The 112,909-nt window shown below is 70.1% G+C and carries 102 protein-coding genes (1 of these 102 cut by a window edge); 44 read left to right on the top strand and 58 right to left on the bottom strand.

Annotated elements, in window-relative coordinates; translation table 11 throughout:
- Positions 1-287, top strand: the 3' portion of a protein-coding gene (locus WYO_RS04625) for an MFS transporter (protein ID WP_007559663.1). It extends 946 nt beyond the left edge of the window; only the last 287 of its 1,233 coding nucleotides appear in the window; the start codon falls outside the window, past its left edge; the stop codon is at positions 285-287.
- A gap of 109 nt (positions 288-396) precedes the next feature.
- Here the strand turns inward: WYO_RS04625 and WYO_RS04620 are convergent, their stop codons facing one another.
- From WYO_RS04620 to WYO_RS04590, 7 genes are all read right to left on the bottom strand, one after another.
- A complete protein-coding gene (locus tag WYO_RS04620) occupies positions 397-1,272 on the bottom strand; it encodes an RNA polymerase factor sigma-32 (protein ID WP_007559662.1) in 876 nt (291 codons plus the stop codon).
- Positions 1,273-1,610: 338 nt separating this feature from the next.
- Positions 1,611-2,210, bottom strand: coding sequence for a CarD family transcriptional regulator (locus WYO_RS04615; RefSeq protein WP_007559661.1), 600 nt, complete (start codon positions 2,208-2,210; stop codon positions 1,611-1,613).
- A 559-nt stretch (positions 2,211-2,769) separates the two neighbouring features.
- Complete coding sequence (fdxA, locus tag WYO_RS04610; RefSeq protein ID WP_007559660.1) at positions 2,770-3,108, bottom strand: ferredoxin FdxA; 339 nt, start codon at positions 3,106-3,108, stop codon at positions 2,770-2,772.
- Positions 3,109-3,325: 217 nt separating this feature from the next.
- The gene (locus tag WYO_RS04605; protein ID WP_007559659.1) at positions 3,326-3,619 is read right to left on the bottom strand and encodes an RNA-binding S4 domain-containing protein; all 294 of its coding nucleotides are present in this window, start codon (positions 3,617-3,619) and stop codon (positions 3,326-3,328) included.
- A 9-nt stretch (positions 3,620-3,628) separates the two neighbouring features.
- Positions 3,629-6,883: a helicase-related protein gene (locus WYO_RS04600; protein ID WP_039902283.1), complete on the bottom strand. Its 3,255-nt coding sequence runs from the start codon at positions 6,881-6,883 to the stop codon at positions 3,629-3,631.
- Between the two features lie 198 nt (positions 6,884-7,081).
- Positions 7,082-7,405: a hypothetical protein gene (locus WYO_RS32105; RefSeq protein ID WP_039902237.1), complete on the bottom strand. Its 324-nt coding sequence runs from the start codon at positions 7,403-7,405 to the stop codon at positions 7,082-7,084.
- Positions 7,406-7,533: 128 nt separating this feature from the next.
- On the bottom strand, positions 7,534-8,625 hold the full coding sequence (locus WYO_RS04590) for an acyltransferase (RefSeq protein ID WP_007559657.1): 1,092 nt from the start codon (positions 8,623-8,625) through the stop codon (positions 7,534-7,536).
- A gap of 120 nt (positions 8,626-8,745) precedes the next feature.
- On the opposite strand from WYO_RS04590, the gene WYO_RS28910 reads away from it, so the two are divergent.
- Complete coding sequence (locus WYO_RS28910; RefSeq protein WP_007559656.1) at positions 8,746-9,759, top strand: glycosyltransferase; 1,014 nt, start codon at positions 8,746-8,748, stop codon at positions 9,757-9,759.
- Positions 9,760-9,769: 10 nt separating this feature from the next.
- On the opposite strand, the gene WYO_RS04580 is transcribed toward WYO_RS28910, so the two are convergent.
- Positions 9,770-10,396 (bottom strand): TetR/AcrR family transcriptional regulator, encoded by a 627-nt coding sequence (locus tag WYO_RS04580; RefSeq protein WP_039902235.1) that lies wholly within the window; start codon positions 10,394-10,396, stop codon positions 9,770-9,772.
- 75 nt (positions 10,397-10,471) lie between these two features.
- On the opposite strand from WYO_RS04580, the gene WYO_RS04575 reads away from it, so the two are divergent.
- On the top strand, positions 10,472-10,828 hold the full coding sequence (locus WYO_RS04575; protein ID WP_007559653.1) for a darcynin family protein: 357 nt from the start codon (positions 10,472-10,474) through the stop codon (positions 10,826-10,828).
- Between the two features lie 10 nt (positions 10,829-10,838).
- On the opposite strand, the gene WYO_RS04570 is transcribed toward WYO_RS04575, so the two are convergent.
- Entirely contained in the window at positions 10,839-11,129 is a 291-nt protein-coding gene (locus WYO_RS04570; protein WP_007559650.1) for a DUF1330 domain-containing protein, read from the bottom strand.
- An 88-nt stretch (positions 11,130-11,217) separates the two neighbouring features.
- Positions 11,218-12,120: a DUF3108 domain-containing protein gene (locus WYO_RS04565; RefSeq protein WP_007559649.1), complete on the bottom strand. Its 903-nt coding sequence runs from the start codon at positions 12,118-12,120 to the stop codon at positions 11,218-11,220.
- A 348-nt stretch (positions 12,121-12,468) separates the two neighbouring features.
- Here WYO_RS04565 and rpmB point away from each other — a divergent pair, with 348 nt between their 5' ends.
- Positions 12,469-12,771 (top strand): 50S ribosomal protein L28, encoded by a 303-nt coding sequence (rpmB, locus tag WYO_RS04560; RefSeq protein WP_007559647.1) that lies wholly within the window; start codon positions 12,469-12,471, stop codon positions 12,769-12,771.
- A 187-nt stretch (positions 12,772-12,958) separates the two neighbouring features.
- Here rpmB and WYO_RS04555 read toward each other — a convergent pair whose 3' ends face one another.
- The 5 genes from WYO_RS04555 to WYO_RS04535 form a co-directional block, all read right to left on the bottom strand.
- Positions 12,959-15,145 carry a TonB-dependent siderophore receptor gene (locus WYO_RS04555; protein ID WP_128754946.1) on the bottom strand — a complete coding sequence of 729 codons (2,187 nt, stop codon included), beginning with the start codon at positions 15,143-15,145 and terminating at the stop codon, positions 12,959-12,961.
- A 417-nt stretch (positions 15,146-15,562) separates the two neighbouring features.
- The gene (gene cobT, locus WYO_RS04550) at positions 15,563-17,470 is read right to left on the bottom strand and encodes a cobaltochelatase subunit CobT (RefSeq protein ID WP_007559643.1); all 1,908 of its coding nucleotides are present in this window, start codon (positions 17,468-17,470) and stop codon (positions 15,563-15,565) included.
- A 7-nt stretch (positions 17,471-17,477) separates the two neighbouring features.
- Complete coding sequence (locus WYO_RS04545; RefSeq protein WP_007559641.1) at positions 17,478-17,972, bottom strand: DUF29 domain-containing protein; 495 nt, start codon at positions 17,970-17,972, stop codon at positions 17,478-17,480.
- 16 nt (positions 17,973-17,988) lie between these two features.
- Positions 17,989-18,972 (bottom strand): cobaltochelatase subunit CobS, encoded by a 984-nt coding sequence (gene cobS, locus WYO_RS04540; RefSeq protein WP_007559639.1) that lies wholly within the window; start codon positions 18,970-18,972, stop codon positions 17,989-17,991.
- A gap of 255 nt (positions 18,973-19,227) precedes the next feature.
- Entirely contained in the window at positions 19,228-19,851 is a 624-nt protein-coding gene (locus WYO_RS04535) for a DnaJ domain-containing protein (protein ID WP_007559637.1), read from the bottom strand.
- Between the two features lie 108 nt (positions 19,852-19,959).
- Here WYO_RS04535 and WYO_RS04530 point away from each other — a divergent pair, with 108 nt between their 5' ends.
- Entirely contained in the window at positions 19,960-20,256 is a 297-nt protein-coding gene (locus WYO_RS04530) for a BolA family protein (protein WP_007559634.1), read from the top strand.
- A gap of 169 nt (positions 20,257-20,425) precedes the next feature.
- A complete protein-coding gene (arfB, locus tag WYO_RS04525; RefSeq protein WP_007559632.1) occupies positions 20,426-20,857 on the top strand; it encodes an alternative ribosome rescue aminoacyl-tRNA hydrolase ArfB in 432 nt (143 codons plus the stop codon).
- A gap of 40 nt (positions 20,858-20,897) precedes the next feature.
- On the opposite strand, the gene WYO_RS04520 is transcribed toward arfB, so the two are convergent.
- Positions 20,898-21,692, bottom strand: a complete 795-nt coding sequence (locus WYO_RS04520; protein WP_007559630.1) for a YoaK family protein — start codon at positions 21,690-21,692, stop codon at positions 20,898-20,900.
- Between the two features lie 81 nt (positions 21,693-21,773).
- Positions 21,774-22,721: a methyltransferase domain-containing protein gene (locus WYO_RS04515; RefSeq protein ID WP_007559628.1), complete on the bottom strand. Its 948-nt coding sequence runs from the start codon at positions 22,719-22,721 to the stop codon at positions 21,774-21,776.
- Between the two features lie 69 nt (positions 22,722-22,790).
- On the opposite strand from WYO_RS04515, the gene WYO_RS04510 reads away from it, so the two are divergent.
- The 4 genes from WYO_RS04510 (at position 22,791) to WYO_RS04495 (ending at position 26,954) form a co-directional block, all read left to right on the top strand.
- Positions 22,791-23,846, top strand: coding sequence for a ligase-associated DNA damage response exonuclease (locus WYO_RS04510; RefSeq protein WP_007559627.1), 1,056 nt, complete (start codon positions 22,791-22,793; stop codon positions 23,844-23,846).
- Positions 23,843-25,558, top strand: a complete 1,716-nt coding sequence (locus WYO_RS04505) for a cisplatin damage response ATP-dependent DNA ligase (RefSeq protein ID WP_007559626.1) — start codon at positions 23,843-23,845, stop codon at positions 25,556-25,558. Before WYO_RS04510 ends, WYO_RS04505 begins: the two co-directional genes overlap by 4 nt.
- Complete coding sequence (locus WYO_RS04500; RefSeq protein ID WP_007559625.1) at positions 25,555-26,022, top strand: secondary thiamine-phosphate synthase enzyme YjbQ; 468 nt, start codon at positions 25,555-25,557, stop codon at positions 26,020-26,022. The genes WYO_RS04505 and WYO_RS04500 overlap by 4 nt, the downstream gene beginning before the upstream one ends.
- Positions 26,023-26,162: 140 nt before the next feature.
- The gene (locus tag WYO_RS04495) at positions 26,163-26,954 is read left to right on the top strand and encodes a flagellar hook basal-body protein (RefSeq protein WP_007559623.1); all 792 of its coding nucleotides are present in this window, start codon (positions 26,163-26,165) and stop codon (positions 26,952-26,954) included.
- 17 nt (positions 26,955-26,971) lie between these two features.
- On the opposite strand, the gene WYO_RS04490 is transcribed toward WYO_RS04495, so the two are convergent.
- The 3 genes from WYO_RS04490 to WYO_RS04480 form a co-directional block, all read right to left on the bottom strand.
- Positions 26,972-28,510, bottom strand: a complete 1,539-nt coding sequence (locus WYO_RS04490) for an efflux transporter outer membrane subunit (RefSeq protein ID WP_007559621.1) — start codon at positions 28,508-28,510, stop codon at positions 26,972-26,974.
- Between the two features lie 140 nt (positions 28,511-28,650).
- Positions 28,651-31,800, bottom strand: a complete 3,150-nt coding sequence (locus tag WYO_RS04485; RefSeq protein WP_007559619.1) for a CusA/CzcA family heavy metal efflux RND transporter — start codon at positions 31,798-31,800, stop codon at positions 28,651-28,653.
- 16 nt (positions 31,801-31,816) lie between these two features.
- Entirely contained in the window at positions 31,817-33,130 is a 1,314-nt protein-coding gene (locus tag WYO_RS04480) for an efflux RND transporter periplasmic adaptor subunit (protein WP_007559618.1), read from the bottom strand.
- A 296-nt stretch (positions 33,131-33,426) separates the two neighbouring features.
- Between WYO_RS04480 and WYO_RS04475 the strand changes: the two genes are divergently transcribed.
- The 3 genes from WYO_RS04475 (at position 33,427) to WYO_RS04465 (ending at position 39,230) form a co-directional block, all read left to right on the top strand.
- Positions 33,427-34,428, top strand: coding sequence for a GTP-binding protein (locus tag WYO_RS04475; protein WP_007559616.1), 1,002 nt, complete (start codon positions 33,427-33,429; stop codon positions 34,426-34,428).
- 102 nt (positions 34,429-34,530) lie between these two features.
- Positions 34,531-35,805 carry an O-antigen ligase family protein gene (locus WYO_RS04470; protein WP_007559613.1) on the top strand — a complete coding sequence of 425 codons (1,275 nt, stop codon included), beginning with the start codon at positions 34,531-34,533 and terminating at the stop codon, positions 35,803-35,805.
- A 98-nt stretch (positions 35,806-35,903) separates the two neighbouring features.
- Complete coding sequence (locus WYO_RS04465) at positions 35,904-39,230, top strand: GAF domain-containing hybrid sensor histidine kinase/response regulator (protein ID WP_007559610.1); 3,327 nt, start codon at positions 35,904-35,906, stop codon at positions 39,228-39,230.
- A gap of 7 nt (positions 39,231-39,237) precedes the next feature.
- Here WYO_RS04465 and WYO_RS04460 read toward each other — a convergent pair whose 3' ends face one another.
- The 5 genes from WYO_RS04460 to WYO_RS04440 form a co-directional block, all read right to left on the bottom strand.
- Positions 39,238-39,543, bottom strand: a complete 306-nt coding sequence (locus tag WYO_RS04460) for a hypothetical protein (protein ID WP_007559608.1) — start codon at positions 39,541-39,543, stop codon at positions 39,238-39,240.
- Positions 39,540-39,851, bottom strand: coding sequence for an EthD family reductase (locus WYO_RS04455; protein WP_007559606.1), 312 nt, complete (start codon positions 39,849-39,851; stop codon positions 39,540-39,542). Before WYO_RS04455 ends, WYO_RS04460 begins: the two co-directional genes overlap by 4 nt.
- A gap of 154 nt (positions 39,852-40,005) precedes the next feature.
- Positions 40,006-41,337, bottom strand: coding sequence for an NAD(P)/FAD-dependent oxidoreductase (locus tag WYO_RS04450; protein WP_007559605.1), 1,332 nt, complete (start codon positions 41,335-41,337; stop codon positions 40,006-40,008).
- Positions 41,338-41,501: 164 nt separating this feature from the next.
- Positions 41,502-42,149: a maleylacetoacetate isomerase gene (maiA, locus tag WYO_RS04445; RefSeq protein ID WP_007559603.1), complete on the bottom strand. Its 648-nt coding sequence runs from the start codon at positions 42,147-42,149 to the stop codon at positions 41,502-41,504.
- A gap of 159 nt (positions 42,150-42,308) precedes the next feature.
- Positions 42,309-43,220: an aspartate/glutamate racemase family protein gene (locus tag WYO_RS04440; protein WP_007559601.1), complete on the bottom strand. Its 912-nt coding sequence runs from the start codon at positions 43,218-43,220 to the stop codon at positions 42,309-42,311.
- 866 nt (positions 43,221-44,086) lie between these two features.
- Between WYO_RS04440 and moaB the strand changes: the two genes are divergently transcribed.
- Positions 44,087-44,644: a molybdenum cofactor biosynthesis protein B gene (moaB, locus tag WYO_RS04435; RefSeq protein WP_007559599.1), complete on the top strand. Its 558-nt coding sequence runs from the start codon at positions 44,087-44,089 to the stop codon at positions 44,642-44,644.
- On the opposite strand, the gene WYO_RS04430 is transcribed toward moaB, so the two are convergent.
- Positions 44,634-46,088, bottom strand: coding sequence for an amino acid permease (locus WYO_RS04430; RefSeq protein ID WP_007559597.1), 1,455 nt, complete (start codon positions 46,086-46,088; stop codon positions 44,634-44,636). The genes moaB and WYO_RS04430 overlap by 11 nt on opposite strands.
- A gap of 138 nt (positions 46,089-46,226) precedes the next feature.
- Positions 46,227-46,745: a hypothetical protein gene (locus tag WYO_RS04425; RefSeq protein WP_039902273.1), complete on the bottom strand. Its 519-nt coding sequence runs from the start codon at positions 46,743-46,745 to the stop codon at positions 46,227-46,229.
- A gap of 164 nt (positions 46,746-46,909) precedes the next feature.
- On the opposite strand from WYO_RS04425, the gene WYO_RS04420 reads away from it, so the two are divergent.
- The 3 genes from WYO_RS04420 to WYO_RS04410 all read left to right on the top strand — a co-directional run bounded on the left by WYO_RS04420 (position 46,910) and on the right by WYO_RS04410 (position 53,150).
- A complete protein-coding gene (locus WYO_RS04420; RefSeq protein WP_007559593.1) occupies positions 46,910-48,025 on the top strand; it encodes a PA0069 family radical SAM protein in 1,116 nt (371 codons plus the stop codon).
- A 351-nt stretch (positions 48,026-48,376) separates the two neighbouring features.
- Entirely contained in the window at positions 48,377-50,509 is a 2,133-nt protein-coding gene (locus WYO_RS04415) for a methyl-accepting chemotaxis protein (protein ID WP_007559590.1), read from the top strand.
- A 283-nt stretch (positions 50,510-50,792) separates the two neighbouring features.
- Positions 50,793-53,150 (top strand): membrane-bound PQQ-dependent dehydrogenase, glucose/quinate/shikimate family, encoded by a 2,358-nt coding sequence (locus WYO_RS04410; RefSeq protein WP_007559588.1) that lies wholly within the window; start codon positions 50,793-50,795, stop codon positions 53,148-53,150.
- Positions 53,151-53,293: 143 nt separating this feature from the next.
- Here the strand turns inward: WYO_RS04410 and WYO_RS04405 are convergent, their stop codons facing one another.
- Genes WYO_RS04405 through WYO_RS04395 form a run of 3 tightly spaced genes read right to left on the bottom strand, consistent with a single transcriptional unit; the run spans position 53,294 to position 55,829 of the window.
- A complete protein-coding gene (locus tag WYO_RS04405; RefSeq protein WP_007559586.1) occupies positions 53,294-53,917 on the bottom strand; it encodes a ribonuclease HII in 624 nt (207 codons plus the stop codon).
- A 38-nt stretch (positions 53,918-53,955) separates the two neighbouring features.
- Complete coding sequence (locus tag WYO_RS04400; RefSeq protein WP_007559584.1) at positions 53,956-55,002, bottom strand: glycosyltransferase family 1 protein; 1,047 nt, start codon at positions 55,000-55,002, stop codon at positions 53,956-53,958.
- An 11-nt stretch (positions 55,003-55,013) separates the two neighbouring features.
- Positions 55,014-55,829, bottom strand: coding sequence for a UDP-2,3-diacylglucosamine diphosphatase (locus tag WYO_RS04395; protein ID WP_007559582.1), 816 nt, complete (start codon positions 55,827-55,829; stop codon positions 55,014-55,016).
- A 534-nt stretch (positions 55,830-56,363) separates the two neighbouring features.
- Here WYO_RS04395 and WYO_RS04390 point away from each other — a divergent pair.
- The 8 genes from WYO_RS04390 to WYO_RS04355 all read left to right on the top strand — a co-directional run bounded on the left by WYO_RS04390 (position 56,364) and on the right by WYO_RS04355 (position 66,838).
- On the top strand, positions 56,364-57,572 hold the full coding sequence (locus tag WYO_RS04390; RefSeq protein ID WP_007559580.1) for an aminotransferase class V-fold PLP-dependent enzyme: 1,209 nt from the start codon (positions 56,364-56,366) through the stop codon (positions 57,570-57,572).
- Positions 57,573-57,675: 103 nt separating this feature from the next.
- Positions 57,676-58,617 (top strand): D-2-hydroxyacid dehydrogenase, encoded by a 942-nt coding sequence (locus WYO_RS04385; protein WP_007559578.1) that lies wholly within the window; start codon positions 57,676-57,678, stop codon positions 58,615-58,617.
- A gap of 299 nt (positions 58,618-58,916) precedes the next feature.
- Entirely contained in the window at positions 58,917-59,780 is an 864-nt protein-coding gene (locus WYO_RS04380; RefSeq protein ID WP_007559576.1) for an NADP-dependent methylenetetrahydromethanopterin/methylenetetrahydrofolate dehydrogenase, read from the top strand.
- A gap of 10 nt (positions 59,781-59,790) precedes the next feature.
- Positions 59,791-60,432 (top strand): methenyltetrahydrofolate cyclohydrolase, encoded by a 642-nt coding sequence (fchA, locus tag WYO_RS04375; RefSeq protein WP_007559573.1) that lies wholly within the window; start codon positions 59,791-59,793, stop codon positions 60,430-60,432.
- Between the two features lie 238 nt (positions 60,433-60,670).
- The gene (locus WYO_RS04370; RefSeq protein ID WP_007559571.1) at positions 60,671-61,849 is read left to right on the top strand and encodes a malate--CoA ligase subunit beta; all 1,179 of its coding nucleotides are present in this window, start codon (positions 60,671-60,673) and stop codon (positions 61,847-61,849) included.
- Positions 61,850-61,863: 14 nt separating this feature from the next.
- Positions 61,864-62,754 carry a succinate--CoA ligase subunit alpha gene (gene sucD / locus WYO_RS04365; RefSeq protein ID WP_007559569.1) on the top strand — a complete coding sequence of 297 codons (891 nt, stop codon included), beginning with the start codon at positions 61,864-61,866 and terminating at the stop codon, positions 62,752-62,754.
- Between the two features lie 242 nt (positions 62,755-62,996).
- Positions 62,997-65,759, top strand: a complete 2,763-nt coding sequence (locus tag WYO_RS04360) for a phosphoenolpyruvate carboxylase (RefSeq protein ID WP_007559567.1) — start codon at positions 62,997-62,999, stop codon at positions 65,757-65,759.
- 107 nt (positions 65,760-65,866) lie between these two features.
- Positions 65,867-66,838 (top strand): CoA ester lyase, encoded by a 972-nt coding sequence (locus WYO_RS04355; RefSeq protein ID WP_007559565.1) that lies wholly within the window; start codon positions 65,867-65,869, stop codon positions 66,836-66,838.
- 81 nt (positions 66,839-66,919) lie between these two features.
- Here WYO_RS04355 and WYO_RS04350 read toward each other — a convergent pair whose 3' ends face one another.
- The 4 genes from WYO_RS04350 to WYO_RS04335 form a co-directional block, all read right to left on the bottom strand.
- Positions 66,920-67,771, bottom strand: coding sequence for a galactosyltransferase-related protein (locus tag WYO_RS04350; RefSeq protein WP_007559563.1), 852 nt, complete (start codon positions 67,769-67,771; stop codon positions 66,920-66,922).
- A complete protein-coding gene (locus WYO_RS04345; RefSeq protein WP_007559561.1) occupies positions 67,768-68,361 on the bottom strand; it encodes an SAM-dependent methyltransferase in 594 nt (197 codons plus the stop codon). Before WYO_RS04345 ends, WYO_RS04350 begins: the two co-directional genes overlap by 4 nt.
- Positions 68,358-69,095 carry a PIG-L family deacetylase gene (locus WYO_RS04340; RefSeq protein ID WP_007559560.1) on the bottom strand — a complete coding sequence of 246 codons (738 nt, stop codon included), beginning with the start codon at positions 69,093-69,095 and terminating at the stop codon, positions 68,358-68,360. Before WYO_RS04340 ends, WYO_RS04345 begins: the two co-directional genes overlap by 4 nt.
- 154 nt (positions 69,096-69,249) lie before the next feature.
- Positions 69,250-69,525, bottom strand: coding sequence for a helix-turn-helix transcriptional regulator (locus WYO_RS04335; RefSeq protein ID WP_047170744.1), 276 nt, complete (start codon positions 69,523-69,525; stop codon positions 69,250-69,252).
- A 287-nt stretch (positions 69,526-69,812) separates the two neighbouring features.
- Here WYO_RS04335 and WYO_RS04330 point away from each other — a divergent pair, with 287 nt between their 5' ends.
- Positions 69,813-70,331 (top strand): META domain-containing protein, encoded by a 519-nt coding sequence (locus WYO_RS04330; RefSeq protein WP_007559556.1) that lies wholly within the window; start codon positions 69,813-69,815, stop codon positions 70,329-70,331.
- A gap of 127 nt (positions 70,332-70,458) precedes the next feature.
- Positions 70,459-70,623: a hypothetical protein gene (locus WYO_RS31455; RefSeq protein ID WP_007559554.1), complete on the top strand. Its 165-nt coding sequence runs from the start codon at positions 70,459-70,461 to the stop codon at positions 70,621-70,623.
- 40 nt (positions 70,624-70,663) lie between these two features.
- On the opposite strand, the gene WYO_RS04325 is transcribed toward WYO_RS31455, so the two are convergent.
- Positions 70,664-70,843 carry a hypothetical protein gene (locus tag WYO_RS04325; RefSeq protein ID WP_007559552.1) on the bottom strand — a complete coding sequence of 60 codons (180 nt, stop codon included), beginning with the start codon at positions 70,841-70,843 and terminating at the stop codon, positions 70,664-70,666.
- A 178-nt stretch (positions 70,844-71,021) separates the two neighbouring features.
- Positions 71,022-71,300: a hypothetical protein gene (locus tag WYO_RS04320; RefSeq protein WP_007559550.1), complete on the bottom strand. Its 279-nt coding sequence runs from the start codon at positions 71,298-71,300 to the stop codon at positions 71,022-71,024.
- A 132-nt stretch (positions 71,301-71,432) separates the two neighbouring features.
- Between WYO_RS04320 and WYO_RS04315 the strand changes: the two genes are divergently transcribed.
- Positions 71,433-71,966, top strand: a complete 534-nt coding sequence (locus tag WYO_RS04315) for a gamma carbonic anhydrase family protein (RefSeq protein ID WP_007559548.1) — start codon at positions 71,433-71,435, stop codon at positions 71,964-71,966.
- A 43-nt stretch (positions 71,967-72,009) separates the two neighbouring features.
- On the opposite strand, the gene ppa is transcribed toward WYO_RS04315, so the two are convergent.
- Positions 72,010-72,543, bottom strand: coding sequence for an inorganic diphosphatase (gene ppa, locus WYO_RS04310; RefSeq protein ID WP_007559546.1), 534 nt, complete (start codon positions 72,541-72,543; stop codon positions 72,010-72,012).
- Between the two features lie 111 nt (positions 72,544-72,654).
- Positions 72,655-73,161 carry a GNAT family N-acetyltransferase gene (locus WYO_RS04305; protein WP_007559544.1) on the bottom strand — a complete coding sequence of 169 codons (507 nt, stop codon included), beginning with the start codon at positions 73,159-73,161 and terminating at the stop codon, positions 72,655-72,657.
- 216 nt (positions 73,162-73,377) lie between these two features.
- On the opposite strand from WYO_RS04305, the gene WYO_RS04300 reads away from it, so the two are divergent.
- The 3 genes from WYO_RS04300 to WYO_RS29700 all read left to right on the top strand — a co-directional run bounded on the left by WYO_RS04300 (position 73,378) and on the right by WYO_RS29700 (position 74,836).
- Entirely contained in the window at positions 73,378-74,103 is a 726-nt protein-coding gene (locus tag WYO_RS04300; RefSeq protein ID WP_039902267.1) for a tyrosine-protein phosphatase, read from the top strand.
- Between the two features lie 104 nt (positions 74,104-74,207).
- Positions 74,208-74,396 carry a type II toxin-antitoxin system HicA family toxin gene (locus tag WYO_RS04295; protein ID WP_244424056.1) on the top strand — a complete coding sequence of 63 codons (189 nt, stop codon included), beginning with the start codon at positions 74,208-74,210 and terminating at the stop codon, positions 74,394-74,396.
- Between the two features lie 32 nt (positions 74,397-74,428).
- Positions 74,429-74,836: a type II toxin-antitoxin system HicB family antitoxin gene (locus WYO_RS29700; protein WP_007559539.1), complete on the top strand. Its 408-nt coding sequence runs from the start codon at positions 74,429-74,431 to the stop codon at positions 74,834-74,836.
- Positions 74,837-74,846: 10 nt separating this feature from the next.
- Here the strand turns inward: WYO_RS29700 and WYO_RS04285 are convergent, their stop codons facing one another.
- On the bottom strand, positions 74,847-75,704 hold the full coding sequence (locus tag WYO_RS04285) for a prephenate dehydratase (protein WP_007559537.1): 858 nt from the start codon (positions 75,702-75,704) through the stop codon (positions 74,847-74,849).
- 12 nt (positions 75,705-75,716) lie between these two features.
- A complete protein-coding gene (locus WYO_RS04280; protein ID WP_007559535.1) occupies positions 75,717-76,460 on the bottom strand; it encodes a 3-deoxy-manno-octulosonate cytidylyltransferase in 744 nt (247 codons plus the stop codon).
- Between the two features lie 293 nt (positions 76,461-76,753).
- On the opposite strand from WYO_RS04280, the gene WYO_RS29695 reads away from it, so the two are divergent.
- Complete coding sequence (locus WYO_RS29695; protein WP_007559533.1) at positions 76,754-77,722, top strand: cytochrome c family protein; 969 nt, start codon at positions 76,754-76,756, stop codon at positions 77,720-77,722.
- Between the two features lie 94 nt (positions 77,723-77,816).
- Entirely contained in the window at positions 77,817-78,998 is a 1,182-nt protein-coding gene (locus tag WYO_RS04270) for a multidrug effflux MFS transporter (RefSeq protein ID WP_128754944.1), read from the top strand.
- 87 nt (positions 78,999-79,085) lie between these two features.
- On the opposite strand, the gene WYO_RS04265 is transcribed toward WYO_RS04270, so the two are convergent.
- Positions 79,086-79,295: a hypothetical protein gene (locus tag WYO_RS04265; protein ID WP_039902217.1), complete on the bottom strand. Its 210-nt coding sequence runs from the start codon at positions 79,293-79,295 to the stop codon at positions 79,086-79,088.
- Positions 79,296-79,467: 172 nt separating this feature from the next.
- Here WYO_RS04265 and WYO_RS28905 point away from each other — a divergent pair, with 172 nt between their 5' ends.
- Together WYO_RS28905 and WYO_RS04255 are read left to right on the top strand one after the other, a co-directional pair.
- On the top strand, positions 79,468-79,722 hold the full coding sequence (locus WYO_RS28905) for a hypothetical protein (RefSeq protein ID WP_007559528.1): 255 nt from the start codon (positions 79,468-79,470) through the stop codon (positions 79,720-79,722).
- A gap of 198 nt (positions 79,723-79,920) precedes the next feature.
- Positions 79,921-80,649, top strand: coding sequence for a Crp/Fnr family transcriptional regulator (locus WYO_RS04255; protein WP_007559527.1), 729 nt, complete (start codon positions 79,921-79,923; stop codon positions 80,647-80,649).
- 16 nt (positions 80,650-80,665) lie between these two features.
- Here WYO_RS04255 and WYO_RS04250 read toward each other — a convergent pair whose 3' ends face one another.
- Together WYO_RS04250 and WYO_RS04245 are read right to left on the bottom strand one after the other, a co-directional pair.
- The gene (locus tag WYO_RS04250; protein WP_007559525.1) at positions 80,666-81,169 is read right to left on the bottom strand and encodes an N-acetyltransferase; all 504 of its coding nucleotides are present in this window, start codon (positions 81,167-81,169) and stop codon (positions 80,666-80,668) included.
- 65 nt (positions 81,170-81,234) lie between these two features.
- Positions 81,235-82,431: an MFS transporter gene (locus tag WYO_RS04245; protein WP_007559523.1), complete on the bottom strand. Its 1,197-nt coding sequence runs from the start codon at positions 82,429-82,431 to the stop codon at positions 81,235-81,237.
- Between the two features lie 62 nt (positions 82,432-82,493).
- Between WYO_RS04245 and WYO_RS04240 the strand changes: the two genes are divergently transcribed.
- Positions 82,494-83,282: a helix-turn-helix domain-containing protein gene (locus WYO_RS04240; RefSeq protein WP_007559521.1), complete on the top strand. Its 789-nt coding sequence runs from the start codon at positions 82,494-82,496 to the stop codon at positions 83,280-83,282.
- A 39-nt stretch (positions 83,283-83,321) separates the two neighbouring features.
- On the opposite strand, the gene WYO_RS04235 is transcribed toward WYO_RS04240, so the two are convergent.
- The 8 genes from WYO_RS04235 to WYO_RS04200 form a co-directional block, all read right to left on the bottom strand.
- Entirely contained in the window at positions 83,322-83,858 is a 537-nt protein-coding gene (locus WYO_RS04235; RefSeq protein WP_007559519.1) for a DUF2059 domain-containing protein, read from the bottom strand.
- 429 nt (positions 83,859-84,287) lie between these two features.
- Positions 84,288-85,391, bottom strand: a complete 1,104-nt coding sequence (locus WYO_RS04230; RefSeq protein WP_007559516.1) for a microcin C ABC transporter permease YejB — start codon at positions 85,389-85,391, stop codon at positions 84,288-84,290.
- 4 nt (positions 85,392-85,395) lie between these two features.
- Positions 85,396-87,210, bottom strand: coding sequence for an extracellular solute-binding protein (locus WYO_RS04225; protein ID WP_165486544.1), 1,815 nt, complete (start codon positions 87,208-87,210; stop codon positions 85,396-85,398).
- Between the two features lie 35 nt (positions 87,211-87,245).
- Positions 87,246-89,114, bottom strand: a complete 1,869-nt coding sequence (locus WYO_RS04220) for an extracellular solute-binding protein (protein WP_244424062.1) — start codon at positions 89,112-89,114, stop codon at positions 87,246-87,248.
- Positions 89,115-89,368: 254 nt separating this feature from the next.
- Positions 89,369-91,453, bottom strand: coding sequence for a hypothetical protein (locus WYO_RS04215; RefSeq protein WP_007559510.1), 2,085 nt, complete (start codon positions 91,451-91,453; stop codon positions 89,369-89,371).
- 310 nt (positions 91,454-91,763) lie between these two features.
- On the bottom strand, positions 91,764-94,583 hold the full coding sequence (locus WYO_RS04210; protein WP_007559508.1) for a DUF4159 domain-containing protein: 2,820 nt from the start codon (positions 94,581-94,583) through the stop codon (positions 91,764-91,766).
- 7 nt (positions 94,584-94,590) lie between these two features.
- Positions 94,591-95,502 carry a DUF58 domain-containing protein gene (locus tag WYO_RS04205; protein ID WP_007559506.1) on the bottom strand — a complete coding sequence of 304 codons (912 nt, stop codon included), beginning with the start codon at positions 95,500-95,502 and terminating at the stop codon, positions 94,591-94,593.
- 2 nt (positions 95,503-95,504) lie between these two features.
- Entirely contained in the window at positions 95,505-96,509 is a 1,005-nt protein-coding gene (locus tag WYO_RS04200; RefSeq protein ID WP_039902257.1) for a MoxR family ATPase, read from the bottom strand.
- A 291-nt stretch (positions 96,510-96,800) separates the two neighbouring features.
- Here WYO_RS04200 and WYO_RS04195 point away from each other — a divergent pair, with 291 nt between their 5' ends.
- Positions 96,801-99,908 (top strand): rhamnan synthesis F family protein, encoded by a 3,108-nt coding sequence (locus tag WYO_RS04195; protein WP_007559503.1) that lies wholly within the window; start codon positions 96,801-96,803, stop codon positions 99,906-99,908.
- A gap of 19 nt (positions 99,909-99,927) precedes the next feature.
- Positions 99,928-101,454 carry a glycosyltransferase gene (locus WYO_RS04190; protein ID WP_007559501.1) on the top strand — a complete coding sequence of 509 codons (1,527 nt, stop codon included), beginning with the start codon at positions 99,928-99,930 and terminating at the stop codon, positions 101,452-101,454.
- A gap of 1 nt (position 101,455) precedes the next feature.
- Here WYO_RS04190 and WYO_RS04185 read toward each other — a convergent pair whose 3' ends face one another.
- Positions 101,456-102,727: an FAD-dependent monooxygenase gene (locus WYO_RS04185; protein ID WP_007559499.1), complete on the bottom strand. Its 1,272-nt coding sequence runs from the start codon at positions 102,725-102,727 to the stop codon at positions 101,456-101,458.
- A gap of 95 nt (positions 102,728-102,822) precedes the next feature.
- On the opposite strand from WYO_RS04185, the gene tesB reads away from it, so the two are divergent.
- The 3 genes from tesB to WYO_RS04170 all read left to right on the top strand — a co-directional run bounded on the left by tesB (position 102,823) and on the right by WYO_RS04170 (position 106,174).
- Positions 102,823-103,722 (top strand): acyl-CoA thioesterase II, encoded by a 900-nt coding sequence (tesB, locus tag WYO_RS04180; RefSeq protein WP_007559497.1) that lies wholly within the window; start codon positions 102,823-102,825, stop codon positions 103,720-103,722.
- 535 nt (positions 103,723-104,257) lie between these two features.
- Positions 104,258-104,596, top strand: a complete 339-nt coding sequence (locus WYO_RS04175; RefSeq protein WP_007559495.1) for a P-II family nitrogen regulator — start codon at positions 104,258-104,260, stop codon at positions 104,594-104,596.
- A gap of 66 nt (positions 104,597-104,662) precedes the next feature.
- Positions 104,663-106,174 (top strand): ammonium transporter, encoded by a 1,512-nt coding sequence (locus WYO_RS04170; RefSeq protein WP_007559493.1) that lies wholly within the window; start codon positions 104,663-104,665, stop codon positions 106,172-106,174.
- A 324-nt stretch (positions 106,175-106,498) separates the two neighbouring features.
- Here WYO_RS04170 and WYO_RS04165 read toward each other — a convergent pair whose 3' ends face one another.
- Positions 106,499-107,665, bottom strand: coding sequence for a phosphoserine transaminase (locus tag WYO_RS04165; RefSeq protein WP_007559491.1), 1,167 nt, complete (start codon positions 107,663-107,665; stop codon positions 106,499-106,501).
- A gap of 212 nt (positions 107,666-107,877) precedes the next feature.
- Here WYO_RS04165 and WYO_RS04160 point away from each other — a divergent pair, with 212 nt between their 5' ends.
- A complete protein-coding gene (locus WYO_RS04160; protein WP_007559489.1) occupies positions 107,878-108,057 on the top strand; it encodes a hypothetical protein in 180 nt (59 codons plus the stop codon).
- Here the strand turns inward: WYO_RS04160 and trmD are convergent.
- Positions 108,015-108,743 (bottom strand): tRNA (guanosine(37)-N1)-methyltransferase TrmD, encoded by a 729-nt coding sequence (trmD, locus tag WYO_RS04155; protein ID WP_007559487.1) that lies wholly within the window; start codon positions 108,741-108,743, stop codon positions 108,015-108,017. The genes WYO_RS04160 and trmD overlap by 43 nt on opposite strands.
- A 74-nt stretch (positions 108,744-108,817) precedes the next feature.
- Between trmD and WYO_RS04150 the strand changes: the two genes are divergently transcribed.
- A complete protein-coding gene (locus tag WYO_RS04150; protein ID WP_007559486.1) occupies positions 108,818-109,537 on the top strand; it encodes a methyltransferase domain-containing protein in 720 nt (239 codons plus the stop codon).
- 16 nt (positions 109,538-109,553) lie between these two features.
- Here the strand turns inward: WYO_RS04150 and WYO_RS04145 are convergent, their stop codons facing one another.
- Positions 109,554-110,360, bottom strand: coding sequence for an NAD(P)H-dependent oxidoreductase (locus tag WYO_RS04145; protein WP_007559483.1), 807 nt, complete (start codon positions 110,358-110,360; stop codon positions 109,554-109,556).
- Positions 110,361-110,451: 91 nt separating this feature from the next.
- Here WYO_RS04145 and WYO_RS04140 point away from each other — a divergent pair, with 91 nt between their 5' ends.
- The gene (locus WYO_RS04140; protein WP_007559480.1) at positions 110,452-111,372 is read left to right on the top strand and encodes a LysR family transcriptional regulator; all 921 of its coding nucleotides are present in this window, start codon (positions 110,452-110,454) and stop codon (positions 111,370-111,372) included.
- Positions 111,373-111,406: 34 nt separating this feature from the next.
- On the opposite strand, the gene rimM is transcribed toward WYO_RS04140, so the two are convergent.
- Genes rimM through WYO_RS04125 form a run of 3 tightly spaced genes read right to left on the bottom strand, consistent with a single transcriptional unit; the run spans position 111,407 to position 112,817 of the window.
- Positions 111,407-112,102 (bottom strand): ribosome maturation factor RimM, encoded by a 696-nt coding sequence (gene rimM / locus WYO_RS04135; RefSeq protein WP_007559478.1) that lies wholly within the window; start codon positions 112,100-112,102, stop codon positions 111,407-111,409.
- Between the two features lie 12 nt (positions 112,103-112,114).
- Complete coding sequence (gene rpsP, locus WYO_RS04130) at positions 112,115-112,477, bottom strand: 30S ribosomal protein S16 (protein WP_007559476.1); 363 nt, start codon at positions 112,475-112,477, stop codon at positions 112,115-112,117.
- 4 nt (positions 112,478-112,481) lie between these two features.
- Positions 112,482-112,817, bottom strand: a complete 336-nt coding sequence (locus WYO_RS04125; RefSeq protein WP_007559474.1) for a chorismate mutase — start codon at positions 112,815-112,817, stop codon at positions 112,482-112,484.
- Between the last annotated feature and the right edge of the window lie 92 nt (positions 112,818-112,909).

Here is a 112,909-nt window from a genome sequence, read left to right as displayed (position 1 = left end):
TCGTCGGGGTGGCGGTGCCGGTGGTCGTCGCCGACCTGACCTGGGGCTCCGGACGCACCCAGACGGCGCTCGGCAGCGTGAACGCGGTGCAGGGTGTCGGCGGCGCCCTGTCGGGCTGGTACGGCGGCCTCTCCTACGGGCTGTTCGGCTGGACCGGCGCGTTCCTGGCCCTCGGCGTGCCGGCGCTCATTGCCCTGGCGCTGGTGATCTGGCTCGACGCCACCCCCGAGCCCGGCCGCCGCAGGCGCCGGCGGGAGCGGCAGGGGGCTGCGATCCAGGGGGCGTAGGGCGACCTCGAGGACCCAGCTGCCGAGCGGGTTGCTCCTGCCAGGAACGCGAAAAGCCCGGCCTGCGAGGCCGGGCTTGTTGGAACGATCGAACCGTCTCGCGGAACGTTCAGCCGATATGCGGGCTGCCGGTGGCGGCGGGGAAGCGGTCGGCCAGGGCGCGGCGGAGCTTTTCCAGGGCGCGGTTCTCGATCTGGCGGACGCGCTCCTTCGAGATGCCGAGGCGCTGGCCCAGGGCCTCCAGGGTCGCCTGATCCTCGGCGAGGCGGCGCTCGCGCAGGATCCGCAGCTCGCGCTCGGACAGCACCGTGAGCGCCTGCTGCAGCCAGCTGAGGCGTCGCTCGCCGTCGACCGTGGCGCTCACGGTCTCGTCCGGCAGCGCGGCGCCGTCGACCAAAAAGTCCATCCGCTCGGAGGAGGCATCATTGTCCTCACCGACCGGGGCGTTGAGCGACATGTCGGGGCCGGAGAGGCGGGCATCCATCAGCGCCACGTCGTCGCGCGAGACGCCGATGGCGGTCGCGATGCGGCGGTGGATCTCGTCGCCGACATGCTCCTCGGTGGATTGCATCAGCCGGGCGCGCAGCCGGCGCAGATTGAAGAACAGGGCCTTCTGGGCCGAGGACGTGCCCCCGCGCACGATCGACCAGTTGCGCAGGATGTAATCCTGGATCGAGGCGCGGATCCACCACGTCGCGTAGGTCGAGAACCGGACATCCCGCTCCGGCTCGAAGCGCGCGGCAGCTTCCATCAAGCCGACATGCCCCTCTTGCACGAGGTCGGCCATCGGCAGCCCGTAGTGACGAAAACGCCCCGCCAGGGCGATGACGAGGCGCATATGGGCTGAAATCAGGCGGTGCAGCGCCCGCTCGTCGCGGTTGTCCTTCCAGCGGACGGCGAGGCCGCGCTCTTCTTCCCGTGCCAGGAAGGGCGCCTCCATGGCAGTCCGAATGAACTGCCGACGAATTCCAGCGATATCAGCCATCCCGCCTGCCTCTTGTTGCCGAGTGCTGTTGCGGCGCCGAACGGAGCGTCCAACCCGCAGGGCGTCACCGAACGGCGGCGCCAGGCAACCGACAACGGAAGGCAAAACGCGAAAGTTCCGCCGCATCCCTTCGCAGTGCGACAGCCGGACGGCCACGTTTTCGTGTTCCGTCCGGATGACATGGGTTTCGGCGCCCCGCCGTCCAGTCCCCAGCCCTCCGAAGCGGTGTGGAAAAGGCGCCGGCTGGTTCGGCCACGATCGCTCGCGCCCGGCGCGAGGGCATAAAAAAACCCGGCCACCGGGGCCGGGCTTTGCAAAATCTTGAAGGGATGGACGCCTCAGGCGGCCACTTCCTGGATGTCGTCGCCTTCACCCTCGGCTTCCGCCTCCGGCTCGGCCTCGCTCTTGGCGCGGCGCGGCGACTTCGCCAGGCTCTGCTCGATGAGCTTCAGCGCCTCGGTCTCGGTGATGCGGTTGACCGAGGAGATCTCGCGCACGATCCGGTCGAGGGCAGCCTCGTAGAGCTGACGCTCCGAGTAGGACTGCTCGGGCTGAGCCTCCGAGCGGAACAGGTCGCGCACCACCTCGGTGACCGCGAGCAGGTCGCCCGAATTGATCTTCGCCTCGTATTCCTGGGCCCGGCGCGACCACATGGTCCGCTTGATCCGGGCGCGGCCGGTCAGCACGTCCAGGGCCTTCTTCACCAGATCCGGCTCGGCGAGCTTGCGCATGCCGACGGAGTTGGCCTTCGCGGTCGGGACGCGCAGGACCATCTTGTCCTTCTCGAACGAGACGACGAACAGCTCAAGCTTGTAACCCGCGATCTCTTGCTCCTCGATCGCGGTGATGCGACCGACGCCGTGGGCCGGATATACGACGGCCTCACCGGTCTTGAAGCCTTGCCGGCCTGCGGTCGTCGTCTTCTTGGCTGTGGTCATGCGAGAAGGGCCTCCACTGGCGCGCGACGCTCCGCGCCGCGCAAAACCGTGTTCTTCCGGGCGGGATACCCGGTTTGCCTCGCCGTTCCCGGGATGACACGCCCCGGAGGACGAGCACCCGGGCGTTCCCCGGCGCGACCGTGCAAACACCGGAACATCCGCCGAAGTCACCCTCGGCGGTCGTTCGCGTGCCACCACTCCTAATTCACGAAAGCGAAAGGCGTTTCGGCCGGAGGGAGCACGTCTGGCGCGAGCGACGGCAGGCGGATTGTGTATCACAATCCGGCGCGCAGATCAAAGCATCCCTGAAGAAGCGCGCGCGGTCCGGGCGTCGCCTCGAAAGAGTTTTACACCGGCTCGGCCGGAGAGGAATGACATGCTTGCGGCCCAGGGCTTCGCAGGACGCACGTCGTAAACGGTTTGGATCGCGATCGACAGCGACCCGGTAACCCGACGACAGATCGCAACATCGTGAGGCGATCCGTTATCCAGTTTGTGCAGCGTCACGGCGGCTTTTAAAGCCCCGGCGCCGCATCGACGACCAAACCTGCAGCCGGTTCTAGTCGCCGGAGCCGGGGTTGGCCGAGAAATGCGCCTCGAGCTTGCCGGCGACGCCGTCCCACTCCTTGGCGTCGGCCGGCGCGTCCTTCTTCTGGGTGATGTTGGGCCAGCTCTTCGCGTAGTCGGCGTTGAGCTTGAGCCACGTCTCCAGATTCGATTCCGTGTCGGGCTTGATCGCCTCGGCGGGGCATTCCGGCTCGCAGACGCCGCAATCGATGCACTCATCCGGATGGATGACGAGCATGTTCTCGCCCTCGTAGAAGCAGTCCACCGGACACACCTCGACGCAGTCCATGTACTTGCACTTGATGCAGTTGTCGGTGACGACGTAGGTCATCGGCTGTCTTCGTCCTAAAAATTCTGGTCTGCCCGGGCGGAGCCTCGAAGGCCCGCACGCCCCGGTGGCGCTGCGATCGTGCGCCGCAAAACCCGGCGTCGAACCGGGTCTTTCGGAAGCCGATGGCTCTAGACCCTGCCTTCCGGGCTGACAAGCGCGCCGGTGTCCCAGGGCACCCGCGATCGGGGCCTCGACCGGCCGCTGTGGCGCCGGCTCATCACTCGGGCGGGTCGACCGCGATCGGGATGCCGGCGAGGTCCTCGTAGAGAAGCCGCGCCTCCGGAGCCGGCCCCCGTCGCTCGCCGAGGCCGCGCACACGCACCGCCAGGGTCGCGTGCGGGGCGGCCACCGTCACGACATCCCCGATCACGATGCCCTTGGCCGGGTTCTCGGCCCGGGTTCCGTTCACCCGCACGAAACCGTCCTCGGACAGACGCGCAGCCAGGGATCGGGTCCGCGCGAAGCGCGCGAACCACAGCCATTTGTCGAGCCGCTGCCGACCCTCCCGCATGCGGGCGCGTCAGCGCTTCCCGCCGTCGCCGGCCTCGAGCTGCGCCTTCAGCGCGGCCAGCTTGGCAAACGGCGAATCGGGGTCGGGAGCCCGCTCGCGCCGGGGCGGACGCTGGTCGGGCCGCGGCGCTGCATGACGCTGCTCGGCGTTGCGCTGGTCGTCCCGGCGCTCCGGACGGCCGCCCTCGAAACGGTCCCGACGGGGACCCCGATCGCGTCCGGTGCGCGGACCGCCCTCGTTGCCGGGGCGTTCGCCGCCCTCGGCGCGCCGCTGCTCGGGTCGCGCGCCTTCCGGGCGACCCGGACCCTGGTGCTGACCCGGCTGGCCACCGTCGCGCCCACGACCCGCCCCGCGCGGACGGTTCTGCGGCCGGGGATTGGCCGGTCGCTGGTGACGCTGCAGGCGCCAGACCTCGATCAGGACCTGCTCCGCCGGGGCCTCGCCCTCGGCACCGGCGGGCGCAGCCTCGGCCGCTTCCGACGCGTTCGCGGCAGCTGCTTCGGCGGACGGAGGCGTACCCGCCTCGGATGCGTCCTCGGATGCTTCGGCAGCCTGCGCAGCCTCGGCCGGAACCTCTTCCGGCACGGGCTCGGCTTCGGCAGCCGCCGCGACGGGCTCGGCCTCCGCCGGGGTCTCGGGGGTGGAGGCACCTTCAGCCTCCGGGCTGGATTCAGCCGAGACGGCCGGCTCGGTGCTCTCAGCGGTGTCCGGGCTATCGGGAGCCGCATCGCCCGAGGCGTCCGCGGCCTGAGCGACGGCATCCGCCTCTTCGGCGCCGGCCTCGCCCGCTGATTCGTGGCCTGTCGTCTCCGCCTCGCCCTCCGGGGCGGCGCCCGACGGCGGGGTGACCACGGCTGGGGCGGTCGCGGCGGCGGGCACCAGCGGCACCGTGATGGCCGGGCCGGGGCGAGCCTCCAGCGTGTAGCCCAGGGACTTCAGGATCGAGGCGAAATCCTCGCCCGAGCAGCCGACCAGCGAGGTCATGCCGACCGTGGCGACGAACGCGTCGCCGTCGGCCGTGCCGTCCGGCGGGGCGCCCGGCGTCGTGCCGGGACGATAGGCGATCGCCGGGCGAATCAGGTCGGCCAACCGCTCCAGGATATCGACTCGCACCGCCCGCTCGCCGCTGACGCGGAAGCCGGCCGCCCGGTAGAGCCCCTTGGCGATCTCGCGATCGACCTTGATCGAGGTCCGGCCGGAACCGGCCAGATGGGCGATCTCGTCGAGGCCGCGCTGGTCGAGCCCGCCGTTGCGCAGGGCCCAGAGCTGGGCCGCCAGCGTCCGGGGCGCCGGCTTCAGCAGGGCCGGCAGGAAGATGTGGTAGGCGCCGAAGCGCACCCCGTGCCGGCGGAGCGCCCCGCGCCCCTCCTGGTCGAGGCTGCGCATCTCCTGAGCGACCTTGGAGCGCTCCAGCACGCCCAGGGCCTCGACCACCTGATAGCCGATGCCCTTGGCGAGGCCGGTGAGGTCGCCCGCGGTCTCGAGCTCCATCAGTGGGCCGAGCAGGCGCACGATCATCGCCTTCAGCCAGGCATCGAGGCGCGCTTCGACCTTCTCGCGATGCGCGCCGGTCAGGCTGTCATCGGCGAGGAGGCGAATCTGCGGCGCGAACAGCTTCTCGCCGGGGGTCAGCTTCGCCACCGGGGCGCCGGTCCAGCGAATCATCCCGTCATGCGCGAGCACGAGCGTGGAATCGGCCGTCGCCGCGAAGCGGTCGGCCCGGGCCTCGATCTCCCCGGAGAGCGCCTTCTCGGCGGCGCTCCTCAGAGTCTTGGCCTCGTGCCCCTCCGCGCTCGCATCCGGGACGAATAAGAATCCATGCAGGTGACCGACATGCTGACCCTCGACGGTGACGTCACCGTCGGCGGAAATTTGGGCTTCGAGCATCGTGTTCTCTCTCAGGCGCCGCATCAGGACGCTTGTGCGCCGGTCGACGAAGCGGCTCGCGAGGCGTTCGTGCAGGGCGTCTGACAGCCTGTCCTCTACCCGACGTGTCTCGCCCTGCCAATGTTCAGGGTCGCGCAGCCAATCGGGGCGGTTGGCCACGAAGGTCCAGGTGCGTCCCTGGGCGATCCGCCGGGACAGCGTATCGATGTCGCCGTCGGTGCGGTCGATCATCGCCATCTGCTCGGCGAACCACGTGTCGGGGATGCGTCCGGCCATGCCCTTCATGAGGAAGCGGTAGAGCTGCGCCACGAGGTCGGCATGCACCTGCGGGTGGACCTTGCGGTAGTCGGGCACCCCGCAGACGTCCCAGAGCCGCCGCACCGTGGACTGGCTCCGCGCCATGTCGCGGATGTCGTCCTCGCGCATCAGGATCTCGAGGGCCTGCTGGTCCTGCCCCATCGGCGCGCGGGTGAGGCCGGATTCGCGCGGGTGCTCGTCGAGGCTCGCCTGGAGCGCTTCCAGGGTCCCGAAGCTGAGATCCGGGTTGCGCCATTGCAGGATGCGCAGCGGATCGAAATCGTGATTCTCCAGCCGCTCGACCATCTCGGGCTCGAAGGGCGGGCAGCGGCCCGTGGAGCCGAAGGTCCCGTCGGCGAGGTGGCGCCCGGCGCGTCCGGCGATCTGGCCCATCTCGGCGGGGGTCAGCTTGCGGAACCGGGTGCCGTCGTATTTCCAGTTCGCCGCGAAGGCGACGTGGTCGACGTCGAGATTGAGCCCCATGCCGACCGCGTCGGTGGCCACGAGGTAATCCACGTCGCCCGCCTGGTACATCTCGACCTGGGCGTTGCGGGTGCGGGGCGAGAGGGCCCCCAGCACGACCGCCGCGCCCCCGCGCTGGCGCCGGATCAGCTCGGCGATCGCGTAGACCTCCTCGGCCGAGAAGGCCACGATCGCGGTGCGCCGGGGCAGGCGCGACAGCCGCTTCTCGCCCGCGAAGCTCAACTTGGACAGGCGCGGCCGCGTCGTGGTGTGGACGTTCGGGATCAGCCCTTGGACCAGCGGCAGCATGGTCGAGGAGCCGATCAGCAGCGTCTCCTCCCGGCCCCGCACGTAGAGGAGGCGATCGGTGAAGACGTGGCCGCGGTCCATGTCGGCGGCGAGCTGGATCTCGTCGATGGCGACGTAGGCCACGTCGAGGTCGCGCGGCATCGCCTCGATCGTGCAGATCCAGTAGCGCGGCCGATCCGGCTTGATTTTTTCTTCCCCGGTCACGAGGGCGACCTTTTCGGGTCCGACCTTGGCGACCACGCGCAGGTAGACCTCCCGGGCGAGCAGTCGCAGGGGCAGACCGATCATGCCGGTCGGGTGCGCGAGCATCCGCTCGATCGCGAGATGCGTCTTGCCGGTGTTGGTCGGTCCGAGGACCGCCGTCACGCCGCGGGCGCGGACGTCGCGCGGCAGGGACCGGCGGGGGAGGGGGCGGAGTGGCGCGTCGATGGTCGGCGGTTCCTTCGGACGGGAAGGCCGGCGCGGCGCCGTCTGGCGCGGGCAGGGGGGTTCGGGCGGCCGGTCGCGTCAGGGACGATAGGGCCGCGTTGATCCTCCCCCATATGGGATATCACCCGGGCCGCTGCCAACCTGCGGCATAATCAGCGGATAGACCTCGATCTGCGTCGCCGGGGATCCGGGCTGGGGGGCGAGATCCGCGCAGAGGGTGTCGGGGACCGAGACCAGCGGACCGTGCCGCGGCGGCCGGTGCTCGATCACCTGCGCCGACGAGAAGGCGTCGCCGCCGCAACCGGGATCGGCCGATCCCGCGGTGAGGGGCTGGGCCGCAGCCGGCCCGGCGAATGTGAGCGCCGCGAGGGCAAGGGCGATTCGGGGGCGGTGCGGGCGCATGTGTGGATCATCGCAGGGAAGATGAAAGATTTGATCGCCGCCGCGCCTCACCCCGAGCGTGGGGACCCCGGGTGGACGGCGCTAGACGGATGCGACGCCTGCAATCGGGCCGAAAGCGCCTCAGATCCTCAGCGACCGTATTCGGCTCGGCCGGAGCGCGAGGCTTTGATCGATGCGAAGACGTCCGACAGGTAGCGCCGCGCCGGTTCGTCGTAATAGCGCAGGACCAGATAGCTCACCGCGATCGTCGCGACGAGGAACGTCGCGCATTCGAGGACGATGCCCCTGCTGCCGGTCACCTTCTGATAGATCCCGTTGATCCAGCAGAAGATCGGGTAATGCAGGGCGTAGACCGGATAGGAGAGGTCGCCCAGCACGCGCGAAGCCCGCTTCGGCAGACCCTGGAGGGTGACGACCGATCCGCTCAGCACCAGCAGGGGAGCCAGGACGAGTTTCCAGGCGAGCCGTTCCTGAAGGGTGAGTTCGAACGACGAGAACAGGATCGCGATCATCGCACCGGACAGCGCCACGAACAGAAACGCATTCGCCCGACTTGGCCGCATGGCGCGGCCGACCTGATAGACCAGCACGCCGACAAAGAACGATGACCCGACGTGAGCGAAGCCGAGCAGGAAATTATCCGCCGTGTCGCCGCCGATGCCGAATCGGATGACCGCCGCGCTCGACAGGACATACAGCCCCAGGGCCAGATAGGTCTGGTCGACGAATCGCAGCAGCCACCAGACATAGTTCGCCGCGAGCTCGAAGAAGAGCGAGAATTGCGGCCCGTTGAGCGGAAATATCTGTGGGCCGCCGATCTGGGGCGGGGCGTTGAAATAAGGGATGTTCAGGATTCCCAGCATGATCGCCAGGACGATCGTGGCCGATTGGGTCTCGGTGCTCAGCAGATAGTTTCTGGCGAGGACGTAGGGGGCGCTGATCACGATCGACAGCAGGATGATCGGCAGCAGCCTGATGACGCGGAGGGCCATGAATTCGGTCACGGATATATTCCGTGTCCGGCGGGCATAGGCGCGGGCGAGGACATAACCGCTGAGCGTGAAGAAGGTATCGACCGAAAGCCCCCCGTTCACTGCCAGGAACGGGATGTCTAGCCATCGACCCAAATGGAACAAGAGTACTGATAGCGCGGCGATCCCTCGAATGCCATCGAGGGCTACGCAATGCGTGGTCGGCTTCGACGGGGCCGGTGTTCCCAACTTTATCCAGCCATGTTATAGTAATCGCAGACTTTAATTCTGCCGATAGAGTTGGCATACTGCGCTTGATGTCGATTCGAGTTTTTGATTTTAGAATGTGGGATGTCAAGGCCAGTGCGCATGGATGCTGCAGACAAAACGGTTTCGGTGGTTATCGCTACGTATAATGGCTCAGTATTCATCCGCGAGCAGCTCGAAAGCGTCATTAACCAGAATTTCAAGCCGGTGGAGATTATCGTCTCTGATGACGGATCAACGGATGCAACTCTGGATATAGCAAGGTCGATTGCCGAAAGATCGAAGATACCGTTCAAGATAAATATCAACCAAACCAATCTCGGATTTCGTGACAACTTCCTGAATGCGGCTTTGTCCGCCAAGGGAGACTTCGTCGCGTTCTGCGATCAGGACGATATCTGGGATCGCGAAAAGCTCGAACGTGTGGCCACCTATTTCGGCAATCCGAATATTTCCATGATCGTGCATGCGGCCGCGAGCTTGGACCAATCAACCGGTAAGCTGGTAAAATTCACTCAGGGCATTCAACGCACCGGCATCAAGCCGCCGCTCAGTTACGATCCCTGGCTGACCTTCTTCGGATTTTCGATCGTTTTCCGCCGGGAACTTCTGCATCTGGCCGATATCGACGGGCGGTTCCGGGACTTCATCGTGCCCAAGGAGAAGATCGCCCACGACCGGTGGATCGTGTTTCTCGGCCAGGTGGTGGGCGAGACGGCGGAACTGAACCTGCCGCTGGTCACCTACCGGCAGCACGCGACAAACCTGTTCGGGGACGGCCGCCGCAGCCACAAGGCGCAGGCCCACGATCCAATCAAGGAACTCGACGACTACATCGCCGCCACCGCCGACATGATCGCGGTGATCCGCGATCTCCCCGACGCGACGGTGGCGGCTTTTCCGCTCTTCGATCGCGGAAAAGCGATCCACTTTTTCCAGCGGGCCCTGCATCAGCTGCAGCAGAGGAAGCGGGTCTACGTCTCGCGCAGCCGGCCCCGGGGCGTATGGGCGGTGATCCGGAACATCCGTGGCGGAGTCTATCGGTCCGTCCACCACGACGCCATTCGGTGGCGCTCGATCGCGCGCGATCTGAAATACTGCGCGATCCGCTCGTAGCTCCTGCCGATTACGGCCCCGCCGGGGGCAGCCCGAGATAACCGAACACCGCGCGCAGGACACGCTGCTCCAGCGCGTCGCCCGCCCGCTCGCCGCGCTCGCCCGCAGCATCCACCATGCCCCGCAGCAGCGCGAACAGGTCGCCCGCCGCAACCTGCGCCTCGACCGGCGGCGCGGGTTCGAGGCGCCCCAGCAGGGCCAGCAAGGCGCCCGAGATCGCCCGGGTGACCGCATCCAGGCTGTCGGCGAGCTGGAGCCGGCTCTCCTCCCGGTCGAGCAGCAGGGCGAGGCGCGGCCGGGACATCTGGTGGGCGACGGCCGCCCGCACGATCCGCCGCAGGCCGAGCTCCGGCGTCGCCGCCTCGGCCGCGTCCCGCACCGCCGCGATCAGCAGGCCGGTCTCCCGCGCCACCAGGGCCGCGGTCAGCGCCTCCTTGCCCGGAAAGTACTGGTAGACCGAGCCGACCGAGACGCCGGCCCGCTCGGCCACGGCATTGGTCGTGTAGCCGGCCAGGCCGCGCTCCTCCAGAACGCGAGCCGCACCTTCGAGAATCGTCCGCACCGTCTCGGCGGAGCGGGATTGTTCCGGGTTTTTCCGGGGCTTGAGCGCCGGTCCCCGCGCCGTCCGGCCGGTCATGAACGCGAGTTCGCCCGAGGGCTGCCCGGGGGCATCATCGCCGGGTCCCAACAGACCCACGGAGCGGTCACATCCATGTCCGACCAGACTTTCAATCCCAAGCTCACCGTCTTCATGCTGGTGAAGACGTCACCCGAATGGCTCGCCCTCTCGATCGACGAGCGCTTCGCCCGGTTGCGCGCGGTGTTCGAGCCGATCCTGCGTCGCCACGCGGATTCCGTGAAGCTGCGCTTCTACGACGCCGAATTCTACACGGCCCGCGTCACCGATCTCTGGGTGTGGGAGGCCAGCGACCACCACGCCTACGAATGCGTCGTCGAGGCCTTGCGCGAGACGGCGTTCTGGGACCGGTGGTTCGCGATCGTCGAGATCATCCCGGCCGTGGAGAACGCGTACGCGACCCATTACGGTCGGGCGCCGCTCGCCGCCTGAACCGGCCGGTTCAATCGGCGCCTTCGACCAGCACGACCTCGCCGATCCCGGCCGGCAGGCGCTTCGCCTTGGCGGCCTGGTATTCCGGCGAGACGTAATAGGCCCGCGCGGCGTCGTAGGATTCGAATTCCAGCACGACGTTGCGCGGCCGGGCTTCGCCCTCGAGCGCCTCGTAGCGCCCGCCCCGCACCAGGGGTTTGGCGCCGTAGAGCCGCATCGCCGCGGAGGCCATCTCGGCATAGACCGCGTAGGTCTCCGGATCGGTGACCGTCATCCGGACGATGATGTAGCCCTTCGGCATGGTCCTGCACCTCCCTGGCTGCCGCGCTTGCCCCGCACGGGTGCCCGGAAAGAGGCCGGCGGTCAAAGCCGGATCGCGCGCCGGGTGCTCACTGCCCGGGGAGGCTCGCCTGGGCGACGCTGGCGCCGGCGGTCTCGGCGGCGCCCTGGGTCCAGCGCGTCGCCTCGATGATGTTGGTGCCGATGGTGGTGAGCACCGAGATGCGCAGCGGAATCAGGGCCCGCGTCCCCTCGACGGGGGCGAGCCAGACCGACATCTCGCGGTTATCCTCCATGAACTTCACCCCGGGGCGGTCCGGCCGGTGCCCGGCCACCGCCTGGTAGCGGGCGGTGCAGACCAGGACCGGTCCGACATAGCCGGGCTTCTGCACCGGGCGGGTCTCGGCGTAGCTCAGCACGACGTTGAACCGGGTCGCGCCGTCGAACACCGGCAGGGTCCGGTTGCAATTGGCCGGATCGAGCAGCTCGCCCCGCCCCTGGGCCGGCATCAGCAGCGCGCTCACCGGATCCATGATGCCCCGCTTGTGGGCGGCCGTGACCGGCACCCGGTCCTGCATGTCCACCAGCGGCGGCGTGATCTCGGCCTGCACGACGTTGCCGTGCGCGAGCGCCATGCGCACCGCGATCCCCGAACTCGCCGTATGGGTGGCGATCGAGAAGGCGGCGGGCTGCGGCGCCACCGAGAAATTGCCGGAGGCCCGGGCCGAGCCCTTGCCACCGGTGATCGCCCCCACGAGGCCGGTCAGCGTCGCCGAGACGTCCATCAGGTAGCGATCGCGCTCGAAGCTGCCCGCGAGCCGCGCGGTCCCGATCGGCAGGCCGGCGAGGTTGATGCTGTAATCCACCGTTACGGTGGCGGGCGCCGCGGCGGCGGCCCGCCGGGCGCGGGCGGCCGCATCGGCCGGGGCACCGAGCGCCGCGACGGCGAGCACGGTCCCGAGAAGGCGCGTCGTCAGCGGCTTGATCGTCCGACGGACAGGCGTGGCGCTCATGATCCGGATCGCATCCCAGGAAACGCGGGCGAAAAATATCTTGTGCGAGACGATCTCGCGAGACGAGGTCTCGACGTGCGGTGCCGGCGCGGCGCCGGCCTTCGTCGAGCCGATGACGGTTATATCCCGGCATCGTGGTTAACAGACCGTTGGGTGCCCGACCCCCGCTCGGGGCACCTTCGACCCGGCGGAGCTTGACGCATCGGGGGCAGGTCGCCTATAGGCTCGCGCCTTCAACAGGACTCCGCTGGACCTGGAATACGTATCGGGCGCCGCCCGCTGCGACGATGATCGCGCCGCTTGCGATCGGGTCTTCTCGGGCGGAACGAGACGGGAATTTTAGTCATCATGGCGCGCCGCTGCGAACTCACCGGCAAGGCCGTTCAGGTCGGCCACCTCGTGAGCCACTCGAACCACAAGACCAAGTGCCGGTTTCTGCCGAACCTGTGCAACGTCACGCTCCAGTCGGACGCGCTGGGCAAGCGGGTGCGCCTGCGCATCACCGCGCACGCCCTGCGCTCGGTCGAGCACCGCGGCGGCCTCGACGCCTTCCTGGTGAAGGCCGGCGAGGGCGACCTGTCGCAGACCGCCCGGCTGCTGAAGCGTGAGATCCACAAGAAGCTCGCCGAGACCCCGGCCGTCGCGGCCTGATCTCAGGCGCTCAGCGCCTTCTACGCAGCAGACGACGCAAACCGCCGCGGCGGGGCATGCCGCGGCGGTTTGCGCTTGCCTGCGCGGACCGCATTGTTCCGGTCGGTTTTGAGCGTGCGATTCGCGTCGACCCTTGGCCGATGGGGAGAGGCCAGGCTTCGGGCATGCCGTCAGCCTGACTTGATGATCAGAAATCCACGCTGGCCGAGATCAGAACGGTCCGCGGTGCCCCAGGCGCGAGGAGCCCGCGGCCCGTCGTGGCCCAGTAATTGTTGCCGGTCACGTTCAGGATGTTCGCCTGCCAGGTCACCGGCCGGTCCTGGAGGATCGTCTTGTAGCGCAGGCCGAGATCGAGGGTGGCCCAGTCCGGAATCGTCTGGCTGTTGGCCTGGTCGTAATACTGCGCCGCCGTGTAGATCACCCGGCCGGTGACGGTGAGCCCAGGGGCGAGCCAGGGCAGATCGTACTCGCCGTAGAGGTTCAGCTGGACCGCCGGGACACCGATCGCGACGTTGCCGTTGAACTGGCCGCCCTGCGTCTTCAGGAGCCGGCCGTCGATCAGGCTCACCCCGCCGACCACCCGAATGCCGGCCACCGGCTCGCCGAAGGCCGTGAATTCGAGGCCGCGATTGCGCTGTGTCCCGTCGATCCTGAACCGACTGCTCGAATCCAGGAACCCGAATGGCTGCTGCAGGTCGTAGGCCGCGAAGCCGAGACCAAGGTTGCCGAAATCGTATTTGACGCCGGCCTCGATCTGGTCCGACCGGACCGCTCCGAAGGGCTGATTGGCGTTGACCGCCGCCACCGGCACGGAAGGGGCCGTCAGGCCCTCGCTGTAATTGGCGTAGAGCGACAGCGCCTCCCAGGGCTTCACCACCAGACCGGCACCGGGCGAGAAGGCGCCGCTATCCGCGAGACCGGTGGTGGATCCGGTGCGTGGATCGAGGCTCTTGACGGTGATGCTCTGCCAGCGCCCGCCCAAAGTGAGCTGCACATGGCCATCCAGGATGGACAGCGTGTCGGCTACGGCGACGCTCTGATTGCTGCGGGCCATCGTCGGCGGCATGGCCCGCGTCTGGCCGATGGCGCTGCGCGGCGGGACCGTGATCGGCGCGTAGATGTTGGAGACGATGGTCGATCCGACCGGGTAGCTGATCTGGCTCTGGTCGTACCACAGGCCGGTCGCCGCGATGCCGAATTCATGGCGCACCGGTCCCGTATCGAGCCGCCCGCGCAGGCCCGCCTCCGCGGTGTCGGCGTTGGAAATGTAGGGCAGGTAGTTGATCGGCTCGCGGAAATCGCCGCGCGCGTTGAAGATGGTCAGGACCGCGCCGAAATACTCCTGGTAGAATTGGCTGTGCCCATAAGCGGCGTAGAGCGTGAGTGCGTCGTTCAGATCGTACTCGGCGCGTAGCGCCACCGACTTGTTGTCGCTGTCGCGGTATTCCCAGCTCTGCTGCGGGTTGATCCGCAGGTCCGGCGCCCGCGGGATGGGAAAGCCCGAACTGACCGACCGGGTGCGGAAGGCCGCATTGAGATCGGTCTTCTGGTAGCCGAGATCCGCCGAGACACGCAGGTTCTCGCCGCGATAATCGAGGGCGAGAGCCGCGACGCCGAATTCCAACTGCTGCAGGTCGATCGGCGTTCTGCCGAACTGGTAAGCGCCGTTGAACCGGAGCCCCCATTCGCTCGACGGGCCGTAGCGCCGGCTGAGATCGAGGGCGGTGTAGCTCTGGGCGTTGGAGATGTAGCCCTGGGTCACCCGGGTCAGTGGCGCATCCAGGGCGCGCTTCGGGATCAGGTTGATGACGCCGCCGATATTGCCGAACAGCGGGGTGCCGGTGAGCAAGTTTCCCGGGCCATGGAGCACCTCGACCCGTTCGATCGGCTCGATCGCCGGGTTGAAGGCGTCGGACACGCCGTAGAGGCCGTTGAACGCGATATCCTGAGCGAAATACGGGAAGCCCCGGATCAGGAAGCCCTGGATGCCGCTGGACGGCGGCACGTTGGTGCGGACGGCCGGATCATTGTTGATCACGTCCTGAAGCGTATGGGCCTGCTGGTCGCGGATCAGCTGATCGGTGAAGCTCGTCTGGCTGTAGGGCTGGTCGAAGCTGCTCCGGTTGCCCAGCAATCCCAGCCGCGAACCGGACCCGACCTGGCCGCCCGCGTAGGCTGGCGGCGGGGGGCTAACCACGCCGACGGAGGCGCCGTAGCTTTTCGGGACGCCCCGACCCTGGGTCTCGACGCTGAGCTCGTCGAGCTGGACTGCGTCTTCTGCCCGAGCCGCACCGGCGGCACAGAGAAGGGCTCCGTTCACCACCGCCCACACGATCGCTTCGAGCGCCGGGGCTTTCCGCATCCAGAACCGCATGACTCACCATCGGATGCCGGCCGAGGCAGCCGGTTCGCTTGTGCGCGAGAAGTGAGTTGCTGATGGAGGGGAGGCAATCGCGGGTCAGAAATTACCGCCGCTATCGTTCTGTGACGTGTCGCGAGTTGTGTCCGCGCAACGGATTAGATTTCTTCTTGATCTGATATGGCTATATGAAGATGTTGCGCTTGCCGAAGTTCAACTTCTGACGGCTGTCTTCCCGAGAAAGTCGGCGCGTTGCTGCACCTCCGGGGCGCCGTATCGTACGAGAACGAATCAGGGCGTGCCGCTTTCGATCCCACGAAGCGAACCTTGCCGGCGCACCCATTTGGTGCCGGCGAGATCGAATCCTCGCCGCGTGACGGTGGATCGATGTTTCGGCCGCGTCGAGGGGTTTTGCCCCCGACGCCGCGCGCGTCAGCGCCGCCCGCCGGCGGCGCGCAGGGCTCGGCCCACGGGGGCCGGGGAGCCGTTCTCCTCGAACAGCTCGGCCAGCTTTTCCGTCATGGCACCGCCCAGTTCCTCGGCGTCGATGATCGTCACGGCCCGGCGGTAATAGCGGGTCACATCGTGGCCGATGCCGATGGCCAGGAGCTCCACCGGCGAGCGGGTCTCGATCTCCTCGATCATCCAGCGCAGGTGCCGCTCGAGATAGTTGCCGGCATTGACCGAGAGGGTCGAGTCGTCGACCGGCGCGCCGTCCGAGATCACCATCAGGATCTTGCGCTGCTCCGGGCGCCCGAGCAGGCGCTTGTGCGCCCAGTCGAGGGCCTCGCCGTCGATATTCTCCTTGAGGAGACCCTCGCGCATCATCAGCCCGAGATTCTTCCGGGCCCGGCGCCAGGGCGCGTCGGCGGATTTGTAGACGATGTGGCGCAGGTCGTTCAGGCGGCCCGGGTTCGGCGGCTTGCCGGCGGCGAGCCAGGCCTCGCGGCTCTGCCCGCCCTTCCAGGCCCGGGTGGTGAAGCCGAGGATCTCGACCTTGACGCCGCAGCGCTCCAGGGTCCGCGCCAGGATGTCGGCACAGGTCGCCGCCACGGTGATCGGCCGGCCGCGCATCGACCCGGAATTGTCGAGGAGCAGCGTGACCACGGTGTCGCGGAAATTGGTGTCCTTCTCCTGCTTGAAGGAGAGCGGCTGGTAGGGGTCGATGACCACGCGGACGAGCCGGGCCGGATCGAGCTGGCCCTCCTCGAGGTCGAAGTCCCAGGCGCGGTTCTGCTGGGCCAGCAGGCGGCGCTGCAGCCGGTTGGCGAGGCGACCGACGACCCCCTGGAGGTGCGAGAGCTGCTTGTCGAGGTAGCTGCGCAGGCGCGACAGCTCGTCGGCGTCGCACAGCTCCTCGGCGTGGATGATCTCGTCGAACCGCGGGTTGAACACCCGGTATTCGGGCCCGCGCGCCTCGTTGCCCTGGCGCGTCGGCGGCCGCGACGCTTCAGAGGCCTCCTCGGATTCCGCATCCTCGGATTCGTCGGGCAATTCGCCCGACGGCGCGTCGGCGGATTCCTGCGCACCCTCCTCGATCTCGTCGGAGGCTTCCTCCGAGGTCTCGATCTCGGCGCGCTCGCCCTGGCTCTTCTCCTCGGAATCGCCCTCGCTCGGGTTCTGCTCGTCGTCCTGGGCGTCGTTCTCGTCGTCGTTCTCGTCATCCTCGGCGTCGAACGGCGTCTCGTCCGACATGTCGAGGGAGGTCAGCAGGTCGCGCACGGAGCGGGCGAACTTGCGCTGGTCCTCGATCGAGCCGATCAGCCCGTCGAGGTTGGGGCCGGCCTTGGCCTCGATATGCTCGCGCCACAACGCGACGATCTTGGCGGCCGCCTCGGGGGGCTGCTGCCCGGTCAGGCGCTCGCGCACCATCAGGGCGACGGCGTCCTCCATCGGGGCGTCGGCCCGGTCGGTGATGGTCTCGTACTTGCCGCCGCGATGGTAGCGGTCCTCCAGCATCGCGGTGATGTTGCTGGCCACCCCCGTCATCCGCCGCGAGCCGATCGCCTCGACCCGGGCCTGCTCCACCGCGTCGTAGACCGCGCGGGCGGCGGCATTCTCGGGGGCGAGCCGGCGATGCACCGCGATGTCGTGGCAGCCGAGCCGCAGCGCCATGGCGTCGGCATTGCCGCGCAGCACCGCCACGTCCTGCGCCGAGAGCTTGCGGGGCGGCTCGGGCAGCCGGGCCTTGTCGCCGGTCAGCGCCGGCCGGTCGGTGGCGTAGGTCACCTCGACCTCGGACCGGCGGGCGATGGCGCGCAGGCACCCGGCCACCGAGCGCTTCAGGGGCTCGGCCACGGATTCGCGACGCTCGCCGGGCTTGCGGTTGGAGATGGACATGCGGGGGCTACCGGTCGGCCTCGAATTCGAAGGGGCGATTCAGGATGTCGTCCCAGGTGTAGGGACACTCCTCGGGGAATGTGTTGGGCGAGCGCTTCATCTCGCGGGCGGCTCGAAGCCTGCCGAGCCGATAGCCGTCAGTGATAGCCTCGACGATGCGTGACTTGAGGCCCGGGTTCCGGCGCAGCTGCTTCTCGATCCGCACCCGCTGCTCGGCGATCGTGAGCGACCAGCTTCGGCTGCGCCGTTCGGGCTGATGGTCCCATTTGAGCATATGGGCCAAGAGCACCTCGATCGCGCTCTCAAGCTTGTCGTATTGTTCCGAGCCCACGTCGCTCAATTCCTCGGCGATGTTGTCGAGGTCGAGCGCGTCCACCTGGCCGGCACGGAGCAGGGCGACCTGCTCCTGAACCCAAGTGTAGACATCGTCCGCGTAGCGCGTCCGCCCCTCGGCATGCGGAGGCGCCGGAGCGTCCTCGCGTGTCGGGGCCGGATGCGCCATCGCGTCCTCCATGCGGTCAGCTCAGGGCGACGTTCAGCGCGCTCTCGGGCAGTTCCTTGCCGAAGGCGCGCTGGTAGAACTCGGCCACCAGGGTCCGCTCGAGCTCGTCGCACTTGTTCAGGAAGGTCACCCGGAACGCGAAGCCGACATCCTTGAAGATGTCCGCGTTCTCGGCCCAGGTGATGACCGTGCGCGGGCTCATGACCGTGGAGAGGTCGCCGTTCATGAACGCGTTGCGGGTCAGGTCCGCCACGCGCACCATCCGGTTGACGATGTCGCGGCCCTGGTCGTTGCGGTAATGCACCGCCTTCGAGAGCACGATGTCGACCTCGCGGTCATGCGGCAGGTAGTTCAGCGTGGTCACGATCGACCAGCGGTCCATCTGACCCTGGTTGATCTGCTGGGTGCCGTGATAGAGGCCCGACGTGTCGCCGAGGCCCACGGTGTTGGCGGTGGCGAACAGCCGGAAGGCCGGGTGCGGGCGGATCACGCGCTTCTGGTCGAGCAGCGTCAGCCGGCCCGACAGCTCCAGCACGCGCTGGATCACGAACATCACGTCCGGCCGCCCGGCATCGTACTCGTCGAACACCAGGGCGACGTTGTTCTGCAGCGCCCAGGGGAGGATGCCGTCCTGGAAGGCGGTGACCTGCTTGCCGTCCTTCAGCACGATCGCGTCCTTGCCGACGAGATCGATGCGCGAGACGTGGCTGTCGAGGTTGATCCGCACGCAGGGCCAGTTCAGCCGCGCGGCGACCTGCTCGATATGGGTCGACTTGCCGGTGCCGTGATAGCCGGTGACCATCACGCGGCGGTTGCGCGCGAAGCCGGCCAGGATCGCCAGCGTGGTCTCCCGGTCGAAGATGTAATCCGGATCGAGATCGGGGACGTGTTCCTCTCGTTCGGCATAGGCCGGAACCTTGAGGTCGAGGTCGATGCCGAAGACCTCGCGGACGGAAACGGTGCGGTCGGGCAGCGCGGCGGGCGTGTCGTCAGAGAGCATTCGGGACCTCGTGAGGCGCGGGAACTCCGGCCCGAGGGCATGGAGCTTCCGCACGGAAGTAACGTCGAGCCGGGCATCCGCCGCGGGGCGGACTCAATCTTTAAACGGCAGCGCTGTGCAGCGCCACCGACCGGCACGAGCCTCATATAGGGCTGCGCCGGGCAATTTGCCTTATCCTAGAGCGCTCGACGACGAAGGGGGTTCCGCTGCGGCCTCACGGCGCTCCGGCGATCCGGCCTGCATCGTTCGTGCCGCTCAGCAGAGACCGGCGGCACGCAGAACGTCGTGGGCGCGGATGATGTCCCGCAGCCGCTCCTCGAACGAGCGGTCGCCGCCATTGGCGTCGGGGTGGAAGCGCTTCACCAGCGCCTTGTACTGCGCCTTGATGGCGGGTCCGTCCGCGCCTTCTTCGAGCCCCATCACGTCGAGGGCACGGCGCACCGTGGCGGTGCGGCGGGGCTTCTCCGGCTCCGGCTGGCGGGCGCGGCGGCGTCCCTCGACGCCGGCACCGCGCAGGATGCCGAGCGGATCGACATAGGCCCAGTCGCGGGTCGGCTCCTCGGCGGGCTTGCCCTGGCCGGCCGGGTTCACCCCCATGGCCCAGGTCGGGCGGTGCCCGATGATCGCGTCCTTCTGATAGGCCTGGACGGCGGCATCGTTCATGCCGTCGAAATAGTTGTAGCTCGCATTGTAGGCGCGGACGTGGTCGATGCAGAACCGCCAGTACTGGCCTTCCGCCTTGCGGCCCTTCGGCGCCCGGTGCAGGCCCGGCTGCGTGCAGCCCGGGCTCTCGCACGTGCCATCGGCCGCAGGCTTCGGCTCGTCGCAGGACGGTTTTCTGATCCGGATGCTGTCGAACAGGCGCGAGTTGAGATCCATGACGGGCCGATTATGAGGGGGCAAACCGGAGACACAAGGGCACTGGGCCTGATGACGCATGCGCGGGATCGGGCTTGACGGATGCCGACGATATCAGGTGAGGGCGCGATGGCTGACGGGACTGGTGACGACGGCACCCTTCGGGGCTGGATGGAGGCGAAGCTGCGCGCGGAACTCGCGCCGGCCCGGCTCGACGTGATCGACGAATCACACCTGCATGCGGGCCATTCCGGCGCGCGGCCCGGGGGTGAGACCCATTACCGGCTCGACATCGTCGCCTCGGCTTTCGAGGGCAAGAGCCGCGTGGAGCGGCACCGCCTGGTCAATGCCCTGCTGGACGATGCGTTCAAGCGCGGGCTGCATGCCCTGGCTTTGCGCGCCCGGACCCCGGCCGAGGCCGCCTGAGCCCGGCATCGCCGGCCCGGCGCGGCCGACCGCCGGTACGAGAGGATATGGCGATCGTGGCTCCGGTTCGCACCCACAGGATCGCCGCCTCTGCGCCGGAACCGGTGTTCCAGCGCACCTGCGGTCGGCCTCGGTCGAGCGCGTTCCGCGACGCGGGGCGGAGGTCGCCATGCCCCTGAGGGTGAACGCGCGGATCACCATCGAGGATGACGAGATCGAGTTGTCGTTCATGCGCGCCTCGGGGGCGGGCGGGCAGAACGTCAACAAGGTCGAGACGGCGGTCCAGCTGCGCTGGTCGATCCTGGCCTCGCCCTCGGTCGATGACCGGGTCAAGGCGAACCTGTACAAGCTCGCCGGCCGGCGTCTGACCAAGGACGGCGTCCTGGTCCTGTCCGGGCAGCGCCACCGGACCCAGGAGCGCAACCGGGCCGATGTGCTGCAACGGCTGGTCGAGCTCGTGACCGAGGCTGCCAAGCCGCCGCCGCCCATTCGCCGGGCGACCAAGCCGACGAAGGGTTCGAAGGAGCGGCGCATCGGCGCCAAGAAGAGCCGCGCCGTGATCAAGCAGGGGCGGGGCAGCTACCGGGATTCCGACAGCTGAACCGCCCTGTCGCCGTGCCGGGCGAGCCGCCGGGGCGGCCTCAGTGGATGGCGTCGATCACCTCGGCCTTGGGGCTGGCATCGGGGGCCGGCGCCGAGCCGGCGACCAGGGTGCTGCCGGGCTTGGCGATGGTCAGGGCGATCGCCACCAGGGCCAGGATCGCGGCGAGGCCGGCCGGGAACAGGAAGGCGGATTCGCCGTAGCGCATATCCAGCAGGCCGCCGACGACCGCGCCGGTGCTGAGGCCGGCCCAGAGCGGCGCCTGGATCCAGAACGAGGGCGCCACCGTGCCGAGCAGCAGGTTGGCGCAGCCGGTGCCGAAGCGAACCACCGCGCCGGTGACGTAGGTCAGCGCGAGCGAGCGACCGCCCTCATCCTGCAGGGTTGCATTCTGGAGGCCCAGGGCCAGCACGATCGGGTAGGCGTGCAGCGGATAGGCGAAGGTGCCCCAGGGCATCAGCAGGCCGCCGGCGAGGAGCAGCGCCTGCAGCGTCAGCAGGACGGCCAGCCGCCAGCGTCCGACCCAGGCCGCGATCAGCGTGCCCAGGAAGGCGCCGAAGCAGAACAGGCTGATGGTGCTGGCGACCCGGGTGACGTTCTCCCAGTCGCCGTTGGACACCGCCACGCCGAAGCGCGTGGTGTTGCCCGACATGAACGACATGAACAGCTGCGAGAATTCCAGGAAGCCAATCGAATCGGCGCAGCCTGCCAGCGTCGCCAGCGCGATGGCGAAGGCGATGCGCGTTCGGGGATCGGCCGGGAAGGAGCGATCCACGGGCGGGTCGGGCTTGCGCTCAGGTGCGCGCCCATCGTTCCCGCCGCCGAAATCCGCCATGCCTGTCCCCGATTCCATCGCCGCGCCGCGCGCAGCCGACAGACAATGGACGAATGCCCAAGCAGTTTCATGCGCGGCGAATCATTGGCGTGTGCGGTGCAGCACGACGATCCGGCCCGGGACCGGCCGACCGCCTTCGCGCCGCACATCGGCGGGGCGCAGCATCAGGATCTCCAGGCCGGCACCGGACGCCGCCTCCGTGATGTGGGAATCCGCGTGGGCGTAGCGCCCGTCGGCGCCCAGGCGCGCACCGTCGCCGTCATGGGACTGGACGGTGAAGGCCGCGAGGCCACCCGGTCGCAGGGCCCGGGCGACCCGCTCCAGGACCGGGCCGAGATCCGCCATGTAGATCAGTACGTCCGCGGCGAGGCACAGATCAGCGGAGTCCGGCGGCTCGCCCGCCAGGAACGCCATGAGATCGCCCTCGGCCAGGCGGTCGTAAAGCGGCTGGCCGTGATGCCTCTTGGCTCGGGCGAGGGTGAGCATGCCGGGCGAGAGGTCGACCCCGGTGAGATGTCCGACCCGGTCGCGGATCGCCGCGCCCATCAGGCCCGTGCCGCAGCCGAGATCGAGCGCCGCCTCGAACCGCTCCGGTACGGGCGGCAGGGCATCCCGGACGAGCTGCGGGCCGACATAGCCCAGCCCGTCCACGAGGTGGCGCTCGAAACGCGGCGCGTAGCCGTCGAACAGGGCCCGGACATAGGCCGGTGACAGCGCCGGCAGGCCGGCACCTTCGCCGAGGCGGACCAGGTGCGCGCGCACGCCGAGGGTGTCGTCGGGGTCGATGTCGAGGGCGCAGGCATAGGCCCGCGTCGCCGCCGCCCGCAAAGCCGGGTCGTTGTCCTGCACGGCCAGCCCCTCCCGGGCGCGGCCCAGCAGCAGCCAGGCCGGCGCGTAGCGGGGCGCGATCTCCAGCGCCTGCTCGGCGAGATCGGCCGCCCCGGCATGGTCGCCATCCGCCAGGCAGGCTTCCGCGTAGCGATAGCGGCGGTCGGCGAGGAGGTCGCCGGAACTGTGTTGCGTGGCCATGCGTCTGCCGGGTCGGGGCCGCCTATATACCGGGGCCACCGGCGGACTCCACCGGCAGCAACGGACCCGATGCCGACACGCGCGAGCGATCTCCTCACCCTGACCCGCGAGGGCCTCTACTGCCCGCTCGGGGGCTTCCACGTCGATCCGACCTGGCCGGTGGAGCGCGCGCTCATCACCCACGGCCATGCCGACCATGCGCGCGCCGGCCACGGCCACGTGCTGGCGACGCCCGAGACCCTGCGGATTATGGCGGTGCGCTACGGCGAGGATTTCTGCCGCCAGCGGCAGGAGGCCCGGCTCGGCGAGGCTCTGCGCGTCGGCGACGTCACGGTGCGCTACGCCCCCGCCGGCCACGTGCTCGGCTCCGCCCAGATCGCCATCGAGCGCGACGGCGTCCGGGTCGTGGTGTCGGGCGACTACAAGCGGGCGCCGGACCCGACCTGCCTGCCCTTCGAGGTGGTGCCCTGCGACGTGTTCATCACCGAGGCGACCTTCGGCCTGCCGGTCTTCACCCATCCGGACACCCGCGACGAGGTCCGCAAGCTCATGGCCTCCGTGGCCCTGTTCCCCGAGCGGGCCCACATCGTCGGGGCCTACGCGCTGGGCAAGGCGCAGCGTGTGATGGCGCTGCTGCGTGAGGAGGGCTGGGACCGGCCGATCCACCTGCACGGGGCGATGGAGAAGCTGACCGAGCTATACAAGCGCGAGGGCATCCCCCTGGGCGAGACCCCGAAGGTCGTGGCCGCCGACCGCAAGGATCTGCACGGCGCGATCGTGCTCTGCCCGCCCAGCGCGATGCAGGATCTGTGGTCGCGCAAGTTTCCCGATCCCGTGACCTGCTTCGCCTCCGGCTGGATGCGGGTCCGCGCCCGCGCCCGCCAGAAGGGCGTCGAGCTGCCGCTGGTGATCTCCGACCATTCCGACTGGCCGGACCTGTGCCGCACGATCCGGGACACCGGCGCCGGCGAGGTCTGGGTGACGCACGGCCAGGAGGATGCCCTGGTCCATTGGTGCGGGACCCAAGGCATCAAGGCCAAGCCGCTGCACCTGCTGGGCTATGGCGACGACGGCGAGGCGGAGCCGACCCCGGCCGACGCTCCGGAGCCGGAGGTGGCGGCGTGAACGACTTCGCCCATCTCCTCGACCGCCTCGCCTACGAGCCGCGCCGCAACGCCAAGCTGCGGATGCTCCAGGATTTCTTCGCGCGCACTCCGGATCCGGAGCGCGGCTACGCGCTGGGCGCCATGACCGGCACGCTGAGTTTCCGCGAGGCCAAGCCGGCCCTGATCCGCGGCCTGGTCGAGGAGCGCATCGACCCGGTGCTGTTCCGCCTGTCGCACAACTACGTCGGCGATCTCGCCGAGACTACGGCGCTGATCTGGCCGGGGCCGGTGGCGCCGCGCGAGCCCGGACCCGGCCACAACAACCCGCCCCCGCATGTCCCGACCCTCGCCGAGGTCGTGGAGACCCTGGCGACCATCCCGAAGCGGGAGCTGCCCCAGCATCTGGCCGAATGGCTCGACGCCCTCGACGAGACCGGGCGCTGGGCGCTCCTGAAGCTCGTCACCGGCAACCTGCGCGTCGGTGTCTCGGCGCGGCTTGCCAAGACCGCGGTCGGCGCGCTGGGCGGCCACGAGGCGGATGCGGTCGAGGAGGTCTGGCACGGGCTCACGCCGCCGTTCGAGACGCTGTTCGCCTGGGTCGAGGGGAGGGCCGAGCGGCCCGAGACGCGCAATCCGGCGCCGTTCCGGCCGCCGATGCTGTCGCATCCGATCGAGGAGGAGGCCGATCTCGAGAAGCTCGAGCCGGAGGCGTTCTCGGCGGAGTGGAAATGGGACGGCATCCGCGTCCAGCTCGTCGGCGGACTCGACCGTGCCGGCGCCCAGGTCGCCAAGGTCTATTCCCGCACCGGCGAGGACATCACCGGGGCGTTCCCCGATCTCGCCGAGGCGATCGGCTTCACGGGCACGCTGGACGGCGAGCTGCTGATCCTGCGCGAGCGCCGGGTCCAGAGCTTCAACGTCCTGCAGCAGCGCCTGAACCGGAAGGCCGTGACCGCCAAGCTCCTCGAAGAATTCCCCGCCCATGTCCGGGCCTACGACCTCCTGACGCTCGACGGCGACGACCTGCGGGCCGAGCCGTTCGCGACCCGCCGGGAGAAGCTGGAGGCCCTGGTCACCCGCCTCGACCATGCCCGGATCGATATCTCGCCGCTGGTCCCCTTCGCGGATTGGGAGGCGCTCGCCGCCGCCCGGGCCGACCCGGCCTCGGTGGGCGCCGGGGAGGATGCGGACGCGATCGAGGGCGTAATGCTCAAGCGTCTCAACAGCCCCTACCTGCCGGGTCGCCCGAAAGGCCCCTGGTGGAAGTGGAAGCGCGAGCCCCATATCGTCGATGCGGTGATGATGTACGCGCAGCGCGGCCACGGGAAGCGCTCGTCGTTCTACTCGGACTACACGTTCGGGGTCTGGCGGGAGGCCCCCGAGGGCGGGGACGAGCTGGTGCCGGTGGGCAAGGCCTATCACGGCTTCACCGATGCCGAGCTCGCCAAGCTCGACCGCTATGTCCGCAACAACACCACCAAGCGGTTCGGGCCGGTGCGCGAGGTCGCCCACGGGCTGGAAGCCGGGCTCGTGCTGGAGATCGCCTTCGAGGGCGTCCAGCGCTCGACCCGGCACAAGTCCGGCGTGGCGATGCGCTTCCCCCGGGTCAGCCGGATCCGCTGGGACAAGCCGCCTGCGGAGGCCGACCGGATCGACGTGCTGGAGCGGATCCTCGCCCGCGGCGAGCGCGAGATCGCACCGGGTGCAACGCTGACGGAGACGGATGCATGAGGCAGGGCAAGATCGGTTCAGTCGAGCCCCTGGTATCGGGCGCGGTGGCACGCCAGGCGAGCGGCCGCCTGACCATCGCGACGCCGGGGCAGGGCTTCACGGATTTCACCGGGGCGGTGGCGGAGTTCGTGCGGGACAGCGGCATCCGGGACGGGCTCGTCACTCTGTTCTGCCGGCACACCTCGGCCTCGCTGACCATCCAGGAGAATGCCGACCCGGACGTGCAGACCGACCTGATGGCGGCCCTCGACGGCTTCGCGCCGCGCGGCGCCCCTTACGTCCACGGCGCCGAGGGGCCGGACGACATGCCGGCCCATATCCGAACCCTGGTCACGGATTCGGCCCTGAACATCCCCCTGGTCGAGGGCAGGCTGGCTCTCGGCACCTGGCAGGGGATCTACCTGATCGAGCACCGCGACCGGCCGCACCGGCGCGAGATCGTTGTGAGTGTCATCGGCGCCTGAGCCCGGAGATCCGTGTGCGATCCGAACCTGGCGGCGGTCGGGCAGCAACATTCGCTGACACACCGCCGATTAACCGTGCTGCGCGTCTATAGGCCTGTCTAGGATCGGTTTTCAGGCCGGTCTGGGGACGGGAGACCCCGATGGGCTTGTACGACGCGCTCTCGAATTCGGTGGCCGGTGCTTCGGCGCAGGCCTTCGCGCTCAACAACATCTCCGGGAACATCGCCAACACCCAGACGGCGGGGTTCAAGACCACGGAGACGAGCTTCGCCGACATGCTGGCCCAGACCACGGCCAGGGCGCAGACGAGCGGCGGCGTCTCGACCAGCACCCGCGACACCCTCGGGATCCAGGGGACGATCCAGTCCACCGGAATCGCGACCAACCTCGCGATCTCGGGCAACGGCTATTTCGTGGTCCGGTCGAACACCGGCACGCCGGAGAGCCCGACCTTCACGGGCGAGACCGCCTATACGCGGCGCGGCGATTTCGCCCCGGATTCGAGCGGCTACCTAGTCAACGGCGCGGGCTATTACCTGTTCGCCGGCCCCTCTTCGACGGCGCCGGTCCAGGTCCCCACCGGGGCGGACACCCTGGCGAGCCTGACGGTCTCGCCCGCGGGCACGCTCACCGGCACGGGCGCGGATGGCAGCACGCAGCCGCTCGGCGCGCTGACGCTGGCCCAGTTCGGCGGGCAGGACAACCTGACCTCCCTCGACGGCGGCACCTACGTGGCCAACGGCCGGTCCGGCGCGCCGAGCTTCGGGCTCGCCGGCGCGACCATCGCCGCCGGGTCGGTCGAGCAATCGAATGCCGGCATCTCGGACCAGTTCTCCAAGATGATCGAGACCCAGCAGGCCTACACGGCCAACACCAAGGTCATGAGCGCCGCCGACCAGATGCTGCAGGACGCCATCGCGATGGATGTGTGAGGCCGGGGCCCGCCGGCTTACAGGAACTTCAGCGGGTCCGTCTCGGGCGGGGGCGGGGCCACGTCGTTGCGGTTCCACCAGCCGCCGCCCAGCGCCACGAACAGGGCCGCGCTGTCGGCGTATTGCGTGGCGCGGGCACCCGCCGAGGTGACGAGCGCCGAGAGGTAGCCCTGCTGGGCGATCAGCACCTGTGTCGAGGTGACGGCGCCCGCCGTGTACTGCTTGCGGATCAGCCCGAGGCTCTGGTTGGTGGCGCTCACCGCGGCGTCGGCGGCGGCCACCGCCTTGGCGTCGGCCTGGAGCGCCCGCAGCGCGTCGGCGACGTTCTGGAAGGCGGTGATCACCGTCGCCTTGTACTGGGCCTGCGCCTGGGTCAGCGTCTCCTCGGCCGCCCGCTGGCGGCGGAACAGGGTGCCGGCGTCGAAGATCGGCGCCGTCGCCTGGCCGATGATCGTGAAGAACGCCGCCCCGGGATTGGTCACCTGCGCGAGCCGCACGGCGCTGGAGCCGCCGGTGGCGGTGAGGCTGAATTGCGGCAGGCGGTTGGCCACGGCGACGCCGACGCTGGCGCTCGCCTGCTGCACGAGGGCCTCGGCCGCCTTCACGTCGGGGCGCTGCTGCACGAGGCGCGAGGGCAGGCTCACCGGCAGCTTGGTCGGCAGGCGCAGGGCTGAGAGCTGGAAGGTCTCCGCGATCTCGTCGGAAGGCAGCCGCCCGGCCAGCGCGGTGAGGAGGTTGCGCTGCTGCGCCAGCTGCTTCTCCAGCGGCGGCAGCAATTGCTGCGACAGGGCCAAGGCCGCCTGCTGCTGGACCACGTCGGCCCCGGCGATCTGGCCGAGCGAGAGCTGCTTGTTGAACAGCTGCAGCACCTCGGTCTGCGCCTGGATGACCTTGCGGGTGGCGTCGATCTGCGCCCGCAGGGCCGCCTCCTGGATGGCGGCGGCGACGACGTTGCCGGTGAGGCTGAGATAGGCGGCCTCGAGCTGGAAGCGCTGGTTCTCGGTGGTGGCCTCCAGCGACTCGATCTGGCGCCGATTCCCGCCGAACACGTCGGGATTGTAGGCGACCACGGCCTGCGGCGTGGACAGGCTGTAGAGGAACCGGCTCTCGTTGTTGAGCGGCGATTGCAGGTCGAGACCGGGTGCCAGGATGCCCTGCACCTGCGGGGTCGCGGTCAGGCTCGGATAGAGCGTGCCCTTCTGGGCCAGCACGTTCTGCTGCGCGATCCGCAGCGAGGCCTGCGCCGCCTCCAGGGTCGGGTTGTTGGCGAGCGCCTGCTCGACGAGCTGGTTCAAAGCCTTGGAGTGGAACAGCGTCCACCATTGGCCGGGGATGTCGGCGCCGGAGACGAAGCTCTGATCCGCCGATCCGCCCTGACGGGTGCGGATGTTGTCGGCGGCCGAGGGGTCCTTCAGCGGCTCCTTGGTGTAGCGGCTGACCGGCGGCGCCTCGGGCGGCACGTAGTTCGGGCCGACCGCGCAGGCCGACAGGGACAGGGCCGCCGCCAGCATGGCGGCCGTGCGACCGCACCGGATCGGCGCCAACTCCACCATCATGCCCCCGAAACCCCTCCCTCGGTAGAGCGTCCGGGCTGACGGCCAAGTCAATCCGACGGCGCTCCGATGCTGTGTGCCGGCGCCGCGCTGTGGCGCCCCGGCCACGTGACGATTCCCGGCCCGCACCGCTCTCATCCGGCTCATGCCGCGACCCGATGCTCGGTCCGGGCCCGGGCATTCGGGTTCGGGTGCCGCCGCGAGAACAGCGAGATCAGCACCGGCACGACCACCAGGATCAGGTTGGGCGCCAGGATGATGCCGCCGACCACCACCAGGGCGAGGGGCTTCTGCACCTGCGAGCCGATGCCGGTGGAGATCGCCGCCGGCAGCAGGCCGACGCAGGCGGCGACGCAGGTCATCATCACCGGGCGCATGCGCACGACCGCGGCGTTCCACACCGCCTCCTTGCGCTGCCAGCCCTCGTCGAGGAGCTGGTTGTAATAGGCCAGGAGGATCACGCCCTCCATGGTCGAGATGCCGAACAGCGCGATGAAGCCGATCGCCGCCGAGATCGAGAACGGCGTGCCGGTGAACGACAGGGCGAAGATGCCGCCGATCATCGCCATCGGGATCACCGACAGGGTGAGCAGCATGTCCGCCAGGGAGGAGAAGTTGATGAACAGCAGGAGCGCGATCAGCAGCAGGGTGACCGGCACGACCAGGCTGAGCCGGGTCGCGGCATCCTTGAGGTTGGTGAACTGGCCGACCCACTCCATCCGGTAGCCCGGCGGCAGGTCCACGGCCTCAGCGACCTTGCGCTGGGCCTCGATCACGGCGCTGCCGAGGTCGCGCCCGCGCACCGAGAACTTCACCGGGATGTAGCGTTCCTGGTCCTCGCGGTAGATGAACGAGGCGCCCGAGACGAGATCCACGTCGGCGATCTCGGAGAGCGGCACCTGGATCACGCCGCCATTGGGATTCTGGGCGCCCACCGCGATGTTGCGGATGCCGGCCAGCGACGAGCGGTATTCCTTGGCCAGCCGCACCCGCATGGAGAAGTGGCGGTCCGAGCCGTACTCGTAGAGGTCGCCGGCGGTCTGGCCGCCGATCGCCGCCTGGATCGTGGTGTTCACGTCGCCGATCGACAGGCCGTAGCGGGCTGCCTTGTGGCGGTCGACGTCGATCCGCACGGTCGGCTGGCCGAGCGATTCGAACACCGCCAGGTCGGTGATGCCGGGCACCGTGGCCAGCGCCGCCTTGGCCGCGTTGGCGGTCTTGGTGAGCTGGGCGAGGTCGCTGCCGTAGATCTTGACCGAGTTCTCGCCCTTCACGCCCGAGGCCGCCTCCTGGACGTTGTCCTCGATATATTGCGAGAAGTTGAACTCGATCCCGGGAAACTCCGCTTCCAGCTTCTTGCTGAGGTCGTGGATCAGCGTGTCCTTGTCGAGGCCCTTGCGCCACTCGTCGATCGGCTTGAGCGGGGCCAGGATCTCGACGTTGAAGAAGCCGGTGGCGTCGGTGCCGTCATTGGGCCGGCCCTGGTGCGAGATCACCGTGACGACCTCCGGGACCTCCTGGAAGATCTTGCGCAGGCGCTGGACATAGGCGTTGCCGGCCTCCAGCGAGATCGAGGACGGCATGGTGCCGCGCACGTAGAGGTTGCCCTCTTCGAGGCGGGGCAGAAATTCGAGGCCGAGGTTCCGGGCCGCCAGCCCCGAGGCGAGCAGCACCACGAGCATCACCGACAGCGCGAGCACCCGGTTCTTCAGGCCGAAGGCCAGGACGCGCTCGTGCCCGGCGCGCAGGACCCGCACGATCAGCGTGTCCCGCTCCTCGAGCTTCTTCGGCAGGATCAGCGCCGACAGGGCCGGCGAGACCGTGAAGGTCGCGAGCAGGCCGCCGACCAGCGCGTAGGCGTAGGTCTTGGCCATCGGCCCGAAGATGTGGCCCTCGACGCCGCTCATCGTGAAAAGCGGCAGGAAGCCGACGATGATGATGATCGCCGAGAAGAAGATCGCCCGGTTCACCTCGACGCCCGCGATGGCGATGGTGCCGAGCCGGCCCTCGAGCCCCTCGGGGGCTTGCTGACCCTCGGTATGCTCGGGCTCGGCGAGGTGGCGGAACACGTTCTCGACCATGATCACCGTGGCGTCGACGATCAGGCCGAAATCGATCGCGCCGAGCGACAGCAGGTTGGCCGAGTCGCCGCGCACCACCAGGATCAGGATCGCGAAGCCGAGGGCGAACGGAATCGTGGCTGCCACGATGATCGCGCTGGTGAGCGAGCCGAGGAACAGCCACTGCACGATGAACACCAGCACCACCCCGAAGACGAGGTTGTGCATCACCGTGTGGGTCGTGGTGTGGATCAGGCCCGACCGGTCGTAGATCCGCTCGATCTTCACGTCGGGCGGCAGGATCGTCGAGTTGTTGATCTTGTCGATCTCGGCCTCGACGCGCTGCAGCGTCGGCAGGCTCTGGCCGCCGCGGCTCATCAGCACGATGCCCTCGACCACGTCCGACTGGTCGTCGTGCCCGACGATGCCGAGCCGCGGGGCGTTCGACACGCGGACCTCGGCCACGTCGCGCACCAGCACCGGGGTGCCGTTGACGAGGCTGATCATAGTGTCCTTGATGTCGTCCATGTCGCGGATCAGGCCGATGCCGCGCACCACCGCGGATTGCTGGCCGACATTCAGGGTCTGGCCGCCGACGTTGATCGAGGCGTTGTTGAGCGCCGTGGTCAGCTGGACCAGGGTCAGGCCCTGGGCCTGGAGGCGATTCAGGTCGACCGCGACCTCGTATTCCTTGGCCTTGCCGCCGAAGGCGGTCACGTCGGTGACGCCCGGGATCGCCTTGAACCGGCGCTGCAGCACCCAGTCCTGCAGGGTCTTCATGTCCATCGGCGAGTAGCCCGCCGGGCCGACCAGCTTGTAGCGCATGATCTCGCCCACCGGGCTCGTCGGCGAGATCTGCGGGGTGGCGCCGTTGGGCAGGCTCGGCGCCTGCGACAGGCGGTTGAGCACCCGCTGCAGCGCCTGGTCGTACGTGTACTCGTAGTTGAACTGGACCTTCACGTCGGACAGGCCGAACAGCGAGATCGTGCGCACCACCTGGGCGTTGGGGATGCCGGCCAGCGCCACCTCCAGGGGGATGGTGATGTAGCGCTCGATCTCGTCGGCGGATTGCCCCGGGTTCTGGGTGATCACGTCGACCAGCGGTGGCACCGGGTCGGGATAGGCCTCGATGTTGAGCTGCGTGTAGGCGCCGTAGCCGATGCCGAGCATCACCACGAACAGCAGCACGACCAGCACGCGCTGGCGCAGCGAGAAGACGATCAGGCTGTTCATCGCCCGGGATTCCCGCTCAGGACGCCTTGTCGCCGGTGGCCGCCCGGTCGATGAACAGGGCCCCCCGGGTCACGATCTGCTCACCCGCGTGCAGGCCGTCGACGACCTGCGCGTTGTCGCCGTTGATCACGCCGAGCTTGATGTCGCGCGCTTCCACGGCGCCGTCCTGGCGGGCCACCCAGACATGGGTGCGGTCGCCCTCGTACACGATCGCGGCCAGCGGCACGCTCGGGCTGGGCTCGCCCTTGCCGGTGATGATCGTGTAGGTGGCGAACATCTCCGGGCGCAGGACGCGGTCGGGATTGTCGACCTCGCTGCGCACGGCGAGGCGCCGCGTGGCCGGGTCGAGGCTCGCGGCCATGTAGTTCACCCGGGCCTTGAACACCCGCGCGCCGAAGCCCGCCACCTTCGCCTCGACCTCCTGGCCGATGCGGATCTTCGGGATCTCGCTCTCGCGCACGTTGGCCACGAGCCACACCGTGGACAGGTCGCCGATCACGAAGACCGGGTCGCTCGAGGCCGAGAGGAACTGCCCGGTTCCGACCTTGCGCTGGACGATCGTGCCGGCGATCGGCGCCCGGATCTGCGTCTCCGGGCTCAGGCGGCCGTTCTTCTCGTAGGCGGCGATCTCGGCGTCGGACTTGCCCAGGAGCCGCAGGCGGTTCCGCACGGCGTCGAGGGCGGCCTCGGCGGTCTTGAGATCGCTCTGGGCGGCGATGACGTCGTTCTGCGCCGACTGATAATCCTTCAGCGCCACCGCATGGGCCTGGAACAGCTCCTGCTGGCGCGCCGCGATGGTCTGGTCGAGCTTCAGCAGCGCCTGCTGCTTCTGGAGGTTGTTCAGGGCGGCCTGGTAGTCGTTCTGCGCCTGGACCATGTCGGTGGCCTCGAGCGTCAGCAGCACGTCGCCCGCCTTCACGTCGTCGCCCGCCCGGGCCAGCACCTTGGTCACCCGGCCCGCATAGGGCGAGACCACCGGCACGTTGTCGTCGTCGTTGAGCGCGATGCGGCCTTCCGCGGAGCCCTCCGGGCGGAACACCTGCGTCGCCACCGGCAGGATCTCGAAGGCGGCGCGCTGCTCCTTGGTCGGGCGGAACACCCGCTCGACCGCGCCGGCCTTCTCGGCCTCGATCCCCGCATCGGGCTTGCTCGATCCGAACAGCGCCGCGGCTATTCCCGAGGCGGACTCGCGGGCGCGGTCCGAGACCGCGAGCGCTAGGCCGCCCGCAGCCACGAGCAGCACCAGGACGATCAGGAGCAGCGGCGGGCGGCGCCTGTGCGTGGACGCGGCGAAAGCCTCGTCCTGTTCCAGCGGGTTGCGGGCGTCCATGTGGTTGGTCTTCTGGGTCCGGGCGAAGGACCGTGATGGCTGACGAGGGCATGCTTCGGCCCGGACCCCGGCCGTTTCATGGTGATCGGAGTCGCTTGTCGAGGCGTGCCGTCCGGGCGGAGGACCCAGACTGCACCACGTGCCTAGAGCAAAGCTTGGCTGATCCGCAATCGATCGGGGGGCCAGGTCGCGAAACCGTGTGGCTCCATCTTCCTTCGCCGGGATTTGTTACAATATGACAACGCTCGCGGGCCGCTCGCCCGACCCATCCCGCAGATCCGATCGAAGAATCCGCCATGACCGACATGAGTTCTGCTTCCGCCCCATCGGGTTCGACCGCCGGCAAGATTCCGGTGACCGTGCTCACCGGCTATCTCGGTGCCGGCAAGACCACGCTGCTCAACAGGATCCTCACGGAAAATCATGGCAAGCGCTACGCCGTGATCGTCAATGAGTTCGGCGAAATCGGTATCGACAACGATCTCGTCGTCGGCGCGGACGAAGAAGTGTTCGAGATGAACAACGGCTGCGTCTGCTGCACCGTGCGCGGCGACCTGATCCGGATCATGGACGGGCTGGTGAAGCGCCGGGGCAAGTTCGACGCGATCATCGTCGAGACCACGGGCCTGGCCGACCCGGCCCCCGTCGCCCAGACCTTCTTCGTCGACCAGGATGTCGGCGACGCCGCCCGCCTCGACGCCGTGGTGACGGTGGCCGACGCCAAGTGGCTGTCCGACCGCCTGAAGGATGCCCCCGAGGCCAAGAACCAGATCGCCTTCGCGGACGTGATCCTGCTCAACAAGAGCGACCTCGTCTCGCCCGAAGACCTCGACCGGGTCGAGGCCGAGATCCGCGGCATCAACCCGCTGGCCAAGCTCCACCGCACCCAGAACTGCGCGGTGCCCCTGGAGGCCGTCCTCGAGCGCAACGCCTTCGACCTCGACCGCATCTTGGAGGTGGAGCCCGATTTCCTGGAGGAGGGCCACCATCACCATCACGATTCCGAGATTCAGTCGGTCTCGGCCCGGATCGACGGCGAGGTCGATCCGGAGAAGTTCATGCCCTGGATCTCGAACCTGACCCAGGTCCAGGGGCCCGATATCCTGCGCTGCAAGGGCATCGTCGCCTTCCCGAACGAGCCGAAGCGCTTCGTCTTCCAGGGCGTGCACATGATCCTCGACGGCGACGTCCAGGGGGACTGGCGCCCGGACGAACCCCGGGTGTCCCGGGTGGTCTTCATCGGGCGCAACCTCGATCCGGTGGCGATCCGCGAGGGGTTCGAGAGTTGCCGCGTCTGAGCCCCTGAGGACGGGGCGCCGCGAAGCCCATTCTCAACCATTGGCTGTCATGGATACCGGACGTGCGGGCCAGCGTAACCGGCCCGCGGAGTCCGCGTATCCATGGCTCACACCGCAGCGCCCGGAATCCCGATCCCGTCGGGATTCGCCGCCGGGATTCTGCTCATCGGCGTCGTCCGGGGGCTGGCCAAGGCGCTGTTTGCAGCCTTCATCTTCTTCGCCTGCTTCGCATTCTCGGAAACCTCGCCCTACGACGCGGTGGCGATCCCGACGATCCTGCTGTGGCTCTGCCTCGGCGTGCGCCTGCACCGGGGGGCGGTGCCGCTGCTGGCGCTCCTGCTGCTCTACCTCGTGGCGATCGTCACCGCCCTGTTTCCGTACATGAACGAGGAATTCCCGGTCACCTGGACGATCCAGCTGATCTACCTCGTGGTCACGTGCGTGTTCTTTGCGATGTTCTTTTCGGACGACACGCATGCCCGGATGGAGCTGGCGCTCAAGGCCTACACGGTGAGCTGCGTGTTCTCGGCCGCGCTCGGCATCGTCGGCTACCTGCAATGGCTCGGGATCGAGGACCTGTTCTACAAGTACGACCGGGCCTCGGGCACCTTCCAGGACCCGAACGTGTTCGGCTCGTTCCTGACGCTCGGCGCCCTCTACCTGATGCACGGGCTGCTCACCGGCAGCGCGCGGCGCCCGCTGGTGGCGCTGGCCGGCCTGCTGATCATCATGGCCGGGATCTTCCTGTCGTTCTCGCGCGGATCCTGGGGCGGCAGCGTCGTGGCCGTGCTGCTGATGGTCGGCTCCGTCTATGCCGGCAGCGGCTCGATCCGCCTGCGCCGCCGGATCGTGCTCCTGACGCTGGCCACCCTGGTGCTCGGTGCGATCGCGGTGATCGGGCTCCTCTCGGTCGAGCACGTGCACAAGATGTTCGAGACCCGGGCCTCCCTGGCCCAGGATTACGACCAGGGCGAGACCGGCCGCTTCGGCAACCAGATCCGCGGCCTGGCGATGCTGCTGGAGCGCCCGTTCGGCATGGGGCCGATGCATTGGCGGCTCGTCTTCGGGCTGGAGCCGCACAATTCCTATCTCGGCTCCTTCGCCAATGGCGGCTGGCTCGGCGGCGCGGTGTTCATCGGTCTCGTGCTGGCCACGAGCTTCGTCGGCTTCCGCCTGCTGGTGCGGCCCTCGCCGTTCCGGGCGCATGCCCAGATCGTCTGGCCGGCGCTGCTGATGTTCTTCCTGCAGGCGTTCCAGATCGACATCGAGAAGTGGCGCCACGTCTACATGATGCTCGGCATGGTCTGGGCCCTGGAGGCCGCCCGGCTGCGCATGCCCGGATCGGTGCCTTCGGGGGCGCGCGTCAGGGCAACGTGATCGCGCGCGACCCAGGGCCCGCTTGAAACGTGGCCGCACTCGCGGCATCGCTCCTGCGAGGACGCTGGCGAACGGCGGATCCGTTCCCGGAGACGGCAGTGAGAGTACATCCGGACGATGAGGCGGCGCGGCTTGCAACCCTGGATGCCCTCGGCATCGTCGGCACGTCCCCCGAGCCGCATTTCGACGCCGTGTGCCGCACCGCCCGCCGCCTGTTCGGCGTGCGCAGCGCCTTCGTGGGCTTCATCGACGACACCCAGCTCTGGCTGAAGACTCCCTGCATCGACGTCCCGACATCGAGCCCCCGGGAACTCGGCCTGTGCGACCACACGATCCGCAGCGATGCCATGCTGGTCGTGCCCGACACCCGGCTCGATGCCCGCTTCCGCGACCTGCCCGGGGTCGCCGCGCCCGATGGGTTCCGGTTCTACGCCGGCATTCCCCTGAGCCTGACGCCGGGGATCCGGATCGGCACCTTCTGCCTGATCGACCCGGAGCCCCGGGACGGGCTCTCGGAATCCGACGCGGAAGCGTTCCGCGATCTCGCCGAGATCGTGATCGCCCATCTGCGGCTGACCGAGGCCAACGCGAAGCGCAGCCACGAGATCGCGCAGGCGGCGGTCCGCGAGGCCCTGATCCGGGAGCAGCATCGCGAGATCAACGCCCGGGCGGAGGCCCAGGCGGCGGCCAACCACCAGCTCACCATGGCCGAGCAGCTCGCCAGCGTCGGCAACTGGCGCGTGGACTTCGCCGACGGGCAACCGGTCTGGTCGGAGAGCCTCTACGCGATCGCCGGCCGCGATCCCGGCGGACCGGCGCCCCCGCAGGCCGCCTTCACGCAGATCTATCACCCGGACGACCGGGAGCGGCTCGAGGGGATCGTCGCGGACGCGGTGGCCCGCGGCGCCAGCTTCGATTTCGAGACGCGGCTGCTGCGGCCCGACGGCGAGGTTCGCGACGTGGTCGTGCGCGGCCTGTGCCGCGGCGAGGGCGCGGTGACCGGCCTCATCGGGGTGCTCATCGACGTGACCGAGCGGCGCCGCGCCGAGGACGAGGTCCGCCGCAGCGAGCTGCGCTATCGCGGCCTCGCCGAGACCCTGCCGCTCCTGATCTGGACCATGCGGGTCGGCGACGGGCAGGCGACCTACGCCAACGCCCAGTTCCACGCCTATTACGGGCCGATCGGGCTGGACCGGGCTGAGCGCCTCGCCCGCAACCACCCGGAGGATGCCGCCGCCATGGAGGCGGCCTGGCAGGAGGCGATCGAGACCGGGATCGGCTATAGCGGCCAGTGGCGGATCCGGCGGCATGACGGTGCCTATCGGTGGCACAAGATCTCGCTGATCCCGATCTATCTCGACCCCGAAGACGGCGCCGTGGTGGAGTGGCTCGGCACCGCCCTCGACGTCGACGACATCGTCACGGCCCGGCTCGCCGTCGAGGAGGCGCGCGGGCTCCTGGGCATCGCCCTGGACGCGGCCGATGCCGGCACCTGGGACTGGGACATGCGCACGGGGTTCGCCACCCTGAGCCTCGAGAGCGCGCGGATGCACGGGCTGCCCGATACCGGTCGGTCGCACACCATGTCGGCGGCGGCCTGGACGGCGCTCCTGCATCCCGAGGATGCCGGCGACGTCTGGAACGAGATCCGGCGGGCGGTGGAAACCTCGTGCCCCTTCGTCGCCGAGTTCCGGGTGGGCGAGCGCTGGATCTACGCGCGCGGGCGCACGCAGTTCGGCCCCGAGGGCCAGCCGCAGCGCATGGTCGGCCTCCATCTCGACATCACCGAGCGCAAGGCCGCGGAGGCCGCCCTGCGGGAGGCCACCCGCGACGCCGAAGCCGCCCGAGCCGAGGCGGAGCGGGCGAGCGCGGCCAAGAGCGAGTTCCTGGCCGCGATGAGCCACGAGATCCGCACGCCGCTCAACGGCATCCTGGGCTACGCCGACCTGCTGCTCGACGAGAGCGCGATCCAGGACGAGGACCGGCGACGCCTGGAGCTGATCCACAGCTCGGGGGCGGCGCTCCTCACCGTGGTCAACGACATCCTCGACTTCTCCAAGATCGAGGCCGGCGAGCTGACCCTCGACCCGGTCAGCTTTCCGCTGGTCCAGATCGTCGACGACACGGTGTCGATCGTGCGCGGCAGCGCGCTCCGGAGCGGGTTGCGGATCGAGGCGCAGATCGACCCGGCGCTCCCGGGCGTCGTCGTCGGCGATCCGGGCCGCCTGCGGCAGGTCCTGCTCAACCTGCTCAACAACGCCGTGAAGTTCACCCCCGAAGGCTCGGTCACCCTCACGGTGCAGCGGGAGGGCGAGGGCCTCGCGCCCGATGGCGGCCCGGGCGACGTCGTCCGCTTCACCGTGACCGATACCGGCATCGGCATCGCGCCGGCCCAGCAGGAGCGCCTGTTCAAGCGCTTCAGCCAGGTCGACGGCTCGATCAGCCGGCGCTTCGGCGGCACCGGTCTCGGCCTCGCGATCTCCCGGCACCTCGTGACGCTCATGGGCGGCGAGATCGGCATGGAGAGCCGGGAAGGCGAAGGCTCGACCTTCTGGTTCCGCCTGATCCTGCCGCGAAGCGCCGAGGCGGCGGTTACGCTCCGGCTCGCCGGGACGGCGGCCGCATCCGCGCCGCCGGCCAAGACGTCCCGGGCGCTTCCGACCCGGGCACCGCTGCGTCTGCTCCTCGTCGAGGACGTGCCGCTCAACCAGGAACTCGCCTGCGCCGTGCTCGAATCCCAGGGCTACAGCGTGGAGGTGGCCGGCGACGGCGGCGCCGCGATCACGGCCGTGGCCCTGTCGGTGGCCGAGGGGCGGCCCTACGACCTCGTGCTGATGGACGTGCAGATGCCCGGTGTCGACGGGCTCACCGCCACGCGCCGGATCCGCGCCCTGGCGCCGCCGGCCTGCGACGTCCCGATCGTGGCAATGACCGCCAACGTCCTGCCGGCACAGGTCGCGGAGCTGCGCGAGGCCGGGATGGATGACCATGTCGGCAAGCCGTTCCGCCGGGCCGACCTGTTCGCCACGATCAGCCGCTGGACCGCTCCCGGGGCCCGCCGACCGGCACGCCAGGAGGCGACACGGCGCCGGGTGCCGGTCGATCCCGCGGTGCTCGACGCCGGTGTGCTCAGCGACATGGAGATGAGCTTCGGTACGGATCAGGTCGGCGCGCTGCTGGATCTTCTGGCCAACGAGCTGTCCGAGCGGTTCCGGCCGAGCGAGACCGATCGCCTTCAGATCGCCCACGACGCCCACGCCATGGTGGCGGCGGCCGGGCTGCTGGGCTTCGTCGGCCTGTCGAGCCTGTGCCGCGAGGTCGAGGCCGCCGCCCATGCGGGCGCCGACCTCATGCCGCTGATCCGGCGCCTGGAGGTGCAGCGGGCCACGGCCCTCCGGGCCATCCGCCAGCTGCGGGCGGCCTGAGCCGGCCCTACGGCTCTTCCGCTTCCGGCAGCGGATCACCGGTCCAGGTCGTCGCGAAGGCGGCGAGCTGGCGGGCATCCGCGAAGGCCGCGACGGTCACGTCCCGCTCGGCCGGCATCGCTCCCGGATAGGGGGCGAGCAGGACGCGCACCCGGGCGAGGCGGCCGCCGGGGGCGTTCGCGTCGATCCAGGCCTGCGCTTCGGGGGTCAGCCGCTCCGGACCGTCGAGGGCCCGGGCGTCGGCGCGCAGCACGACCACGTAGGTGCCGAGGCTCGGATCGGCCTGCTGCACCGCCTTGACGATGTCGATCACGGGCTCTCCGCGAAGTCGTTGAGCTGCACCTGGGCCTGGGCCGTGGTGAAGTTCGGGATGTCGGCGAAGATCTCCTCGCCATGGGCGGCAACGGCCTTCTTGAAGGCGTCGGCCGATTCGAAGGTCAGCAGCGCCATCACCTGGAACGGGGCTGCGCCGCCGTCCGGGGTTCCGGCACCCTTGACCACCTTTGCGTCGTGGAGGCCCAGGGCCGACCAGCGCTCGCGCACCAGCGGCATGTGGTGGCCGAGATAGTAGCCCATGTCGAAATTCGGGCCGGCCGGATACATCACGCTGACCAGGATCATGCGGTCATCCTCCCTGTTGCGGCCCCCGTATCGCCGGGGTGCCGGTAAAACCATAGGGCGCCATCCCGAAAGGCAATCGCCGGCTCTCGGAAAGCGATGATGCCCGCTCCAACGCTCAGACCATCGTCCCGGATATCGAATCCGGGACGGTGCTTCAGTGCAGCTTCACCCGCGATTCGGTGCGGCGGGTGAGCGCCCGGGCCATGGCGTCGAGCGCCGTCTTGACGGTGCCATGGAGCGCGCGCTCGTGCATCTTGTAGAGCGAGCGGTACATCATCCGGGCGAACAGCCCGGCGATGAGCATGTTCTTGCCCCGGACGAAGCCCATCAGGCTGCCCACCGTCGAGTACTCGCCGAGCGACACGAGCGAGCCGAAATCCTTGTACTTGAACGGCTTCAAGGGCTTGCCGTCGATCTTGGCCTGGATCTGGCCGATCAGGTGGCTGGCCTGCTGGTGGGCGGCCTGGGCCCGGGGCGGCACGGGCCGGTCCGAGCCGGCCTCGACCAGATAGGCGCAGTCGCCCATCGCGAAGATATCGGGATCGCGGGTGGTCTGCAGGGTCGGGGCGACCACCAGCTGGTTGGTCCGCGTGGTCTCCAGGCCGCCGATGCCCTGCAGGAAGGGCGGCGCCTTCACGCCGGCCGCCCAGACCACCAGCTCCGACGGGATGAAGGTGCCGTCGGCGAGCTGCACGCCGTCGGCGCGCACCTCGGTCACCCGCGCCTTCACGCGAACGTCGACCCCGATCTTGTTCAGGAGCTGCATCACCTCCACCGAGAGGCGCTGCGGCACCGCCGGCAGGATCCGGTCGGCCGCCTCGACGAGGGTGATGTGGATGTCCTTGCTCGGGTCGATCCGGTCCAGCCCGGTGGCGACCACGTGGCGGAAGGTTCGGTGCAGCTCGGCGGCGAGCTCGGTGCCGGTGGCGCCGGCGCCGATCACCGTGACGTGGAGCTGGCCGGGACGGACCGGCCCATCCTGCGTGTGGGCCCGCAGGGACGCGTTGACCAGGCGCTGGTGGAATCGCACCGCCTGGTCCTGGGTGTCGAGCGCGATGGCGTGCTCGGCGACGCCGGGCGTCCCGAAATCGTTGGTGGTCGAGCCCACCGCCATCACGAGGGTGTCGTAGGGGACCGAGCGCTCCGGCGTGACCTCGCGCCCCTCGGGGTCGTGGCTCGCGGCGAGCCGGATCGTGCGGGCCTCGCGGTCGAGGCCGGTCATGCTGCCGATGCGGTAGCGGAACCCGTGCATGTGGGCGTGGTGCAGGTAATCGACGGCGTGGTGGCCGATATCGAGGCTGCCCGCCGCCACCTCGTGCAGCAGCGGCTTCCAGATATGCGTGCGGGCGCGGTCGACCAGGGTGATATGCGCGCGCTTACCGCGCCCGAGCTTGTCGCCGAGCTTCGTCACCAACTGGAGCCCCGCGGCACCGCCGCCGACCACGACGACACGATGCAGGCCGGACTCGTTCTCGACGGGTACCATCGACACCCTTTCTCCCCCACGGGCCTGGATTGACGCCCCGGCCGGATTAAACGCCTCGGACGCCCGATTGCCACATCTGCCTGCCAAGAGCACGCCCGATCGAATAAGAGCACGTCCGATCGGGCAGGCCCGATCCGCGCAGGGGCGGGATCCGGGCTCGCGCTTCAGACGGCGGGGGCGCCGGGCTGGCGCAGGGGATGCGCCTCGGCGACCTCCGGCAGGGCGAGGCAGGCCTCGGCGATCCGGGCGACCGTCGGGTAGGCCGCCGTTTCGACCCCGAAGATCCCGGTCCCAACCCAGAGGCTGACGAGGCAGAGGTCGGCGTGGCTCACCGCGTCGCCCTGGCAGAAGCGGCCGGTCCCCGGCTCGGCGGCGAGCCGGGTCTCGAGGGTCTTCAGGCCGGTCTCGAAGGCGTTGCGGAGGAAGGCCAGCATCCGGTCCCGGGGCAGCCCGTATTCCTCCATCAGGAAGGTGCGCACCCGCGGCACGTAGAGGGGATGCGTGTCGCAGGCGACGACCTGCGCGAGCGAGCGTACCCGGGCGCGGGCTCGCGGTTCCTCGGGCAGCAGGAGCACGCCGCCCTGCGTCTCCTCCAGATAGTCGAGGATCGCCAGGGATTGGGTCAGCGGCGGACCGTCGCCGTCGTACAGCGCCGGCACCGCGCCCTGCGGGTTGATCGTGCGGAATTCCGGCTTGTGCTGGTCGCCGGCATCGAGGTCGATGAAGGTCTCCTCGTAGGCGATGCCCTTCAGTTTCAGAGCGATCCGGACCCGGAAGGCCGCGGCCGAGCGCCAATTGCCGTACATGTGCATGGGAGGAGTTCCGGACTGCGGTGTCTTCGGCACCGATACGCACGAAGACACCGCAGTTCGGCGCCCGCGGCAAGTCGAGGCGTCTGCAGATTGCCGCCTCGGTCCACGGGCCGGGAACCGCACGGGTGGACGTCATGTCCCGCGGGTCGTCACCCGACGCTACGAGTTGCGCGTCTGCTGTCCGGCGGAGACCGATGCGGCCGCGGCCGACAACCGTCCGGCCTTCCGCTTGCGTTTCCGGCGAAGATCGCGCGGCTGCAGCGCTTCGAACGAAATCTTCGACGTGTCCTTGGAAGCCGCGTCGGTGGATGCCGCCGACGCGCGCCCGGCCTCGTCGTGGTGCGCCATAGCGGGCCGCAGGATGTCGCGGCCGGCGACACACCATCGCGCTGCGGCCGCGGCATGGATCTGGGCCGTGTGCAGAACGGGCACCGGATCGGGCTTGTTGAAGGCCAGGGCGATTTCCGGCGAGGCGACAATGATCCCGTCAACGCCCTGCGCCTCGAACTGGGACATGATCTGGTGATAGGTATCGACTTCGAGCACTGTGCTCTCGCCGTTGTAGATGCGATTGCAGACTGAATAGTCGATATTGACCCAGAGGTTCTGGCTCGGAAGCACCACATCCAGATTGCAGGATCCCTGTCTGAGATCCTGGTAATACTGCCCGCTCATGGTCGCCGAGGTACCGACGAGGCCGACTTTTCTCAGGGACAGGCGCTGGATCTCATCGGCCAGCGCGTCGTGAACCGGGATCACGGGCACGCCGAAATGGATCGGTTCCTCCGCAAGCGCGCATTGAAGCGTGTCGCTGGCGATCATCAGGGCATCGACGCCTTCGAGAAGCAGGTTCGCGGCGGCCTCCTTGATCTGATCGACGATCAGCGGCCAGCCGTCTTTCGAAAGCAGATGAATGATCGTGTCCGGGTCGAGGCTCCAGGTCACGAGGTCCGCAGCGGCACGGTTATTGGTTAGACTCAAGACGTGACGGTTGATCATCTGGTGGCATTCGATCGTCGAACGCCGGCTCAGGCCGCCGAGGACCCCCAATCGTCTTGATGTCGTGGTCATCTCGCGCCCTCCTGCTTGGCGTCGTGGATGTTCGTTCGGCCGAGATGAAACATTCGGGCCCGGGAACCTGTGCGAGCATCGACCGTTCCGTGTCGGTCCGGTGGCGAAGCCTGCGAATTCCTGAGCGCGTATCAGGGGCGTATAGAGCAAAGACCCGTGTCCGGAACGGCATCGTTCCAGGCTCGATATGTTCGAGCGGCAGGCGAAGGTCAGAACACGATTCGCGCGCGAAACTCCATGAGGGGTGTCGTTCGTTCGAGGCCGGAATACGATCTCGATTCGTCGTCGGCACGCGGAAGACTGACCTATGTCAGTCTCCACCGGGCGGTGACTCGTCCGGACGCCGTCGCCTACAGAGAGTGGTCTGAGTCGCGGGAAAAATCAAAGATTTTGTGGCTGTCTGTGTCTAATATTATATTGTTCGGGCGATGACTTGGCGTAGCGCCGCGGCATGCCGCTTGAATGGAGCGCGCCTGACGGATGCAGTCTCGGCTGCGGTTTTGTGGGATTGGTTGCGCCGTATTGATGAAGAGATGTCTCCTCTTTTCACAGGGCACACGATTTCGTGAGTGATCTTCTTTGATCGGATCTGCTGAAAATAGTTTCATTCTAAAAATAACTTCATGTGAGGCTCACGCATTGTTCCGGAGCGCTTGCCGGCTAATTCGAGTTCATAGGCGCGATGCCGGCGCAGACGACAGCGGGCGAACAGGCCGCAACGGTTCGGCGCACCCGACGGAGGCCTCGAGGGATCGGCCCCGGGAGGGGCGCCCAGATCCCCATTGCCGATGCGGCAGCCCGCAGCCGAGGGGGCGACAAGCGCGGGGCGGGGGCCCATATCCCGGCTCGAGTCCGGAGACCCCACGATGGCCGATCAGCCCGATACACGCCGCTTCATCCCGCTGGGAATCGCGGTGCTCACCGTCTCGGACACCCGTCGCATGGCGGATGACCGCTCGGGCGATACCCTGAGCCAGCGCCTCACCGACGCAGGTCATCGGCTCGCGGACCGGGCCATCGTGCCGGATGAGGTCCCGGCGATCCGCGCGCAGGTCGAGGCATGGCTGCGCGATCCGGCGGTCGACGTGGTGATCACCACGGGCGGCACCGGATTCACCGGCCGCGACGTGACTCCCGAGGCGCTGGAGCCGCTGTTCGAGAAGCGGATGGACGGCTTCTCGGCGGTGTTCCACCGGATCTCGTACGACAAGATCGGCACCTCGACCCTGCAATCCCGGGCCACGGCCGGGGTCGCGCAGGCGACGTACGTGTTCGTGCTGCCGGGCTCGCCGGGGGCGTGCCGGGACGCCTGGGACGGCATCCTGGCGCAGCAACTCGATTACCGGCACCGCCCCTGCAACTTCGTCGAGATCATGCCGCGGCTCGACGAGCACCTGCGGCGCGGCGCCAGCATCACGGCGTGACGGCGTTGGCCTCCTTGCGGCGCAGCACCGAGTGCCTGCGTCCGTAGAAGAAGTAGATGACCAGCCCGATCGCCATCCAGATCACCAGGCGCAGCCATGTGTCGAGGGGCAGTCCGACCATCAGCAGCAGGCAGAACAGGATGCCGAGGATGGGCACCACCGGCACGGCCGGGGCCCGGAACGGCCGCTTCATGTGCCGGTCGGTCCGGCGCAGGTAGATCACCGAGCCGCAGACCAGGATGAAGGCGGCCAGGGTGCCGATGCTGACCATCTCGCCGAGGATGTGAATCGGCACCAGCGCCGCCACGAGAGCGACCGCGGCGCCGATCAGCGCCTGGCTGCGATAGGGCGTCTGGTAGGTCGGGTGGACATGGGCGAACAGCTTCGGCAGCAGCCCGTCATTGGCCATGGTGAAGAAGATCCGGCTCTGGCCGTAGAGCAGGACCAGGATCACCGTGGTCAGGCCGGTGAGCGCGCCCAGCTTGATCAGCAACGCGAACCAGCCGATGCCGATGGCATCGACCCCCTTGGCGATCGGGTCGGGAACGTTCAGCTCCTTGTACGGCACCAGCCCGGTCAGGACGGCGGCCATGAGCACGTACAGGATGGTGCAGACGGCGAGCGAGCCGAGGATGCCGATCGGCATGTCCTTCTGCGGTTTGCGCGCCTCCTGGGCGGCGGTGGAAACCGCGTCGAAGCCGATGAAGGCGAAGAACACCACGCCGGCGCCGCGCAGGATGCCGCTATAGCCGTACTGCCCGAAGGTGCCCTCGTTCGGCGGGATCAGCGGGCTCCAATGCGCCGTGTCGACATGGCCCCAGCCCAGCGCGATGAACGCGACCACCACGGTGAGCTTGACCGCCACCATGATGTTGTTGAACCGCGCCGATTCCTTGGTGCCGCGCATCAGCAGGATCGTGATCAGCGCGACGATCACCACGGCCGGCAGGTTGAACAGGGCGGTGCCGCCGCCGTCGATCGCCGTGCCCGGCGCGTGCGCGAACCGAGGCGGGATCACGATGCCGACATCCTTCAGCAGGCTCGTGACGTAGCCCGACCAGCCCACCGCCACCGTGGCGGCGCCCATGGCGTATTCGAGGATCAGGTCCCAGCCGATCAGCCAGGCGAAGAACTCGCCCAGCGTCGCGTAGGTATAGGTGTAGCTCGACCCGGCCACCGGGATCAGCGCCGCCATCTCGGAATAGCAGAGGCCGACGAACGCGCAGGCGATGCCGCCGAGCACGAAGGACAGCATGATGCCGGGCCCGGCATACTGCGCCGCCGCGGTGCCGGTGAGCACGAAGATGCCGGCGCCGATGATCGCCCCGATCCCCATCGCGGTGATCGAGAGCGCCCCGAGCGTCTTCGAGAGCTGCTGCTCGCCCTCGCCGCTCTCCAGGATGTCGTCGACGGACTTCCGCCCCATCAGGCCCGAGGAGTCCATCGGCCCATCCTTCCCTACGGCGCAACGGGTGCGGCGCTCGCCTATAAGCTCCAGTTCAGCAAGTTTTCTGCCATCGCACCAGGGAATTTCGCGGCGCGTGCGCGGATAACGGCAAGTCGAGCTGCGACATTCTGTCGATCAGGGCCGGTCGATCCGGGCGATCAGCGGCCTGACCTTGAGGCGCGGCGCGAACACCGCGCCGGCCCGCAGCGCGTCCCGCCGCACCACGTCGCCGGGCCGGGCCCGCCGGGCGCCGAGAACGGCTTCGATGCGGCCGACCAGACCGGCAATCCAGCCCGCGGCCGGGCGGTGCAGGCGGCCGAGCCCGGTCTCCGGACGGGCCGTGCCGACGAAGCGGTCGAGGGTGCGGATCCAGCCCTCCGCCGGGACGTCGCCGGCCTCCAGGCACAGCACCCAGTCCCGCCGGGCCACCGCGGCGCCGGCCGCATAGGGGCTCGCGCCACGATGCAGCACCAGGGTCGCCCCGGTGGCGTCCGCGATGGCGGCGGCCGCCTCGCTCTCCCGGCCGGTCACGATCACCGCGTCGCCGATCAGGCCGCCGGCGACGCCCGATACGAGCACGCTGAGCGTGTCGGCCAGACGGTCGATCGCGTCCGGATCGGCCGGGTCGGCCAGATAGGTCACGGCGGAGAGCATGAGCGCGCCCATAGACGATTTTGCGCGGCGGTAAACCGCTGCGCCGCATCTCGACGGTGATGCCGGGCATCGAAGTTGCCGCGCGGGCGGCATTGCCTGAAATTAAGGCGCTGGCCGCGTCTGCGTTCGCGCTATGTTCCGGGCGGGGAACGAGGCGGCGCGACATGGCAGAGAGTCCGAGCGGATCCACCCCCGAGGCGTCCCTGCGCCTCGGCCCGAGCGCGCGGCCTCCGGAGGCTCGGCGCGGGCGCGGCGCCACCGCCAACCCCACGAGCCGCTACGACGCCGCCGCGCGCGAGGTCTTCCAGGACGGCGATTGGGAGGCGGATGCCCCCGCGCCCCTGCGCACCCAGGTCACCCTTGAGCACACGGCGCGGATCATCGCCCGCAACACCTCGCCGGACATCCCGTTCGACCGGTCGGTCAACCCGTATCGCGGCTGCGAGCACGGCTGCATCTATTGCTACGCGCGGCCGACCCATGCCTGGCTCGGTCTGTCGCCGGGGCTCGACTTCGAATCGCGGATCGTCGCCAAGCCCGACGCCGCCCGGGTCCTGGCACGGGAGATCGCCGCGCCGGGCTACCGGCCGGCGACGATCGCGCTCGGCACCGCCACCGATCCCTACCAGCCGGTGGAGCGGGAGCACCGGATCACCCGCGCCGTGCTGGAAGTGCTGCGGGAGGCCCGCCATCCCGTCGGCATCACCACCAAGTCCGACCTCGTGCTGCGCGACCTCGACATCCTGGCCGAGATGGCGGCCGAGAACCTCGTGCTGGTGGCCGTCTCGCTGCCGACGCTGGATCCGCACCTCGCCCGGCGGCTCGACCCGCGGGCGCCGCGGCCAGAGAAGCGGCTCTCCGCGATGCGGCGCCTGAGCGAGGCCGGCGTGCCCGTGATGGTCAACGTTTCGCCGATCATCCCGGGGCTGACCGACCACGAGATCGAGGCGATCCTGACTTGCGCCCGGGAGAACGGCGCGAGCCGTATCGGCCATGCCCTGCTGCGCCTGCCGGGCGAGGTCGCCGACCTCGTGGCCGATTGGTTCGCCGAGCACTATCCCGAGCGTCGGGCCCGGGCCTTCGCGCTGCTGAGCCAGGCCCGGGGCGGCCGCGAGAACGATCCCCGCTTCGGCCACCGCTTCCGCGGGGAGGGGGCCTATGCCGAGATGATCGGCCAGCGGGTTCGTCTCGCCGGCGGCCGGCTCGGCTTCGCCTTCGGGCGGATGGCCCTGAACGAGGCAGCGTTCCGCAAGCCAGGGGCGCAGCTCGCGCTGTTCTGACGGGACGCTCGCCCGGGTTCCGCGGGAGCGATTGCCGGTGCGGTACCGGCCGCACGAAAGTCGGCCTCTGCTCCCGACGCGGAGTCGGCCGGGAGAATCAGATCTCAGCGGATGGGCCACGCAATGATGGCCGAGCCGGCATCGGTCTCAAGTAGGATAGCGGACGCATTTCCAGGGCAAAGTAATTCCTGCGGTGCAGTATTTACCAATGGAAAGTGTCACACATTCGTGTTGCAAACGTCGTGATTCGGGTCCAGAGAGATTATGCCGCTGATAGATCTTTAGAGTTTTTCTAAAACAGGATCAAAAATCATCCGGCAACGCATTTTCATCTTGATGGAACCGCTTCCGATGTCTCGTGGGCAACCCTTCACGTTCGCCGGCTTCGAGCTCACGACCCTGACGATCGGCAAGATCCTGTGCGCGACCCTGTTCTCGATGAGCGTCATGCTGATTGCCTCGGGGGTCTCGACCCTGCGTGACGCCCAGGTCCAGGCGGACCAGAGCCATCGCGTGGTGGCGTTGACCGAGGCGAGCCGGACGCTACTCAAGGATCTCCTGGCCATCCGCATGGAGCGGGGCCGCACGCTCCAGGCCCTGAAGGCCGCCGAGCCGATTCCCGGTAAGGACGCGGCGCTGATCGCCGCCCAGCGCGCCACCATCGCGACCGGTCTCGCCCAGCTCGCGACGCTCGCCCGCGAGGTGGATGCGCCCACGGTGCTGGCGAAGGTCGAGCCGCTGCAGCGCGCCTACGAGGCCACGCTCAAGCTGCGCCCGCAGGTCGATGCCGCCCTCGCGGTTCCGGCGGCGCAGCGACCCGCCGGCACGCTGCCGGCCATCGCCGAGGCGTCGCAGGCGCTGCTCGACGCCTTCCTGGCGACGAACGACGCGGTCGACGCCGTCATCCCGCGCGGGGATGCGAGCCTCGCGCATTATCTCGACCTGAAACGCGCCGCCTGGGCGTCGCGGGCCCTGATCGGCGGCGTGGTCGTGCGGATCGAAGCCGCCGTCGCCGCCGGCACCCCGTGGTCGCAGGCGGATGTCGTCGCCGCGGCCGAGGAGCGCGGTCGGCTGGCCGCCGCCTGGGCCGGCGTCGTCGCGGCCGCCGCCGACGAGGCATCGGACACGGTCCGGGCCGCCTTCCGCAAGGCGAAGGCTGACAATTTCGAGGGCGAGGCCGAGGCGCGCCGCCGGGCCGCCACGGAGGCGCTCTCGCAGGGCCGGCCGACCGGCCTGTCCATCGACGACCTGCGCATCCGGCACACCGCCGAAGTGAACACGATCGCCGACCTGGCCACAGCCGCGCTCGACGCGCTGGTCGATCGGGCCCAGGCGCTGACCGAGGAGGCGCGTGCCGCGCTGTTGCGGACCGCCCTGTTCCTGATCGCCGCTCTGCTGCTGACCGGGTTTGGCACGCTGGTCGTGGTCCGGCGGGTGCTGCGGCCGATCCGCAGCATGACCGGAGCGATGCGCGCCCTGGCCGACGGTGACGCCTCCGTCGTGGTTCCGGCCCGGGAGCGCCGAGACGAGATCGGCGCCATGGCCGGCGCCGTCCAGGTGTTCAAGGACAACCTGCTCCGGACCCGGCAGCTCGAAGCCGAGGCGGAGGAGGCGCGCCGCAGTGCCGAGGGGCAGCGCCGGGCCGTCATGCGCCAGATGGCCGAGACCTTCGAGGCCGCGGTCGCCGGCATCGTCACCCAGGTCTCGTCGGCCGCGACCGAGTTGCAGGCCACGGCCTGGCAGATGACCGCGAGCGCCCAGCAGACCGCCAGCCAGTCCGGCACGGTCGCGGCGGCGGCCGAGCAATCCGCCTCCAACGTCAACACCGTGGCGAGCGCCGCCGAGCAGCTCGGCAGCACTGTCGAGGAGATCGGCCGCCAGGTGCAGGACTCGACGGCCCTGGCCCAACGGGCGGTCGGCGAGTCCGACCAGACCGCCGCCCTCGTGTCCGAGTTGAGCGCCGCCGCCGCCCGGGTCGGCGACGTGGTGCAGCTGATCGCCTCGATCGCGGCGCAGACCAACCTGCTGGCGCTCAACGCCACGATCGAGGCCGCGCGGGCCGGCGCGACCGGACGGGGCTTCGCCGTGGTGGCCGCGGAGGTGAAGGAACTTGCCGGCCAGACCGCCAAGGCGACCGAAGAGATCGCCAGCCAGATCGGCCGGATCCAGGGCGTCACCGGCGAGGCCGTGGGAGCGATCGGCGCGATCACCGGCCGGATCCGGGAGATCAACGCCGTTGCGACGACGATCGCGGCCGCGGTGGAGCAACAGGGCGCGGCCACGCGGGAGATCGTCCGCAACGTCACCCAGGCGACAGCGGGCACGCAGGAGGTCACCGGCAACATCGCCGGCGTGGCCCAGGCCGCCGGGCAGACCGGCGCGGCGGCCGAGCAGGTCCTCGCCTCGGCCACCGGGCTGTCGCGCCAGTCCGAGCAACTCGCGGCCGAGGTGGATCGCTTCCTCGCCAATGTCCGGGCCGCCTGAATCCGGGCGGGCGTCGCGCTGCGTCGGGGCTACCCTTCCGAGACGACGCACAGGTTACGAGACCAGATTCGGCCGGCCTGTTCGCCGCGCCGAAGCGGTCCGGTGATTGTTTCGCGGTCCGTCATGCAATGGCGCGCGGCTCAAGGCACAGATTTGTTCGTGTCGAGAAATAAATAATCGCCGTCTTGCAAAATGATGCATGGTAAAAGCGTAGAACAACGTCGTTGACGGTTGCACGATCCGAGATAAACAGACGCTCATCTCGCACGGTTGAGGTTGTTCGATGAGCCGACCCAGGGCATTGGCCGATTTGGTGTCGATCCTGCTTGGATCGGTCGTCGCTTTGATGGGTTTGGCCCTGTTGGCCGGCGGGGCATACTTGGCGTGGCTCGGCGGCAGCTGGTATTTCGTGGTCATGGGCGCCGCGATGCTCGTCTCCGGCATCCTGGTCGCCCAGCGCCGGCGCGAAGGCGCGCTGCTCTACGGGGCGGCGTTCGTCCTCACCGGGGCCTGGGCGGTCTGGGAGGTGGGGTTCGCGTTCTGGCCGCTGGTCTCGCGGCTGTTCGCCCTGGCGGTGCTCGCCTGCGTGGTCGCCCTGCTCGCACCGCTGCTCGATCGATCCGGCAGCGTCGCGTGGCGCCGGGCCTCCCTGGGCCTCGCCGCCGCTGTGGCACTCGCCCTGGTGGCGACCACGCTGCGGGCGTTCCAGCCGGTGCCGATCATTGCCGCGACCGAGGTTGCGGCGGTGCATCCGGCGACCCAGGCGGGACCGCAGGTCGATTGGGCGGCCTGGGGCAACACCAATGCCGGCACACGCTTCGCCGGGCTGACCCAGATCGACGCCGCCAACGTCGCCCAGCTCCAGCCGGCCTGGACTTTCCGCACCGGGGACATCGCCGTGAGCAACGGCTTCGGCGCCGAGGACCAGACCACGCCGCTCCAGATCGGCGACACCGTCTATGTCTGCACGCCCAACGACATCGTCATCGCGCTCGACGCCGATACCGGCGCGCAGCGCTGGCGCCACGATCCGAAGGCGAGCGCCCCGCAATGGCAGCGATGCCGCGGGCTCGGCTATCACGATGCGGGCGCCGCGGAGGGTGGAAAGGTCTGCCCCCGCCGCCTGCTGCTCGCCACGATCGACGCGCGCCTGATCGCCCTCGACGCCGCCACCGGCCAGCCCTGCACCGATTTCGGCGCGGGCGGCACGGTCGATCTCAAGACCGACATGGGCGAGGTCAAATCCGGCTTCTACACGCAGACCGCGGCGCCGCTGATCGCCGGCGATCTCGTGGTGGTGGGCGGCCGGGTCGCCGACAATATCGAGACCGGGGAGCCCGGCGGCGTGGTCCGGGCCTACGACGTCGCCAGCGGCGAGCTGCGCTGGGCCTGGGACCCGGGCAACCCGGCGACCACCCGCCTGCCGCCGCCGGGCGAGACCTATACGCGCGGCACGCCCAACGTCTGGACCAGCATGGCGTATGATTCGGCCCTGGGCCTGATCTACGCGCCCACCGGCAACGCGACGCCCGACTTCTTCGGCGGCCACCGCACCGCGCAGGACGACGCCACCAACTCGTCGATCTTCGCGCTGGATGCGGCGACCGGGCGGCCGCGCTGGCACGTCCAGCTCGTACACAAGGACCTGTGGGACTTCGACGTGCCGGCCCAGCCGGCGCTCTACGACCTGCCCGACGGCAACGGCGGCACCGTGCCGGGGCTGATCGCCGCCACCAAGCACGGCCAGATCTTCCTGCTGAACCGCGCCACGGGGGCGCCGATCGCGCCGATCACCGAGCGGCCGGTGCCGCAGGGCAATGTGCCGGGCGAGCATTACGCGCCGACGCAACCCTATTCGGACATGCCGTCGATCGGCACCGAGACCCTGACGGAAGCCGACATGTGGGGGGCGACGCCGTTCGACCAGCTCCTGTGCCGGATCCAGTTCAAGACCATGCGCCACGAGGGGACCTTCACCCCGCCGGGCTTCGACACCGCGCTCCAGATGCCGGGCTCGCTCGGCGGCATGAACTGGGGCAGCACCGCGATCGACATGACCCGGGACTACCTGATCGTGAACGACATGCGGCTCGGCCTGTGGAACCGGCTGATCCCGAGGGAACAGGTCGAGACCGGCAAGGCCGCCGGCACCGAGATGGGGTTGTCGTCGATGCGCGGCACGCCCTACGTCTCCCTGCGCAACCGCTTCGTGTCGGCGCTGAACGTGCCGTGCCAGAAGCCGCCCTTCGGCACGCTGACCGCCATCGACCTGAGGGCGCGCCGCATCGCCTGGCAGGTCCCGCTCGGCACGGTCGAGGATACCGGGCCGCTGGGGATCAAGATGCACCTGCCGATCCCGATCGGCATGCCCTCGCTCGGCGGGGCCCTGGTGACCGGCTCGGGCCTGATCTTCTTCGCCGGCACCCAGGATTACTACCTGCGGGCGTTCGATGCCGCGACCGGCCGCGAGGTCTGGAAGGGCCGCCTGCCGGTGGGCAGCCAGGGGGCGCCGATGACCTACCGGTCCCCGAAGACCGGCCGCCAATACATCGTGATCACGGCCGGCGGCGCCCGCCAATCCCCCGACCGCGGCGACTACGTGGTCGCCTACGCGCTACCCGCCGATTCCCGGTCGAAGTGATCCGGCTCGAAGACGGCAAAATCGGGATTCCCAAAGGGCCAGCCCTTTGGCGGGGTTCAGGGGCGGAGCCCCTGGATGCATCGGTCGAAGCCCGACAGCAGGGCTCTGCCCTGCACCCGCAAAAGGTCTCGACCTTTTGAAACCTAGCCGAACCCGCGGGTGAAGCTGAGACGGTGGTGCGGGCTCCGGCCCAGGGCCGTCAGGCCGGCCCGGTGCAGGGCCGTGCCGTAGCCGACATTGCGCTCCCAGCCGTAGCCCGGATGGCGCTCGGCCAGCCGGCGCATGAGGTCGTCGCGGAAGACCTTGGCGACGATCGAGGCGGCGGCGATCTGCGGCACCAGGGCATCGCCGCCGACCACCGCGCGGCCCGGCAGGCCGGGCAGGGCGTCCCGTCCGTCGACCAGGACCGGGGCCGCGATGCCGAGGCGTGCCACCGCCCGCGCCATGGCGTCGAGGGTCGCGGCGCGGATGTTGATCCGGTCGATCAGCGCCCGGGAGCCCGCCGCCACGGCGACCCGGGCATGGGCACGGATCAGGGGCGCCAGCTGGTCGCGGACCGGCTCGGGCACGCGCTTGCTGTCGTCCAGGGCACCCAGCAGGGCCGGGGGGATCGCATTCGGGTCGAACCAGACCGCGGCCACGACCACCGGTCCGCACAGGGCGCCGCGCCCGACCTCGTCGCAGCCGATCACCGGCGGGTAATCCTTGGCGCGGGCCGGGTCGAAGGGCGGGGTGAGGGGGGATCTGGTTCGCTTCACGGGCGGCATGTGGCCGTCCTGCCATCCCGCGCGGCCGTCGTCACGGTTCAGGCGGCGTTCCGGGTGCCCCGCTCGCCGCCATGCGCCTCGATGATGTTGCCGAAGAACTGATCGGCGCTCACGTCCCAGCCGCGGCGCAGGGCCTCCTGCCGGCACTCGGCCCGGGACAGGCGGAGCGCCGCGAGCGCGGCCGCGCGCAGGTCGTGGTCGAGGATGCCGACCCGGGTCCCGCTCAGCACGTCGTTGGGTCCCGGCACCGGGAAGGCGGCGATCGGCAGGCCGCAGGCCATGGCCTCCAGAAGCACGATGCCGAACGTGTCGGTCAGGCTCGGGAACACGAAGGCGTCGCAGGCGGCGTAGACCGATGCCAGCGCCGCGCCGGTCCGCGTGCCGAGGAAGCGCGCCTCCGGAGCCAGGGCCTGCAGCCGCGCCCGGTCCGGCCCATCGCCGACCACGACCTTGGTGCCGGGCAGGTCCAGGCTGAGGAAGGCGGAAAGATTCTTCTCGACGGCGAGCCGGCCGACATAGAGGAACAGCGGCCGCGGCAGTTGGGCCAGTTCCGCCGGCGGCGGCTCGCCGGGGGCGGCCGGGCGGAACCGCTCGGTGTCGACCCCGCGGGTCCAGCGCATCAGCTGGGTGAAACCCCTGGCCTCCAGCTCCGCCTGGAGGGTCGGGGTGCTGACCATCGTGCCCCGGGCCGCGCCGTGGAAGCGGCGCAGATAAGCGTAGGACCACGCCTCCGGCACCGGCAGCCGGGCCGCGAGGTATTCCGGAAACCGCGTGTGATAGCTCGTGGTGAAGGGCAGCCCGTGGGCCAGGCAGTGGCGCCGGGCCGCGAAGCCGATCGGCCCCTCGGTGGCGATATGGACATGGCTCGGCCGCTCCTTGGCCCAGCGCGCCGCCACCCGGTCCCGTCCGGCCAGGGCCAGGCGGATCTCCGTGTAGCCCGGCAGGGGCAGCGAACGGAAATCGGCCACCGAGAGCAGGGCCGTCCCGAAGCCGTGCTCGGGCGCCCGGCGGACCATCTGCTCCAGCGAGCGGACCACGCCGTTGACCTGCGGATGCCAGGCGTCGCTGGCGATGAGGAGCTTCACCGAGCGATCCCTCACGCCACCGCGCGCCGGCCCGTCACCGCTCGCGGCGCAGCCTCGGCCTCGCGCGCCCGCAGGATGCTCGGATAGTGCAGCACCTCGATGCGGCCGTCGTAATGCTCGATCAGCCCGGTGCAGGATTCCACCCAGTCACCGGTGTTGAGGTAGCGCAAATCGCCGATCGCCCGGTCGGCGGCGTGGTGGATATGCCCGCAGATCACGCCGTTCGCGCCCTGGCGACGCGCCTCCTCGGCCAGGATCGTCTCGAACCGGCCGATGAAGCTGACGGCGTTCTTGACCCGCAGCTTCGCCCAGGCCGAGAGCGACCAGTAGGACAGGCCGACCCGCCGCCGGATCCGGTTGATCACGGTGTTGAGCGTCAGGGCGAGCGTGTAGGCGCCGTCTCCGAGATGGGCGAGCCAGGGCGAGTGCCGCACCACCATGTCGAACTGGTCGCCGTGGATCACCAGGTAGCGCTGCCCGTCGGCGGCCTCGTGGATCGCGGTCTCGGCGATCTCGATGCCGCCGAAATTCGTGCCGACGTAGTCGCGCAGGAACTCGTCGTGGTTGCCCGGCAGGTAGACGATCCGGGCGCCCTTGCGCACCTTGCGCAGGAGCTTCTGGACGACGTCGTTGTGTTCCTGCGGCCAGTACCAGCCGGAGCGCAGCTGCCAGCCGTCCACGATGTCGCCGACCAGGTAGACCGTGTCGGCGTCGTAATCGCGCAGGAACGACAGGAGCAGCCCGGCCTGGCAGCCGCGCGTTCCGAGATGCAGGTCCGACAGGAACAGCGTGCGGACCCGGACCGGCATCTCCTCATCCTCGGCCACGTCACCCTCCCGGCGGTCGAACGGTGCCGGGATCCAGAGCGCGATCACGTCTCAGTTTGATGACGCGGGGGTGGATCGCTGTGGGTGTTGTGGTGCGCTGCAGCGGAAGTTCTCAAGCCCGAATAGCTGGCGTTGCGGCGCACAAAAAATTTTTTTACCGCGATCCCGAAGTTTTTCCGGTTTTGCTTCCGAGCTTCGCCGCCTCATAATACCAGATAACCGGTGGCTCGGCGTGAGCCGGGCCGGACGCGTACTGGAAGGCGGCCAGGGTGCCTTGAGACGAGGCGCCGTAGAACGGGACGGCATTTCGGAGGCGACCGGCGCGCGGGGGCGCGCCGCGACGCGAGCGGCACGAGGCCGCCTGCCGCTCCGCTGAGCCCCCCGATCCACGGATGACGCGGATGACGTTCGGGACGCTGCGGTCTGCCGCGGCCACCGGCGCCGCTCGCAGGATGCCCGACACGGCCGCCGAGGACGTTCGAACGAACCGGCGCGGGTCCGCCCGCGCACAACAGAGTTTTTGGAGGAAACACCATGGCCGCAACCCGGCGCCCCGGTCGCAACCATCTCTTCATCCCCGGCCCCACGAACATCCCGGACCGCGTCCTGCGCGCGATGCACGTGCCGTCCGAGGATCACCGCTCGCCGGGCTTTCCCGAGCTGGTGAAGCCGCTGCTGCAGGACGCCAAGATCGTGTTCGGCTCGACCGCCGGGACGGTCATCCTGTTCCCGTCCTCGGGCACCGGCATCTGGGAATCGGCCCTGTCCAACACCCTCTGCCGCGGCGACAAGGTGCTGACGTCCCGCTACGGCCAGTTCAGCCACCTCTGGGTCGACATGGCCCAGCGTCTCGGCCTCGACGTGATCGTCCAGGAGGAGGAGTGGGGCACCGGCGCCGATCCGCAGAAGATCGAGGAGGCGCTCCGGGCCGATAAGGACCACGCCATCAAGGCCGTGATGGTCGTCCACAACGAGACCGCCACCGGCGTCACCAGCGACATCGCCGCTGTGCGCAAGGCGCTCGACGCCGCCGGCCACCCGGCGCTGCTGTTCGTGGACGGCATCTCGTCGATCGGCTCGCTGCCGTTCTACATGGACGAGTGGAAGGTCGATTGCGCCATCGCGGGCTCGCAGAAGGGCTTCATGCTGCCGGCCGGCCTCGGCCTGATCTGCATCAGCCCCAAGGCGCTGAAGATCGCCGAGGGCGGCACCGGCCGCAACGACCGGCTCGGCCACGCCTACTTCGCCTGGAAGGACCAGCTCGCGGCCAACGCCACCGGCTACTTCCCCTACACCCCGGTCCTGCCGCTGCTCTACGGCCTGCGCGAGGCCCTGGCGATCGTGAAGGAGGAGGGGCTGGAGAACATCTACCACCGCCATCACGTCCTCGCCGAGGCGACCCGCCAGGCGGTGGCGGCCTGGGGTCTCAAGCCCTGCGCCAAGGAGCCGAAGTGGAACTCCGACACGGTCACGGCGATCGTCGTGCCGGAGGGCGCCGACGCCGCCAAGGTGATCACACACGCCTACGAGCGCTACAACCTCTCGCTGGGCGCCGGCCTGTCGAAAGTTGCCGGTAAGGTGTTCCGGATCGGCCACCTGGGCGACCTGAACGAGCTGTCCCTGCTCGGCGCCATCGCGGGCGCCGAGATGGCGATGCTCGATTGCGGCATCAAGGTCACGCCGGGCTCGGGCGTCGCCGCGGCATCGAGCTACCTGCGCGAGAATCCGCTGCACAAGGCGTAATTCACGCCCGTCGTCGAAGCGGGGTCGGCTTGCCGGCTTCGCTTCGACGCGCAAGTAAGAACAAGAATCCCGAGGAAACCGCCCGTCGCCCGAGAGGGGATCCATGACGAAGAAAATCGTGTTCCTGGACCGTGAGTCCCTCGACGCGACGGTCCGGCCGTTCAGCTTCCCGCACGAGTATGTCGAGCACGACTCGACCTGGACGCCGGAGGACACGGTGGCTCGGCTCCAGGGGGCGGAGATCGCGCTGATCAACAAGGTCCCGATGCGGGCCGAGACCCTGAAGCAGCTCCCCGACCTGAAGCTGATCGCTGTGGCCGCCACCGGCACCGACGTGGTCGACAAGGCCCAGGCCAAGGCCCAGGGCATCACCGTCGTCAACATCCGCAACTACGCGTTCAACACCGTGCCCGAGCACGTGGTCGGGCTGATGTTCGCCCTGCGCCGGGCGATCGTGCCTTACGCCAACTCCGTGAAGCGGGGCGATTGGGCGAAGTCCAAGCAGTTCTGCTACTTCGACTACCCGATCTACGACATCGCCGGCTCGACGCTCGGCATCGTCGGCTACGGGGCGCTCGGCAAGTCGATCGGCAAGCGCGCCGAGGCGCTGGGCATGAAGGTCCTGGCCTACGACGTGTTCCCGCAGGACGGGCTGGTCGATTTCGAGACGATCCTGACGCAGTCCGACGTGATCACGCTGCACGTGCCGCTCACCCCCGACACCAAGGGGATGATCGGCGCCGCCGAGCTCAAGCGGATGAAGAAGAACGCCATCCTGATCAACACCGCCCGGGGCGGGCTGGTGGACGAGGCGGCGCTGCTGGCCGCGCTCAAGGACGGAACCATCGCGGGGGCGGGCTTCGACGTGGTCGCGCAGGAGCCGCCGAAAGACGGCAACATCCTGTGCGAGGCCGACCTGCCGAACCTGATCGTGACCCCGCACGTCGCCTGGGCCAGCAAGGAGGCGATGCAGATCCTGGCCGACCAGCTCGTCGACAACGTCGAGGCGTTCGTCGCCGGCAAGCCGCAGAACGTGGTGGAGTAGGGCTCGGGCTCTCCCTCCCCCCTCTGCGGGGGAGGGTGGCCCCCGGAGGGGGTCGGGAGAGGGGAGCGACGGCGCAGAAGCGGGCTGCGCCCCTCATGCCGGTCGCGCCTCTTCCGGAAGCCGGGTTCCCCTCTCCCGACCCCTGCTGACGCAGGGGCCACCCTCCCCCGCAGAGGGGGGAGGGAGACGCGCGGAGCCGAGTTCTGACATTTAGGTCGTCCGCTCCCCTCGAGATTGGGAACGGATCGAGAAGGCATCACGACGGCGCCTCACAGGCGCGACGGATAAGGTCAAAAAGCATGACAAAGAAGCTGCTGTTCCTGTTCGACACCGATGCCGTGCCGAACGTGTTCGACACGGTCGTCGGCTACGATGGCGGTGCCGACCACATCACCGGCTACGGCGGCGTGAATCCGGACAATGTCGGCGCGCTGGTCGATGGCACGATCTACACCCGCGGCGGCTCCGAGAAGAAGTCGACGGCGATCTTCGTCGGCGGCGGCAGCATGGCGGCCGGCGAGGAGCTGTTCACCGCCGTCAAGAAGCGCTTCTTCGGCCCGTTCCGGGTCTCGGTCATGCTCGATTCCAACGGCTCCAACACCACGGCCGCCGCCGGCGTCGCCCTTGTGGCCAAGGCCGCCGGCTCGCTTCAGGGCAAGACGGCCGTCGTGCTGGCGGGCACCGGCCCGGTCGGCATGCGCTCGGCCGCGCTGCTCGCCGGCGAGGGCGCCGAGGTGACGATCGCGGGCCGCGCCCTCGACAAGACCCAGGCCGCCGCCGACGCGATCAATGCGCGCTTCAAGGTCAACGTGAAGGCCGCCGCGACGCCGGACGAGGCCTCCCGCATCGCCCTGGTGAAGGGCAAGAACCTCATCTTCACGGCCGGCGCCATCGGGGTCGAGCTGCTGCCCGAGGCCGCCTGGGCCCAGGATCCGGCGGTCGAGATCGTCGCCGACTACAACGCCCAGCCCCCAACCGGGATCGGCGGCATCGAGGTGATGGACAAGGGCAAGGACCGCAACGGCAAGAAGGCGTTCGGGGCGCTCGGCATCGGCGGCCTGAAGCTCAAGCTGCACCGGGCCTGCGTCGGCCAGCTCTTCGAGAGCACCGAGCAGGTGCTCGATGCCGAGGAGATCTACGCGCTCGCCAAGTCGATGGCCTGAGGAGGCGCCGGTGACCGACACGCGTCCCCCCGAGACCGACAGCATCGAGACCTTCCTGACGGGGCTGGCGAGCGCCGCCCCGACCCCCGGCGGCGGCGGCGCGGCGGCGATCTCCGGCGCCATGGGCGCGGCCCTGGTCTCGATGGTCTGCAACCTCACCATCGGCAAGAAGAAGTACGTGGAGGTCGAGGCCGAGCTGAAGGACGTGCTCGCCCGGTCCGAGGGCCTGCGGGTCGTGCTCACCGGCATGATCGGCGAGGACGTCCAGGCCTTCGACGCCGTGATGGGCGCCTACGGCCTGCCCAAGGGCACCGACGACGAGAAGGCGGCCCGCGCCACGGCGATCCAGGCGGCGCTGAAGACGGCCACTGACGTGCCGCTCTCCTGCTGCCGGGCCTGCCGGACGGTGATCGACCTCGCGGCGATCACCGCCGAGAAGGGCAATCTGAACGTCGTCTCCGATGCCGGCGTTGCGGTGCTCTCAGCCTATGCCGGCCTGCGCAGCGCGGCGCTGAACGTCTACGTCAACGCCAAGGGGATCGAGGACCGGGATTTTGCCGACGAGCGGCTCCAGGAACTCGAAGGCCTGCTGGCCGAGGCCGGCGCCCTGGCCGAGAAGGTCTACGGGGTCGTCAAGGCCAAGGTGAACTGAACCGGACCGCACCCGCTACGGGTGTTGCAAATGGATCGACAGTGAAGGCCGGGTGCATCGGGCGCCCGGCCTTTCTTTTTTCCGGAATGCTGCGGTGCAATAGTGGCTCCGACGAGTTTTGCATCCGCGAAAAAGGCCGCCTGAACCGGCGGATCAAAAAATTTGACGGGCGTAATCTTCCCACTCAACTAAAGTAGACGGCGACAAACGGCGGCAACGACCGCGGAGGAGGCGCCGAATGGACGTCCACGAGTACCAAGCCAAGGAGCTGCTCGCGAGCTTCGGTGTGGCGGTCCCGAAGGGCGCCATCGCGTTCAGCCCGGACCAGGCGGTCTACGCCGCCACCGAGCTCGGCGGCTCGTTCTGGGCCGTGAAGGCGCAGATCCATGCGGGCGCCCGCGGCAAGGCCGGCGGGATCAAGCTGTGCCGGACCTACAACGAGGTCCGCGACGCCGCCAAGGAGCTGCTCGGCAAGCGCCTCGTCACCCTGCAGACCGGGCCCGAGGGCAAGCCGGTCCAGCGGGTCTATGTCGAGACCGCCGACCCGTTCGAGCGCGAACTCTATCTCGGCTACGTGCTGGACCGGAAGGCCGAGCGCGTGCGCGTCATCGCCAGCCAGCGCGGCGGCATGGATATCGAGGAGATCGCCGCCAACGAGCCGGAGGCGCTGATCCAGGTCGTCGTCGAGCCGGCGGTGGGCCTGCAGCAATTCCAGGCCCGCGAGATCGCCTTCCAGCTCGGCCTGAACATCAAGCAGGTCTCGGCCGCGGTGAAGACCATCATGAACGCCTACCGGGCGTTCCGCGATTGCGACGGCACGATGCTGGAGATCAACCCGCTGGTCGTCACCAAGGACGACCGGGTTCTGGCCCTCGATGCCAAGATGAGCTTCGACGACAACGCGATGTTCCGCCGGCCGGGCATCGCCGACATGCACGACCCCTCGCAGGGCGACCCCCGCGAGGCCCAGGCCGCCGAGCACAACCTCAGCTATATCGGGCTCGAGGGCGAGATCGGCTGTATCGTCAACGGCGCCGGCCTCGCCATGGCCACCATGGACATGATCAAGCACGCGGGCGGTGAGCCGGCGAATTTCTTGGATGTCGGTGGTGGTGCTTCTCCGGAACGCGTCGCGACGGCGTTCAGGCTGGTGCTGTCGGACCGCAACGTGAAGGCGATCCTCGTCAACATCTTCGCCGGCATCAACCGCTGCGACTGGGTCGCCGAGGGCGTGATCCAGGCCGCCCGGGAGGTGAAGATCGACGTGCCCCTGGTGGTGCGCTTGGCCGGCACGAATGTCGAGGCCGGCCAGAAGATCCTGGCCGAGAGCGGCCTCGACCTGATCACCGCCGACACCCTGTCGGACGCGGCGCGCAAGGCGGTCGACGCCTGCGACGCCGCCAAGAAGAACCGCTGAGGGGAGACCACGCCATGAGCATCCTCATCGACGAGACCACCCCGATCATCGTCCAGGGCATCACGGGCGACAAGGGCACCTTCCACGCCAAGGAGATGCTGGACTACGGCACGAACGTCGTGGGCGGCGTCACCCCCGGCAAGGGCGGGCGCACCCATCTCGGCCTGCCGGTGTTCAACACCGTCAAGGAGGCGGTCGCCGCTACGGGGGCCACCACCTCGATCACCTTCGTGGCGCCGCCGTTTGCGGCGGACGCCATCATGGAGGCGGCCGATGCCGGCCTGCGGCTGGTCTGCTCGATCACCGACGGCATCCCGGCCCAGGACATGATGCGGGTGAAGCGCTACCTGATGCGCTACCCGCGGGATCGCCGTACCATGGTGGTCGGCCCGAACTGCGCCGGCATCATCTCGCCCGGTAAGGCGATGCTGGGGATCATGCCCGGCCACATCTACCTCAAGGGCAATGTCGGGGTGATCTCGCGCTCGGGGACCCTGGGCTATGAGGCCGCCTCGCAGCTCAAGGAACTCGGCCTCGGGATCTCGACCTCGGTCGGCATCGGCGGCGACCCGATCAACGGCTCGTCCTTCCTCGACCACCTCGCCCTGTTCGAGACCGATCCGGACACCGACGCGGTGCTGATGATCGGCGAGATCGGTGGCCCGCAGGAGGCCGAGGCCTCGGCCTGGATCCGGGACAACATGTCGAAGCCGGTGATCGGCTTCGTGGCCGGGCTCACGGCCCCGAAGGGCCGCCGGATGGGCCATGCTGGGGCGATCATCTCGGCGGCCGGCGACAGCGCCGCCGAGAAGGCCGAGATCATGCGCTCCTACGGCCTCACCGTGGCGCCCGATCCCGGCTCCTTCGGCCAGACCGTCGCCGACGTGCTCGCCCGGGCGGCTTGACGCGACGCCGGATGCCAAGCGCGAGGTCCTCCCTCTCCCCTCTGCGGGAGAGGGTGGGCCGGCCGTCAGGCCGGGTCGGGAGAGGGGCAGCGCGACGGTAGCGGGTTTCACGCCCATCGCGCGCTTACCGGAAGCGTCGCTCCCCTCTCCCGACCCGCTTCGCGGGCCACCCTCCCCCGCAGAGGGGGGAGGGAGTGCGTCGCGCCGACCTTTGAAAAAACCGTGCGCCACGAGGTGGCTCCATGACCCGTACCCTTCACGCATCCCCCGGCCTCGCCGAGGCCAGCGCCTTCGCGCCGCCGGTGATCACCGGCACCTCGGCCGAGCAGGCCCTCGACATCCTGTTCCAGGCCCTGCTCGACGTCGCCCGCCGCCACGACCCCGATCTCGAGGCGGTGCTGCACGGCACGGCCGACATCTCGCGCTTCTCGCCGGAGATGCTGGCGCGTGCCCTCCAGGTGCAGGGGATCTGGTTCCACCTGATCTCGATCGCCGAGCAGAACGCCGCGATGCGCCGGCGCCGGCACGTCGAGCGCACGGAGGGGCGGGCCGCGCTGAGCGGGTCGTTCGCGAAGGTGTTCGCCGAGGCCCGCGCCAAGGGGATCGAGCCGGCGCAGATCCAGGCGCTGCTCTCCGACCTGCGCATCCGGCCGACGCTCACCGCGCACCCGACCGAGGGCAAGCGGGTGACGGTGCTGGAGAAGTTCCGGCGGATCTACCTCGTGCTGCGCGAGCTGGAGATGCCGCGCTGGACCGACCGCGAGCGCAACGGGCTCATGAACGAGCTGCGCGACCAGATCGAGCTGGTCTGGATGACCGGCGAGCTGCACCTGGAGAAGGCCACCGTCGAGCGGGAGGTCGCCTGGGGGCTGCACTTCTTCGACGAGACCCTGTTCGAGATGCTGCCCGAGACCATGGACACCCTGGAGGAGTCCCTGGCCGAGGCCTATCCGGGCACCTCGTTCAAGGTGCCGCCGTTCTTCCAGTTCGGCTCGTGGATCGGCGGCGACCGGGACGGCAATCCCTACGTCACGGCGGCGGTCACCCGGCAGGCGCTCCACCGCAATGCGCTGGCCTCGCTCAACCGCTACCGCGACGGCGTACACGAGCTCGGCCGGACGCTCTCGCTCACGGAGCGTGCGCTGCCGCTGCCGGAGACGTTCCGCCAGGAGCTCGACCGGCAGCTCGCCGAGAGCGGCCAGGCCCGGGCCATCGCCCGGCGCAATCCCGGCGAGCCGTATCGCCAGTATCTCACCTGCGTCCTGCGCAAGCTCGACGCGACCATCGCCCGCAACGAGGGTGAGCACCCGTCCGGGCCGGACTATGCCAGCGCCGACGGCCTGATCGAGGACTTGCGCACCCTGGAGCGGGGCCTGGAGGACGCCAAGTGCGGCGCGCTCGGCCGCGACCTGGTCCGGCCGGTCCGCCGCATGGTCGAGATCTTCCGCTTCTCCACGGTCCGGCTCGACCTGCGCGAGAACACCACCCGGACCACCGAGACGCTTCAGGCGCTCTGGCGCCAGCGCAACGGCGAGGGCGAGCCCCCGGCGCTCGGCTCGGCGGCGTGGCGGCAATGGCTCGACGCCGAGCTGGTCCGGCCCCGGGATCCGGAGCGCTCCTTCGAGAGCCTGCCCGACGCCGCCCGCGAGACGCTGGCGACCTTCGCGCTGGTGGCCGAGATGCGCGAATGCCTCGACCGCGAGGCGTTCGGCGCCTTCGTCCTGTCGATGACCCGGTCGGTGGAGGATATCCTCGGGGCCTACCTGCTCGCCAAGGAGGCCGGCGTGTTCCTCGACGCGGCGGGCCCCGAGATCCGTCCGGAAATCTGCCCGCTCGCGATCGTGCCCCTGTTCGAGACGATCGACGACCTGCGCGCCGCCCCGGCGATCATGCGCGAGCTCCTGGGCGTGCCGGTGGTGCGCCGCTCGACCCGCTGGCAGGGCGGGGTGCAGGAGGTGATGATCGGCTATTCCGACTCCAACAAGGATGGCGGCTTCGTCGCCGCCAACTGGGAGCTGTACAAGGCGCAGAGCAAGCTGACCCGGCTCGGCCAGGAGCTCGGCGTCGGCATCGCGTTCTTCCACGGCCGCGGCGGCTCGGTGAGCCGGGGCGGCGTGCCGACCCATCGGGGCATCATGGCCCAGCCGCCGGGCTCGATCCGCGGCCGGTTCCGCACCACCGAGCAGGGCGAGGTCGTCTCGTTCAAATACGCCAACCGCGGCACCGCCGCCTACCAGATGGAGCTGCTCGCCGCCTCGGTGTTCGAGCACGCCCTGGCGGGCGACGGCGAGCGGGCGAGTGTCGGCCACGACGACGCCCTGGAGGCGCTCGCCGGCGCCTCGCGGGCCGCCTATGTCCGCCTGCTCCAGACCGACGGCCTGGTCGACTATTTCCAGTCGGCGAGCCCGCTGGACGAGATCGCGCTCCTGAACATCGGCTCGCGCCCGGCGCGCCGGTTCGGCGCCCGCTCGCTGTCGGACCTGCGGGCGATCCCCTGGGTGTTCGCCTGGTCGCAGAACCGGCACGTGATCACCGGCTGGTACGGCGTCGGCTCGGGGCTGGCGAGCTTCCTCGAGGTGCGCGGCCGGGACGGCGAGGCGACCCTGAAGCGGCTGTTCCAGGAGTCGCGGGTGTTCCGCCTGGTCCTCGACGAGGTCGAGAAGACCCTGATGATGGTCGATCTCGACATCGCCCGCGCCTATGCCGGCCTCGTCCCCGACGCGGGCGTCCGGGACCGGATCTTCGCGATGATCGAGGCCGAGTACGCGCTGACCCGCGAGATGGTGCTGCGGGTGAGCGGCGGAACCGAGCTGGCCGAGCGCTTCCCGCTGTTCCGCGACCGGCTGAAGGGGCGGTTGCCGACGATCAACCAGGTCGGGCGCGAGCAGGTCGAGCTGCTGGCCCGCTACCGGGCCGAGACCGACGAGGACCGGCGCGAGGCGGTGAAATCCGCCCTGCTCTTGTCGATCAACTGCATCGCGGTCGCCTTCGGCTCGACCGGGTGAGGCGCGCCGCTCTGTCGCCCGCCGACCCGTGACCCATCTTGTTCCCGGAGGGCGATCCACACGCACCCCGGCGGCATAAGAACCGTTACCAGGAGAGAGAAACACCCATGAGCTTCACCCTGATCCAGCAGGCCAAGCCGCGCCTGCACCGCTCCGAACTCGCCGTCCCGGGCTCCAACCCGACCTTCATGGAGAAGTCGGCCCAGTCGGCGGCCGACGTGATCTTCCTCGACCTCGAGGATGCGGTCGCGCCTGACGACAAGGAGAAGGCGCGCACCAACATCATCCAGGCGCTCAACGACCTGGATTGGGGCAACAAGACCATGATGATCCGCATCAACGGTCTCGACACCCACTACATGTACCGCGACGTGGTCGACATCGTCGAAGCCTGCCCGCGGCTCGACATGGTGCTGATCCCCAAGGTCGGCGTGCCGGCGGACGTCTACGCCATCGACGTGCTGGTCACCCAGATCGAGCAGGCCAAGAAGCGCGAGAAGCAGATCGGCTTCGAGGTGCTGATCGAGACCGCGCTCGGCATGGCCAATGTCGAGGCGATCGCCCAGTCGTCGAAGCGCCTGGAGGCGATGTCCTTCGGCGTGGCCGATTACGCGGCCTCGACCCGCGCCCGCTCCACCGTCATCGGCGGCGTGAACCCCGACTTCTCGGTGCTCACCGACAAGGACGAGGCCGGCAACCGCCAGACCCACTGGCAGGATCCGTGGCTGTTCGCCCAGAACCGCATGCTGGTCGCCTGCCGCGCCTACGGCCTGCGCCCGATCGACGGCCCGTTCGGCGACTTCTCGGATCCGGACGGCTACCGCTCGGCGGCCAAGCGCTGCGCCGCGCTCGGCTTCGAGGGCAAGTGGGCGATCCATCCCTCGCAGATCGACCTCGCCAACGAGGTGTTCACCCCGTCGGAGGCCGAGGTCACCAAGGCCCGTCGCATCCTGGAAGCCATGCAGGAGGCCGCCAAGGCCGGCCGCGGCGCCGTCTCCCTCGACGGCCGCCTGATCGACATCGCGTCGATCCGCATGGCCGAGGCGCTGATCGAGAAGGCGGACGCCATGAAGGCGTGAGAGGCCTCGCCCTTCTCCTTGCGGAGAAGGGCGGCCCAACTTCGCGTCGCGGCCGGGATCACCGGTCGCGACGCGATCCGCTCAGAACGGCCGCGCATCCGGCAGGCGCGCCGCCGCCATCTCGGACGGCGTCGGGTCGCGGTAAACCGCGATCCCGTTCGACCGGTCCGGTGCGATCAGGCCGAGGCGCGCGAACCCGTCGAGCCAGCCGTCCATCGGCCAGAAGCCGTGGCGGGCGTGGAAGCGGGCGGCGTTGGCGACGATGTCGCGAAAATGCTGGAGCGGCGGGTCGTAGCTCGCATGGTGCTGGTGGTAGGCCCGGGGGCCGCCGAGGAACAGGATCGGCACATCGGCCGCGTCGGCCCGGAACGCCAGGTCGGTATCCTCCGCCCCGTAGCCGGAGAAGGATTCGTCGAAGCCGCCGATCCGGTCGTAGGTCGCGGCCCGCACCGCGAAGGCCAGGGACCAGAACAGGCCGGGCTGCGGTGCCGGCGCGACCCGGCCCGGGGCCGGGAAGGTGCGCACCGGGTGCGGATGGCCGAGCCTGTCGAGCTCGGCCTCGTCCCAGCCATCCGTGACCGCGCCGGCCGGCAGGTAGCCGATCTCGCAGCAGATCAGGGCGTCGTGCTCGGCGACCACCCGCGACAGGTCCGCGACCAGGCCGCGGGACGGGATGCAATCGACATCGAGGAAGACGAGCGTGTCGGTCCGCGCCGCCCGGCGCCCGGCATTGCGCGCGGCGGCGAGCGGCAGGCCGTCCCGCGGGAACGGGACGCGCTCGACCGGGAACGGCAGATCCGGCAGGGGCGCGTCGTCGCCGCCGATCTCCACGACGATGCAAGCTTCGGGTGGCGTGCCGCGCTCCAGGCCTTCGAGCAGCCGGGCGAGATGCGCGCCCCGGCCCTTGTTGAGGGTGATGACCGTGGTGCTCACGCCGCACCTCCCGCACGCAGCACATCGAGCCGGTATTTGTCGGTCCGGTCCTGATGCAGCAGGCCGGCGAACGGCGCGGCCTGCGCGATGAAGCTCTCGACCGCCTCGTCACCCGATTGCGGATAGTCGGTCTCGCCTATCCAGTGGACCAGCACGAGGTCGCCGCCGGGCTCGATCGCCCCGCCGACACGCCGAACCAGCTCGGTGAGGTCCGGCGGCGCGAGGAAATACAGGAATTCGGACAGCACGATCAGGTCGAACCGCCCCTCCGGCCAGTCCGCCGGCACGGCGCCCTGGCGGATCTCCACCGTCGGCCGGTCGGCGCAACGGGCCCGGGCGGCCTCGACGGCGGCCGGGATCAGGTCGCTCGCCAGGAGGCGGTCGCAGCGCTCGGACAGGGCCCGGGTGAACACCCCGATCGCGCAGGCCGGCTCGAAGGCGGCGCGGTAGCGCGGCCGTGGCAGGCAGGCCAAAGTCGCCGCGTATTTGTCGCGCTCGTAGGCCGAACTCGTGAACTTCCAAGGATCCGGATCGCTGGCGTAGATGCCGGCGAAGTAATCCGCCGGCATGGTCTGCGTGGCCCGGCTCATGCGGGGATCCTGACGAAGCGCTCGTAGGGGCCGCAGAGCCGGTCGATCATCGCGGGCTCCAGGCGAAAGCCCGTGGGATCGTCCGCGATCAGGTCGGTCGTCTGCGATTCGTGCGCCGCGACCGCGCGGGCCTTGGCCGCGCGATAGGCCGACACGTCGAGGCGCAGGCCGTCCGGCGCCGGCCCGACCTCGGTCTCCGGCGGCAGGGTCCAGCCCCAGACCGGGTATTCGTAGACCACAACTTTGGGCATGAGCGGCCGGGCCAGGCCGACGATGGCGGCGGACGCCTTGTGGTCGCAATGGGGATCGTGCCGCCAGGTCACGAACACCGCGCCGGCCTCGCAGGCGGTGGCAGCCTGCACGACGGCATGGGCGGCGGCCTCGGCCTCGGGGCCTGCACTCGGCACATGCGCGTCGGGCAGGCGCAGGAAGGTGACGGAATCCGCGGCGAGGCCGAGGATCGCCACGGCCCGGAGCGTCTCCGCCTCGCGCAAAGTCCGCAGCTTGTCCGGCGGGTAGAGCCGGGAATGGGTGTGCGAGCCGCAGCCGTCGCTGACCACCACGAGGCGCACGTCGCGGCCGGCGGCGCGCGCCGCGGCGATCAGGCCCCCACAGCCCAGGCTCTCGTCGTCGGGATGGGGCGCGACCACGACGAGGCCACCGCGCGCCACCAGGCTGTCGAGATCCGCTACCGGAAGCGCGTCGGCCGCCGCCAGGAAAGCGTCGGCTCGCATCAGCGTGCCCCCGCCATGACGTGCACCTCGGTTCGGATGGGGCGGTCGAGAAGAACGGTCACGGATCCCTCCTGGGACGACGTGCGGATCGAGCCCCCCGGCTATCGGCCCCGGCGGCTGAACGCGTCATGACCGGGACCGCCCATGGCAGGCCCTACCGATCGTTCTCGGTGGTCAGGGCGCCGAGCCGGACGCCCTCGTCGGCCGTGGCCTGGGCGGCCAGGTGGACGCCGGGATTGGGCGCGTCGTCGAACACCGCGCCGGCGGTGCACAGGGCGCTGCGCAGGGCCTCGATCTGCCCGCTCGGCGGATCGCCGTAGCCGCTCTCGAAGTCGCGCACGAATTGCTCGTCCAGGCCGACCTTGGCGGCGAGGTCTGCCTCGGACCATCCGAGCAGCCCGCGGGCCGCCCGCGACTGCGCCGGGCTCATCGCGAGCGCGCTCGCCCCGGCCTGGCCGCTCTCGTCCGATCCCGCCACGTCGTCCTCCATCCCGTCGCTCGTCACTGTACGATGATCGACAACGATAACGGCCGCCGATCGGTTCAGGGCGCCGCCCGATGCGCCGTGACCATAATTGTGCTGAAATTCGGTCGCATCCGCGGGGGTGTATGGATTCGGGGCGGCCTCGACGCGCGAATCGTGGGCGTCGGGGGCATGATGCGCCGCCGAATGGACGACGAGCTGAGCGCCGTGCGCGCGAGAGTAGGGGCAGAACGATGAGAGCGGTGCTGATCGCCACCTTGGCCTGTGCCGTGATGGCCGTGGACCTGACCGCAGCGACGCAGGCCCAGGCCCAGATGGGCGGTGGCGCGCCCACGGGCTTCGGCCGCGGCAACCGCCGCCCGGGCGGCGAGGAAGAGAAGAAGCCGCAATACGTGCCGGGCACCAAGGCGAGCGAGAAGATCTTTCCGCTCGACTCGACCTGGACGGCGGTGAGCCTCAACGGCAAGCCGTTCACCGGCGGCGACCGGCCGAGCTTCATCATCGACAAGCAGTACCGCGCCCGCGGTTACGGCGGCTGCAACACCTTCGCGGCCACCGCCTTCCCGCTGAAGGATCAGCACCTCGCGGTCGGCCCGCTCGCGCTCACCAAGAAGAGCTGCGACAAGAGCCTCGCGGCCTCCGAGCAGGCGTTCTTCGTCGCCCTGCGAACCGCGGCGGTGTGGGATCTGGTCGGCTCGCAGCTGGTGCTGAAGAGCCCGAACGGCGAGCTGAAGTTCGACCGGGCGCTCTGAGGCCCGAGATCCCCGGCCGGAAGTCGCCTTAAGGGCGGATTCACCACGCCGCACGAACCCGGGCCGTCGATTCAGACGGCCTTGAGGGCCGCCGCGATTTCCTCCTCGTGCATCGAGGAGGCGGCGGATGGCCATCGGGATTGGTTTCGGGCGCGAGCAACCCCTGCGCCCCGGCGTAGCGCCGCCCCTGCGGTTCAGCGCACCCCCCGCCGTGCATGCCGGTGCGCTCTGGCTCGCGGCCGCGGCGCCGGTGCTGGCGACCCTGCTGCTGATCGCGCGACTTGCCGTCTGACGCTCGCGCGTCCGGCACGACCCTCAGCGGCGGGCCCCGGTCATTCCGCGTCTTGCGTCTCCGCGTCCTCGTCGCCTTCGGATGATGCGCTCGGCCGCGCCGCATCCTGGGCGTGCGCCATGACCGGCGGGAACAGGACCGCCAGGCCGGCGGCGACGCCGTAGAGAACAGGGTCAGCATTCAGGCCCGATTTGGGCGGCATAAGATCCTCGTTGATCATGATATGACTTCCGGTCTCGCGCCTTTGCGAGCAACGGTCCATGTCGACCTGTTCGCTTTAGAGCCGTTCGAGCATGGTCAATGCTGCGCCCCGCGTTTCGTTGCCGCAGGGCGATGATTTTTTTCTCGGCCTGATCTGGGGATCCATCCGCGATGACACCGTGGATCTTGCCGGGTGCTCAGCCGCGCCGCCGGAGGATGGGCCCGAGCGGCGCTTCCGGGATGCGGCAGGCGGCCGGCACCACGCTGAGGATCACGGCGCTGGGGCAGCGCGCCTGGCAAGTCTGGGCCGCCGTGATCTGATCGCGCCCGCAGGCATCGGCGAAGCAGAAGGTGGCGAGGTCCTCGCAGGTGGCCCGAAAGCCGCCGGCCGGCGCGCCGTCGTGCCAATCCGCCGCCGTGGCGGCTTGCGCCAGCAACAGGGCCGCAAGGCCGATCGATGCCGTGATCCGCTTCACGCCGCGCCTCGCTCACGATTCGCCGGTGACCCTACATTGGCAGGCGGGCCGGACCTGTGCCATTCCGGCGACAGGCGATGTGCCTCGTCGGCCTCGACGCCGACCGATCAGCCCCGGGACGGAAAGCCAGCCATGCCGCTCTACGCCCTCGACGACCACGCGCCGGACCTGGCCGATCCCGATCGCGTCTGGATCGCTCCGGACGCCCAGGTGATCGGCCGCGTCCATCTCGGCGTCGATGTCGGCATCTGGTTCGGCGCGGCCCTGCGCGGCGACAACGAGCCGATCCGCATCGGCGACCGCACCAACGTTCAGGAAGGGGTGATCATGCATGTCGATCCCGGGTTCCCGCTGGTGATCGGCGCGGATGTCACCGTGGGCCACGGCGCGATCGTCCATGGCTGCACGATCGGCGACGGCAGCCTGGTCGGCATGGGCGCGACGGTGCTGAACGGTGCCAGGATCGGCCGGGGCTGCCTGGTCGGGGCCAACGCGCTGGTCACCGAGGGCAAGGAATTCCCGGATCACAGCCTGATCGTCGGCGCCCCGGCCAAGGCCGTGCGCACCCTCGATGCCGCGGCCGTGGAGGGCCTGCGCCAGGCCGCCCTGCGCTACGTCGAGAACGCCCGGCGCTACAAGGCCGGATTGCGCCGCATCGACGGGTGAACGAAACAGGCCGCCCCGAACGGGAGCGGCCTGCTGGTCGATCTTACTTCTTGGCCTTCGCCCGCTCGATCGCTTCCTCGATCAGCCGGTGGGCCTCTTCCTTGTCGCCCCAGCGGACGAACTTGACCCACTTGCCGGGCTCCAGATCCTTGTAGTGCTCGAAGAAGTGCTGGATCTGCTGGATCGTGATGTCGGGCAGATCGGTGTAGTTCTCGACACGGTCGTAGCGCTTGGTCAGGTGGCGGGAGGGCACCGCGATGACCTTCTCGTCCTCGCCGCCCTCGTCCTGCATCACCATCACGCCGACCGGGCGGGCGCTGATGATCGCGCCGGGCAGCACCGCCCGGGTATTGGCGACCAGCACGTCGCAGGGATCACCGTCGCCCGACAGGGTGTGCGGGATGAAGCCGTAGTTCCCGGGGTAGAACATCGGCGTATAGAGGAACCGGTCGACGACCAGCGCGCCGGATTCTTTGTCCATCTCGTACTTGATCGGCTCGCCGCCCAGCGGCACCTCGATGATGACGTTGACGTCGTGCGGGGGCTTCTTGCCGAGCGGGATGGCGTCGATGTTCATGGCGTATCGCTTCCGGGATGCGGCTTGCACCGCTTCCCCGACCTCTTAGATGCCTGGCCGTGCGATGCAAATCAGTATCGGCGCGGGGCCGGCGACGAGTCCCAGGAAACGTTAGCTGAACAGGTATCCGACCTTGGGCAGCGCGACGCCGGCGACCCGGTCCAGCACCCGCGGCCCGGCCCGGCCGCCCAGGCCCTCGTAGAAGGCGCCCGCCCGGGCGTTGTCCTCCAGGCTCCAGACGCCGAGCCGGGTCAGGCCGTGATCGGCAAGGTCGTTGCGGACCGCCTTGAACAGGCGGCGACCGAGGCCGACGCCCTGGTATTCCGGCAGCAGGTAGAGCTCGTCGATCTCCGCCTCGGTGCCGAGCGCCCGGCTGCGGGTGCGCCCGTAGGCGGCGTAGCCGACCACACGCTCCCCGGTCTCGACCAGGGCGATCGGGCGGCCCCGGCGCAGGGCGCTGCGCCACCAGGCCCGGTCGCGCCCGGCGATCAGCCGCTCGAGGGCCACCCCGGGGATGATGCCGCGATAGGCCTCGCGCCAGGAGGCATCGAACACCGTCGACAGGCTGCCGAGATCGGCCTCGCGAGCCCGCCGGATGCTCGTGGTGCGCGTGCTCATGGGCTTCCGGCCTTCCCCCGTCGACCGTCGGATAACCCGCGCGGCCCGCCCAGGTTCGATCCCGATCCGGGCAGAGTGAAGGCAAGATCGGCGCCGGTTTTTCGGAACATTCCGTTCGTGGGCGGCGACGCGGCGCGGATGCCGGCCCGACAGGCGAATTGCCGGGCTTCCGGGCGGCTGTTAGAGCCGGCTCCCGATTCCGCGGCAGTCCTGAACGTGTTCAACCGCTTCCTCAAGCCCGAGACGCGCTACGCCCGCCGCATGGCCCGGATCGCCCGGTTCGAGCGGCCGATCGCCGGCCCCGGCGACCGGCTGCGGGCCTGGGCGAATATGCTGCTGATCGATCACGGCGTGTTCCGGCTGGCCTATCTCAACCGCCACCGGGTCGGCTCGGGCCGGCTCTGGCGCTCGGCCCAGCCGGGGCCGCACCAACTCGCGCGCTTCCGGGCCGAGGGCGTGCGCACGATCATTTCCCTGCGCGGCGGCCGCGAGCACGGCTCCTGGCCGCTGCAGCGGGAGGCGTGCGAGCGCCACGGGCTCACCCTGGTCGAGTTCGTCCTGCGCTCCCGCGAGGCCCCCGACCGCGCCACCCTGCTGGCCGCCAAGGACTTCTTCGCCGGCATCCAGTACCCGGCGGTGATGCACTGCAAGTCGGGCGCCGACCGGGCCGGGCTCGCCTCCGCCCTTTACCTGATCCTGCACGAGAACCGCCCGGTGGCCGAGGCCGCCCGGCAGCTCTCGGCCCGTTACGGCCATCTCCGCTTCGCCAAGACCGGCATCCTCGACGCGTTCTTCGCCCGCTACCTGGTCGAGGGCGAGGCCAAGGGCATCGATTTCCTGACCTGGGTCGAGACGATCTACGACCCGGAGGCGCTCAAGCGCGACTTCCGGCCGGGATTCTGGTCGGACCTGGCCGCCGACAAGGTGCTGCGACGGGAGTGATCGGGCGGGACGCTCCTGATCGTCCACCGCTTGCTAAAATTACACACGCGTTCCACATTTTAGTGGCGATGCGGCCCGCCCGCGCGCTCTGGGTTCCCGCTGGGATGGTGCTCGTGGATTCGCGTGATCTGATCCGCATGCTCGTGGCGGATGGCTGGATCTGGCATTCAACCACCGGGAGCCATCGGCATTTCAAGCACCCAATGAAGCCCGGCAAGATCACGATCCCTCACCCGAAGAAGGATATGCATCCCAAGACGGTGAGATCCATCCTCCGGGCTGCCGGCCTGTGATCGGACCCTCCTTTCGACGAGGAATCAGGGACATGACCCCATATATTGGCCTGATCCATCCGCCGATCGGCACCTCTGAGTGGGGTGTCACATTCCCGGACGTGCCGGGTTGCACCTCCGGCGGCCCAAGCTTCGAGGCCGCCGTCGAGTCCGCCCGCGAAGCGCTGTCGGGGCATCTCGCCATGTTGGCCTCGGATGGAGTGGCACCCCCATCCCCCCGGACGCTGGCCGAACTCCGTGCTGACCCGACCCTTGCGGAAGATCTGGAAGGCGCGATGGTCCAACTCATCGTACCGCGGCGCGTCCCGGGCGAACGGGTGCGCGTCAACATCATGATCGACAAGGGTCTTCTGCGCCTGACGGACGAGGCGGCCGAGGAGAGAGGCCTCAGCCGGTCGGCCTTCATCGAGGCGGCCTTGGTCAGCGCGGCCGAACGTTGAATTCAGGAGCCTACTCCGCCGCTGGCCGCGCCGCCTCTCGGAACGGATTGGCCGGGTAGGTGCCGACCACCCGCAGCTCGCGCGAGAAATAGCCGAGCTCTTCCAGCGCCCGGGCGAGGCCCGGATCCTCGGGGTGGCCGTCCACCTCGGCGTAGAACTGCGTGGCGGTGAACTCGCCGTCCATCATGTAGCTCTCGAGCTTGGACATGTTGACGCCGTTGGTCGCGAAGCCGCCGAGCGCCTTGTAGAGGGCGGCCGGGATGTTGCGCACGCGGAACACGAAGCTGGTCACGCACGGGCCGGTCCCGGCTTCCACCGGCTCCGGCTCGGGGGAGAACACCACGAAGCGGGTGGTGTTGTGCGCCTCGTCCTCGACGTCGCGCTCCAGGATCTCGAGGCCGTAGACCTCGGCGGCCAGCGCCGGCGCCAGGGCGGCCCGGCTCGGGTCGCCGATCTCGGCGATCTCGCGCGCCGCGCCCGCTGTGTCGCCGGCCACCACGGCCTTCAGGCCCAGCCGGCGGACGATCCGCCGACACTGGCCGAGCGCGTGGACGTGGCTGTGGACGGTCCGCACGGTCTCCAGCGCCGTGCCCGGCAGGACCATCAGCTGGAAATGGATCGGCAGGAAGTGCTCGGCCACGATGTGCAGCGGCGAGGTCGGGATCAGGTGATGGATGTCGGCGACCCGGCCCGCGATCGAGTTCTCGATCGGGATCATCGCCCGCTGCGCGCGGCCCTCCGTGACCGCCGCGAAGGCGTCCTCGAAGGTCGGGCAGGGCAGGGGCGTCCAGTCCGGAAACACTGCGGCGCAGATGATGTGCGAGTTGGCCCCGGGCTCGCCCTGGTACGAGATGGTGCGGTCGGTCATCGGGAATGCGGTTCAGTTCAGGCGGCGGGCCTGGAGGAGGGCGCGGGCGCGCTCCAGGTCGGCGGGGGTGTCGACGCCCAGCGGCAGGTCGTCGACGATGACGGCATCGATGCGCATGCCGGCCTCCAGCGCGCGCAGCTGCTCGAGCTTCTCCCGGGTCTCCAGCTCCCCGGGGGGCAGGGCGACGAAGCGGGTCAGCGCGGTGCGGCGATAGGCGTAGAGGCCGATATGGTGCCAGAGCGGACCCTCGCCCCAGGGGGCGCGGGCGCGGGTGAAGTAGAGCGCGCGCAGGCGGCCCGGGCCGACGCTGTGGCCCACGAGCTTGACCACATTGGGGTTGTCGGCCTCGTGCGCGTCGGTGATCGGCGCGCAGAGCGTGACGATGTCCACGGTCCGGTCCGAGAGCGGGCCGATCGAGGCGCCGATGATCGCCGGGTCGATGGTCGGCAGGTCGCCCTGGACGTTGACTACCACGTCGTGGCGTCCCTCGGGGTCAATGGTCTCCAGCGCCTCGGCGAGCCGGTCCGAGCCGGACGGGTGGTCGGCCCGGGTCATCACCGCGATGCCGCCGGCCGCCTCGACGGCCTGGGCGATCGCGGCGGTGTCGGTCGCCACCACCACGGGGCCGATCCCGGCCTCCATGGCCCGGCGCCAGACATGGACGATCATCGCTTCGCCGGCGATCTCGGCCAGCGGCTTGTTCGGCAGGCGCGTCGCGGCCAGGCGGGCCGGAATCAGGACGAGGGGATCGGACATCGGGGATCGGCGATCGGGCGGGGGCTCGCGGCGGAGCGCGGCTGCTTAACAGGCCTGCCGGCGGTTGTCGTCCCTGGCGCGGGCGGGGCTCCGCGTCTCGCGATCCGGCAAAATGATGCCGCTGGGTGACAAGCTGGGCGATTTGGCACGGGGGTTTTGCCCCGCGACGGTACGGATCCCCCCACCACCATTGTCAAGATCGTGCCGGAACGGCTAAGCACCCTTGAAATCTTCCAAGGTCCTGTGTCCCGGCGTGTCTGCCTGTGACGGCACGGGCAGATCGAGAGAAGAGCATGAACTCGTTCGAAGTGAACAAAGTGCTTGGTGCCGTGCTCGGTGCCCTGTTGTTCGCGGCTGGATCGGGTTTCGTCGCCGAGCTGATCTACCATCCGAGACCTGCGGGCAAAGCCGGCTACGACCTGCCCGAGCCGGAGCCGCAGACCGCCGCCGCGACCCCGGAGGCCAAGGTCGAGCCGATCGCCGTGCGGCTCGCCAGCGCCAACGTCGAGAAGGGCGAGGCCGGCACCAAGGCCTGCCGGGCCTGCCACAATTTCGAGAAGGGCGGCCCGAACAAGGTCGGCCCGGACCTCTACGGCGTGGTCGAGCGCCCGAAGGGCGGCCATGCCGGTTTCGAGTACTCGGCGGCCCTGAAGGGCAAGGGTGGCACCTGGACCTACGACGACCTGGACGCCTTCCTGGCCAGCCCGAAGGGCTACGCCCCGGGCACCAAGATGGCGTTCGCCGGCATCGCCTCGCCGCAGGAGCGCGCTAACGTCATCGCCTACCTGAACAAGAACGCCGACAGCCCCAAGCCGCTGCCCGCCGTGGAGAAGACCGAGGCGAAGCCCGAGGCCGCCCCGGCGGCCGCCAAGCCCGAGGACAAGCCTGCGCCCGCCGCCGAGGACAAGCCCACCGCCGCCAAGCCGGCCGCCGGCAAGGGCTCCGAGGGCAAGGACAGCCCGGCCAAGCCCGCCGACGTCAACACGGCCAAGCCGGTCGAGGAGAAATCCGCCGGCAGCCCGCGTGCGCCGAGCGAATCGAGCGACCGCAACGCCCCGGCCCCGCCGGCGGGCGCCCATGACGGCGACCAGCAGGGCACGCCGTCGAGCGCGATCCCGGCCGAGCCGACGGCCCCGTCCGCCCCGGCCGCCAAGGAGCCGCCGGCCCAGGCCAATCCCGAGGCGGTGGACCGGGCCAAGAACCTCGAGGTCGACGGCCCGACCAAGGACCTGAACGCGCCGCTGCCGACGCCGAAGGAGTAGCGGCGGCGCACCGGCCGGGCCTCAGGCCCGGCCTTTGCCTTTAGGCGTCCGCGACCCGATGTCCGTCCGGGTCAGACACCGCGAAGGAATCCGCTTGCCCGATCGACGTCTGGATCCGGAGGGGCGCCGGGCGCCCCTGCCGCTGCTCGTTGCCGTGACCATGACCGGCACGGTGGCGCTGCACATCTTCGTGCCCGCGCTCGCCACCGCCGCCGCCGACCTCGGCACCACGACGGCCGCCGCGCAGCTCACCATCACGGTCTACCTGATCGGGCTCGCGGGCGGCCAGCTCCTGTACGGCCCGCTCTCCGACCGGTTCGGGCGGCGTCCGATCCTGATCGGCGGGCTCGGCCTCTACCTGGCCGGGCTGCTGCTGGCGATCCCGGCCCAGAGCATCGGCGTGCTGCTGGTGGCGCGGGTGCTGCAATCGCTCGGGGCCTGCGGCTCCCTGGTGATCGGCCGGGCGATGGTGCGGGACGTCTCCACCCGCGAGGACGCGGCCAGGAAGCTCGCGATCCTCACCACCGCCATGACCCTCACCCCCGCCCTGGCCCCGGCGATCGGCGGCGTGGTAAACGAGGTGTTCGGCTGGCGCGCGGTCTTCGTGGTGCTCGCCGGGATCGTCGCCCTGCTGGGCGCCCTGGTGGTGTTCACCCTGCCGGAGACCAACCGGCACAAGGTGGCGCTGCCCGGCTTCGTGGCGATCCTGGCGGGCTATCTCCGGCTGGTGAAGATCCCGGCCTTCCGCGCCTACCTGGTGGCCGGGTCCTGCGGCGGCACCAGCCTCTACGCCTTCCTGGCGGTGGCGCCGTTCCTGCTGGTCGACCGGCTCGGGCGTTCCTCGCAGGAGGTGGGGTTCGATTGCCTGATCGTGGTGTTCGGCATGGTCGGGGGCGCCGTGCTGGCGAGCCGGCTCGCGAGCCGCGTGCCGATCCGCAAGGCGGCGCGCAGCGGCAACCTGCTCTGCATCGCGTCCGCCCTGGCGCTGCTGCTGGTCGACCGGACCGGGATGCTCGGCGTCGTCAGCCTGATCGTGCCACTCTTCGCCTACGCGGTCGGGGTCGGCCTGCTGAGCCCCAACGCGGTGGCCGGGTTGATGAACGTCGATCCGCATGCGGCGGGCTCGGCCTCCAGCCTCTACGGTTTCACGCAGATGACCTTCGGGGCCCTGTTCACGGTCGCGGCCTCGGCCTGGCCCGCGACCTCGGCGACCCCCGTGGCCCTGGCGCTGCTCACCGCCGGGCTGATCGCCGCCCTGGCGCTGCGGCGGGCGTGACTGTCTGGGGTGGCGACCGGTCGCGGGTCCGAGCCCTGCGCGGTCGCGTCGCGTAAGCCGGCCTTGGCCGGCCGGGCCTCGAAACGATCAGGCCCCCGTGTCGCGTTCCGGTGAACCCTCGGGCGTCCCGTTGTCCGCGCGCTCCCTCCGCTCCAGATCCTGCACGATCTCCCGGCCGACGATGTGCAGCAGCACTCGGATCAGCATCTTCATCTGCGGCGTGCCGTGATCGGCGATGACGGCGTAGGCGGCGATACACGCATCCGCCACGGCATCCAGATCGGTGGCCCGACTCATTGCATATCCAACGTCTAACATGTCGAAGACGGGTTGCGGAGTGTAAAACATTTACATTCCGGTCGCCTTCATTCGAATAATTGTATTTTTATTACCGTATTGCAACCGATGTTGTGGTGATAAGAGCTGTTCATCGTTGATGTGGGGGCGAATTATCGATGGAGCCGCTGCGATGGACATGAAGACCCCCACCATCCCGGGTTCGGCCGCAAGCCCCCGGGCCCTGAGGAAGCTCCAAGACCTCGCCGAGGTGCTCGGCTGTTCGACGGATCTGTTCTTCGCGGCTTCTGACGGGCCTTCGACCGGCCAGACGGCTCAGCTTCTCCAGATGTGGCTCGCGATCCGGAATCCCGAGGATCGCCAGACGGTGTTCGCCTGCGTCCGCGAAGTCCTGAAGGCGCAGTCCGACGGTCATCGCGAACGATAGGCGGCGGAGTGTCTAACGGGCGTCGCCGGTACGCGTAGTATTGATCGAGATCAGTTTTCAGTCGGCGGTAATATTCTTGCGTTTTTGAGCAACACTTGCGGTTTTCGTGGCAAATACCATTTTCTCGTCATCGCCGGCCATTGGTCGGGCGCTGGTGATTGAGGGACGCCGTGTGCTCTTGCCCCACAGGCGACCCTCATGGCCCCCCTCCAGCAAGCCGATATCCGCAACCGCCTCCTCCGGGCTCTCCCGCCGGAGGATTTCGCGGTTCTGCAGCCGGCTTTGCGGGCCCAGGCGATGCGCCTGCGGCATGTCCTAATCGCGTCCCACACGACGATCGAGACGGTCTATTTCCCGGAAGACGGGTTCGTCTCGATCACCAGCGATGCGCCAAGCGGCCGGGTCGAGATCGGGCTGATCGGCCGGGAAGGTCTGGTCGGTGCCGCCCCGATCCTGCTCGATGACGACCGCAGCCCGCACACCCACTTCGTGCAGATGGCCGGGCACATGCTGAGCATCGACGTGCCGCGGCTGCGGGCCGAGGTGGAGCGGCGCCCGGCGCTGCGGCGGCTCCTGCAGCGCTTCATCCAGGCGCAATTCGTCCAGACCGCCCAGACGGCCTTCGTCAACGCCCGGGGCAACACCGCGACCCGCCTCGCCCGGTGGTTGCTGATGTGCCACGACCGCGTCGATGGCGACCAGATCACGGTCACGCAGGATTTCATGTCGTTCATGCTGGGCGTCGAGCGGCCGGGCGTGACGGCGGCGTTGCGAAGCCTGGAGATGGCCGGCTCGGTGCGCAAGCGCCGCGGCAGCGTCGAGATCACCGATCGCGATGGGCTGCTCGACTATGCCGGGGACGGCTACGGCGTGGCGGAGGCCGAATATGCGCGCCTGATCGAGGGACGCGCCGAGCCGCAGGCCTAGCACGCGGCGCGGAGCTTCAGGCGCGCACCGCCTCGACCAGGCCCGACACGCCCGCGCAGAACCCAGTCCGCAGCTCCAGCCACAGCAGCCGAGCGGGATCCACCGGTCCCGGCAGGGTCAGGCGGCCGGGCGGGACCGGAGCGAATCCGAACCGGGTGTAATAGGGCGCGTCACCCACCAGGATCACCAGGCCCTCGCCCGCCTGCCGGGCGGCCTCGAGCGCCGCGCGGGTCAGGGTGCCGCCGATGCCGCGTCCGGCGAAGCTCGGATCCACCGCCAGCGGCCCGAGCATGACGAAGGCCGACGGTCCGGCCCGCACCGGCCCCATCCGCACCGAGCCCACCAGAAACCTGCCGACCGAGGCGGTGACCCCGAGATCCATCCGCTCGGCCGCGCCCTCGCGCAACCGGTAGGCGGTGCGGGCGAAGCGTCCGGGGCCGAAGGCGCGGGCCTGGAGCCGGTCGATCGCGGGGGCGTCCTCCGGCCGCTCGGGCCGGATGACGAGGGAAAGTGTGGTCACGGCGGGCTCACGGCTCGGAACCGTGGCCGCGTAGCAGCGCCGGCCCGGGGCGGCAAACCGCCGGCCTATTCCGCCGCCGCCAGCTCGGCCCTGGGGCCGCCCTGCGTCACCTTCAGGAAGCCGAGCGCCGAGAGCCAGATCACCGCGCCGCAGGCGGCCGCGATGCCGAGCACCAGCGCGAAGCCGCCGCGATCATGCAGCACCGCGATGGCCGGGACCACGAAGCCGCTGGCGGTGAAGCCGACGAAGTAGCGCACGCTGTAGGCCCGGGCCCGGTAGGCCGGGGGCACGTAGCGGGCGATCATCGCGTCGTTGATCACCACCTGTCCGTAGATCGCCGTCATGGCTAGCATCAGCCCGACGAGCAGCGGCAGGCCGGTGGTGAGCGCCGCGATCCCGAGGCCCAGCGGCTGCAGCACCGACAGGGTCACGAACAGGGACGGCAGGCTGAACCGGTCGATCAGCCGGCCCATGGCGAGCTGCATCAGCGCGCCGAACAGGAAGACCACGGTCGCGAGCGAGCCGATCAGCGTCAGCGGCAGCGCCTGGCCGACGCCCTCGTCGATCACCTTGGGCAGGCTGATCGTCGTGAGGTTGAAGGTGACGCCGCCGGCGAAGATCGCCAGGGCGTAGAGACCCATCAGCATCCAGGGTCGGCTCACCGCGATCGCGGCCGCGCCCCCGGCCTTCTTGCCGCCGGCCTCGCCGTCGCCCGGGACCAGCGCCAGGAAGGCGGCGCCGCAGGCGAGGCAGACGAGGCCCGGGACCACGAAGGCGGCGCGCCACCCGACATTGGCGGCCAGCAGCGCGGTCACCCCCGAGGCGGAGGCGGCGCCGAGATTGCCCCAGACACCGTTGACCCCGAGGTCGCGGCCCAGCCGGCGCGCGTGGGTCACCAGCATGGTCGAGCCGACCGGGTGGTAGATCGCCGAGGCGAGGCCGAGCACGCACAGCCAGAGCGCGAAGCTCAGCGGCGTCGTGGCGCTCGCCACCCCCAGGCAGGAGAGGCCGTAGCCGAGGAAGAACACCGCCAGCATGTTGCGTCGGCCGAACCGGTCCGCCAGCCAGCCCATCGGCAGCGAGCACAGGCCGAAGGCCACGAAGGCGCCGGTGGCCAGCCCGATCAGCTCGCCGTAGCCGAGCCCGGTCTGGGCCGCGATGGCGATCACCGCGGTCGGGTAGATCAGCAGCACGAAATGGTCGAGGGCGTGCGCGACATTGACGAAGCGCAGCGTGCGTCGGGAGAGGGTTTCGGAATCCATCGCGGCCTATCCTCCGGGATCGCCCCCTGATACCCTGGCCCGATGGAGACGTCGGGCCGGATATGTATGCGAACGGGCCAAAATCGGTGGTGGCGCCGCGGTCGACCGCCGCGGCCGATTATCAGCATGTGCCGCGGCCGGTCGCGGTCGTGCGCAAGCCGCTGCCGGCCGGGAGCGGCACCGGCCTGCATTTTCATGTCCGGGCGCAGCTTCTCTACGCGACGGCCGGGCTGATGAGCGCTTCGGCCGAGGACGGCACCTGGGTCGTGCCGGAGGGGCACGCCCTCTGGATCCCGCCACGCCTGCCGCATGCCACGGTGACCCATGGGCCGGTGGCCCTGTGCACGGCCTATCTCGACCCCGCCGCCGTGGCGGCGTTTCCGGCCTCCTGCCGGGTGATCGCGGTCTCGCCGCTCCTGTCCTCGGCCCTGACCGCCCTCGCGGAGGAGCCGGTTCTGTACGACGAGGCCGGCCGCGGCGGCCACCTCGCCGCCCTGGTGCTGGACGAGATCGGCCGCGCCCCCGAGACGCCGCTCACCCTGCCTCTGCCGCGGGATGCCCGCCTGCGCCGGGTCTGCCTTGGCCTGATCGCGGATCCGGCCGCCGCGGAGGATCTCGATGCCTGGGCCGACCGCGCCGGGGCGAGCCGGCGCACCCTGACCCGTCGGTTCCGCACCGAGACCGGGCTCAGCTTCGGCGATTGGCGGGCCCGGGCCCGGGTGATCCGAGCGCTCGCGCTCGCCGCCGAGGGCCGCCCGCCGGGCGCCGTGGCGGCGGCGGTGGGCTACCGGAGTGCGCAGGCTCTGCGCAGCACGGTGGCGCGGGTGCTGGGCGGCGGGGGAACGCCGTAGGCCGCCCGCGCGGTTCTCAGTCGAACCCAATCAAGCCGGTCACTTCGGCTTGGCTTGGCCGCCCGGACCCCAGCCATGGGCCTGGACCGCCTTGACGATCTTGGCCTGCATCTCGGGCGCCACCGCCTGCATCCATTGCTGCATGCCGGCCAGCTGGATCTGGGCGAGCTGCGGCTGGGCGGCTGCGAGGCGCTTGCCGGTGGGCGTGGCGTAGAACGCCGCGATCGCCTGCAGGTCGTCATTGCCGAGGATCGTGGCGAAGCCGCGCGCCTGGATGTCGAGAAGCTCGTCGTAATGCTCGGACAGGGTCGGCATCACGACCTCCTGGACCAGGACCTGCGCCTTCTCGGGCTCCTTGATGCCGATCTGCTGCATCATGCCGACCATCGGGGCCGCCATAGAGCCGAGCGTGGCGGCGCGATCCCCCTGCATCTGCGCGATCGTCTCCCGGGCGACCTTCAGCAGGGCCGGATCCGGGGCGGCGGCCGGCGCGGGTTTCTGGGGCGCCTGCGCCAGCACGGCGCCGGGCAGCGCGGTTCCGAGACAGAGGCCGACGAGGAGGGTCGAGAGACGCATGGGTGCTCCGATCACGATCGCCGCACGATTCAGCGTTGCACGGCCCGCGCAGTGCTATCGCAATCGTGAACGGGATCAATGACGGTGGGGTCAGCGCGGTGACAATCGGTCGACGCGGACCCGGCCCGGGCAGGGGCCGGGGCGCGGGCTTCGAATGGGGGCAGCGGGCTATTCCGCTCGCGTGACGGCGCAGGTTCTTCGCAGGGACCGCTCGGGCAACAACCCGCTCATCCCGCTGCCGCGATGCCCGGGATGACGGGGTGGATGTCGCGCGTCCGAGTGCAGTCGTGGTCGGTGACCGGGCAGGTCTCTCCGCAGATCAGAGAGGTCTCACCCAGCTCCTCAGGATGAGCCGGCGGTCCGGATGTCCGTGGAGTGAGAGCTTCCACCTGCCGCAAGGCTCAGGCAAGAACCGGACGCGTCCGGCCCTCACGTCGCCCGCGCCGAAAAGTCGATCCGCGGGTCGATCCAGACGTAGATCAGGTCCGAGAGCAGGTTCACCGCCAGCCCGAGCAGGGAGAAGATGTAGAGGGTCGCGAACACCACCGGGTAGTCGCGGCCGACGATCGCCCGGAAGGACAACTCGCCGAGGCCGTCCAGGGAGAAGATCGTCTCGATCAGCAGCGAGCCGGTGAAGAAGGCCGAGATGAACGCGCCCGGGAAGCCGGCGATCACGATCAGCATGGCGTTGCGGAAGACGTGGCCGTAGAGCACGCGGCGCTCGGAGAGGCCCTTCATCCGGGCGGTCAGGACGTATTGCTTGCGGATCTCGTCGAGGAACGAGTTCTTGGTGAGCAGGGTCGAGGTCGCGAAGGCGCCGATCACCAGGGCGGTGAGCGGCAGCGCCAGGTGCCAGGCGTAGTCGGTGAGCTTGTGCCAAGTGGAGAAGGTCTCCCAGCCCTCGCTGGTCAAGCCGCGCAGCGGGAACCACTGGTAGAACGAGCCGCCCGCGAACAGGATGATCAGCATCAGCCCGAACATGAAGCCCGGGATCGCGTAACCGATGATCACCACGAAGGAGGTCCAGCGGTCGAAGCGCTCGCCGTCCTTGACGGCCTTGCGGATGCCGAGCGGGATCGAGATTGCGTAGGAGAGGAGCGTCATCCACAGGCCGAGCGAGATCGAGACCGGCAGGCGCTCCTTGATCAGCTGGATGACCGTGACGTCGCGGAAGTAGCTCCGGCCGAAATCGAACCGCACGTAGTCCCAGAGCATCTTGGCGAAGCGCTCCGGGGCCGGCTTGTCGAAGCCGAACTGCTTCTCCAGCTTGGCGATGAAGTCGGGGCTCAGCCCCTGCGCGCCGCGGTAGCGGGAATTGCCCTCGCCGCCGCCTGCCGCCCGGCCGCCGCCGCCGAGGTCGCCGCCCCCGCCGGTGACCCGCGACAGGGTGCCGTCGCCCTGGCCCTTCATCTGCGACAGCACCCGCTCCACCGGGCCGCCGGGGGCGAATTGCACGATCGTGAAGGTGATCAGCATGATCCCAAATAGGGTCGGGATCATCAGGCCGATGCGGCGCAGGATGTAGCCGAGCATCGTCTCAGTCCCGCCCGATCCGCTTGGCCTTGTCGGCCTCGTACCACCAAGTCCCGGGGGCGCCGAGGTCGTATTTCGGCGGGTTGGCGGGCCGGCCGTAGATGTCCCACAGGGCGAGGCGGTGGGCGCCGGAATACCACATCGGCACCCAGAGGCGCCGGGCCCGCAGCACCCGGTCGAGGGCCTGGCAGGCGGTGGTCAGCGCGGCGCGGGACCGGGCATCCGCGATGGCGGTGAGCAGGGCGTCGATGGCCGGGTCGGCCACGCCCGAGAGGTTGTTGGAGCCCGGGGTGGCCGCCGCCTTGGAGCCGTAGAGCTCGCGCAGCTCCGTGCCCGGGGTGACGCCGCCGGAGAAGCGGCGGGACGTGACGTCGAAGTCGAAATCGTTGACCCGGGCCTGGTACTGCGACGGATCTACGGTGCGGTGGCTCGCCTTGATCCCGAGAAGGCCGAGATTGCGGATGAACGGCTGGGTCACCGCCTGGAAGACCGGGTCGTCGTCCAGGAACTCGACGGAAAGGGGCTTGCCCCCCGGCAGCAGGAGGCCGCCGCCCTGGCGGGTGCAGCCGGCCTCGCGCAGCAGCGCGTCCGCACGCTTGAGCAGTGCCCGGTCCTGGCCGGACCCGTCCGAGACCGGGGGCATCCAGGCCTCGCCGAACACCTCCGGCGGCAGGTCCTTGAACGGCTCCAGCAGGGCCAGCTCCTCGGCCGAGGGCTTGCCGGTGGCCTTGAGGTCGGAATTCTCGAAGAATGAGGCGGTGCGGGTGTAGGCGCCGTACATCAGGTTGCGGTTCGACCATTCGAAGTCGAAGCACAGGCCGATCGCCTCGCGGATGCGCGGGTCGCGGAACGGCTCGCGGCGGGTGTTGATCCACCAGCCCTGGGTGCCGCTCGGCCGCGCATCCGGCACGGTCTGGCGGATGACGCGCCCCTCGGTGGCGGCGGGGAAGTCGTAGCCGGTGGCCCAGACCCGGGCGGTGAATTCCTCGCGGAACGTGAAGGCGCCGCTCTTGAACGCCTCGAAGGCGACGGTGCGATCGCGAAAGTACTCGTACCGGATCGCGTCGAAATTGTTCTGCCCGACCGTCACGGCGAGCTCGGCCGCCCAGTAATCCGGCACCCGGTCGAGCCCGATCGAGCGGCCGGGATCGACGGCGCCGACTTGGTAGGGACCGGAGCCCAGCGGCGCCTCGAGGCTCGCGGCCTCGAAGTCGCGGTTGCCGTAATAGGTCGCGGAGAAGATCGGCAGCTGGGCCACGAACAGCGGCAGGTCGCGGGCGCGGCCCTCCGCGAAGGTGACGACCAGGGTATCGTCGCCCTCGGCGCGGGCGTCGGTCATCGGCCGGATCACCTCGGAGATCGAGGGATGGCCCTTGTCGCGCAGGAGCTTGAGGCTGAAGGCGGCGTCCCGGGCGGTCAGCCGCGAGCCGTCGTGGAAGCGGGCCTGCGGGCGCAGCGCGAAGGTGTAGGTCAGGCCGTCGGGGCTCACCGTCACGGCGCGCGCCACCAGCCCGTAGACCGAATCCGGCTCGTCCAGCGCCCGGACCATCAGGCTGTCGAAGGTCAGGTCCAGCCCGGCCGCGCCGTCGCCCCGCAGCACGTAGATGTTCAGCGTGTTGAAGGTGTTGAGCGCCTGGTTGCCGGTCGTGCTGGCGAGCTGGGTCGAGAACCGGCCGCCCTTCGGGGCGATCGGGTTCACGTAGTCGAAATGCTCGAAGCCGGGGCCGTATTTCAGCTCGCCGAAGCTCGACAGGCCGTGGCGTTCCTCGCCGGCGGCCCGGGCTGGACGGACCGCCGCCAGGGCGCCGGCGCCCAACATGAGGCCGCGCCGGCTCGGCCGCCAGGGCCGGCCGGTCACCGCGGGGCTCCGGTCTTGGCGGCGCGCGTCGCGTCGTACCACCAGGTCGTCGGGAAGCCGGAGCCGGCATAGCGCGGCAGCACGGCGGGGTGGCCGAACCGGTTCCAGCGCAGGGTCCGCTGCTCGCTCGCCGACCATTGCGGCACGACGTATTCGTGGGCGAGCAGCACCCGGTCGAGGGCCTTGGTGGCGGCGATCACGCCGGCCCGGTCATGGGCGTAGATGACCTTGTCGATCAGGGCGTCGATGCCGGGATCCTTGATCCCGATCAGGTTGCGCGAGCCCGGCTTGTCGGCCGCCGCCGAGCCCCAGAACTCGCGCTGCTCGTTGCCCGGCGAGAGCGATTCACCCCAGCCGTTGGTGGTGATGTCGAAGTCGAAGTCGCGGATCCGGTTCTGGTACTGCGCGGCGTCGATCACCCGCATCGAGGCGTCGATGCCGATGAGCTTCAGCTGCGCCGCGAAGGGCAGGATCACCCGCTCGAAGGCGTTCTGGAATTCCAGGAACTCGACGGTCAGGGGCTCGCCGGTCGCCTTGTCGACCATCTTGCCGCCGCGCAGCTCGTAGCCGGCCTCGCGCAGCAGCCCCACGGCCTCCCGTAGGTTCTTGCGCACGGCGTCCGGGGTGTCGTTGACCGGGTTGGCGTAGGGCGTGGTGAAGACCGAGGCCGGGATCTTGTCCTTGACGCTCTCCAGGATCGCCTTCTCCTGGCCCTCCGGCAGGCCCGAGGAGGCCAGTTCCGAGCCGAAGAAGTAGGAGTCGATCCGCTTGTAGAGGCCGTAGAACAGGTTCTTGTTCATCTCCTCGAAGTTGAGCGCCAGGTTGAAGGCCCGGCGCACCCGCGGATCCTTGAACTTGTCCCGGCGGGTGTTGAACGCGAAGGCCTGCATGATGCCCATGCCGCGCTCCGGGAACGCCTCCTTGATCAGGCGTCCCTCCTTCACGGCCGGGAAGTCGTCGTAGGCGGTCGCCCAGTTGCGGGCGATGTTCTCGGACCGGAAGTCGTAGAGGTCGCCCTTCAGGGCCTCGACCAGCACGGTGCCGTCGCGAAAATACTCGTGGCGCTCGGTGTCGAAGTTGTAGCGTCCGACATTCACCGGCAGGTCCTTGCCCCAATAATCCGGCACGCGGGTGTAGGTGACGCTGCGGCCGGGCTCGAACTTGGCCAACCGATAGGGGCCGGAGCCGAGCGGCGGCTCCAGGGTGGTCTCGGTGGGGTTGCGCGGCTTGCCGCTGGCGTCCTTGCCCTCCCACCAGTGCTTGGGCAGCACCCGCAGCTGGCCGATCACCTGCGGCAGCTCGCGGTTGCCCTTCTCGCTGAACGTGAAGGTCACCTCGTGCGGCCCGGTCGCCTCGGCCTTGGCGACGGTCTGGTAATAGGCGGCGTAGAACGGGCTGTTGGCCTTCAGCACGCCGTAGGACCAGACCACGTCCTCGGGGGTGATCGGCTTCCCGTCATGCCAGCGGGCATTCTCGCGCAGGCGGTACGACACCGAGCCGAGATCGGGGGCGACCCGCACCGCCTCGGCCAGCAGGCCGTAGGAGGTGAACGGCTCGTCCGAGGATTCGGTCATGAGCGTATCGTAGAGCTGCAGCACGCCGCCCTCGAGATCGCCCTTCAGGCCGGAGACGATCATGTTGAAGTTGTCGAACCCCCCCTGCATGCCCAGCCGGACGAGGCCGCCCTTGGGCGCGGCCGGGTCGGCATAGTCGAAATGCTTGAAGCCGGGGCCGTATTTCGGCTCGCCCATCAACGTGATGGCGTGGGTCCACTGGCCGGTGGCAGCCGGGATCGTCGCCTCCGTGGCGGCCGCACTCGCGGCCGGTTCCTGCGCGCGGGCGGGGGCGAACTGGAGGCAGGCGATGCAGAGCGTGGCGGCGAGGAGGCGTCCAGTCACAGGCAGGCTATCTCCATGTCATCGCACCCCACGGGGCGGGGCGATTAGGATTCAACGCGGTCGGTCTTAGGCCGGGAGCGCCCCGGGCGTCGAGGTTCGGTGTTCGCAGGCCGGCCCGTTGTTTGAAGGCGCGACTGTGGTCCTCCGGCGGGGCGTCGCTGGTCGGGGTACCGGGTGAGCCCGAGTCGCTCCCGCCGTGTCGCCCCCAACACGCAACACGATCACACCGCACGCCCGCGGCGTCCCTCGACCAGCCACATGGCGAGCACGGCCGCCGCGAGGGCCGCCAGGGCGGCGAGGCCCAGCGCCAGCGGGTAGACCTCGACGCCGCGGATGTTGGCGCTGTCGCTGGGGCGGAAGCCGATCCAGTCGCCGCCGGCCAGCCGGCCGCTGCGCACGGTGGCGAGGCGCGGCACCTGGGTGGTGCCGCCGGCATCCGCGACCCGGCGGATCGAGCCGCCGGAGCCCTCCGCTACCGCCTTCAGGCGCTCGCTGTCGCTGAACACGTCGGCGAGCTCGCGCGGATTGGCCGGGCCGACGCTGACGAAGGCCACGAGGTTGCCCGAGCGCAGGGTGTGGAGTCCCAGGGTCTCCGCGTCGAAGGTGGCGGTGAACAGGCCGGGCTCGCCGGGCTTGAGGGTGAGCGTCGTCACCTTGCCGGTCGGGCCGGTGACGGTGACCGGCTCGACCTGCTCGGCCATGGTCTGGCGCTCGACCCGCACCTCCCGGCCGCGACCGGTGGTCTGCGCGCGCAGGGCCTCCTCCTCGAGGGCCGGCTCCTTCATCAGCCAGTGCGCCAGGCGGCGCAGCAGGTCGAGATAGGGGCCGCCCTCCTGGTAGCCCCGTGCCCAGAGCCAGGCATGGTCGGACAGGAGCAGCGCGACGCGGCCCTTGTCCTCCCGGGACAGGGCGAGGAGCGGCAGCCCTTCCGCGCCGGACAGGATCGGCTGGATGCCGGGCCGAGTGCGGGCCTGGACGATGCGCAGCCAGTCGCCCCAGGCGGGCGGGTTGGCATCCGAGCCCGGCAGGTCGCGGGTGACCGGGTGGCGCTGGCCCACCTGGGTCGGCGTCGCCTTGTAGGGACGCTCGACCACGCGCCCGTCCGGGTCGCCCGGCAGGATGCCGGCCAGCCGCGTGCGGGCGAGGCTCGCCGGCCCGGCATATTCGGGGCCGGCGGCGACGAGCAGCGCCCCGCCCTCGCGGACGTAACGGACGATGTTGTCGAAATAGGCCTGCGGCAGCACGCTCTGGTTGGCGTAGCGGTCGAAGATGATCAGATCGAAGTCCTTGATCTTCTGAACGAACAGCTCGCGGGTCGGGAACGCGATCAACGACAATTCGGAAATCGGCGTGCCGTCCTGCTTCTCGGGCGGGCGCAGGATGGTGAAATGCACGAGGTCGACGTTGGCGTCGGACTTCAGGAGGTTGCGCCAGGTCCGCTCGCCCTGGTGCGGCTCGCCGGAGACCAGCAGCACCCGCAGCTTCTCGCGGATGCCCTCGATCGGCAGGACCGCGCGGTTGTTGACCGTGGTGAGCTCGCCCGGCAGGGGCTCGACCTCGATCTCGACGACGTTCGGGCCGCCATGCTCGATCCGGGTGGTGAGCGCGAACGGCTTGTCGGTGGCCACATCCCGCCGGCCGATCTCCTCGCCGTCGCGGCGGATGGTGACGACGGCGTGCCCGGTGCCACCGCGCTCCATCACCTCGGCGCGGATCGTGAGATCCTTGCCGACGATGCCGAAGCGGGGCGCCTCCAGGAGCTTGATCTGCCGGTCGCGCTCGTCCGGATGGCCGGTGACCAGGACGTGGAGCGGCGCCTTGATGCCGAGCTGGGCCATCGCGGCCGGGATGTCGTGGACCACGCCGTCGGTGAGCATCACGATGCCGGCGAGCCGCTCGGGCGGCACGTCGGCCAGAGCCTGGCCCAGCGCCGTGAACAGCTTGGTGCCGTCGTCGCCGTCCTTGGCGTCGGGCACGTCGATGAAGCGCGGCTCGATATTGGTGAGCGCGCCGAAGCGGCGCTGCAGCTCGGCCCGCACCGCGTCGGTCATCTGCGGCCGGTCGCCGAGCGCCTGCGAGCCGGAGCGGTCGACCACGATCGCCGCGATGTCCTTCACGGGCTCGCGATCCTCCCGCACCAGAGCGGGGTTGGCGAGCGCGGCCAGGACCAGGGCGAGCACAAGGGCACGCAGCAGCGCCGTCCGGCCCCGGGCCACGAAGGCGAGCAGAGCCAGGACGACGACGATCAGCCCGAGGGCGGCCAGGACCGGCCAGGGGAGGAGGGGGGTGAAGCTGAGGCTCAGCATGGGGCGGAGCGCTCCGGTTCCGTGATGTGACGGCGTCTTTCACCGGCCGAGCTGCGGCCCTGGCAGGTTTTGACCGGTGCAGTCGCCGGGGCGTGAGCGCGGAAAGCGCGGGTCCCCTCTCCCGTGCGGGAGAGAGACAGGGTGAGGGGTGCGACTGTTCCGGAAAAACCGGGTCCCTCACCCCAACCCGCTCCCGCATGGGAGAGGGGGCGCGTCGCGGCCTGCAACAGCGCCCGCGCATCGAACTCATGTCGCCCGCAATTCGCAGAGCGGGGAGGGGAACCGGTGCTTCGCTGGGTGTTCGAAAAAATCACTGCCCCAGCCGCTCCAGCAGCGCGGGCACGTGGACCTGATCCGCCTTGTAGTTTCCGGTCAGCGTGTAGATCACGATGTTCACGCCGCCCCGGAAGGCCATCTCGCGCTGGCGCTGGTCGCCGCCGACCACCGGGTAGAGCGGCTCGCCCCGGCGGCCCACCGCCCAGGCGGCGGCGAGGTCGTTGCCGGTGATGATGATCGGGCTGACGCCGTCGCCGGCCCGGGCCGGGCGGCGCTCAGTGCCCTCCGCGGCGGGGGGCAGGGCCTCGACCCAAGTCTGGCCCGTGGCGTAGCGGCCGGGGAAGCTGTCGACCAGGTAGAAGGCCTTGGTCAGCACGTGGTCGAGGGGCACCGGCTCCAGCTCCGGCACTTCGAGGGTCGCCAGCATCTTGCGCAGGTAGGCCGCCTCGGGGGAGGGCGGGCCGCCCGGGCGGGCGGTGAGCGCGTCGCGGGTGTCGAACAGGACCGTGCCGCCGTTGCGCATGAACGCGTCGATCTTGCGGATCGCCGTCTCCGAGGGCTGGGGCCGGGACGGCGCGATCGGCCAGTAGATCAGCGGGTAGAAGGCGAGCTCGTCCTTGGCCGGGTCGATCCCGGCGGGCTCGCCCGGTTCGAGGGCTGTGCGCGAGGCGAGCATCTGGGTCAGGCCGGTCAGCCCGGTCCGGCTGGCCTCGTCCACGGCGGCGTCGCCGGTGATCACGTAGGCGAGCCGCGTGACCAGGGCCGATTCGATGCCGTTCGGTCGGTTGGGCGCGGGCTCCTCGGCGCGCAGGGGCTGCGCCGGCAGGGCGGCGAACAGCAGGAGGCCCGCGACGGCCAGCGCCGCCGGGCGTCCGCGCAGGCGGCTCGCCCAGGCGGAGCGGCGCAGGAAGCCGCCGAGCCACAGGCCCGCCAGGGTGTCGAGGGCGAGCAGCAGCAGCGCCAGGGTGAACAGGGTCGGGCGCAAATCCAGGGTCTCGGCTCCGGCGAGGCTTCCGATCCGGGCGCCCTCGAGCGCCGCGGTGTCGAGAGGTTTCAGGCGGTCGTCGGGCTTCAGGGCGTTGACGCTGATGCCGCCATCGGCCGGACCGTAGAAGCCCGGCGGGTGCTCGGCATTCCCCCGGTCGGCATAGTCGGCCGCCACCGCGGTGGCCGAGGCCGGGGGCGAGCCGAGGGCGCCGAACCCGTCCAGAGTCGCCCGGGGGGCGAGCACCACGGCGGAGGCGCGATTGGCCTCGCCCGCGGGCGGCGCCGAAGTCCCGGCCAAGCCGACCACGCGCCGGAGCATGTCGATGAACAAGCCCGAGAGCGGCAGGTTCGACCAGGTCGTGTCGGCGGTGACGTGGAACAGCACCAGCGTGCCCTGGCCGCGCTTCTGCGCGGTGACGATCGGCGTGCCGTCCTGCAGGGAGGCCCAGGTCCGGTTTGGCAGGTCGCCGTCCGGCTCGGCCAGGATCTGGCGGCGCACGCCGATATCGGCCGGCGGGGTCAGCCCGGCGAAGGGGCTCTCGGGCGGGAACGGTGCCAGGGTCTTGGGGCTGTCCCAGGACAGGGTGCCGCCCAGCGTCCGATTGCCCCGGCGCAGGCGGACCGGCACCAGCGGGTCGTTGCCGGCCGCGAGCCGCGGCCCGGCGAAGCGCAGCAGCATGCCGCCGGCCTTCACGAAACTCTCGACCCGGGCGGTGGTCCGCTCGTCCAGCGCGCCGACATCGGCCAGCACCAGCACCGAGACCTGGTTGTCGAGGAGCTGGTTGATCGACTCCGCCGTCCCCTTGGCGCCGCGCGCCTCCTGCACGTCGGCGAAGGGCTGGAGCGCCCGGGCGAGGTAGTAGGTCGGCGCCAGCAGGGGCTGGGCCTGGTCGAGGGTGCCGCCGAAGACGAGGCCGACCCGGCGGCGCTTGCCGCGTTCGTCCTGAAGCACCACGGCCCCGGCCGAGCGCTCGCCCGCGATCTCCAGGCGGCTGATGCTGTTGCGCAGCTCCACGGGCATCTCGAAGGCGGCCGTGGCCTCGGTGGCGTCGCCCGCGAAGGCGAAATCGCGCTCGGCGAGCGGCAGGCCCTTCTGGTCGAGGGCCCGGATCACGCCGGTGTCGCGCCCGTTCGGCGCCGCCCGCTGCGCCCGGGCCGTGAGGGTGCCGCCGGTCTCGGTGGCGGTGAGCGCCAGGGCTGGCGGCCTGTCGGCGCGCAGCACGGTCAGGGCGGCGCCGCTGCCGCCGACAAGGTAGGCCAGGCCCTTGGCGAAGCGCTCGTCGCTGGCGCCAGCGACGCCGTCGCTGATCCAGACGAGGCCGGCGCCGCGGTTCTTCTCCAGGAACGCGCCGATGCTGGCCAGATGCGCGTCGCGGGTCGGCAGGATCGGGCGCGGCGCCAGGGCGCGCAGGCGCTCCAGGGCGGTGGCCGGGGTCTTGGCCTCGAAGGCCGCGGCCGGCTCGGCGAGGCCGATCACCGCCACGGGCCGTCCGTCCCGGGCGGCGCCCTCGATTGCGTCGGTGGCGACCCGCAGCCGGTCGCGCCAGTCGTGGGCGGCCGGGAAGCCGTTGTCGAGGAGGACGAGGAGCGCGCTGCGCCCGCCACCGGCCCCGACGCCGCCGGGGTTCCAGACCGGGCCGGCCACGGCCAGGATCAGGGCGGCGGCGATCAGCAGGCGCAGGAGCAGCAGCCAGGGCGGGGTGCGCGCCGGCGTCTGCCGCTGCGGGATCAGGTCGGCGACGAGCTTGAGCGGCGGAAACGCGATCCGGCGCGGGCGCGGCGGGGTCACCCGCAGCAGGAACCACAGGGCCGGCAAGCCGATCAGGGCGGCGAGCGCCAGGGGCGCCGCGAAGGTCAGACCGAGCATGGCGGCCTCACTCCGGGCCGCGCGCGGCGATCAGCGTGGCGAGCCGCAGGGCCGCCTCGCTCGCCGGACGGTCGGTGCGGTGGATGGTGAGCGTCCAGCCCTGCTGGCGGGCGATTCCCTGCAAGGCGGCGCGATGCTCGGCGATGCGGGCGCGGTAGCGGTCGCCCCAGGCGCCGGCATCGCCGATATCGAGGCTGAGCCCGCCTTCGAGGTCGTGCAGCACGGCCTGGCCGGTGAACGGGAAGGTCTCCTCGATGGGATCGACCACCATCAGCAGATGGCCGCGGCTGCCCCGCCCGGCGAGGCTTTGCACGGCGGTCGCGATCCGGTCGGGATCGGTGAGGAAGTCGCCGATCAGCACCACCTCGTCGAACCGGGCCGGGCTCGCCCGGGGCGGCAGGTCCTGCGCCAATCCGGCCTTGTCAGCGACCAGCGCCTGGATCATCCGCTCGACGATGCCCCGCGAGGCGGTGGCCCGGGTCAGCCCCAGGAGCCCGACCCGCTCGCCGCCCTCGACGAAGGCGTCGGCGAGCGCCAGACTGAGGACCAGGGCCCGCTCGACCTTGGAGGCCGAGGCCAGGTCCGACGCGAACCCCATCGAGGCGGAGCGGTCGATCCAGAGCCAGATGTTGTGGGCCGCCTCCCATTCGCGCTCGCGCACGTAGAGCCGGTCGTCCCGGGCGGAGCGGCGCCAATCGACCCGCGCGGCGGCCTCGCCGGTGACGAAGGGGCGGAACTGCCAGAAACTCTCGCCCGGCCCCGCCCGGCGCCGGCCGTGCAGGCCATGGGCTAGAAGGCTCGACACCCGCCGCGCCTCCAGGACGAGGCGGGGCATTTTTTCGGATAGGGCGGTCGCGCCCTCGCTCTCGCGCCTGCCGGGGGTGCGCCGTTCGGAGCCGAGGGCGTGTGTCCCGACCAAGGCTAAAGCTTCTCCGCGAGCTTGCCGATCAGGCCCTCGATGGTCTCGCCGTCGGCGCGGGCGGTGTAGCTGAGCGCCATCCGGTGCTTGAGCACCGGCTCGGCCAGGGCCTTCACGTCGGCCACGGAGGGCGCGACCCGGCCCTCGATCAGCGCCCGGGCGCGGGCGGCGAGCGTCAGCGCTTGGCTGGCGCGGGGACCGGGACCCCAGAGCAGCTTGTCCTTGACCAGCGGATCGCCGCCGTCGGGCCGGGCGGCGCGCACGAGGTCGAGGATCGCCTCGACCACGGCCTCGCCCACGGGCAGCCGGCGCACCAGGCGCTGGGCGGTGAGCAGCTGTTCGGTGGACATCACCGCGTGCGGGCGCACCTCGTCGACGCCGGTGGTCTCGATCAGGATCCGGCGCTCGGCGGCGCGGTCGGGATAGCCGACGTCGATCTCGAGCAGGAAGCGGTCGAGCTGGGCCTCGGGCAGGGGATAGGTGCCCTCCTGCTCGATCGGGTTCTGGGTGGCGAGCACGTGGAACGGCCGCGGCAGGTCGTGGCGGGCGCCGGCCACCGAGACGTGGCCCTCCTGCATCGCCTGGAGCAGAGCCGATTGCGTGCGCGGGCTCGCCCGGTTGATCTCGTCGGCCATCAGCAGCTGGGTGAAGACCGGCCCCTGCACGAAGCGGAACGCCCGGCGGCGCTCGGCATCCTCCTCGAGGATCTCGGTGCCGAGGATGTCGGAGGGCATCAAGTCCGGCGTGAACTGCACGCGCCGCGCGTCGAGGCCGAGCACGGTGCCCAGGGTCTCCACGAGCTTGGTCTTGGCGAGCCCCGGCAGGCCGACGAGCAGGCCGTGGCCGCCCGCCAGGATCGTCACCAGGGCGAGGTCGACGACCTTCTCCTGCCCGAAGATCACCCCGTGGATCGCGTCGCGCGCCTGACCCACCGCGGCGAGGCAGGTCTCCGCGGTCGCCACGATGCCGTCGTCGAGGCTGGTGGCCGGGCTGATCGCCTGCGTCATGCGGTTGTCCGTCTCCTGTCCGGGGCTCCGGAGAACCCCGTCGGTCATCCGGCCAATGTGGGGCCGTTCGCACCGGGCTGGCAAGGTCGGGATCGCCGCACGCGGTTTCGACGCCCGGAACCCCGGGGTTTCACGCCGCCGCGCGGCGGCCCCGCGACACGGCCCTTGGCGCGGGCCGGCCGGACCATTAGGAAGGCGCGCGAGCCGGGGCGGCCGGCTGAACCTCCTGATGTCTCTCGCGGATTGCGGCGTAGGCAGCACAGCGGGCCTCCCGCGTATCCGGTACACACCATGCGCCTTCGAGATGTGTTCGTCGCCGGGCCCGCGCGGTCCCTCACGCGCCCGCTGGCCCGGCGCCTGAAGCGGCGGCGGACGAACGAGCCCCGCCAGGCGGATCTCGTGGCGGCCGTGAAGGCCTCCGGCCTGTTCGATCCGGCCTGGTACGCCAGGCGCTATCCCGACGTGGTCGGCGAGGGGATCGACCCGGTCGTCCACTACGCGGTCCATGGCGGGCGTGAGGGCCGCTGGCCGTCGCCCTTGTTCCACGGCGACCGCTATCTCGACGCCGTCCCGGGCCTGCGCGCCGAGGGCGTGAACCCGCTGATCCACTATGTCGAGCGCGGCGCCGATGCCGGCATCGCCCCAAACCCGCTGTTCGACCCCGACTGGTACGCGGAGCGCTATCTCGGCGGTGCCGACGCCCGCGCCCGGGCGTTCTTCCACTTCGTGAAGAGCCCCGACACCGACCCGTCGCCGCTGTTCGATTCCGCCTGGTACCGGTCGCGCTACCCGGATGCCCGGGAGGCCGGCGGCATCGCGCTGGCGCATTACTACGAGACCGGCCGCAAGCAGGGCTACCTGCGCAATCCCGAGGAATTCGCCGGGCTGTCGCGGCATGTCGATCTGATCCGCCGCTCGGGCATCTTCGACGCCGAGTTCTATCGTGGGCGCTGCCCCGAGGCCGAGACCAGCGGGCTCGAGCCCCTGGAGCATTACGTGATGGCCGGCGGCTATCGCCGCTACGCCCCGCATCCCCTGTTCGATCCCGACTGGTATGCGGCGCAATCGGCGGTGGTGCGGGCCGACAGCCTCAACCCGCTGGTGCATTTCCTGGAGCACGGCGCCCGGGAGGGGCTGGATCCCGGACCCTGGTTCGACACGCGCTGGTACACGAAGACCTACCTCGCCGACGACGAGACCGAGGCGAACCCGCTCGCGCATTTCCTGGCCGACAACGGCCGGCGCACGAGCCCGTCGCCGCGCTTCGACGCGCCCTGGTACCTCGCCCGCTACCCGAAAGTCGCCGCGCTCGGCCTCAATCCCCTGGTCGACTACGTCACCACCGGCCTGGAGGCGGGGCGCCTGACCCGCCGGGTCGCCGGCGCCGCGGTGCCGGAGGCCGCGGATGCCCGCCTGTCCTGCCTCAAGCGGGAGCCGCGCCGGCACGGCCGCACCGCCTTGTTCATCACCCACGCGCCGGAGGGGCGCATCCGCGGCCATGTCGAGCCCTACCTGCGGGCGTTTGCCGAGAACGGCATCGACATCGTGCTGATCATCGCGGCCGACCAGCACAAGACCGTGGTGCCGGAGGCGATCCTGAGGCTCTGCGCCTCGGTCTACCTGCGCGAGAACACGGGCTTCGATTTCGCGGCCTGGGCGCATGTCCTCCTGGAGGACGACGACCTGCTCGATTCTGAGACTCTGTACCTGGCCAACGACAGCCTGGTCGGGCCCCTCGACAGCGGCGACTTCGCCGGGCTGCTGGCGAAGATCGAGTCCTACCCGGAGGCGGTGATCGGGCTCGCCGACAACTTCTACTACAGTCACCACCTCCAGAGCTTCTTCCTGGCCCTGAAGAAGCGCTGCCTGTCCTCCTACGCGTTCAACCACTTCATCCAGGCGGTGGCGAACTGGCCGGACAAGAACAGCGTCATCACCGAGTACGAGCTGACCTTCTCCGGGCGGATGCGGGCCGCCGGGCTCGGGATGCGCAGCCTGTTCTCGGCCCAGAACAAGCACATGACGCTGGTCAACGACCCGCGCAACAACCGCACCCTGTTCGACTGGGAGAACATGCTCACCCAGGGCTTCCCGTTCGTGAAGCGCTCGCTTCTGGGCGAGCACGCCGCGATCGGCGGCGCGGCGGTGCGCGCGGCGATCGAGGAGCGCGGCTTCGACCTCGACCGGCTCGACCAGACCTTCACCTATCCCGGCCCCAAGATCTGGGCCGACCTGCGCAGGCCCCAGGCGCCGGAGCGGCCGCTGCGGGTCTCCTACGTCTCGCCGATGAACTACGCCAACGGGCTCGGCGTCGCGGCGCGCAGCTACGTGCGGGCGCTGCACCGGGCGCCCTTCGCCCTGAACGTGCATCCGATGGAGCGGTCGTTCCACGTCCATGCCCGGGTCGGGCCGGGCTGGCAGGCGCGGACCTTCTCGGGGGCGCCGGACGTCGCCCTGGTGCATTTCAACGGCGACAGCTGGCACTCGCTGATGAGCGCGCGGCAGCTCGACATCGCCGCGAGCGCCCGGCTCAAGATCGGGCTGTTCGTTTGGGAGACCTCGCACGTGCCCGGGGGCTGGCTGCCCACCGTGGACGGCCTCGACGCGATCTGGGCGCCCACCGAGTTCTGCGCCGCGATCTTCCGCCAGATCACCGACATCCCGGTCGATGTCGTGCCCTACGTGGTCGAGAACGAGCCGGGCGAGCCGGCGAGCGCGGCCGCCAAGGCCAACCTGCGCAAGGCGTTCTCCATCGACCCGGCTAAGAAGGTGATCCTCTACGCCTTCGACGGGTCGAGCTACCTCGCCCGCAAGAACCCGCACGCGCTGATCCGGGCGTTCCGGGCCGCGGGGCTGGCGCAATCCGGCTGGCAGCTCGTGCTCAAGACCAAGCACGTGTTCGACCTGCCCGACGAGGGCAAGAAGCTGCTCGACCTCGTCGGCAGGACCGGCGACGTGGTGGTGATCGACCAGCCGCTCTCCCAGAATGAGCTCGGCGCCCTGTTCGAGCTCTGCGCGGTCTACGCCTCGTCGCATTCCTCGGAAGGATTCGGCCTGACGATCGCCGAGGCGATGGAGATGGGCAAGGTCGTGGTCGCCACCGATTACGGCGGCAGCCGCGACTTCCTCGACGCCACCTGTGGCTTCCCGGTGAAGGCCGAGATCGCCGCCCTGGACCAGACCTACGGGCCGTATCTGCGCGGCGCCGAATGGGGCCAGGTGGACGAGGCCGACCTCGCCCGCGCGCTCACCGACGCCGCCCGGGCGGTGACCGGCGGCGACGCCGCGCGGATCGGCGCCGCCGCCCGCGCCCGGATCCGCGAGCGCCTGTCGATCGGCGCGGTGGCCGCCGCCATGGAGGCGAGCGTCAGCCGGCTCCTCGCAGCCGAACGCATTTGACGCCCGGGAGACGCGATCCGTGCTGAACAAAAAACCGGTCCCGGCCCCGTCGGCCTCGTGGAGCGCGCGCGCCTGGCCGGACGCGCTCCTGCCGCTGCCCCTCGACGAGCGCTTCCACCCGATCGACGAGCGCAAGCTTGGTCAGGTCGCCGCCGGCGCGCTTCCCGCCTGCCGGGCGGTGTTCGTGGCCCCGGCGGCGTCCGAGCTGCATCCGGACCTGTTCGAACCGATCCTCGCCGCGATGGCCGAGCGGCCGGATATCGGCATCTTCTACGGCGACGACGCCGTGGTGGACGGCGCGGGCCAGGTCCGCAGCGTCCATTGCAAGCCGGCCTTCAACCCGGCCCTGCTCATGGCCGACGATTACATCGGCTTCCCGCTGGTGATCCGCGTCTCGGCCCTGGCGAGCCTCACCCCGGATTTCGGCCGGCGCACCGGCAACGCCGCCTGGTTCCGGCTGCTGCTCGACGCGATCGCGGCGGGCATCGGCATCGATCGGATCCCGCAGACGCTGATCGCCTCGCCGCTCGCCCGCCCGAAGGCGAAGCGCGCGGCCCGGGCCGACGTGCTCGATCGCTGGTTCCAGGGCTCGGGCTCCCCCCTGCGCACCGCCCCCGGCCTGACCCCGGACACGCTGGAGATCCGCCGCAGCCTGGATACGCGCCCGCCCGTGACCCTGGTGGTGCCGACCAACCAGAGCCGGCCCCGGGGCGAGGATGGGCGCGCGGTCGATGGGGCAAAGCCCCACATCGTCAACCTGCTCGACAGCCTCGGCCGCAGCAGCTACCCGGCCGACCGGATCCGGGTGCTGATCGGCGACGACAAGGCGGACGACGCGATCTACCGGGGCCGCTCCGACCGGTTCGCCGTGACCCGCCTGCTCACCACGCGGCCCGAGGGCGCGCCGTTCAACTACGCGGCCAAGATGAACACCCTCTGGCGCGCCGCCGAGACCGACCTCGTCATCCTGATGAACGACGACCTCGTGGTGCGCCGCCCCGGCTGGATCGAGGCGCTCCTGACCTTCGCGCTCGACCGTGGCGTCGGCGGCGTCGGCGGGCGGCTGCTGTTCCCGAGCGGCAAGATCCAGCATGCCGGCATGTTCGGCGGCATCTTCGATGTCTGCGCCCATCCCTGGTACAACCGCGACGCGGCCGAGCCGACCTACGGCGACTGGGCGCTGGCGCAGCGCGACTGCTCGTCGGTGACCGGCGCCCTGTTCGCCACCCGCAAGGCGGTGCTGGAGGCGGTGAACGGCTTCGACGAGAGCTTCGCCCTCGACTTCAACGACGTCGACCTGTGCTTCAAGCTGCGGATGCTCGGCTACCGCATCGTCTACACGCCGTTCGCCGAGATGGCGCACCACGAGAGTGCCTCCCGGCAGACCAGCTTCGCCCCGGGCTCGCAGATCTCGCGCTTCCTGCGCCGCTGGCACGACGTGCTCACCGACGATCCGGCCTACAGCCCGCAGCTGCGCACCGACACCGACGTGGTCGCCCCCCGGGCCGATGCCGCTCGCTGGGTGACCGAGCGCCGGCCCGCCTGAGTCACAGCGCCTCGCCGCGCATCAGCCGGGGCCGGGTGCCCCGGGAGGCGGCGGCCTCGCCGATGAAGAACCGCTTAAGGCCGGGCAGCCGGTCGACGATCCCGAGGCCGAGGTCGCGGGCGAGCCGCAGCGGCAGGGCGTCGTTGGAGAACAGCCGGTTCAGCCCGTCGGTCGCCGCCGCCATGGCGAAGCTGTCGAACCGGCGGGCGCGCTCGTAGGCGCGCAGCACGTCCGGGCTGCCGGGATCGAGGCCGAGACGCAGGGCGCCGGTCACCGCCTCGGCCAGCGCCGCGGCGTCGGCCAGGCCGAGATTGAGACCCTGCCCGGCGATCGGGTGGATGACGTGCGCCGAATCCCCCAGCAGTGCCAGGCGTTCGGCCCGGAACGCCCGGGCGATGCCGAAGGCCAGCGGATGCCGGCTCGGGCCGTGCTCCAGGGTCAGCTTACCCAAGTCGAGGGTGAAGCGGCGCTCGATCTCAGCCAGCACCTCGTCGGGCTCGCCCGAGAGCAGCGCGTCGGCCTCGTCGGCGCGCTCGGTCCAGACGATCGAGGAGCGGTGGCCGAGGGAGCCGCCGTCCCGCAGGGGCAGGATCGCGAAGGGGCCGGCGGGCAGGAAGTGCTCGAAGGCACGGCCGTGGTGCGGCCGAGCATGCCCGATCGTGGCCACGATCCCGACCTGCGGATAGGACCAGCCGACCCAGCCGATCCGCGCCGCCTCGCGCAGCCGCGAGCGTGCCCCGTCGGCGGCCACCAGCAGGTCGACCTTGAGGCTCGCACCCGTGGTCAGCTCCGCCCGGATCGCCGCGCCCTCCGGCAGCGCCCGCACCACACCCCCGGTGACGATCTCGACCCCCGCGTCCCGGCAGGCCTCGGCGAGCGCCCGCGCCAGGGGCTCGGCCTCGACCATGTGGGCGAAGGGCTCGCCCACCGCCCGGTCGGGCTGGTCCTCCTCCTCCCGCCCGAAGGTCAGGAAGACCGGCCGCACCGGGTCGGCGATTCGGCTGTCGCTGATGACCATCTCGGCGATCGGCTCGGCGGCGGCCGCGATCCCGTCCCACAGCCCGAGCTGCGTCAGCATCCGCCGTCCGCCCGCCGCCAGCGCGTAGGCGCGGCCGCGGTGCCGGGCCGGATCGGCGCCGTGGGGATCGATCACGGTCACCGCGAGCGCCGGCCCGTGGGCCTGCTTGAGCGCGTAGGCCAGGGCGAGGCTGGCAAGGCCGCCGCCGGCGATCAGGAGGCTGCGGCTGCCGGGGCGGGGCGTCTGGGCCGTCATCGTCACGGATCTCCGATCTGGGGGCCGAGCGCGTGGATCGCTCCGCCCGAAAGGCCTATGTCGCGTTTGGACGACGAACGGAAACCCCGCGACTCATGACCGACGCCACCACCGACGCGATGACCGACGCGGTCGCCGAGCTCATCGCCATCCTCGACCTCGAACGCCTCGAGGTCGACCTGTTCCGCGGCCAGAACCCCAAGACCGGCTGGCGCCGCGTTTTCGGCGGCCAGGTGGTGGCCCAGGCCCTGGTCGCCGCCACCCGCACGGTGCCGGACGACCGGCCGGCCCATTCGCTCCACGCCTATTTCATGCTCCCCGGCGATCCCCGCTCGCCGATCGTCTACGAGGTCGAGCGCATCCGCGACGGCCGCAGCTTCACCACGCGGCGGGTCAAGGCGATCCAGCACGGCCGGGCGATCTTCGCCACCACGATCTCCTATCAGGTCTCCGAGGGCGGGTTCGAGCACCAGCCGGCGATGCCGGATGTCGCGGGGCCGGACGGCCTCCTCGACGGCAAGGCGCTGGCGGCCTCCGGCGCCACCGGCATGCCCGAGGCGGTCGCCGCCTATTTCGGCCGGGAGCGCCCGATCGAGCTGCGCCCCGTCGATCTCGACCGCTACATCGCCCGCCGCAAGGACGGTGCCCCGCCGGAGCCGGTCTTCAATGTCTGGCTGCGGGCGGCCTCGGCCCTGCCGGACGATCCGGCCCTGCACCGGGCGGTGCTGGCCTACGCGTCCGACATGACCCTGCTCGACGTGTCGCTGATCCCGCATGCCAGCTCGGTGTTCGATCCGAACATCCAGGCGGCGAGCCTCGACCACGCCCTCTGGTTCCACCGCCCCGTCCGGGTCGACGATTGGCTGCTCTACGCCCAGGACAGCCCGGCCGCCGGCGGCGCCCGTGGCTTCGCCCGCGGCCAGATCTTCGACCGCGCCGGCAACCTCGTCGCCTCGGTAGCGCAGGAGGGCCTGATTCGGCCGCACGGGGGATGAGGTCACGGCGCGGAACGGCTCCTCCTTCGATTCGCGCGGGGTCGGCCGGCTGACCCGCACCGTCATCCCGGGGCGCCGAAGGCGAGCCCAGGATCCAGAGCCGCCGACCATGTCAGGGCGAGAACCTGGATTCCGGGCTCCGCTTCGCGGCCGCGGAATGGCAGGGTAGGCGCAGAATGCGATGGCGTTCCCTCAGACTCCGCGGGCGAACATATCGGTCATCGTCCCCGGATTAGAATGCCGTCTACGACGTGCGTTGCAGAATTGCACCACGGCGGACTGCCCATTTTCCAACCGTTTGCGCGCTGTCTAGGCACCTTCTTCGCGCCGCATGCCCAAGGCTTCGCCCGATCCGGCTATTTCCTGGGCATAACGGGCCCTGCGCGAAAAGTTCCCGGTTCCGGCGGGGTGGCATAGTCCTTGAATAGCCCCGCTCAACCGCGGGCCAGCCCGGCTCGACGGGCGGCCCGATGGGTCGCCGCGTGGATCGGGCGACGGCATCGGTTCCCAGGGACTCGGTAAGGGGGCGCCGCCCATGAAGATCGTGATGGCCATCATCAAGCCGTTCAAGCTGGAGGAGGTGCGCGACGCGCTCACCGGCATCGGCGTCCACGGGCTGACGGTGACGGAAGTGAAGGGCTACGGCCGCCAGAAGGGCCACACCGAGATCTACCGGGGCGCGGAATACGCCGTGAGCTTCCTGCCCAAGCTCAAGATCGAGGTCGCGGTCGCCTCCGACCTGACCGCCAGCGTCATCGACGCCATCGCGGGTGCGGCGCGCACCGGCCAGATCGGCGACGGCAAGATCTTCGTGCTGCCCCTCGAGAAGGCGGTGCGCATCCGGACCGGCGAGACCGACGCCGACGCCCTCTGAGCCGGCCCGCCGACAGCTTCAACCTTTACGCAACGCGCAACGAATCGTGACCGGAGCCACCTGTCCATGAAAGTCCGTAATGCCCTGATGCTCGGCTTGGGAGGCGCGGCGCTCGCCGCCCTCCTGATCGAGCCGTCCCTGGCGCAGACCCCGGCGCCGGAAGCCGCCTCCGCGGCGCCGGCCGCCACGGCCGTGCCGCTGCCCAACAAGGGCGACACCGCCTGGATGCTGATCTCCTCGGCGCTGGTGCTGATGATGAGCGTGCCGGGCCTGGCCCTGTTCTACGGCGGCCTCGTGCGCACCAAGAACATGCTCTCGGTCCTGACCCAGGTCTTCGCGATCGTCTCGATCGTCGGCCTGCTCTGGGTGTTCTACGGCTACAGCCTCGCCTTCACCAACGGCGGCGGCATCAACGACTTCGTCGGCGGCCTGTCCAAGGCATTCCTGAAGGGCATCGACGCCAACTCGACGGTGGCGACCTTCTCGAACGGCGTCGTGATCCCCGAATACGTCTATCTGTGCTTCCAGATGACCTTCGCGATGATCACCCCGGCGCTGATCGTCGGCGCCTTCGCCGAGCGGATGAAGTTCTCCGCCCTGGTGGTGTTCACGATCCTCTGGGTCACGCTGATCTATTTCCCGATGGCCCACATGGTCTGGTACTGGGGCGGCCCGGATGCGGTCGGCAACGCCGCCAAGGCGCTGGCCGCCGCCACCGACGACGCCTCGAAGGCCACCGCCCAGGCGGCCCTCGACGCGGTCAACAAGGATGCGGGCTTCCTCTTCCAGAAGGGCGCCCTCGACTTCGCCGGCGGCACCGTGGTGCACATCAACGCGGGCATCGCCGGCTTCGTCGGCTGCCTGATCATGGGCAAGCGCATCGGCTACGGCCGCGACCTGCTCGCCCCGCACTCGCTGACCATGACCATGATCGGCGCCTCGCTGCTGTGGGTCGGCTGGTTCGGCTTCAACGCCGGCTCGAACCTCGAGGCCAACGGCACCGCCGCGCTGGCGATGCTCAACACCTTCGTGGCGACCTGCGCCGCCGCGGTGGCCTGGCTGTTCGCCGAGTGGGCGCTCAAGGGCAAGCCGTCGCTGCTCGGCATGCTCTCGGGCGCGGTGGCCGGCCTCGTGGCCGTCACCCCGGCCTCGGGCTTCGCCGGCCCGATGGGCTCGATCGTGCTCGGCCTGGTGGCCGGCGTGGTCTGCTTCGTGATGTGCTCCTCCGTGAAGAACGCGCTCGGCTACGACGACTCGCTCGACGTGTTCGGCGTGCACTGCGTCGGCGGCATCCTGGGCGCCCTGGCGACCGGCATCCTGGTCGACCCGAATCTCGGCGGCGTCGGCATCCCCGACTACACCTCGAAGCCGGGCGAGCTGGCCGTGGGCGCCTACGACATGATGAGCCAGCTCATCGTCCAGGCGGAAGCGGTCGGCCTCACCCTGCTGTGGTCGGGCATCGGCTCGGCGATCCTCTACAAGCTCGTCGACCTGACGATCGGCCTGCGGGTGACCCAGGAAGAGGAGCGCGAGGGCCTCGACATCGCCGATCACGGCGAGCGCGCCTACAACTACTGAGAGCGACCGGCGCGGCCCTCCGGGGCCGCGCCGCGGACATGGAAAACCCCGGCTCCGTAAGGGCCGGGGTTTTTCGTTTTTCCGCCCACGCCGTCATTGCGAGTGGAACGAAGCAACCCAGGGACACGCCACATCCGGGGATCGCGCGCAGCACTGGGTCGCTTCGCTCCGCTCGCAATGACGGGAGCGCAGCGTCTATCCCGAGGGATGTTTCGCTCGCTCCCGCTCATCCTGAAGCGATGCAGCGCGGGCCTCGAAGAAGAGCTCCTTCGAAGCGCGCCTGCGCCTCCACCTCAAAGTGCGGCGGTTGGGGGCGGTGAAGCGCTACGCCGCCCGGGCCAGCGCCGCCTTCTCCTCGGCGAACGCCCAGTCCAGCCACGGCGTCAGCGCCTCGAGATCGGCGGTCTCGACGGTGGCGCCGCACCAGATCCGCAGGCCCGCCGGGGCGTCGCGATAGGCGCCGATGTCGAGGGCGACGCCCTCGCGGTCGAGGCGCGCGACGATGCCCGAGGCGAGCGCCGCCACCGCCGCGTCGCCGCGGGCGAGCACGTCCGGGTCGGCGATCACCAGGCAGACGCCGGTGTTCGAGTAGGTCGCGGGGTCGACCGCCAGCGGCGCGATCCACGGGGTCCGGGCGACCCAGTCGTAGATCACGCGGGCGTTGGCGTCGGCCCGGGCGTGGAGCGCCGGCAGGCCGCCGATCCGGACCGCCCAGTCCAGGGTGTCGAGGTAATCCTCCACGGCGAGCATCGAGGGCGTGTTGATCGTGTCGCCCTTGAAGATGCCCTCGATCAGCTTGCCGTCCTTGGTGAGCCGGAACACCTTCGGCAGCGGCCAGGCCGGGACGTGGCTCTCCAGCCGCTCGACCGCCCGGGGCGAGAGCACCAGCATGCCGTGCGCCGCCTCGCCGCCCATCACCTTCTGCCAGGAGAAGGTGACGACATCGAGCTTGTCCCAGGGGAGCGGCTGCGCGAAGGCCGCCGAGGTGGCGTCGCAGATCGTCAGGCCGGCGCGGTCGGCGGCGATCCAGTCGCCGTCCGGCACCTTCACCCCGGCGGCGGTGCCGTTCCAGGTGAAGACCACGTCGCTGTTCCGGGTGTCGATCGCCGCGAGGTCCGGCAGCACGCCGTAGGGGGTCTGGTGGATCCTGGGCGCGATCTTGAGCTGCTTGAGGGCGTCGGTGACCCACTCCTTGCCGAACGCCTCCCAGGCGGCGACCTCCACGGGCCGAGGGCCCAGCAGGGTCCACATCGCCATCTCGACGGCGCCGGTGTCGGAGGCCGGCACGATGCCGATCCGGTACGCGTCGGGTACCTGCAGCACGGACCGCGTCAGGTCGATCGCCCGGCCGAGCTTGGCCTTGCCGATCGCGGAGCGGTGCGAGCGACCGAGCGCGACGTCGGCCAGGGCCGACGGCGTCCAGCCCGGACGCTTGGCGCAGGGGCCGGACGAGAAATGGGGAACGCGCGGGCGCCTGTCGGGTCGGCTCATCGTCGGATCCATCCTTGCAGATGGGCGCTCCTCGACGGGGAGGAGTGTCCCGGGCCGGGGATGCGCCGAAACCTGCTGGCTGGCAAGACAATGCGAAGAGCCTGCGACGGGCCGCACCCGGGGCGGGACAGATCCGCCGAAGGGACGGAACAGTCGATTAAGCCTGCGCGGCTAGGTTCGACGGCGTGCCGAGTTGCGTTCGAGGTACGCCGATGTCTGTCGACAGCGCCGCGTTCGTGGCGATCTGGTTCCTGTTGCTTGCCGTGATCCTGGCCGCGGCCTCCCGCACCCGCTTTCCCGGACGCCTCGACCGTCCGATCCCGCAGCCGCTGCGGCTCGATCCGGTGGATTACGATGTCGACGGGCCGGTGATCGACCTGGAACCGGCCTGAAGGTCGGGCCGCCGCTCGGCGGTGATGCGCTCCGCCTCCGCCCGCCGCCACCGGGCGATCGCCCCGTGATTGCCGCCCGACAGCACCTCCGGGATCGCCCGCCCCTCCCAGTCCCGCGGCCGGGTGTAGTGCGGATATTCGAGGAGCCCGCCCTCGAAACTCTCCTCGACTCCCGATTCCGCCTTGCCCATCACCCCGGGCAGGAGCCGGACGCAGGCATCGAGCACCACCAGGGCGGCGATCTCGCCCCCGGAGAGCACGTAATCGCCGATCGAGACCTCCTCCAGGCCGCGGCCGGCGATCACCCGCTCGTCCACCCCTTCGAACCGGCCGCAGACGATCAGCGCCCCCGGCCCGGCGGCGAGCTCCCGCACCCGGGCCTGGCTCAGCGGCTTTCCGCGCGGCGACATCAGCAGCCGCGGACGCGGGTCGTCAGGCCCGGCGGCGGCGTCGATGGCGGCGGCGAGCACGTCGCAGCGCAGCACCATCCCGGCCCCGCCCCCGGCCGGCGTATCGTCCACCGCCCGGTGGCGGCCGAGCCCGTGCTCGCGGATGTTGCGGGCTTCCAGGCTCCAGTCGCCCCGGGCGAGGGCGTCGCCCGACAGGGACACGCCGAGCGGGCCCGGGAACATCTCCGGGTAGAGGGTGAGGATCGTGGCCCGCCAGGGCGTTTCCGCGCGCGTCATGGCGCTTGATCGCGCGCGGGGTGCGGCACGGTCAACGGCCCGGGCACTGTTGGCCCCGCGGCGGGTTGTCGGCGATGATCCGGCACATCCTTCTCCTCACCGCCCTGCTGGCGGGACCGGCCCTCGGGGCGGGGCCGCTGGCGCCTCCGGGCGCGCCCGCGAGCGCGTTCCCGAAACCCGACCGGCCGGTGGCCGAGATCGTGGCGCCGCAATGGTCCTCGGAGGCCGAGCGGGACAAGGCCGGCGAGTTCGACGCGGTCGCCCGCGGGATGGGCATCGGTCCGGGCGAGACCGTGGCCGATATCGGCGCAGGCAGCGGCTACTACGTGACCCGTCTGAGCCCGCGGGTCGGGCCCGGCGGCAAGGTCCTGGCCGAGGACGTTACCCCTGCCTACCTGGCGAGCCTGGAGCGGCGGGTGAAGGGGCTCGACAACGTCACCGTGGTGCGCGGCGAGGCCCACGACCCGCGCCTGCCCCCGGCCTCCGTCGATGCCGCGATCCTCGTGCACATGTATCACGAGATCGCCCAGCCCTTCGGCCTGCTGCACAACCTCGCCCCGGCGATGCGGCCCGGCGGTCGGGTCGGCATCGTCGATGCCGACGACATCCCGTCGCGGCACGGCACCCCGCCGGCGCTGCTGCGCTGCGAGCTCGCCGCAGCGGGCTACCGCGAGACCGGCTTCCATCCGCTGAAGGGCGGCGCCTATCTGGCGGTGTTCGCGGCCCCCGCCCCGGAGGACCGCCCGCGACCGGAGGCGATCCGCCCCTGCCGGGATACCGCGACGGCCCGCTGAACGGTTCGGCGCGCGTTCAGGGCGCGCCGCCGGTGCTCGGCTGCGCCGTGTCCAGATGGGCCGCGAAACCGGTAAGGTGTGGAGCAAGATCCGGGCGCAACGCCATGGACGGGATCGCGTAATCGCCGCCGTTCTGCCGTCGGAACGGGATGGGGGCGGTGCTGAACAGGGTGCGCATCCGGGCCCGCAGGCCCTCCGCCGTGGCCGCGAATCCGCTCTCGGTCAGGCCGTCGGCCCGGTAGACGACAAAGGGCGGGAGCACGGCATAGCCCGGGTAGAACAGCACCCCGTGCTGGATCGGGAACAGCAGGTCGTCGATCGGCCCGTTGATCCCCCGGGGGCCGTAATGCGTCTCCCAGCCGCCGGCCGTCACCACCAGCATCGCGCGCTTGCCGGCGAGCGTGCCCTCGCCATAGCGGTCGCCCCAGCGGGTCTCGTTGTGTGCGCCGACGCCGTAGGCGAACCCGTAGGCGTAGACCCGGTCGACCCAGCCTTTCAGGATCGCCGGCATGGAGAACCACCACAGGGGGAACGCCAGGATTAGCGCGTCCGCCCAGAGCAGCGTGGCCTGTTCGGCGGTGACGTCGTCGGTCAGGGTCCCGGTGGTGAAGGCCGCGCTGGACGCGGCCGGGACACGCAGGCGCTCCGCCTCCGGCAGGGCCGGGAAATCGGTCCGATCGACGGCACTCTTCCAGCCCGCGGCGTAGAGGTCGGTGACGCGGACCTCGTGTCCGTCCGCTTCCAATTGCTCCACCGCCACGCCGCGCAACGCGTTCGTCAGCGAGGCCGGATCGGGATGGGCTGAGACGACGAGGATCTTCATGGTCCGGGCTCACGGGGGGAGGGAGCCGCGAAGCTAGGCGGCCGCCGATCCATCCAGTAGACGGCAGGGCGGGATAGGATTGTTCCGCGCCATGGATAGATCGAGCGTCACGCTGGAACGGATGCGCAGCTTCGTTCGCGTGGTCGAGCGCGGCAGCCTGTCCGCGGTGGCGCGGGAGGAGGGCGTCGGGCAATCGACCATCAGCCGGCACGTGGCCGAGCTCGAGGCCGCCCTGGGGGCGAGCCTGCTGAACCGGACCACGCGGCGCCTCACCCTGACCGACGAAGGACGGCGCTTCCACGCGGAGGCGCGCACCATCCTGCGGCTGGTGGACGAGGCGACGGACGGGGTCCGGAACGCCGGGGGTGGTCTGACCGGGACCGTGCGCGTGTCCTGCACGGCCGCGTTGGGCGTGCGCCATGTCTGCCGGGCGCTGTTCGCGCTCCAGGACCGCTATCCGGGGATCAGCATCGATCTCAGCCTGACCGATGAGCGGATCGACCTCGTGCGCGAGGCGACGGATATCGCGATCCGGTTGGGGCCGTTGGCGGAAAGCAGCCTGCAGCGCAAGGCCATCGGCCGCTCCCGCCGGATCTTGGTGGCGTCGCGGGGCTATCTCGCGGATCACGGTCGGCCGCAGCTTCCGGTCGACCTGTCGCGGCATTTGGCGATCCGCATGAGCAACGTCGCCGGCAGCGATACGCTGTGCCTGCACGGGCCGGACGGCGCCACGGCGCGCATTCCCGTGGGCGGCAACCTGCTGGTCGATCACGGCCTGGCCGCACGCGAGGCCCTGGCGCAGGGGCGCGGGATCGCGGTCGCCCATGTCTGGCTCGTCGACGATCTGCTGGCGGCGGACGCGATCGAACAAGTCCTGCCGGACCACGCGCCCGAGCCCGTCCCGCTCTCGATCCTGGTCGTGCCCGGCCGCATCCGCATCAAGCGCGTCCGCCTGGTGGTCGACGCCCTGGCGGCCGCTTTGAGCGAGCTGCCCGGCCTCGACAGACCGTGAGCCGGCGGGTCACGCCAGGGTCGGCATGCGTCTGTCAGTCCGGCTCGTCGGCGGGCTTATCGCCCACCGGCGCGAAGAAATCGTCCGGCAGCACGACGGTCACCCGCCGCTGCGGGAGATCCAGCACCGGCACGAACGCCTTGGTGAACGGCAGGAGCGCGGTGGCGCCACCCGCGGCGGGGCGGAGTTCGAGGAGGTCGCCGCCGCCGTAATTCGGAACCGCGACGATCGTGCCGACGACGGTCCCGGCCTCGTCAACCGCGGTGGCGCCGACCAGGTCGGCAGCGTAGACCTCGTCGTCATCCTCGGGCTCCGCCAGACGGTCCCGGGGGATGAACAGGGCGACCCGGTTGAGCGCCTCGGCGGCGTTGCGGCCGCCGATATCCTTGACCCGGGCGATCAGCATGTCGGGAGATGAGCCGGGGGCGGTGCGCACCCCGGACAAGGTCAGCGTACGCCCGTCCGAGGTCAGGAGCGGGCCGTAGCCGGCGATCGCCAGGGGATCGCCGGTGTAGGATTTGAGCCGGATCTCGCCGTTCAGCCCATGCGCCCGCCCGAACTCGCCCAGCAGGACGAGATTCGGGTCGGGCGGCACGGGCGGTGCCGCCGGCTTGGGGGCCGGCGCCTTGGGCGAGGTTGCGGCTTCCGGCGCGATGGCGCCGATAGCCGTGCCGGCGCGGCCGCGGCGACCGCCGTCGCGGGAGAATGAACCTGCGGGGCGGCGCGCCATGGCGCAGCCGCCTTACGCGGCGGCGTCCTCGGCGGGCGCCGCGGCCTTCTCGGCGCGCTTGGTCGCGCGCTCCTTGGCCTTCTCGCCCGGCTCGGCCTTCTGCGGGTTGTTGCGCGTCGGGCGCTTGGCCAGGCCGGCCTGGTCGAGGAAGCGCAGGACGCGGTCGGTCGGCTGCGCGCCCTTGGCGAGCCAGCCCTGGATCTTCTCGGCGTCGAGCTGGATCCGGGCCGGATCGTCCTTGGCCTTCATCGGGTCGTAGGCGCCGACCTTGTCGATGAAGCGGCCATCGCGGGGGGCGCGGGCGTCGGCGACGACGATGCGGTAATACGGACGCTTCTTGGCGCCACCGCGCGTGAGACGGATCTTCAGGGCCATTGTCTTAGGACTTTCTCTCATTGTCGATCGCCGACTCGTGCGTCGCCGCGATCGTCTGGTGGTGCCGGATGACTTCCTTGACCACGAAGGCCAGGAACTTCTCGGCGAAATCGGGGTCGAGCTTGGCCTCGACCGCGAGCTTGCGGAGCCGGGCGACCTGACGGGCCTCCCGGTCCGGATCGGAAGGGGGGATCCCCTTTCGGGCCTTGAGCTCGCCGACCCGCTGCGTGCAGCGGAAGCGCTCGGCGAGCAGGTGGATCAGCGCCGCATCGAAATTGTCGATGCTGTCGCGCAGGCGGGCGAGTTCGGGATCGACCGCTTGGGCGGCGAGGACACTCATTTCTTCTTCCCCGGCATGAAGCCACCGAGACCGGGCAGCTTCGGGCCGCCGAGGCCGGGAAGCCCCGGCATCTTCGGCATCCCGCCCAGCCC

The sequence above is a fragment of the Methylobacterium sp. GXF4 genome, from assembly GCF_000272495.1.
GTDB classification, from domain to species: Bacteria; Pseudomonadota; Alphaproteobacteria; order Rhizobiales; family Beijerinckiaceae; genus Methylobacterium; species Methylobacterium brachiatum.
The sequence above is the reverse complement of the archived record's forward strand: the minus strand, read 5'-3'. Positions and strand labels throughout refer to the sequence as shown.

Excerpts from the sequence above, each read along its gene's own strand:
- WYO_RS04410 (WP_007559588.1), top strand. The coding sequence starts at position 50,793 with ATGAGCCGACCCAGGGCATTGGCCGATTTGGTGTCGATCCTGCTTGGA.
- WYO_RS28910 (WP_007559656.1), top strand. The coding sequence starts at position 8,746 with ATGGATGCTGCAGACAAAACGGTTTCGGTGGTTATCGCTACGTATAAT.
- fdxA (WP_007559660.1), bottom strand. The coding sequence starts at position 3,108 with ATGACCTACGTCGTCACCGACAACTGCATCAAGTGCAAGTACATGGAC.
- WYO_RS04580 (WP_039902235.1), bottom strand. The coding sequence starts at position 10,396 with ATGACCGGCCGGACGGCGCGGGGACCGGCGCTCAAGCCCCGGAAAAAC.
- trmD (WP_007559487.1), bottom strand. The coding sequence starts at position 108,743 with ATGACGCGCGCGGAAACGCCCTGGCGGGCCACGATCCTCACCCTCTAC.
- WYO_RS04280 (WP_007559535.1), bottom strand. The coding sequence starts at position 76,460 with ATGTCCGATCCCCTCGTCCTGATTCCGGCCCGCCTGGCCGCGACGCGC.
- WYO_RS04415 (WP_007559590.1), top strand. The coding sequence starts at position 48,377 with ATGTCTCGTGGGCAACCCTTCACGTTCGCCGGCTTCGAGCTCACGACC.
- WYO_RS04305 (WP_007559544.1), bottom strand. The coding sequence starts at position 73,161 with ATGAGCACGCGCACCACGAGCATCCGGCGGGCTCGCGAGGCCGATCTC.
- WYO_RS04285 (WP_007559537.1), bottom strand. The coding sequence starts at position 75,704 with ATGACCGACCGCACCATCTCGTACCAGGGCGAGCCCGGGGCCAACTCG.
- WYO_RS04330 (WP_007559556.1), top strand. The coding sequence starts at position 69,813 with ATGAGAGCGGTGCTGATCGCCACCTTGGCCTGTGCCGTGATGGCCGTG.
- WYO_RS04245 (WP_007559523.1), bottom strand. The coding sequence starts at position 82,431 with ATGGATTCCGAAACCCTCTCCCGACGCACGCTGCGCTTCGTCAATGTC.
- WYO_RS04535 (WP_007559637.1), bottom strand. The coding sequence starts at position 19,851 with ATGGATCTCAACTCGCGCCTGTTCGACAGCATCCGGATCAGAAAACCG.
- WYO_RS04140 (WP_007559480.1), top strand. The coding sequence starts at position 110,452 with ATGGATAGATCGAGCGTCACGCTGGAACGGATGCGCAGCTTCGTTCGC.
- WYO_RS04200 (WP_039902257.1), bottom strand. The coding sequence starts at position 96,509 with ATGACGCAGGCGATCAGCCCGGCCACCAGCCTCGACGACGGCATCGTG.
- cobS (WP_007559639.1), bottom strand. The coding sequence starts at position 18,972 with ATGCTCTCTGACGACACGCCCGCCGCGCTGCCCGACCGCACCGTTTCC.
- sucD (WP_007559569.1), top strand. The coding sequence starts at position 61,864 with ATGAGCATCCTCATCGACGAGACCACCCCGATCATCGTCCAGGGCATC.
- WYO_RS04615 (WP_007559661.1), bottom strand. The coding sequence starts at position 2,210 with ATGACCACAGCCAAGAAGACGACGACCGCAGGCCGGCAAGGCTTCAAG.
- WYO_RS04530 (WP_007559634.1), top strand. The coding sequence starts at position 19,960 with ATGGCTGACGGGACTGGTGACGACGGCACCCTTCGGGGCTGGATGGAG.
- maiA (WP_007559603.1), bottom strand. The coding sequence starts at position 42,149 with ATGCACATGTACGGCAATTGGCGCTCGGCCGCGGCCTTCCGGGTCCGG.
- WYO_RS04370 (WP_007559571.1), top strand. The coding sequence starts at position 60,671 with ATGGACGTCCACGAGTACCAAGCCAAGGAGCTGCTCGCGAGCTTCGGT.
- WYO_RS04495 (WP_007559623.1), top strand. The coding sequence starts at position 26,163 with ATGGGCTTGTACGACGCGCTCTCGAATTCGGTGGCCGGTGCTTCGGCG.
- WYO_RS29695 (WP_007559533.1), top strand. The coding sequence starts at position 76,754 with ATGAACTCGTTCGAAGTGAACAAAGTGCTTGGTGCCGTGCTCGGTGCC.
- WYO_RS04145 (WP_007559483.1), bottom strand. The coding sequence starts at position 110,360 with ATGAAGATCCTCGTCGTCTCAGCCCATCCCGATCCGGCCTCGCTGACG.
- rimM (WP_007559478.1), bottom strand. The coding sequence starts at position 112,102 with ATGGCGCGCCGCCCCGCAGGTTCATTCTCCCGCGACGGCGGTCGCCGC.
- WYO_RS04345 (WP_007559561.1), bottom strand. The coding sequence starts at position 68,361 with ATGAGCCGGGCCACGCAGACCATGCCGGCGGATTACTTCGCCGGCATC.
- WYO_RS04545 (WP_007559641.1), bottom strand. The coding sequence starts at position 17,972 with ATGGCGCATCCGGCCCCGACACGCGAGGACGCTCCGGCGCCTCCGCAT.
- WYO_RS04185 (WP_007559499.1), bottom strand. The coding sequence starts at position 102,727 with ATGACGGCCCAGACGCCCCGCCCCGGCAGCCGCAGCCTCCTGATCGCC.
- WYO_RS04335 (WP_047170744.1), bottom strand. The coding sequence starts at position 69,525 with ATGAGCCCGGCGCAGTCGCGGGCGGCCCGCGGGCTGCTCGGATGGTCC.
- WYO_RS04430 (WP_007559597.1), bottom strand. The coding sequence starts at position 46,088 with ATGGACTCCTCGGGCCTGATGGGGCGGAAGTCCGTCGACGACATCCTG.
- WYO_RS04510 (WP_007559627.1), top strand. The coding sequence starts at position 22,791 with ATGCCGACACGCGCGAGCGATCTCCTCACCCTGACCCGCGAGGGCCTC.
- WYO_RS04475 (WP_007559616.1), top strand. The coding sequence starts at position 33,427 with ATGACCGACATGAGTTCTGCTTCCGCCCCATCGGGTTCGACCGCCGGC.
- WYO_RS04225 (WP_165486544.1), bottom strand. The coding sequence starts at position 87,210 with ATGTTGGGCGCCGGCGCCCTGGCGGCGGTCCGTCCAGCCCGGGCCGCC.
- WYO_RS04425 (WP_039902273.1), bottom strand. The coding sequence starts at position 46,745 with ATGCTCTCCGCCGTGACCTATCTGGCCGACCCGGCCGATCCGGACGCG.
- arfB (WP_007559632.1), top strand. The coding sequence starts at position 20,426 with ATGCCCCTGAGGGTGAACGCGCGGATCACCATCGAGGATGACGAGATC.
- WYO_RS31455 (WP_007559554.1), top strand. The coding sequence starts at position 70,459 with ATGGCCATCGGGATTGGTTTCGGGCGCGAGCAACCCCTGCGCCCCGGC.
- WYO_RS29700 (WP_007559539.1), top strand. The coding sequence starts at position 74,429 with ATGACCCCATATATTGGCCTGATCCATCCGCCGATCGGCACCTCTGAG.
- WYO_RS04175 (WP_007559495.1), top strand. The coding sequence starts at position 104,258 with ATGAAGATCGTGATGGCCATCATCAAGCCGTTCAAGCTGGAGGAGGTG.
- WYO_RS04385 (WP_007559578.1), top strand. The coding sequence starts at position 57,676 with ATGACGAAGAAAATCGTGTTCCTGGACCGTGAGTCCCTCGACGCGACG.
- WYO_RS04440 (WP_007559601.1), bottom strand. The coding sequence starts at position 43,220 with ATGACCACGACATCAAGACGATTGGGGGTCCTCGGCGGCCTGAGCCGG.
- WYO_RS04150 (WP_007559486.1), top strand. The coding sequence starts at position 108,818 with ATGATCCGGCACATCCTTCTCCTCACCGCCCTGCTGGCGGGACCGGCC.
- WYO_RS04265 (WP_039902217.1), bottom strand. The coding sequence starts at position 79,295 with ATGAGTCGGGCCACCGATCTGGATGCCGTGGCGGATGCGTGTATCGCC.
- WYO_RS04455 (WP_007559606.1), bottom strand. The coding sequence starts at position 39,851 with ATGATCCTGGTCAGCGTGATGTATCCGGCCGGCCCGAATTTCGACATG.
- WYO_RS04575 (WP_007559653.1), top strand. The coding sequence starts at position 10,472 with ATGTCCGACCAGACTTTCAATCCCAAGCTCACCGTCTTCATGCTGGTG.
- WYO_RS04230 (WP_007559516.1), bottom strand. The coding sequence starts at position 85,391 with ATGCTCGGCTACATCCTGCGCCGCATCGGCCTGATGATCCCGACCCTA.
- WYO_RS04240 (WP_007559521.1), top strand. The coding sequence starts at position 82,494 with ATGTATGCGAACGGGCCAAAATCGGTGGTGGCGCCGCGGTCGACCGCC.
- WYO_RS04160 (WP_007559489.1), top strand. The coding sequence starts at position 107,878 with ATGTCTGTCGACAGCGCCGCGTTCGTGGCGATCTGGTTCCTGTTGCTT.
- WYO_RS04235 (WP_007559519.1), bottom strand. The coding sequence starts at position 83,858 with ATGCGTCTCTCGACCCTCCTCGTCGGCCTCTGTCTCGGAACCGCGCTG.
- WYO_RS04520 (WP_007559630.1), bottom strand. The coding sequence starts at position 21,692 with ATGGCGGATTTCGGCGGCGGGAACGATGGGCGCGCACCTGAGCGCAAG.
- WYO_RS04210 (WP_007559508.1), bottom strand. The coding sequence starts at position 94,583 with ATGCTCGGTCTGACCTTCGCGGCGCCCCTGGCGCTCGCCGCCCTGATC.
- WYO_RS04600 (WP_039902283.1), bottom strand. The coding sequence starts at position 6,883 with ATGCTCGCGCACCCGACCGGCATGATCGGTCTGCCCCTGCGACTGCTC.
- WYO_RS04480 (WP_007559618.1), bottom strand. The coding sequence starts at position 33,130 with ATGGACGCCCGCAACCCGCTGGAACAGGACGAGGCTTTCGCCGCGTCC.
- WYO_RS04570 (WP_007559650.1), bottom strand. The coding sequence starts at position 11,129 with ATGCCGAAGGGCTACATCATCGTCCGGATGACGGTCACCGATCCGGAG.
- WYO_RS04620 (WP_007559662.1), bottom strand. The coding sequence starts at position 1,272 with ATGGCTGATATCGCTGGAATTCGTCGGCAGTTCATTCGGACTGCCATG.
- WYO_RS32105 (WP_039902237.1), bottom strand. The coding sequence starts at position 7,405 with ATGCGCCCGCACCGCCCCCGAATCGCCCTTGCCCTCGCGGCGCTCACA.
- WYO_RS04255 (WP_007559527.1), top strand. The coding sequence starts at position 79,921 with ATGGCCCCCCTCCAGCAAGCCGATATCCGCAACCGCCTCCTCCGGGCT.
- WYO_RS04565 (WP_007559649.1), bottom strand. The coding sequence starts at position 12,120 with ATGAGCGCCACGCCTGTCCGTCGGACGATCAAGCCGCTGACGACGCGC.
- WYO_RS04390 (WP_007559580.1), top strand. The coding sequence starts at position 56,364 with ATGGCCGCAACCCGGCGCCCCGGTCGCAACCATCTCTTCATCCCCGGC.
- WYO_RS04355 (WP_007559565.1), top strand. The coding sequence starts at position 65,867 with ATGAGCTTCACCCTGATCCAGCAGGCCAAGCCGCGCCTGCACCGCTCC.
- WYO_RS04170 (WP_007559493.1), top strand. The coding sequence starts at position 104,663 with ATGAAAGTCCGTAATGCCCTGATGCTCGGCTTGGGAGGCGCGGCGCTC.
- WYO_RS04380 (WP_007559576.1), top strand. The coding sequence starts at position 58,917 with ATGACAAAGAAGCTGCTGTTCCTGTTCGACACCGATGCCGTGCCGAAC.
- WYO_RS04500 (WP_007559625.1), top strand. The coding sequence starts at position 25,555 with ATGAGGCAGGGCAAGATCGGTTCAGTCGAGCCCCTGGTATCGGGCGCG.
- ppa (WP_007559546.1), bottom strand. The coding sequence starts at position 72,543 with ATGAACATCGACGCCATCCCGCTCGGCAAGAAGCCCCCGCACGACGTC.
- rpmB (WP_007559647.1), top strand. The coding sequence starts at position 12,469 with ATGGCGCGCCGCTGCGAACTCACCGGCAAGGCCGTTCAGGTCGGCCAC.
- WYO_RS04420 (WP_007559593.1), top strand. The coding sequence starts at position 46,910 with ATGGCAGAGAGTCCGAGCGGATCCACCCCCGAGGCGTCCCTGCGCCTC.
- moaB (WP_007559599.1), top strand. The coding sequence starts at position 44,087 with ATGGCCGATCAGCCCGATACACGCCGCTTCATCCCGCTGGGAATCGCG.
- WYO_RS04405 (WP_007559586.1), bottom strand. The coding sequence starts at position 53,917 with ATGCCGCCCGTGAAGCGAACCAGATCCCCCCTCACCCCGCCCTTCGAC.
- WYO_RS04295 (WP_244424056.1), top strand. The coding sequence starts at position 74,208 with ATGGTGCTCGTGGATTCGCGTGATCTGATCCGCATGCTCGTGGCGGAT.
- WYO_RS04490 (WP_007559621.1), bottom strand. The coding sequence starts at position 28,510 with ATGATGGTGGAGTTGGCGCCGATCCGGTGCGGTCGCACGGCCGCCATG.
- WYO_RS04555 (WP_128754946.1), bottom strand. The coding sequence starts at position 15,145 with ATGCGGTTCTGGATGCGGAAAGCCCCGGCGCTCGAAGCGATCGTGTGG.
- WYO_RS04515 (WP_007559628.1), bottom strand. The coding sequence starts at position 22,721 with ATGGCCACGCAACACAGTTCCGGCGACCTCCTCGCCGACCGCCGCTAT.
- WYO_RS04450 (WP_007559605.1), bottom strand. The coding sequence starts at position 41,337 with ATGGTACCCGTCGAGAACGAGTCCGGCCTGCATCGTGTCGTCGTGGTC.
- cobT (WP_007559643.1), bottom strand. The coding sequence starts at position 17,470 with ATGTCCATCTCCAACCGCAAGCCCGGCGAGCGTCGCGAATCCGTGGCC.
- WYO_RS04360 (WP_007559567.1), top strand. The coding sequence starts at position 62,997 with ATGACCCGTACCCTTCACGCATCCCCCGGCCTCGCCGAGGCCAGCGCC.
- WYO_RS04165 (WP_007559491.1), bottom strand. The coding sequence starts at position 107,665 with ATGAGCCGACCCGACAGGCGCCCGCGCGTTCCCCATTTCTCGTCCGGC.
- WYO_RS04195 (WP_007559503.1), top strand. The coding sequence starts at position 96,801 with ATGCGCCTTCGAGATGTGTTCGTCGCCGGGCCCGCGCGGTCCCTCACG.
- WYO_RS04215 (WP_007559510.1), bottom strand. The coding sequence starts at position 91,453 with ATGCTGAGCCTCAGCTTCACCCCCCTCCTCCCCTGGCCGGTCCTGGCC.
- WYO_RS04340 (WP_007559560.1), bottom strand. The coding sequence starts at position 69,095 with ATGCGAGCCGACGCTTTCCTGGCGGCGGCCGACGCGCTTCCGGTAGCG.
- WYO_RS04125 (WP_007559474.1), bottom strand. The coding sequence starts at position 112,817 with ATGAGTGTCCTCGCCGCCCAAGCGGTCGATCCCGAACTCGCCCGCCTG.
- WYO_RS04605 (WP_007559659.1), bottom strand. The coding sequence starts at position 3,619 with ATGCGGGAGGGTCGGCAGCGGCTCGACAAATGGCTGTGGTTCGCGCGC.
- WYO_RS04315 (WP_007559548.1), top strand. The coding sequence starts at position 71,433 with ATGCCGCTCTACGCCCTCGACGACCACGCGCCGGACCTGGCCGATCCC.
- WYO_RS04485 (WP_007559619.1), bottom strand. The coding sequence starts at position 31,800 with ATGAACAGCCTGATCGTCTTCTCGCTGCGCCAGCGCGTGCTGGTCGTG.
- tesB (WP_007559497.1), top strand. The coding sequence starts at position 102,823 with ATGACCGACGCCACCACCGACGCGATGACCGACGCGGTCGCCGAGCTC.
- WYO_RS04325 (WP_007559552.1), bottom strand. The coding sequence starts at position 70,843 with ATGATCAACGAGGATCTTATGCCGCCCAAATCGGGCCTGAATGCTGAC.
- rpsP (WP_007559476.1), bottom strand. The coding sequence starts at position 112,477 with ATGGCCCTGAAGATCCGTCTCACGCGCGGTGGCGCCAAGAAGCGTCCG.
- WYO_RS04470 (WP_007559613.1), top strand. The coding sequence starts at position 34,531 with ATGGCTCACACCGCAGCGCCCGGAATCCCGATCCCGTCGGGATTCGCC.
- WYO_RS28905 (WP_007559528.1), top strand. The coding sequence starts at position 79,468 with ATGGACATGAAGACCCCCACCATCCCGGGTTCGGCCGCAAGCCCCCGG.